This window comes from Gordonia sp. BP-119 (assembly GCF_016924115.1).
In the GTDB taxonomy this organism is placed as follows: domain Bacteria; phylum Actinomycetota; class Actinomycetes; order Mycobacteriales; family Mycobacteriaceae; genus Gordonia; species Gordonia hongkongensis.
In genome coordinates, this window is sequence record NZ_JAFFZF010000015.1 from 1 (window position 1) to 103,625 (window position 103,625).

The window sequence follows — 103,625 nt, forward strand, 5'->3', positions numbered from 1 at the left end:
TGACCTCACCGGGGCGGGTGGACAGGACAGTGAAGAGTCACGGCCTACCAGCCAGACAGGGTCCTAATCAGGTCACACCCGCCCCGGTCCTCACAGGTCACTTGGTGCAGGTGATCGACCGGAGTTCTGGGCCGACACATCTCGCCCATGACAGCACCGTCAGCCACGAAGTAAGTCAGACCCAAACCCGGTCAACCACCCACACCCATTCTCACTGCCACGAAGGGCCCTGATGAGGCACCTTGCGAGCCCTTCGTGGCTCGCTTCGCTCGCACCTCAGCAAGCAGAAGTCTGAACGCTCACGAGTGCTTTTCGTAGTCCACAACGGCCGCCAGGCCGTACTTACTGAGGTGCAAGAAACGAACCCTCCCCCGCTCCCCGAGACGGGAGAAGCGCAAGCACCGACCCCCTCCGTCCCCCGAGGCGCGACGAGCGCAAGCGACGAGCCTCGAAGGGGTCTACACCCCAGGCCGAACTCAAAACCGCTCGCAATCAGGCCGATCGAACGTGAACCGAATTGCGGGACGAGTGTGACTGGAGTACACCTTTGTCAACAATCCACGCCCACTCAACGCGAATCGACGCACAGACGACGAAATATGCTGCACAGTCGATGAATTCGTGGTTCTCGGCCTGTGGAATTTTCTCGAAATCGAACGAATGTTCCGGTACCTTGGAGTCATGCCAGAGCTCGCCACCCTCCTCGATCAGCTCATCGAAACCACCCCACCCGCCGACGACCCAACCGGCAGAGCAACATTCGACGCCCTCGAGACACTGCGCCTGATCCGCAACACCGTCGACCACCAGATCGTCACCCACACAGCGCAACTCGACGACCTCTGTGTCGCCCAGAAAGCGGGCAGCACCACCAAGAAACTGCTGATCGAGTCAGGCCATGCCCCGGTCGCCGCTCTTCGCACCATGCGCAGTGTCGACGCCCTGCCCAACCTGCCCGCTTTGGCGCGTCACGCGGCCGACGGGCGGCTGTCCAGCGAGATCGTCGACGCCATCGTCCGAGGCATGCACCAGATCGACAAGCGTTGTGGTGAGGCGCTTTCCGACGACAAGCGCTCACGGTATGAGCTCGAACTCATCGCCCAAGCACTGTCCGGTGCGACGCCGACGCAAGTACTCAAGCATGCCCGAGCCATCGTCAACACTCTGGCGGACACCTCCGACACCAGCGTACCGGCCGCCGACGACCCATCGCTGAACGCGGTCAACGCGCACACCACCGACGACGGCCGCGTCGAAATCCGGGCCGACCTCACCCAGATCGTCGGCGAGAAGTTCCAGGCCATGATCGACGAACGATCGCGTCCACGGCCCGAACCCGACGGCACCGAGGACCGGCGCACCGCCGAGCAACGCCGCGCCGACGCCTTCGAACTGATCCTCGATCAAGCAGCGATCGGCGCCACCCTCGACACCGTCGGAAGCCCACGCACGCAACTGATGCTGACGATCCCCGCGACCGGAGACCTGGCGACGCTGCCGTGGACCGGATCGGTCAGCCATGCCACCGCGAAACAGGTCTCCTGCGACGGATCCCTGACCGAGATCATCCTCGATGGTGAGGGCGTACCGCTGCAGATGGGTCACACCCGTCGGTTGTATCCGGCACACCTCCGCAAGGCAATCATCGTCCGCGACGCCTGCTGCATCAAATGTGGTGCACCACCGTCACATACCCAGGTCCACCACATCAAGTCGTGGGCCGACGGCGGACCCACCGACCTCGACAACGGCTGTTTGCTGTGTCAGCGCTGCCATACGCAGGTCCACCACCACGGCTGGGACATCGTGATGGGTTTCGACCGCCATCCCTGGCTTGTCCCACCCGCCAGTATTGACCCGCAACGCCGACCACTACCCGCCTACAACCGACGCACCATGCGACTCGACGACGCCGCCTGACCGCTGCCGCCACAGACCACCAGACTTTCGCGTAGCACCTTCCGCACCCGGGCCACACCTGGGACCGCATCAGTCCCTTGACAACTCCACAGTGACACTCCAGTCGGCTCCGTTCCCGGTCGGATCGTGGACCGGGAACGGGGCCGTACTGTGACACCCTCGCCGCTACTCCGCCCTTGCACCTGGACCACATGCGGGCTGACGGCCGCCGTGAACTGCCAAATGGGCTGCCGCCCCGTCAGTGGGCCGCGATACTTCCGACTGCGGCAAATCGATGTCCGGTAGCGCACCCTGTTGGGCAGCTTCACCTGCAGGCCGAAGTTCCTCTTAGACAACTGCGCCCAATGGAAAGACCGGCATCGCTGTATGCCCGTGCCCCCGACATTGAAGCGCTCCTTCGGCCGAACGTGCGCTACTGACAACATACGCAACCGATCCGCGGAAGCGTGGCTGCCCCACCCCCGGCCGCAAGGCTCAACCGAGGAGCGCAGTCGACCTCGACCGGCGGGACTGTCTCGCATACCTGCCCCGACTTGTGACCGACAGACTGCAACTCGACTCCCAGACCTCGATCGAAGTCTGCCGGTCGAGTTGAAGTTTGCCGGTCGCCGGACCCTTCGTGGCTCGTCGCTACGCTCCTCGCACCTCAGGGAGCAGGGGCTGACGCGCCCTCCGCAAGCTCCGGACGCTCCTCAGGGAGCAGGGGCTGCCGCGCCCTCCGCAAGCTCCGGACGCTCCTCAGGGAGCAGGGGCTGCCGCGGGCACACCGACGACAACCGCCTGCTCATCACGCCGACGTCAGCTGACCGCGAGCCACGCCGCGAGTCCGAGCCCGCACACCCCGACCACGATCCGGAGCGGCCCGGGCGGCAGCCGTTTCACGACAGGCGGGCCGCACCACCCGCCGGCAAGACAGCCGACGGCCATGGCGAGCGCCGCCCACCAGTCGACGGGACCCCAGATCATGAAACCGATGGCAGCGATCGTGTTGGCGATGCCGAGGAACAACGACTTGGACAACGCTGCGCGCCACAATGGTTCGCTGGTCACCACGAGCATCAGCGCGAGGATCATGATGCCGGCGCCCGCCCCGAAGTACCCGCCGTACACCGAGATCAGCGTCAGGCCCAGGATGAACACCCAGGGACGCTCGACGTGCGAGGTGGCCCACCGTCGCAGAACCGGTTGCGCCAACAGGGCGATCGCGGCGATCGCCACCAGGAACGGCACAACGGCTTCGAACGCCTCGGCCGGCGTCGACAGCAACAGCACCGCCCCGACCGTGCCGCCGATGAGCGAGGCGATCGCGCCGATGATCAGCCGCCTGCGGTCACCGTCGAGGAGGGAGCGTCCCGACTGTGCGGTACTGCCCACCCCGACGGCGACCAGCGCGACCGTGTTCGTGACATTGGCCGCGATCGGACTGAGTCCGACCGCGAGCAGTGCGGGATAGCTGACGATCGAGGCCAGCCCGGTGATGTAGCCGATCAGGCCGGCGCCGAAACCGGCGACGACCAGTAGAGCGAGCTCAGTGAGCGAAATGACGCGCCCCGGTGAGGTAGAGCGTCACGCCCGCCTCGTCGGCCGCCTCGATCACCTCGTTGTCGCGAATCGAACCGCCCGGCTGCGCAACGGCTTTCACCCCGGCCGACAGCAGTACCTGCAGTCCGTCCGGGAAGGGGAAGAACGCGTCCGACGCCCCGACGCTCCCCGCCGCCCGGTCACCGGCGCGTTGCACGGCCAGGTGCGCGGAGTCGACGCGATTGACCTGGCCCATACCGACGCCGACCGACGCACCGTCGGACGCCAGCAGGATGGCGTTGGACTTCACCGAACGGCACGCACGCCAGGCGAACCCGAGGTCGGCAAGGGTCTGGTTGTCGGCCGGCGGACCCGCCACGAGGTTCCAGTTGGCCGGATTGTCGCCGTCGGCGTCGAGGACGTCGCGCTGCTGCATCAGCAGTCCGCCCGACACCGGCTTCGTCTCGATCCCGGTCGCCGCCGGCGGGGTGGCCACCAGGACGCGGATGTTCTTCTTACGGGTCAGTACCGAGAGCGCACCGTCGGCGAAGCCGGGCGCGACGATGACCTCGGTGAAGATCTCGGCGACCTGCTCGGCCATCGCCACGGTGATCTCACGATTGGCGGCTATGACACCGCCGTAGGCGCTGACCGGATCGCACGCGTGCGCCTTGCGATGCGCCTCCGCGATGTCGGCGCCGATGGCGATGCCACACGGGTTGGCGTGCTTGATGATCGCGACCGCCGGGGCATCGAAGTCGTAGGCGGCGCGCCACGCGGCATCGGCGTCGGTGTAGTTGTTGTAGCTCATCTCCTTGCCGTGGAGTTGCTCGGCGGTCGCAACCCCGCCGGCCCCGGCGTTACCGACGTACAGTGCGGCGGGCTGGTGGGGGTTCTCGCCGTAACGCAGCACCGCGGAGCGGGTCCAGGTCGCACCGGCCCACGCCGGGAACTGCGACTCGTCTTCGGGCGCAACCACACTGGACATCCACGACGCGACCGCGACGTCGTAGTCAGCGGTGTGCCGGAAAGCCTTGGCCGCGAGCTTCTTCCGGTCGACGAGCGAGAACCCGTCGGCCGCGAGGGCCTCGGTCACCAGCGAGTAGTCATCGGGATCGACCACGACGGCGACCGACGGGTGGTTCTTCGCGGCCCCACGCACCATCGACGGGCCGCCGATGTCGATTTGCTCGATGCACTCGTCCGGAGTCGCACCGGACGCCACCGTCTCGGTGAACGGATAGAGATTGACGACGACGAGATCGAATGCGGCGACGCCCAGTTCGTCGAGCTGAGCCACATGATCGGACTTGCGGGTGTCGGCGAGGATGCCCGCGTGCACCTTGGGGTGCAGGGTCTTGACGCGGCCGTCGAGGCACTCGGGGAAGCCCGTCAGCGTGGACACCTCCACGACCGGCACGCCCGCGCCGGCGATGGTCTTTGCGGTGGACCCGGTGGACACGATCTCCACTCCAGCCGCGTGTAGTGCCGTCGCGAGGTCGGCGAGACCGCTCTTGTCGTAGACACTCACCAGCGCGCGCCGAATCGGTCGACGAGAGCTGTCAGAGCTGGGTGCGTTCACGGGATGCGGGCCTTTCGTCCATCGATGACTACTCCTCTGGTGACCAGTGCGGTCACCACGTCGGCGAGCAACACGCGCTCGACCGTCTTGATTCGCTCGTGCAGGCTGTCGGCGGTGTCGTCGTCGACGACGCTGACCACCTGTTGCGCCAGAATCGGGCCGGTGTCCACGCCCTCGTCGACAAGATGGACCGTCGCGCCGGTGACCTTGACGCCGTAGTCGAGCGCCTCGGCGACCCCGTGGGCGCCCGGAAACGCTGGTAGCAGCGCTGGATGACTGTTGACGACGCGACCGCCGAACCGGCCGAGAAAAGCCGGGCCGAGGATCTTCATGAAACCGGCGGTCACCACCCACTCCGGCTCGATCGCGGCGACCTCGTCGGTCAGCGCACGATCCCACGTCGCACGGTCGGCGTGGTCGGCGACACGGCAGGTGATGAGCGGGATGTCGTGGCGCTGCGCGACCTCTTGCGCCCGGCACGAGCGGTCGACCACGATCGCCGCGACACGGAACGGGGCATCCTCGTCACCGGCGCGCGCGATCAGCGATTCCAGCAGCGAACCGGTGCCCGACGCCATCACCACCAGCGGGGTGCGACCAGGTGCCGTCGGGGATGTCACGTCGTCGAGACTAATCGCCGCACGTTGGGCTGCCCGCGCCGGGTGGCGCCGCCGGGGCACGCCCGGGAAGCGCGCTGTCAGCGTTGCCGTGAGGCCCCGTGCGAACCGGGATGGAGGTCGTGATCCACGTCGACGGCGAGATCCGCCACGTCGAGATCGTCGTCGTACACGCGGTTCTTCGCCGGCGCGCGCCCGGATGCGGTGTCGAGATCAGAGTCGTCCGGGTCCGACCCGGCGACGTACTCCGCGTCGTCGTCCGCGAGGTCAGCGTCCCCGAAAACACCGTCGTCGAACTCGCCGTCGTCGTACTCCGCATCCTCGTACTCGCCGTCCTCGAATTCGTCGTCCTCGACCTCGGAGTACTCGGCGTACTCGTCGTCCTCGTCCAGATCGGTGACGATGACGTATTCGTCCTCGTAACCGAGGTCGAGTGGATCCTCGAAGTACTCATCGCCGACAGCGAGACGTGCCGCTCGGGTCGACGGCAGGAAGGCGTAGACGAGCACGATGAGCAGGCCGACGACCGCGATCCAACCCAGCGTGAAGACCCCGGCCGCCGACACCGTCACGACGACCTCGCCGAACTCCCCCAGCGTTCCACCCGCCGTGACGGTGAGAACGGCGACCACCGAGGCCGCGACCGCCGCGGCGACACCCACCGAACGCACGTGGGCCATGGGATCGAGGTCGCGGCATCGCCAGCCGACGAACGCGGCGACCCCGGCCGGCACGAGCAGTCCGACGAATCCCCATGCCCCGGCACCCGGCCCGTCGGGAAGGACCGCGAGAACCGGGACGGGCGGGACGGCGTCACCGCGGACCGTGAACAGGTCGACGGTCGTCGCACCGATCTGGACGTCGGAACCCACGAGCACCGCCATCGCGGCGACCATCACGTTCGGGAGGTAGAGCATCGACAGCAGGGTGAGTCCCAGGAACCCGTCGAAGTCGTAACCGGACTCGATCAGTTCACCGATCTGCCCGTGCCTCATCAGCATGCGCAGGCACACGAGCACGGCTCCGGCCACCAGTAGCAGCAGGGCCGCCACCAGCCCGTACCGGAAACCGCGACGATCGGCGTGGGTCACGCCCCCGCGGACGGCGAAGTCGCGTCGTCGGCTCCACACGACACCGGCGATAGCCGCACCGCCGTGGACGCCGAGGGTGTAGAGGAACGCCAGCAGCGCGTTGGGCGTCTGCACCGGCAGGACCGACCCGCCATCCATGACGACCGCCAGGGACATCGCGGTGATGAGAACGGGACCGATCACCGCCGAGAACACGACGGCGCCGAGGTCGAACAGGTCGTGCCGATCGCGTTCGTTCGAGTTCGTGCCACCGGCCACAGCCCGGGCCGTCAGCCAGGCAGTGCCGGCAGCGACCGCGAGCGTCGGCAGCAGCGGCAGTACGCCTATGGTGACCCCGCTGATCGTGACCGGCACCTGGTGGATGGCCAGCCAGCCCGAGGCGATCGCACTCGGCAGTCCGGTCAGGCCGCTGCCGGCCAGCAGCAGCACCGAGAGCATCACGACGATGAGCGTCACCAGCGCGATCGCAGGAACGGTGAACGCGACAACCGCGAGCTGCCGGGCCGAGCCCTCGGCCGCCGTGCGCTGCGCACGACGGGATCGCCGCAGGTTACGCAGCTGCGACGCCAGATTGTCCGTGGTCGGTTCCGACTTGAGGGAGGGCATCGTCATGAGCCTGACACGGTCCCGGCCGACGCCGTCGTAGACGCGCCGAGCGGGCCGTGAAAGGGAGTCAGCTCACCGCTGGAACGTCCGCACGACGACAGTGCCCCGTCGACCGATGGTCGACGGGGCACTGTGGGGTTCTGTCAGTTGCCGCTGCCGGTGGGCGGTTCCGGCTTCTGGAAGACCGTGGTCGAGTGGTCTCCGGCCGGGGTGTCGGTGCCCGAGGGGCCAGCGGATCCACCGGGCGCGGCCGGGGATGCGCCCGAGGCGCCGGCCGCGTACTGGCCGGGTCGGTAGTCCCCGTAGCCCGACTCGCCGTGACCGGAGGCCGATGCCGACGATTCGCTCGCACCGCCGGAGTAACCGCTCTGACCGGCGGTCGACGCGCCCGACGACTGCGAGTAGGCCGACGGGTCGTAGTTCGCCGACGACTGCTGGCCGTATTGAGCCTGCGCGCTGCCGGTGCCGTAGGCGGTGGTCTGCGCGTCGCCGTAGCCACCGGTCTGCTGGTGAGCGCCGGTGTCGGACTGCGCGGCCGACGAGCCGGGGGCCACCGCTGCGGTTGCCGAGCCCACCGCGGGCGCCACCTTGATGACGCCGGCGTCGACGAGCAACCACACGACTGCGAGGACCGCGGACAGGAGGGTGAAGATCAGCAGCACGATCGCCCCGGCACCGTTGTCGTCGATGTTGAGGAACTGGAACAGCGTGATCAGGAACGAGGTGATCGCCAGCGACGCCACGATCGGCGCCGCAGGCACCTTGATGCCCGGGATCAGCGAGATGAGCGCCAGGATTCCGGCAACGCTGATCAGCGTGTACGGCGCGTTGTACTGGGTCTGGAACAGCTTGAGCGCGAAGTCATAGGTCTCGGCGGCGGACAGGAACCCGCTGAAGAGGACGATGAGGCCGAAGGCGCCGATCGCGGCGGCGAGGAGAACCGGGGTGATGGCCGGCAGTCCCTGACTCGGCGCCTTGGTCGGCTGCGGGGAGTATCCGTACTGACCGTAGCCCTGCTGGCCCTGCTGGTCCTGGCCGTATCCGGGTTGGCCGTACCCCTGCTGGCCGTATCCCTGCTGGCCATATCCCGGCGCGGGGCTCTGGCCGTAACCCGGCTGCCCCTGGCCGTAGGACTGTCCGCTCTGACCGTACTGCTGACCCCCGTACTGCTGACCCCCGTACTGCTGGGCCTGACCGTACTGGTCCGAGCCGGGCGCGGGGCTCGCCTGCGGACCCGTGTTGTGCGCGCCGGACTGGGGATATCCGGATTGATTGCCGTACTGGCCGTAGGACTGGCCGGACTCGGGCTGCTGCTGCCCGTAGCCGCCGGGTGGGTAGGTCATGACGATCTCCTGGTCGGGTCGGTCGGTCAGGATCAGCGGGTCGCGTCGAGGTGACGGCGTCCGGCCGTCGCCCCCCACGAGCGCAGAACTATCGACCACGCTAGTACACATACCCGCCGGGTCCGATGACCCTTGCACATCGGGGTCGCCCCGCCGGGCCAGAATCCCGCTCACCAGCGATGCGAGCGCCCTTGCTCGGCGTACCAGTTGATCAGCGCGTAGTCGTCGACCGCCTTGGGGTCGATGTTGACCTCGGAACGGCCCGCCAGAATCGCGGTGACCGGAACCTCGAGCTTCTTTCCGGTCCGGGTGTGCGGAATCCCGGGGGCCTCGATGACCTCGTCGGGCACATGGCGTTTGGAGAGGCGGTCGCGGACCGCGCCCGCGATCCGGCCGATCAGCGCGTCGTCGAGCGTCGCGCCGGGGACCAGGGTGACGAACAGCGGCATCCAATAGGCGCCGTCCGGTCCGTCGACACCGAGCACGAAGGCCTCGGCGATCTCGTCGAGCGCTTCGACGACCTCGTAGATGTCGGCCGATCCCATCCGGATCCCGTGGCGGTTCAACGTTGCGTCACTGCGGCCGTGGATCACGAGCGACCCGCGTTCGGTCACGGTCACCCAGTCGCCGTGCCGCCAGACCGGCTTGTCCGGATTCGACGCACCGCCCTCCCATTCGTGGGCGAAATAGGCCGCGCGGTAGCGCGCACCGTCGGGATCGTCCCAGAAGCTCACGGGCATCGACGGCATCGGCGCGGTGACGACGAGTTCACCCACCTCCCCCACCAGCGGGCGTGCGTCGGGCGACCAACTCTCCAGTGCCACACCGAGGTAGCGCACCGACAGCTCCCCCGGGACGACCGGTACACCGGTGGAGCCGCCGGCGAATGCGGACACGATGTCGGTGCCGCCGCTGATCGACGAGATGGGCAACCCGGACCCGACGTGGTCGTCGACCCAGGTGAAAAGATCTGCGGCGAGCGATGATCCGGTACTCCCGAGAGTGCGCAACCGACCGAGGTCGTGCCGGCGACCCGGTTCCAGACCCGCCTTCCGCGAGGCCTGCAGCTGACCGGGACTCGTGCCGAAGTAGGTGACGTGCTCGTCGTCGACGACCTGCCACAGGCGGTCGGCGTCCGGGTACAGGGGCGAACCGCTGTAACAGACGATCCGCGAACCGCAGAGAAGTCCGGCGACCTGATAGTTCCACATCATCCAGCTGAGGGCCGTCTGCCAGAAGAACACGTCGTCTGCCGACAGATCGCCGTGCAGCGCACCGGCTTTCAGGTGCTCCAGCAGGACTCCCCCGTGTCCGTGCACGATGCCCTTGGGGCGTCCGGTGGTGCCGGAACTGAACAGCACCCAGAGCGGATGGTCGAAGGGCACCTTGACGGGGTGGAAGTCGCCGGGGTCGCTGGTGACGGCGTCGGCATAGTCGAGGGCCGACGAGGACTCCTCGGTCGCGCCGATCGTGATGTGCGCGACCAGGTCCGGCAGTAGCCCGGCGAGCTCGGCGCTGTCGGCGCGCTTGTCGACGACCTTGCCGTTGTAGCGATATCCGGCGGCGGTGAACAGGACCTTGGGTGCGAGTTGGCCGAGTCGGCCGGCTGCCCCCTGCGGGGCATAGTCCTGTCCACATCCGGACCAGATCGCGCCCAGGGATGCGGTGGCCAGGAAGGCGATGACGGCCTCCGGGATGTCGGGGAGGTAGGCGGCCACCACGTCCCCCGACCCCACTCCGCGCGCACGCAGGGTCGCGGCCAGGCCCGCGACCTGCGCCGGCAGTTCCGCCCACGCGATCTCGGAACGGTCACCGGCCTCGTCGATGCCCACGATCGCGGCACCGGGCAGGGCGACGTGCCGGAGGATCTGATCGACGTAGTTCAACCGCATCCCGGGGAACCAGACCGCACCGGGCATCCGGTCGTCGGCGAGCACCGCCTCGTCCCCGGGCCCGAGCGGTTCCGCGGCGAGGGCGTCGAGGTCGAAGAATTCCCAGACGGCACGCCAGAACCGGGCCGGATGTTCCACCGACCACGACCACAGATCGTCGTAATCGCCTGTGTCGGTCTCGAACCGCCCGGTCTCGAAACGCTCGGCGACGAAGCGGCCGAACCGGTCCATCTGGGTGCTCGTGACCCGCTCCGCAGTCCTCGACGTGCTCATCGCAACTGCTCGAGGATCGAGACCGCCTCGTCGCGCATCGCCACCTTGCGGACCTTCCCGGTGACGGTCATCGGGAACTCCTCGACCACATGGACGTACCGCGGGATCTTGTGTCGCGCGATCTTGCCGGTCGCGAACTCGCGCAGGTCGTCGGCGGTGAATTCTGTTGCGGTGTCGCGCAACCGGACCCAGGCCATCAGCTCCTCGCCGTATTTCACGTCGGGCACCCCGATCACCTGGGCGTCGAGGATGTCGGGATGGGTGTAGAGGAACTCCTCGATCTCGCGCGGGTAGATGTTCTCCCCGCCGCGGATCACCATGTCCTTGATGCGCCCGGTGATCCGGACATAACCGTTCTCGTCCATGTCGGCGAGGTCGCCGGTGTGCATCCAGCCGTCGGCGTCGATGGCCTCGGCCGTCTTCTCCGGGTCGTTCCAGTATCCGGTCATCACCGAGTAACCGCGCGTACACAATTCGCCCGTCTCGCCGCGCGCCGAGGTCTCCCCGGTTCCGGGATCGACGACCTTGATCTCCAGGTGCGGGCCGACCCGCCCGACGGTGGTCACACGCAACTCGAGGGGATCGTCGACCCGCGTCTGCGTCGACACCGGCGACGTCTCGGTCATGCCGTAACAGATCGACACCTCGCGCATGTGCATGCGGTCGACGACCTGCCGCATGACGTACTCGGGGCACGGCGACCCCGCCATGATGCCGGTGCGCAGGCTCGACAGGTCGATGTCGAGCCCGTCGTCGAGCAGGCCGAGTTCGGCGATGAACATGGTGGGCACGCCGTAGAGGCTGGTGCAGCGGTACTCCGCGACCGCCTCGAGGGTGGCCCGCGGGTCGAAGGCCGGCGCCGGAATCACCATCGCCGCACCGTGACTCGTCGCCGCAAGGTTACCCATCACCATGCCGAAGCAGTGGTAGAAGGGCACGGGTAGGCAGATCCGGTCGTCGGCGGTGTAGTTCAGCAGTTCGCCGACGAGGTACCCGTTGTTCCCGATGTTCCGGTGCGACAGCGTCGCACCCTTCGGGAAACCCGTTGTACCCGAGGTGTACTGGATGTTGATCGGGTCGTCGGGTGAGAGCGACGCAGCGATCTCGTCGACGCGTGTGAGCTCGTCGGCGCTCGGCTCGACACACAGCGCATCCCAGCCGGGGGATTCGAACAGGACCACTTCGCGCAGCTCCGGGCACTGTGGCCGGGCCTGTTCGAGCATCGTCGAATAGGCCGAGTCCTTGAAGCTCTCGGCGGCCAGGACGACGCTCGTCCCGGACTGCTGCAGCGCGTACTCGATCTCGTTCTGCCGGTACGCGGGATTGAGATTGACCAGCACGGCGCCGATCTCGGCCGCGGCGTACTGGGTCAACACCCATTCGAACCGGTTCGGCGACCACAGCCCGACGCGGTCGCCGACCGACACGCCGAGTCGGAGCAGTCCGGCCGCGAGCGCGCGTACGTCACGGTGGAACTCGGTGTATCGCCATTCCCGCCGTGCGGCGGCGTCGATCAACGCGGTTCGCTCGCCGTGGTCCGCGACGGTTCGGGCCAGGGTGGCTCCGATGGTCTCGGTGAGCAGTGCCGGTGTCTCCTCACCGCGCGTGTGTGCAGGCTTCGGGTGAGCCTCGGTGCTCATGTTCTTGCTCCGGTCTGTTCTCGGGGGGTGGATGCCCGGATGGTCGGGGGCTTCGTCAGTTCTCGGGGGCGGGATCGGTACGCGTACCGCTCACACGGGACAGGACGACCTCCGCCTGGCGCAGGACCGGCCCGTCGATCATCTGACCGTCGAGGCTGAACACCCCGCCCGCGTGTTCGGCCGCACCGTCGAGGACCTTGCGCGCCCACTCGACCGCCTCGTCCGACGGGCGGTAACCGTTCCGGATGTGATCGACCTGGGACGGATGGATGCATGCGGTCGCGGTGTATCCCAGGGCCACCGCGTCGCGGACCTCGGCGACGAGTCCGTCGACGTCGGAGATGTCGAGGTGCACCGAGTCGACGGCGAACTTCCCGTACGCGGCGGCCGCGATGCGGACCATCGACCGGACCCAACTCGCGACGTCCCGGTACTCACCCGGCCGGGCTTCACCCGGACCGAACCGGCTCGACGTGCCGCCGAGGCCCGCGACGAGATCCTCTGCCCCCCACATCAGTCCGATGCAGTTGGAGGTGGCGGCGATGTCGCGGGCGCGGGTCGCGCCGAGCGGCGTCTCGATCAGTGCGATCGTCTGGAACGCGGTGTCCAGGATCGAGGACACGTCCTCGGCCTTGGCCTGCATGACCACCCGGTAGTTCGTCTCCGAGACGGCGGCGAGATCGCGCCGGTAGTCGCCGGTACCGGCCGGGTTGATCCGCACGATGGTGCGGTCCGGATCGACCGGATTGGCGACGAGAGCCTCCCGGGCTGCGGCGCGGTTCGTCGGCGACACCGCGTCCTCGAGGTCGAGGATGACGACGTCGGCCCGGTCGAGGGCCTTCTGGTATCGCTCGGGACGGTCCGCCGGGCAGAACAACATCGCCGGCCCGGGCGGCAGCCACGCGTTGGTGAGCTGCCCCGACAGTCCGGAACCCGCGACCGGGCCGCCGGGTGGGTCCTCGAAGAACATCGTCGTCACTCCGTCCGTTGCCTGCGCACCAGCGTTGCTCGTGCGGCGCGGGCGACGACCTCGCCGTGCTGGTTGCGTCCGATGTGGGTCAAGTTCACCACGCCCTCACCCGGACGCGACCGCGATTCGCGTTTACCGGTGCACTCGGTCTCCGCGTACAGGGTGTCGCCGGCGAACAACGGCGCCGGGAAGGCGACCTCGCTGAAGCCCAGGTTCGCCACCAGGGTGCCCTGGGTGAGTTGGGAGACCGACAATCCCACGATCGTCGACAGGGTGAACATGGAGTTGATCAGCCGTTGCCCGCCGAAACCCGGCTGCTCGGCCGACCAGGCGGCGTCGAGGTGGAGCGCCTGCGTGTTCATGGTCAGCGTCGTGAACAGCACGTTGTCGGCCTCGGTGACAGTGCGTCCGGGCCGATGTTCGTAGATGGTGCCCTCCTCGAACTCCTCGAACCACAACCCGCGCTGTACGATTCGACGCCCGCCGGTGGTGTCGCTCATGCGAACCCCAGCTCGCGCGCGATCAGCATGAGCTGCACCTCGGTCGTGCCCTCACCGATCTCGAGGATCTTCGAATCGCGGTAGTGCCGGGCGACGGGATATTCGTTCATGAAGCCGTACCCGCCGTGGATCTGCGTGGCCATCCGGGCGTTGTCCATCGCCGCCTCACTGGCGATCATCTTGGCGATCGACGCCTCCTTCTTGAAGGGCTTGCCCGCCAACATCTTCGCCGCCGCGTCGTAGTAGGCGGTCCGTGCGACGTGGGCGCGCGCCTCCATCCGGGCGATCGCGAAGGACACCGACTGGTACTCACCGATCGCCTTGCCGAAGGATTGTCGCTCCTTGGCGTACTTCACGCTCTCGTCGACGCACCCCTGGGCGACGCCGGTGGCGAGGGCTGCGATGGCGATCCGCCCCTCGTCGAGGATGGACAGGAAGTTGGCGTATCCGCGGCCGCGGACACCGAGCAGGTTCTCCTTGGGAACGCGTACGTCGGTGAAGGTCAGCGGATGGGTGTCCGAGGCATTCCACCCGACCTTGTTGTACGCCGGCTCGGCGGTGAAACCCGGCGTGCCGGACGGCACGATGATGGTGGAGATCTCCTTCTTGCCGTTCTCCTTCACCCCGGTCACCGCGGTCACCGTCACCAGTGAGGTGATGTCGGTCCCCGAGTTGGTGATGAACTGCTTGCCGCCGTTGATGATCCACGAGTCACCGTCGTCCCGGGCCGTGGTCGCGGTGGCTCCGGCATCCGAGCCCGCCCCGGGTTCGGTCAACCCGAAGCCGGCGAGCGCCGTGCCTGCCGTGAGTTCGGGGAGGTACTGCTCTTTCTGCTCCTCGCTGCCGAATCGGTAGATCGGCATGGCGCCCAGACTCACCCCGGCCTCGAGGGTGATGGCGACGGACTGGTCGACCTTGCCGAGTTCCTCCAGCGCGAGCGACAGGGCGAAGTAGTCGCCGCCCATGCCGCCGTACTTCTCGTCGAAGGGAAGCCCGAACAGTCCCATCTTGCCCATCTGGGCGACGACGTCGTACGGAAAGCTGTGCTCGGCATCGTGTTTCGCGGCCACCGGCGCCACCACGGTCTGCGCGAAGTCGCGGACCGTCGCGATGAGGTCGGTGTACTCCTGGGTGAGTTCCATGTGAGTGTTCTCCTGGGAAGGTTGTCGACGGGTGGTTCAGGGCCCTTCGTGGCTCGTCGCTTTCGCTCCTCGCACCTCAGGGATCAGTAAAGGCTCGTCGCTTTCGCTCCTCGCACCTCAGAGATCAAGGGGATCGCCGGCGGTGACGACGGCGAGGATCTGTCCCGCGTCGACCTTGTCCCCCACCTTCACGGAGATGTCGACGGTGCCGTCCACCGGCGCGGTGAGTGCATGTTCCATCTTCATCGCCTCGACGACGACGATCGACTGGCCGGCGGAGACGTCGGCCCCGATCTCGGTGGCGACGGCGACCACGGTGCCCGGCATCGGGCTGGTGATCTCGCCGGCGTGCTCGTCGGCGGCCTCGTCGAGCAGGGGCTTCGCGAGTTCGAGGACCCAGGTGCCCGACGGCCCTCCCACCCACCAGCTCTCCCCGACGCGAACACTCGACCACGACTGCGTCACCCCGTCGACGACCAGGCGGTCCGAGCCGCGACCGTCGCCGGGCTGCGCCGGCTGGTAGACCACGTGCCCGGTCCACGGCGCCTCGGCGTCGTCGTCGAAGGTGACGGTGGCGGTTCCCGAGACGGACCATTCGTCGGCGGCATCGACCTGGATGGCCACCGTCGAATGTCGTCCGCCGGCGACGAGGCGGGTGCGGACCGGAGCGGATCGACCGACCCGCCATCCGACCGCCGAGGACCAGATGTCGTCTGCATCGCGAGCGCCGATCCGCGCCAGACCCACGAGCACCTGTGCCTCGGGAATGGGCTCCGGCGCAGCGTAATCGGTGACGAGGCGGTCCAACAGTTCGGTGTCGAGGTCGGCGTCCACGACCGCCTGCTGACGCAGGACGAAGCGGCAGAAGTCGATGTTGGTGACCACGCCCAGCACGCGTGTGTGGGCCAGTGCCTGATCGAGACGTTCGAGCGCCTCCTCCCGGTCGGCACCGTAGGCGATGATCTTCGCGAGCATCGGGTCGTAGTCACTGCCGACGCGCAATCCGTCGAGCATGGCCGAGTCGACGCGGATGCCGCCGCCGGCCGAGGTGTCGGGATGGACGAGATGCTCGATCGTGCCGCCGGTCGGCAGGAAACCGCGGGCCGGGTCCTCTGCGTACACGCGTGCCTCGATCGCGTGGCCGCTGAGGGTGATCGTGTCCTGCGTCAGACCCAGGACTTCTCCGCGGGCGACGCGGATCTGTTGTTCCACGAGGTCGACGCCGGTGACAAGTTCGGTCACCGGGTGCTCGACCTGCAGGCGGGTGTTCATCTCCATGAAGAAGAACTCGTCGGGCCGGTGCGCCGACACGATGAACTCGACCGTGCCCGCGCCGGTGTAGCCGACACTGCGCGCGGCGTCGCACGCGGCCTCACCGATGCGAGCACGGGTCGCGGCGTCGAGCAGCGCCGAGGGCGCCTCCTCGATCACCTTCTGGTGCCGCCGCTGCAACGAGCACTCGCGCTCGCCGAGGTGGATGACGTTCCCGTGCTGATCGGCGAGGACCTGCACCTCGATGTGGCGCGGGGTGTCGACGAAATGCTCGAGGAACAGCGCGTCGTCGCCGAACGCGGCGGCGGCCTCACGGCGGGCCCGCTCCAGCGCGTCCGGCAGCTCCGACGCCTCGGCCACGCGGTGCATCCCCTTGCCACCGCCACCCGCACTGGGCTTGATGAGAACCGGGAACCCGATGTCGGGTGCCGCGGCGATGAGGTCGTCGTCGGTCAGGCCGGGGCGCGACAGACCCGGCACCACCGGCACGTCGCGAGCGGTGACGGCGGCCCGGGCCGTGATCTTGTCTCCCATCGTCGCGATCGCCTCCGCGGGCGGCCCGATGAAGACGATGCCCGCCTCCGCCAGAGCGGCCGCGAACTTCTGGTTCTCCGAGAGGAATCCGTAGCCCGGGTGGACGGCGTCGGCACCGGTCTTGCGTGCCGCGTCGACCACTTTTGCGATGTCGAGGTAGCTCTGGGTGGCGGCGGCCGGGCCGATGTGCACGGCGACGTCGGCCTCCCGGACGTGGCGCGCTTGCGCGTCGGCGTCGGAATAGACGGCGATACTGCGGATTCCCATGTGGCGCAGGGTGTCGATCACCCGGCAGGCGATCTCACCACGGTTGGCCACCAGGACACTGCGGATGGGTCTGGCGCCGGGAGCGCAGCGAGCGGGCCGAATGGGTCTGGCGCCGGGAGCGGAGCGAGCGGGCCGATTGGGTCTGGTACTCACGGTCGGGGTCCTCGGGGTCGGCGGGACGGGGCGGTGGAGATCGGGTTCGGACTCGGCGACGTCGGAATCGATGGTCACATCCGGAAGACGCCGTAGCGCGGATCGGCGAGCGGTGCGTAGCGGGCGGTCTCGAGAGCGAGGCCGAGCAGTGTCCGGGTCTGCGCGGGGTCGACGATGCCGTCGTCCCACAGCCGGGCCGTCGAGTAGTAGGCATCCGACTGTTGTTCGAACTGTTCGCGGATCGGGGCCTTGAACGCTTCCTCGTCCTCGGTGGACCATTCCGCGCCGGATCGCTCGATCTGGTTGCGTCGCACCGTTCCGAGGGTGTCGGCGGCCTGCGGTCCACCCATGACCGAGATGCGGGCGTTGGGCCACATCCAGAGGAATCTGGGCGAGTAGGCGCGTCCGCACATCGAGTAGTTGCCTGCGCCGAAGGAGCCGCCGACCATGACGGTGAACTTGGGCACGCGTGCGCACGCCACGGCGTTGACCATCTTGGCCCCGTTCTTGGCGATGCCACCCTGCTCGTAGGCCTTGCCGACCATGAAGCCGGTGATGTTCTGCAGGAACAGCAACGGGATGCGACGCTGGTCGCACAGTTCGATGAAATGAGCTCCCTTCAGCGCGGATTCGCTGAACAGGACACCGTTGTTGGCGACGATCCCCACCGGGTGACCGTGCAGGTGCGCGAACGCCGTCACCAGACTGGTGCCGTAGTTTGCCTTGAACTCGTTGTATTCTCCTCCGTCGCACAGTATTTCGATGACCGACCGGACGTCGTACGGAGTTCGCGGGTCGGTGGGCACCACGTCGTAGATGTCGGTCTGCGGCCGCACCGGCTCGCGGACCGGGATCGTCTCCCACTGTGGCGCCTCACGGGGCCCGAGGGTCGCGACGATCTCGCGGACCTTGGCGAGCGCCTGCTGGTCGTTGTCGACGAGGTGGTCGGTGACACCGGAGACCGACGAGTGCATCGCACCACCGCCCAGGTCCTCGGCGGAGACATCTTCCCCGGTCGCCGCCTTCACCAGCGGCGGGCCCGCGAGGAAGATGGTGCCCTGATTGCGCACGATCACCGTCTCGTCGCTCATCGCCGGGACGTAGGCCCCGCCGGCGGTCGACGACCCGAGCACCGCGGCGATCTGCGGGATGCCGGCGGCGCTCATGGTCGCCTGATTGAAGAAGATCCGTCCGAAGTGATCCCGGTCGGGGAACACCTCGTCCTGCTGGAGCAACATCGCACCGCCCGAGTCGACGAGGTAGATGCACGGGAGCCGGTTGGCCGCCGCGATCTCCTGCGCACGCAGATGCTTCTTGACCGTGACCGGGTGGTACGTGCCGCCGGAGACCGTGGCGTCGTTGGCGACGATCATGCACTCGCGACCCGCGACACGCCCCACGCCGGCGATGACCCCGGCGGCGGGCACCTTGCCGCCGTACATCCCGAAGGCCGCGAGCGGGGCCACCTCGATGAACGGCGACCCGACGTCGAGCAGCCCGTCGACCCGGTCCCGCGGAAGCAACTTTCCGCGAGCGACGTGGCGATCACGAGCCTTCGCGCCGCCACCGGCGGACACCTCTCGCAGGCGTTCGTCGAGCAGGTCGAGATTGCGCTGGTGTGCGGCCCGGAAGCCGTCGAGCGTGCTGGTCACCGTCGACCCTTCAGTTAGTGGCTATTAACTGAAAGTGATCGTACGCGATCAAGTGGCCCATGTCACGCCCCGGTTCATCCACCGCGTCGACATGACGTACGTGACGCGCATCACGTCTTCTCGTACTGTTGTGGCAGGCCCACCACCCCCGGGCCGACACAACCGATGCGCCGACACCCCGGAACCCCGGACCGGCCACCGCACATAGAAGGCCAGGTGACCCCATGACCCTCGCAGACGACCGCGCTCGCTCCGAGCACGTCCCGACCCCCGGCACGCCGCCCGAGACGGCAGCCACCGGGTTCTCGCTCGACGACCGCTACACCCGCGAGTCCGGTGACATCTACCTCACCGGCATCCAGGCCCTGGTACGCATGGTCCGCGACCGCGCTCGCGTCGACCGCCGTTCCGGCCTTCGGACCGCCTCGTTCATCTCCGGCTACGAGGGCTCTCCCCTCGCCGGTTACGATCTCGAACTCGCCCGACGGCACGAGCATCTCGCCCCGTACGACGTCATCCACCGGCCCGGTCTCAACGAAGAGCTCGCCGCGACCTCGGTGATGGGTTCACAGCTCGCCGCACAGGTCATCGGCGGTGCCGAATTGACGCCGTCCGCGGACGGACTCCCCCGCGACGGCGTCGTCGGATACTGGTACGGCAAGGCGCCCGGTCTCGACCGCGCGACGGACGCCCTGCGGCACGCGAACCTCATCGGAACCCATTCCGCCGGTGGCGCGGTCGCGCTCGTCGGTGACGACCCGGGCGCGAAATCCTCGACGGTCCCGTGCGCGTCGGAGATGGCGCTGGCCGACCTCTACATCCCGATCCTCTATCCGGCCGATTCCCAGGACATCCTGGATCTCGGTGTCCATGCGGCGCTCATGAGTCGCACCAGCGGGGTCTGGACCTCGCTCAAGATCTCCGCGCACGTCGCGGACGGCGCGTCGACCGCACGCGTCGACCCGGACCGCATAGTGCCCGTCTACGGCGACCTCGGGACGAGCCCCCACGTGCCCAGCGGACGACTGCTCGGCGCCCATCTCATGGAACTCGAACAGAATCAGCTGACCACCCGGCTCCCGCGTGCGCAGGAGTACGCACGGCTCAACGGCCTCAACCGGATCGTGGTCTCGAGTCCCGACGACCGCATCGGCATCGTCGCCGCGGGAAAGACCTACCTCGATCTCCGGGAAGCACTGCGACTGATGCGGATCGACGACGAGGATCTGCGCCGGCTCGGAATCCGCATCCTCAAGCTCGGCATGGTCTACCCGATCGAGCGAGAGATCCTGGATCGCTTCATGTTCGACACCGCCACCGGCGATCTCGACGTGGTCATCGTGGTCGAGGAGAAGCGCGACTTCATCGAGACGATGATGCGCGACATCCTGTTCCGCCACCCGCGGGCCCCGCGCATCGTGGGGAAGGTGCATGAAGACGGATCGACCTTGTTCTCCCGCTTCGGCGAACTCGACGTCGACGCGGTGACCCGAGGACTCGCCGACCGTCTCGCCCGCCACGGGGTCGACGCCGCGCGGATCTGGCTCGACCGCAAAGCCGCTCGCCGCACCCGCATCGAACTCCCGTTGGCGGTGCGCACGCCGTACTTCTGCTCCGGCTGCCCCCACAACAGTTCGACGAAGGTCGCCGAGAACACCCTGGTCGGCGCCGGCATCGGTTGTCACGCGATGGTGTTGCTGATGGATCCCCGGCAGGTCGGCGACATCGCCGGGGTCACCCAGATGGGCGGCGAGGGCGCGCAGTGGATCGGCATGGCCCCGTTCGTGTCCGCGGACCACTTCGTGCAGAACATCGGCGACGGAACCTTCTCGCACTCGGGGTCGCTGGCGTTGCGGGCCGCCGTGGCGTCGGGCGCGAACATAACCTACAAGCTGCTCTACAACGGCACCGTCGCGATGACCGGTGGACAGGATCCGGTGGGCGGGATGACCCTGCCGCGGTTGACGTCACTGTTGCTCGACGAAGGCGTCAGCCGGGTCGTGGTCACCTCCGACGACCCGAAACACGTTCGTACGCTGGGACTCCCCGACACCGTCGAGGTTCGCCACCGCGATGACCTGCTCGAGGTACAGACCGAACTCGCGGGCGTCGCGGGCGTCTCGGTGCTCGTCCACGATCAGCACTGCGCCGCCGAGAAGCGCCGCAAGCGCAAGCGCGGCGCCATGCCCACCCCCACTCGTCGCGTCCTGATCAACGAACGCATCTGCGAGGGGTGCGGCGACTGCGGCGAGAAGTCGAACTGCCTCTCGGTGCACCCGGTCCAGACCGAGTTCGGACGCAAGACGCGCATCGACCAGAGTTCGTGCAACCTCGACCTCTCCTGCCTCAAGGGCGACTGCCCGTCGTTCGTCACGGTCACCCCGGGCACCGACCGCATCCGCACGCGCGCAGCCGATCTGGCGGACACCGTGTTGCCGATGCCCGCGGTCCCCGCCATCCGCGACACCTTCTCCCTGCGCATCACGGGTATCGGCGGTACCGGCGTGGTGACCGTGTCCCAGGTCCTGGCCACCGCTGCCGTCCTCGACGGCCACTCGGCCCGGACCGTCGACATGACCGGGCTCGCGCAGAAGGGCGGCGCCGTGGTCAGCGACATCAAGGTGGCCCCGCATCCGCTGGAGCAGGCGGCGAAGGTGGCGTCCGAGGACTGCGACCTGTACCTCGTGTGCGACCCGCTGGTCGGTACCGACCCGGTCAACCTCAAGGTCACCGCTCCCGAGAAGACGGTCGCGATCGTCTCGACCACCCAGGTGCCGACCGGGTTGATGGTCATCGACACCTCGGTCGGGTTCCCGGCGGACTCCGCCGTCCACTCCGCGGTCGACTCCCGGGTCGCGCGGACTGTGTACCTCGATTCGGGAGCGGTGTCGACAGCCTTGTTCGGCGACGAGCAGTACGCCAACATGCTGATGGTCGGTGCTGCGTATCAAGCCGGGGCGCTGGCCATCTCGGCGGAATCCATCGAGCGGGCGATCGAGCTCAACGGCGTGGCCGTGGATGCGAACGTCCAGGCGTTCCGGCGCGGGCGGCAGGTCGTGGCCGATCCCGACTCCGTGTCCGGCACCATCGACGGACTGCACGGTCGCGGGGTCGCCGAGATCGAACCGAGCCGCCACGCCCTCGAGGTGGTCAGCGCGCTCGGGGATATCGACGCCGACCTCCGGCGCACCATCGCGATCCGGTACGACGAGCTGACCGCCCACTCCGACGAGAAATACGCGCGAACCTACCTCGACACGGTCGACCGCGTACGACGCGTCGCATCCGACCCCTCGCTCACCGCCGCCGTCGCCCGGAACCTGTTCAAGCTGATGGCCTACAAGGACGAGTACGAGGTCGCCCGGCTCACGCAGGACCCGGCGTTCGCCGCGCGCATCGCCGACGAGTTCGGCGCCGACGCCGAGGTCGCGGTGCGGCTCCATCCGCCGACCCTGCGGAGTATGGGGATGCGCGAGAAGCTGGCGCTGGGATCGTGGGCCGACACCCCGCTGACCGCGCTCGCGAAGATGAAGCGTCTCCGGGGAACGCGACTGGACCCGTTCGGCCGCAGCGAGATCCGTCGCACCGAACGTGCGCTGGTCATCGAATACCGGGAACTCGTCGACGCCGTGCTCGATGCGCTCGCCAGTGGTCGCATCGGCGCGGACCGACTACCCGCGGTCGTCGACCTCGCGGAACTACCGGACATGGTCCGGGGTTACGAGGGGATCAAGATGGCCAACGTCGAGCGCTACCGGGAAGCGGTCGCACGGCAGCGGGAGGTGCTGGGGATCTGAGGCTTTCGAGCTAGCGCAACTGAAAACCGCCCGTTACAGCGCACCCGACGCCCATGAGGCGCGCGTCGGGCCACCGCTGGAGGGTGGTTTCCATCCGGCCTCAGCGTGCCCGCCGAAGACGCGCCACGGCGGTCTGGCCGTCGTCGCCCGCGACGACCTCGCACTCGTAGTGCGCTCTGGTCGGCGGGGCGACGGCGACCAGGTCGTACTGGGCGGTGTTCATCTCGATCAGCAACTCGCCACCGACGGCAAGCCATCTCCGGGCGTCGGCGATCAACGCCGTGACGTGGTCGAGGCCGTCCCGGCCGCCGAGCAGCGCGCCGCGCGGTTCGTGATCCCGCGCCTCCGGCGCCAGCAGTCCGAGCGCAGACTCGGGCACGTAGGGAGGTACTGCGGCGATCACGTCCAGGCGGCCGCGTAGTGCTGGCGGCAGCGGGACGAGCCCGGCACCGAGGTGAATCCCGGTCCCGCCCGGCAGGTTTCGGCGCGCGAAGCCGAGCGCGGTGGCGTCGGCATCGACGACATGCAGTTCGGCGCCGGGCACCGCGGCCGCAACACTCGCGGCGATGGGTGCGACACCACAGAACGCCTCGAGTACGGTCGGCGACCGGCACGCATCTGCTGCGGCGATCGCGGTGCGCGCCAACAACAGGGAACGCTGCCGCGGCACGAAGACGCCCGTGCCCACGGACAACCGCAACTCGCCGAACTGCACCCATCCCACCAGATGCTCGATCGGCTCGCCGGCCACGCGTCGGGCACAGAGCGCGTCGAGTTCGGTTGCGCTGGTGGTGTGTTCGCGAAGCAGCGCGGCTTCTTCGTCGGCGAAGACACATCCCGCACGACGCAGGAGGCGAACGATCGGATCGTCGGGGCCGTCATCCCCGGTTGGGCGAGTCATCCTTCTTCAGACCGTACAAGAACGCCGCTGCCATGAGCAGCGCCACCTGCAGGAATCCCAGGATCAGCCCGACGATCGCACCGGCACCGAGGTCGAGGAACGGCGGCGTGATCAGTGCCGCGGCGAACAGGGCCAGCCACGCGGCGACTCCGACGACCGCGAGGAACGGCAGCGCCTTGCGATAGCTCGGAACCAGCACGAACGTCGCCGCGATGCCGACGACCCCGAGCAGGATGAAGAACTTGCCGGGGTTCAGGACGATCTCGTAGGAGAAGTACGCGGGTATGCCGCCCTGCCCTTCCTCGAAATCCGTTCCCCAACGGTTGAGTTCCTCCTCGGCACCGACCCCGACCGAGATCCACCCGAGGAAGCCCATGAAGTACGTGACCACCCCCGCGACCGCGGAGGCCAGCGCGAAGATCACCGACAGGTCGGCACGTGGCCCGCGGGCCGGCTGTCCCCAACCGGGAGGCGGGTACGGCGCGCCGGTGGTCCACTGTTGACCGGGAAGACTCCCGGTGCCGGGATGCTGGACGTGGGCCGTCTGATCCTGGTTGCCGGCGAAGCCCCCGGTCTGCGGCGGGCCCTGCGGAACGCCTGACCACTGACCGCCGGGGTGCTGTGGTTCGCCTGGGTTCACGGTCGGCTCCTCGTCGCTGCTGCGGGACTCGGCCCGCCGCCCTTTCGGACTGTTCTGCGCCCGCCGTCCGGCGCGCGATCATGCGCAAGACTAAGCCCTGCCCGGCCCCTGAAGCAGCGGCCCGCACAGTTTTCATTCGACCGGGTCACCCACACCGGGATCCGCGCGTCGACGACGGCCGCGCTGCATCTCGTCCGCACGCGTGAACGCGTAGAGTTCGGGATCGATGTCCGCGACGCACGAACCGCGCGAGGACGAATCGGAGATCACGAATCGTCCGCCGACGCGCCGAACCCAGGCCAAGGCGGCCCGTCGTGCGGAATTGCTGTCCGCCGCCGCCCACCAGATGGCCGAGCGCGGATTCGCCGGCGTGCGACTGGAGGACATCGGACGAGCGGTCGGGGTGAGCGGCCCGGCGATGTACCGCCACTTCTCCTCCAAGACCGAGTTGCTCGACGAGATGCTCATCGACATCAGTCAGCGACTGCACGACGGCGGTGCCGCGGTCGCCGACCGCGGCGGTTCGCCGTCGGAAACGCTGGTCGCGCTCATCGGCTTTCACATCGACGTACTCGTCACCCGTCCCGACCTCATCACGGTGCAGGATCGGGACCTGCCGTCGATGACCCCGGACGCCAACCACCGGGTCCGGCTGTTGCAGCGCCGCTACGTGGAGCGGTGGGTGGATGTGCTCCTCGCGGTGACCGACGAGAACGGGGGCACGCTCGACCGCGACGAAGCCCGCGTGCGCGTGCACGCGATGTTCGGGTTGCTCAACTCCTCGCCGCGCCTGCCCGACTTCGACCAGCACGGACTGCGCCGCCTCCTCACCGCGATGGCGTTGGCGGCACTGCGGTGTGAGGTGCCGGATCAGCCGTGACCCGGCACCCCGCACTCACCAACCGTCGATGTGGAGTACCGAGTCGAGGGGCTTGCGCGGCGCAGGCTTGAAATCGGTGCCCTTGCTGTAGGCCACCGGCAGCAACACGCCCTGATGGATGTTGGCCGGGATTCCGAGAAGCTCGGCGACCTCCTTCTCGTAGTTGAGATGGAGGGTCGTCCACGCCGACCCGAGGCCGCGGGCACGCAACGCCAGCTGCAGGCTCCAGGCGCCCGGCAGCAACGAGCCCCAGACACCGGCCTGGTTACCAGCCGGCAGGTCACCGCCGGTGTAGATGGCGCCGATGACCAGCACCGGAACCTGCCCCATCGTGTCGGCGAGGTACTGGGCACTGGACGCGACGCGCTTACCGGTCTCGTCCCGCGGAGCCTGGCCGGTGTAGTACTTGGCGAACGACTGTGCGTAGTAATCCGCGACCTTCTGCTTCAGGTCGGGATCGGTGAGCACGATCCAGTGCCAGGTCTGGCTGTTGCTGCCGGTCGGCGCCTGCAACGCGACCTCGAGCGCCTCCTTGACCACGTCGAGCGGCACGGGACGCTCGAAGTCGAGACGCTTGCGCACCGAGCGGGTGGTGGTGAGGAGTTGGTCAGGGTCCAGGGGCAGTAGATCGGTCATGTCTCCATCCTGCACAAAACCACTTCTGTGCACCACGTCGACCCCGCTGCGCCGGGACCGTCACCGACGACCCGTCAGGGCGACTCCGGCGGTAACACACCGGCCTGCTCCAGGTACTCCACCAACCGGTTCGTGACCTTCGCCCGACGGACCTCGGCCGGTGTGAAGTACGCCGCGTCGGCGGCGTCGTCACCTGGACGCAGTTCCCCAGAACGTATCTCGGCTCGGAAGTCGTGCACCTCGTACACCCGTCCGTCGCCGACCGGGATCTCGAGTCGGATGGCCGGTTCGCCGACCGTCACCCGCAATCCGGTTTCCTCCTCGACCTCGCGGACCACCGCCTGCTCCAGCGACTCCCCGGGTTCGACCCGGCCGCCGGGGAGGCTCCAGTGTCCGGCGGACGGTTCGTTTCGCCTCAGGATCAACAGGATTCGCCCTGACTGGTCGGTGATGAGCGCCCCGACGGCGACGATCCGGTCGGTCATCGAGCGTCCGCCGCCGGCACGCGCGTCCGTGCCTCGTCGTCCGGAACCGGCGATCCCGCGAGGTACCGGCCGATCCAGTCGCGGATCGCCGACAGCGCTTCGTCGTCCGATCCGGCGTCGACGACGTGGTCGATCATGCCCTGCGCGGCCATGCGCCCGGCGAGAATGCCCTGCCGCGAGGCCATCTCACCGGCATGGCCGAGATCACGGTGCACGATGAGACTCGCTCCCTCGGGCGGCAACGGCGAGAGCCAGGCGTCGGCGCGCGCGACCCGGACGTCGGCGGGGAACAGCGCGAGCGCGGCGCCGCCCGCACCCTGCCCGAGGAGGACCGAGACCGTCGGCACGCGCACACTGAGCAATTCGACTGTGCAGCGCGCTATCTGCGCGGCGAGGCCACCCTCCTCGGCGACGACCGACAGTTCCGCGCCCGGGGTGTCGATCACGGTGACCACCGGGAGTCCGAGGTCGCCGGCCGCCATGATCGCCCGCCGCGCCTCGCGCAGATGTCGCGGCCCCGGGAGGTCGCCCGCCGCCTGTGACGTCCGGTCGTAGCCGACGACCAACGCGACCCGACCGTCGAAGTCGCTGAGCGAGAAGCGCAGTGGCCCGGCATCCGACAGTGGCGCCGAATCCCCGCCGGCCAGGAACTCGACCAGGCCCGCGCGTCCGGCCTCGCGGGTGGCGAGCACACAGGCCCAGGTGTCCTCCGGCTCCCCCGACTGCGTGCGCTGCGGACGTACCGTCACCGAGTCGTCCGACGACGGCCGGTCACGCGCGTCGAGCAGTCGCAGCACCGCGGCGAGGCGGGCCGGCAGATCGACGGGATCGACCACGTCGTCGACAACCGTTGTGCGTACCAGATTCTCCGCGGTCTGGACATCGGCCGGAAAGGGCTCCCCGTACAGGCCTTCGTAGACGCGCGGCCCGAGAAAACCGATGAGCGCTCCGGGTTCCGCCCAGGTGATGTGGCCGAGCGAACCCCACGACGCGAATACCCCGCCCGTGGTCGGATGACGCAGGTACACCAGGTAGGGCAGGCCGGCGGCCTTGTGGTCGGTCACGGCACCCGTGATGGCGACCATCTGCAGGAACGCCGCGGTCCCCTCCTGCATCCGGGTGCCTCCGGAGGCGGGAAACGCCAGCAGCGGAAGTCGTTCGCGTGTCGCGCGTCGGACCGCTGCGACGATCCGGGCCCCCGCATCGCGCCCGATCGACCCGCCGAGGAACTCGAACTCCCCCAGCACGATCGCCACTCGCCGGCCGCCGATCGCGCCGGCGCCGGTGGTGACCGATTCGTCCGAACCGCTCTTTCGGCGTGCCCGGCCGAGCTCGATGGCATAGGTGTCGTCCGCGCCATCGGACGTCGTGGCCGGCTCACCGACCGGCGCATCCCACGGTTCCCACGTACCGTCGTCGACGATCATCACGCGCAGGTCTGTTGCCGTCAGCCGTGCCCGCTCACCCATGCCTCACACCGTATCCCGCCGCGGCCGGGTGGCTCCGGCCTGACGTCGACAATCTCCGCGACGCCCCGACGCGATGATTTCCGTCGGCGCCCGGTGTCATACTCTCGTCAGCCTTTCCGTTCCGACCGACCCACCCGGGGGCCCTCATGTCCGACACGTTCCGCATCGTCCGATCCATCACCGTCGACGCACCGCCCAGTGCGGTGCTCCCGTACCTGACCGACTTTCACCAGTGGGTCCACTGGTCCCCCTGGGAGGACGTCGATCCGGACCTGTCCCGGGAGTACTCCGGCGCGGAGTCCGGTGTCGGGGCGAAATACGCCTGGTCGGGAAACAAGAAGGCCGGACGCGGCGCCATGGAGATCATCCGCATCGACGAGCCGCGTGAGGTCGAGGTGCGCCTCGACTTCGAGAAGCCGATGAAGGCCACCAACACCGTCACCTTCGAACTCACTCCGCAGGGTCAGGCGACGCGGGTGTCGTGGACGATGGTCGGCCGGCAGACGATCTTCAGTCGCGTCGCCGGTGTCTTCGGCATCTTCGACAAGCTGTTGGGCAAGGACTTCGAGAAGGGGCTGGGCCGGCTCAAGGCGGTCACCGAGAGTAGATGACCCGCGTGCGGAGGAGGATGTCGGCGATCGACCGCCGACGCCGGTCGACCATCACCCACACCAGCCCGATCGCGAAGAACGTGCAGAGCAGTGCCCGCAGGACCGCGATGGTCGGCCGGATGCGCGCCCCCTCCGAATTGACCACGCGCAAGCCCATCACGACCGCGCCGAGGGTGCGTCCGGACACCTCCCAGCACGTCGCGAGGTAGAGCACCGCCACCAGCACGAAGCCGGCCGTCGTGAAGATGAGATCCACCTGGGGCAGCGAGAATTCGCTGACCGCGAGGACGAACTTCATCAGGGACAGGCCCGCGTAGGCGGCGCCGAGGATCGTCCACACGACGAGCAGGTCGAGGAACGAGGCGATCCCCCGGCTGACGATGCCCGCGTTCTTGTCCCGGTCCTGCACCGCATGGGCCTTGTGCACGGGCGGCAGACCGGGCGTCGTCGGGGACGAGTTCTGCAGCGGCTCTGTCGGTTTCGGTTCCGCGGTCATCGTGGCCCCTCCTCATCGGGAGCTGCCTCGATGGCCGCGGCACCGCGGCGACGCAAGAATCGGTTGACCGCGTTGGCCACCGCGTCGTCGGCACGTTCGCTGGTGCTGCGCACGTCGGTCATCACATCGGCGGTCACCGACGTGCTCGCCTCCCGGATGATGTCGGGGAGGTCGACACCGTCGATGATCTCTTCGGCGAGTCCGATCAGGTCGACGCGCCCGAGGATGGCGTCGATGTCGATCCGGGCCGCGATCGCGTCGATGTCGATCCGGGTGGCGACGGAGTCGAGATCGACCTTGCCGATCACCCTGTCGAGGTCCACCAGATCGATCGCCGCCATCAGATCCACCTGTGCGACAGCCCGATCGAGATCGACCGTGGTGATCACCTCGTCGATGTCGATGAGTGCAAGGACCTCGCTGATGAGTCGTTTCAGGTCGACGTGGGTGAGGACGAGGTCGGTGAGGTCGACCTCCTCGACCAATGCGTCGACGACCTCACGGATGACGACTCCCAGAACGGCTCGCGTCGTCGAGACCACCACGGTGACAGCGGTGTCGGCGGCCTCGGCCAGCCGCGCACGGACGGACCCGACGACCCCGCCCGCGAGGGGTAGACGTTCCGCGACGTCGACCACCACCCCGGCGAACCGCATCGACTCCCCTGCCAGCTGGGAGATCGCGCCGCGTCGCGCCGGGGAGTTCACCGACGAATTATCGCACGCGCCGATCCGGTCGGTCGGCCCACGAAAAAACCCGAGCGGGCAGACCCGCTCGGGTTCTTCGGTTCTCGCGACTTCTTACAGTGCCTCGTAGAGCTCCCGCGCCAGCGCGGCGGTCTCGGACGGCGTCTTGCCGACCTTGACGCCCGCAGCCTCGAGGGCTTCCTTCTTGCCCTGCGCGGTGCCCGCACCGCCGGAGACGATGGCGCCGGCATGGCCCATGGTCTTGCCCTCGGGGGCGGTGAAGCCCGCGACATAGCCGACGACCGGCTTGGTCACGTTGGCCTTGATGTATTCGCCTGCCTTCTCCTCGGCGTCGCCGCCGATCTCACCGATCATCACGATCAGCTTGGTCTCGGGATCCTTCTCGAACGCCTCGATGGCGTCGATGTGGGTGGTGCCGATGACCGGGTCGCCGCCGATGCCGATGGCGGTCGAGAAGCCGAGATCGCGCAGCTCGTACATCATCTGGTAGGTCAGGGTGCCCGACTTGGAGACCAGACCGATCGGACCCTTGCCGGTGATGTTGTTCGGCGTGATGCCCACCAGCGCCTCACCCGGGGTGATGATGCCGGGACAGTTGGGGCCGATGATGCGGGTCTTCTCACCCTTCTCCACGTTGTAGGCCCACGCGTAGGCGGAGTCCTGCACCGGAATGCCCTCGGTGATGACCACGAGCAGCGGGATCTCCGCGTCGATGGCCTCGATGATGGCGTCCTTGGAGAACTTCGGCGGCACGAAGGCGATCGAGGTGTCGGCCCCGGTCTCCTTCATGGCCTCGGCGACCGATGCGAACACCGGCAGCTCGACGTTGTTGCCGTCGGCGTCGACGTGCGACACGGTGGTGCCGGCCTTGCGCGCGTTGACACCGCCGACGATGTTGGTGCCGGCCTTGAGCATCAAAGCGGTGTGCTTGGTGCCCTCACCGCCGGTGATGCCCTGGACGATTACCTTGTTGTCTTTGTTCAGAAAGATCGACATATTCCGTGGCTCCCTTACTTGCTCGCCAGCTCGGCGGCCTTGTCGGCGCCCGAGTCCATGGTTTCGGCGAGCGTGACCAACGGGTGGTTCGCATCGGCCAGGATCTTGCGGCCTTCGTCGACCTTGTTGCCGTCGAGGCGGACGACCAGCGGCTTGTTGGCGTCGGACCCCAGCTTCTCGAGAGCACCGACGATGCCGTTGGCGACGGCGTCACATGCGGTGATGCCACCGAAGACGTTGACGAAGACGCTCTTGACCTGCTCGTCGCCGAGGATGACGTCGAGGCCGGCAGCCATGACCTCGGCCGAGGCGCCGCCGCCGATGTCGAGGAAGTTCGCGGGCTTCACGTTGTTGTGCTTCTCACCGGCGTAGGCGACCACGTCGAGGGTCGACATGACCAGGCCCGCGCCGTTGCCGATGATGCCGACCTCGCCGTCGAGCTTGACGTAGTTGAGGTCGTTCTCCTTGGCCTTGAGCTCCAGGGGATCGGTGGCGTCGCGATCCTCGAACTCCTCGTGGCCGGGCTGACGGAAGTCGGCGTTGGCGTCGAGGGTGACCTTGCCGTCGAGGGCGAGGATCTGATCGTCCGGAGTGCGGACGAGCGGGTTGACCTCGACCAGGGTGGCATCTTCCTTGACGAAGACCTCCCAGAGCTTCGCGATGGTGACCGCTGCGGCGTCGAGCACCTCGGCAGGCAGATGGCCCTGCTCGGCGATCGAGCGCGCGGTTTCCAGATCGACACCCTTCACGGCGTCGACGGCGACCCGCGCGAGGCGCTCGGGCTTGGTCGCTGCGACCTCTTCGATCTCCATACCGCCCTCGACCGAGCACATGGCCAGGTAGGAGCGGTTGGTGCGATCGAGCAGGAAGGAGATGTAGTACTCCTCTGCGATGTCGCTGGCCTCGGCGACCAGCAGCTTCTTGACGACGTGGCCCTTGATGTCGAGGCCAAGGATGTTGGAAGCGTGGGACTGCGCGTCGTCCGGGGTCGCGGCGTACTTGACGCCGCCTGCCTTGCCACGCCCGCCGGTCTTGACCTGCGCCTTGATCATCACGGGCTTGCCGATTTCCTCGGCGATCGCCCGCGCATCGGCGGCATCATCGGTCACCCGACCGGGTGTGGTGGGAACCCCGTGCTTGGCGAACAGTTCCTTCGCCTGGTATTCGAAGAGATCCATTCAGCTCACCATCTCGTAGATTTGCCCGCGCAAGGGTGTAATGCGGGCCATATCGGACTTTAAACCTGTCGGGAATCGCCACCCCGCGCGCACCCTACGCTTGTGCGACAGATCACTCGCTCGGTCGGTTCTCACAGTATTGACGTCGTGACGTGAGGTCCACAGCGTCGGTCCGACCCCATGAACTGCGACGACCGCAGAATCCATCGGCGCGCGGTCTTCACAGGTTGAATTTGCTGTAGTGAACAGAAAATCCGGCAATTTCTATACTCGCCGACCCAGTCTTGTGACTCAGCTCACAATATGCCGGTTTGTCGCTTTCTACGGTTGGACTTGCCGCAATCATTTCGTTACCGTCGGCTCTCAGCGGTGGTCACAGAAGGATTACGGACGGTGACTTCGATCCGCTGGCGACGAGATGCGGTAGCGAAGAGATGAGGTGGACGATTTGGCGGGACTCGGTGTCTCACGCGGATCGGGCCGCGTCCGATCGGGCGGGTTGATCGATGACGTCACAGCGGAAGAGATGACCACGATCATCCCCATCGTCGACACCGACGATGCGGCCGGGTACGACCTCACCGACTTCGAGTTCGACTTCGCAGACTCCGACACCTCCACTCGCGAGCACTCCGACGCCGGCTGGACGCCGTCGTCGTGGCAGGGCTACTACCGTCCCACCCGTTCGGAGATCACTCAGGACATCCTGATCCCCGAGCACGAGTTCGATCAGTACGGGCACGACGAGCCGTTCGACGTCGAGGGCGCCGAGCTCGACAGCTTCGACGGGGGCGAACTCCATTCGCTCGACGATCTCGATGACGACACCGAGCATCGCCCCTTCCGGACGAATCCGGCCGGACAACGGGTCCGACGTGGCGGCAAGCACCGCATCGCGGCGCCGCCGAACGCCCTCAAGGGCGGACGCGCAGCCCTCATCGCCATGGCCGCCGGCGCGGCCGTCGCCGCGGTCGCTCAGGTCGGCACGAACGACGAGGCGCCCGCACCCGTGAACGCCGCGGCCGTCAACGACGCCACCGCTCCGGGCGCCGCACCCGTGGAACTGGGCCCCGGCGTCGCTGCTGCGACCGCGCAGACCGACCAGATGAACGTCTTCACCAACCAGCTGGGTGTGGGCGCCAAGATGGCGGCGGACCAGGATCGTCGCGAGGCCCTGGCCCGGCGCCCGCTCTTCACCTCGCCGATCCCGCTCGGCAGCTACGACTTCACCTCCGCCTTCGCGATGCGCTGGGGCACCATGCACGGCGGCATCGACATGGCCGCTCCCCTCGGCACCCCGATCCACGCCGCCACCGACGGGGTCGTGATCAAGGCCGAGCCCGCGTCGGGATACGGCCACTGGGTTCAGATCCAGGCCGCCGACGGCACGGTCACCATGTACGGCCACATGGCCTCCTCGGGCGTCCTGGTCACCGAAGGCCAGCGCGTCACCGCCGGCGACGTCATCGCTCTGGTGGGCAACGAGGGCTTCTCGTTCGGCCCGCACCTGCACTTCGAGGTGTGGAAGAACGGCAACACCAAAATCGACCCCGTGCCCTGGCTCGCCGCCAAGGGCGTGAAGCTCTCCGGTTACACCGGCTAGCAGAAGGCTCTACAGGTCACCTCTTGTTGCTTGGTGGCGCCATACCAGCGCGCTCACGCTGCGCATCCGGTATTGATACCTGGCCGGATTGCGAACTGACGTTCAATTCTCGTCCATCTCAGCATGATTGAAGGGCACATTGCCCTTCGGCCATGCTGACGGGGACGAGAATTTCCAGTCGAATCGGGGAATGAGCTGGCGAGCGTTTCACTCCGCTCCCTGATCCGGAAGACGACACAACCGCATCTCACCAGGACCCTTCGTGACGCGCCCTCCGCAAGCTCCGGGCGCTCCTCAGGGAGCAGTAGGGGTCACTTCTTTCGGATCAGGGATCGGACGCGCGCTCGACGCCAATCCAGCCTTCAGAGCTTGTCCCCGGGAATCCCGCCCGCGGTGAGAAGCGTGACGCGTCCCGCGCTGCCGCCGTAGTCGATCGTCACGCGCTCGGTGGCGCCACTGCCCTCCTTGGCCACGACCTTGCCCATCCCGTACTTCGGATGGTTGTGTCGGTCGCCGATGTCGAGCTTAACCTGCTTGTTGCGTCCGCGCGCCGGATCCGACGAGTACGACGACCGGCCACGGCCCATCGACGAACCACCCGAACCGGAGAATGCCCCGTCGCGGCCGAACACGCCGCCCGACGATCCGCCGAAGCCGCGCATGGAGCGCTTGGGTTCGGTTCGGCGCCAGTCGACGAGGTGTTGCGGGATCTCTTGCAGGAAACGGGATTCCGGGTTCGACACCGGCTGCCCCCAGGAGGCGCGGGTGACCGACCGGGTGAGGTACAGACGCTGCTTGGCGCGCGTGATCCCGACGTAGGCCAGGCGCCGTTCCTCGCTCAGCTCGGCCGGATCGCCGAGCGCGCGCATATGCGGGAAATGGCCGTCCTCCCAACCGGTGACGAAGACGACCGGGAACTCGAGGCCCTTGGCGGTGTGCAGGGTCATCATCGTGACCACGCCCTCGCCCTCATCCGGCACCTGGTCGGCGTCGGCGACGAGTGAGACCCGCTCGAGAAACGCTGCGAGCGAACCGGGTTCGGGCTCGCCCTCGCGGTCCACCTCGACGTCGGGGTCGTCGGCATCGGCGTCGACCTGCGCGGCGTCGGCACTGAATTCCCGTGCCACGGCGACGAGTTCGTTGATGTTGTCGAGGCGTGCGCCGTCCTGCGGATCGTTGGACGCCTCGAGTTCGGCGCGGTAGCCGGTGCGCTCGACGATCGCGTCGACGAGTTCACCGATGTCGGCCGACTCCTCGGTGGCATCGAGGAAGGCCACATCCGCGTCCTCCGTGCCGGCCTCGCCGAAGTGGGTCAGGAAGTCCGACCGGAGCCCTTCGATGAGTTCGACGAACCCGCCGATCTGCTTGACCGCCCGCGTGTTGAGCAATGCGACCTTGCCCTCGGCAGCGTCCATCAGCGACTCGTAGAAGCTCCGTCCGGTGTTCTCCGAATGCACGGCGACGCAGGCTTCCGCGCGATCGCCGATACCGCGCCGAGGCGTGTTGAGAATCCGGCGCAGGCTGACCGAGTCGTCGGGGTTGGCGACCACCCGCAGGTAGGCCACCACATCCCGCACTTCTTTGCGCTCGTAGAACTTGGTGCCGCCGACGACCTTGTACGGAATCCCGTGCCGGACGAACACCTCCTCGATCGCACGCGAGCCGGTGTTGGTGCGGTAGAACACCGCGATGTCGGAGTATTTGTGACTCGACGACCCGCCGATCGAGTAGTCGGTGAGTTCCTCGATCTCCTTGGCGATGAACGTCGACTCGTCACGGTCGGAGTCGGCGACGTAGCCGACGATGAGTTCGCCGTCACCGGAGTCGGTCCACAACTTCTTCTCGCGCCGGTTCGAGTTGCGCGCGATGACGGCGTTGGCCGCCGACAGGATCGTCTGTGTCGACCGGTAGTTCTGTTCGAGCAGAACGGTTTCGGCGGACGGGAAGTCGCGTTCGAACTCCTCGATGTTGCGAATGGTGGCACCACGGAAGGCGTAGATGGACTGGTCGGCGTCGCCGACGACGCACAGCTCCGACGGCTCGAGACCACTCGCGGTGGTCTGCTCCCCCACCAGTTCGCGGATGAGCACGTACTGCGCGTGGTTGGTGTCCTGGTACTCGTCGACGAGGACGTGACGGAACCGGCGCCGGTAATACTCCGCGACCTGCGGATGCCGATGCAGCAGGGCGACGGTCTCCCCGATCAGATCGTCGAAGTCGAAGGCGTTCGCGGCGCGCAGACGGCGCTGGTACTCGGCGTAGATCTGCGCGATCGTCGTCGACGTCGGGTCGTCCTCGGGTGCCGCGGCCAGCGCCTCGTCGGGCGAGATCAGTTCGTTCTTGAAGTTCGACACGGCCACCGACACCCCGCGTGGGCTGAACTTCTTGGGGTCGAGGTCGAGGTCACGGATGACCATGCCGAACAACCGCTTCGAGTCGTCGGCGTCGTAGATGGAGAAATTGGAGTTCATCTTCTCCAGCAACCCCGACTGCGCCCGGAGGATGCGCACGCACGTGGAGTGGAAGGTCGAGACCCACATGTAGGCGGCGCGGGGGCCGACGAGGTCGATGACCCGCTCGCGCATCTCCGCGGCGGCCTTGTTGGTGAAGGTGATGGCCAGGATCTGCCCGGGCGTGACGTCCCGCGCGGCGAGCAGGTAGGCGATCCGGCGGGTCAGCACCGCCGTCTTGCCCGAACCCGCGCCCGCCACGATCAGCAACGGCGCGCCGGCGTGGAGCACCGCGGCGCGCTGTTGCGGGTTGAGACCGTCGAGCAGGCGCGCGACCCGGTCGTCGGCGGCCGCACCCGAGGGAGCGGCGCCCGCGCGACCGGCGAGAAGAGGGGCAGAAGAAGAGCTGTTCATCGGTTGTCCAGGTTACCCGCCACCGCCGACAGACCCCCGTCGGCCGGTCCGCTCCACCCCGGCACGTGGTCGACCGAACAGCCGACCGGCCCCGTGGGTTGAGGCCCCGATCGCCGTGTCCCGCGGCTAATATGACGCGGTATCACCGGCTCGGGGTGCCCTGTCTGCGAACAACTCGCACGCGGCGACGACGCCCCGGCGAGCAGGAAGAGGCGCCATGAAGAGACCGTCCATCGTCCCCGCCGCCATCGCCCTCGGTGTCGGAGCACTGGCCCTCGTCATCGCGCTCGTCCTGTCGTTCGTCCCGTTCAGCAGCGCCGGCACCGTGGAGCCCACCCCCGCCTTCCGTGCGCAGAAGAGCCTCGACGAGGTGCTGTTCAAGATGGCGACCAGCCCGGCGGCGAAGTTCACCGGCAAGGTCACCTACAAATACGACGACGAGCGCGGCGAAGGGACGGTCGAATTCGACGACCTGATCGCCACCACGTCGAACACCGCCGAGGGCACGATCACCCTGGGCTCACAGCAGGGCGAGTACCGGCAGATCGGCAACAGCCCGTTCCTCAGCGCCCCCGGCGCCCTGTGGGACGAACTCCTCGTCGACTCCGAGAAGACGAATCTCGACGCCGCCCCGCTCGACAACAAGTGGGCCTCCACCCGCTTCACCAGCCTGCCGCGCCTGGGCACGATCCTCGGCCCGGACAACCTCGCCGGCGACATCGGCAACATCGAGAACGGCGACGCGCCGCAGCTCGGGGCCGAGCTCCCGGCGCCCAACAAGGGCACCCCCGACGCCCGGCGCTGGCCCACCACCGACCCGCCGATCGAGTTCGTCGGCGACGACAAGGTGAAGATCGGAGCGTGGGAGGTCACCTTCGACCCGGAGACGAAGAACGTCACGAACGTCAAGGGTCAGAGCGTGCAGGGCCCGGTCACCTACGACATCGACGCCGCGGTCAGCCTGCAGCCGGCCGACCAGGCCCAGAAGGTGTTCGCGAACCAGCGTGCACTCGTCTCGGATCTGCTGTCGGTGCCCGCCCCCGGCCTCTGGATGGAGCAGCCGGTGGTGTCCTCGCGCCAGACGGGTGCATGCACCACCTCGTCCTGCGCCTTCGACTACACCGTGCAGGGCAGCCCGTACGCCGACGACGTCCGCGGCCACTTCAACTACGGCCTGACGCTGAACTTCGCGGTCGGCAACCGCCCGCCCGGCGCCGTCGGCGGTGAGTGCAAGGTGGTCCTGCGGGTCGACTTCGGACGCAACGGAACCACCCGCTGCGCGGCGACCAACCTCCCGCCGGACACCAACATCGCGTCGCGGTACACCTTCACTTATCTCGCGTTCATCGACGCGACCACAGACGAACTGAACGATCTCATCGACAACAACGAGAAGCAGACCAACACCGAGATCGTCTACGTCCGCACCGGCAACAAGGAACCGGCACAGGCCCGGTTCGGCTCCGGCGTGACCGGCCTGCCGAGCTACTACGCGATCAAGCGCGGCGACTACGTCTTCGACGGCATCGGCACCGACGGCAACATGCACATCACCTTCGGTGAGGGGTATCAGGACCACATCGTCGGCGGCACCTTCGATCCGTCCTGGGAAGGCACCGAGGTGCTCCGCAAGCAGATGGAGCAGCAGGTCGCCGCGGCGGGCGACGCGCAGGTCGTCTACTTCGTCGCCGAGGAGGAGACCGCGTCGGCGCTGCGAGCCCTCATCGCCGCGGAGAACCAGAGCGACAACATCTCCGCCTTCCACTACGACTAGCGGGTGTCCGCCCTCGTCGTGGCGTGCCCTCAGCCGCCGGCGAAGCGGGCCTCGGCTGCCTCGCCCACCCGCCCCGCACCGGTGTGCAGCCGCAGCCCCGGCGTCAGGGGCCGCAGATCGACGTGGTCGCCGCCACCGTTGATCCGGACATACACCGACCCCAGTCCCGCGCGGACCGGTGCCCGGACCGCTTCCCCGTCCGCGAGCGCGATCTCGATCTCGCCGTCCCGGGTCGCGCAGTAGCTGAGCGCGATCGTCCAGGGCCAGGAGAAGAGCGGACCGTCGAGTCGCAGTCGGGTGGGTCCGGCGACCTCCGGGGTCCGGCAGGTCCCCGCCCCCGCGTAGATGGTGCGACGCTGCGTCACGCCGCCGGGCACGAGATTTCCCGCGGTGTCGAGCACGAACAACCGGTCGGTGGCCACCCCGAAGTCGGGGCGGGGTTCCACGCGGCCGAAGATGCGGCTGACCTGGTTGTCGGGGTAGACGAAGGGTTGCAGGATCTCCAGGGGCACGGACTGGTCGAGCATGGTCACGCCGCCCGGCCCCTGCGTCGCGGCGTCGTGCAGCGATGCGGTCGCGGTCTCGAGGTAGTCGCCGGTCGGGTTGTCCCGCCACGACGACGAGAACGAGACCAGCGACACCAGCGCGGACACCACGACGAGCGCACCGACGGCGGACGCGAACGCGGGCAGCGCGGCCGACCGCTCCTCATCTCGCCCGGCCTCGGCGTCGGACGTGCGCGCATGCCGTCCGCCCACCTCGGTGGTCCGGGCCGGCGCGGCGCACAGCAGGGCCAGAGCGATGGTGAACACGAGCGCCGTGTCCGGGAGATAGCGCATGTGCTGGGCGAGTTCGATCGCCGTCTGCGGGCTCGACCGGTTCCACATCACCGGGATCTGGGCGGCCACGGCGTAGATCAACGCGGACACGACGATCGCCGCGCCGCCGCGTCTGCGGGCCACCGCCCACCAGGTCACCGCGGCCAGCACCAGCCAGCCGCCGACGATCATCCACATCTGTGGGAAGCCGGTCGGCGGACTCGGCGTCCACCGCTCCCATTCCCACGGCCCGCCGACGAGCGACGGCACGATCGCATCGGTCACCGACCGCCAGACCAGGCGCGCGGTCTGCGCCACCGAATGCTCACCCGACGTCGGGTCGGTGGTGATGAAGTACACCGCCACCCACGACGCGGCGACGACGGTCAGCGCCAGCCACAACTCCCGGGCGGCCCGCAGCGTCACCGTGGTCGCGCGGGGACCGCCGTTCGCGAGGACCGCGGCCACCAGCGCCACCGGGAGGATGAACAACGACTTCTCAAAGAACGCCAGCGCGCTCAGGAAGGCGATCGTCGAGCGGATCCACACCAGCCGGCGTCGCGCGTCGTCGACGTCACCGCGCGCGAGGCGGACCGCGTCGGCGACGATCCACGCCATCGCCGCCTGCAGGGGCAGGGTGTTGAGGCCGGCCGCCCACCAGGCGAAGGCGGGCACCGTCATCGGACTGAACAGATAGAACGCGAGCGCGACGAGTGCACCCATGCGGGCGCGCGGCGCGATGACCCGCACCATCCGCCACACCGCCACCGACGCGATCGCCTGCATCGCCACGAGCATCAGCGCCGGCAGCGCCCAGTTCAGCGGTGCCAGCCACGTGGCCACCCCGGCGAGCAGGAACGCCGCCGGCATGAAGTGCCCGTCGTGACTGTGGCCCAGGTACTCCCAGGACAGGATCGGGTTCGACGACGCGCGTGCCACGAGGACCAGATCGTCCCAGTAGAAGTTGCCCGTCGCGACGAGCCAGCCGCGGATGATCAGCTGACCCACGATCAGGGACAGGGCGACGAGGGACACCATCCGCGCGTTGGGCATGCGCTCCAGTTTCCATGTGCCGCGAGCGGCGTCGTGGTCGGGTCGGGCGACTCGGCCGCATGCGGGTCGTCGCGGGGCGTCGTGGCAAAATCGGGCGCGTGACCGACCGCAGCCCCAGCCCCGGCGCTCAGGACCCCCGCCCTTCCGGCGGCACGTCGTTCGAGCACTCGATCGACCTCGACAAGTACGAGCTCTCGTCCGAGGTCGGCGACCTGCCCGACGACATCGACCAGCTGCGGCTCGAGATCGACCGGCTCGACGCCGTGATCCTCGCCGCGATCAAGCGCAGGTCGGCGGTGTCGAAGAAGATCGGTGCCGCACGCATGGCCTCCGGCGGCCCCCGCCTGGTCCACAGCCGCGAGGTGAAGGTGCTCGAGCGCTTCCAGGATCTCGGCCAGGAGGGGCACACCCTCGCGATGCTGCTGCTGCGTCTGGGGCGAGGGCCACTGGGCCGCTGACCCGCCGGCCCCTCGCACACCGACGCGGTGATCCGGTGACGCCTGCGCGCCACGTGTGACGACCGTCGCGGCCACGACGCCGAGCACATAAGGTTGGTGGTCATGAGCACCCAGGCACCTGGCAGCGACTTCACCGGCACCGACCACGGCGACATCACCGCGACGCAGTCCTGGCAGGCGCTCGCGGCTCATCAGCCGCATGTGTACGCCATGCACCTGCGTGAGGTGTTCGCGATCGATCCCGCACGCGGGCGCGAACTCACCGTCGACGTCGGCGATCTGCACATCGACTACTCGAAGCACCGGGTGCTGCGCGAGACGCTCGAACTCCTGATGAGCCTGGCCCGCGAGGTCGGTCTCGAGGAGATCCGCGACGACATGTTCGCCGGCGCCCACATCAACACCTCCGAGGACCGCGCCGTCCTGCACACCGCGCTGCGCCTGCCGGCCGATGCGACACTGACCGTCGACGGCCAGGACGTCGTCGCCGACGTGCACGAGGTCCTCACCCGGATGGGCGAGTTCACCGACCGCCTCCGCAGCGGAGAGTGGAGGGGACACACCGGAAAACCCATCACTGACGTCGTCAACATCGGCATCGGCGGCTCCGACCTCGGTCCGGTGATGGTCTATCAGGCGCTGCGCCACTACGTCGACGCCGGGATCCGCTGCCACTTCGTCTCCAACGTCGACCCCGCGGACGTGGTCGGCACCCTCGCCGACCTCGACGCCGAGACGACACTGTTCATCATCGCCTCGAAGACCTTCACCACTCTCGAGACACTCACCAACGCCGCCGCCGCACGCACCTGGCTCCTGCAGACGCTCGACGCCGACACCGACGCCGTGGCAAAGCATTTCGTCGCCGTCAGCACCAACGCCGCCGAAGTGGCGGAGTTCGGCATCGACACCGACAACATGTTCGGCTTCTGGGACTGGGTCGGCGGCCGGTACTCGGTGGACTCCGCGATCGGGCTGTCGGTGATGGCCGCGATCGGCAAGGAACGCTTCGCCGAGTTCCTCGACGGCTTCCACATGGTCGACGAGCACTTCCGCACCCAGCCCCTCGAACGCAACGCGCCGGTCATCCTCGGCCTGATCGGCCTCTGGTACAACAACTTCTGGGATGTCGGCGTTCGCGCGGTCCTGCCCTACAGCAACGACATGGCCCGCTTCGCCGCCTACCTGCAGCAGCTGACGATGGAGTCCAACGGCAAGTCGGTCACCGCCGGCGGCCACCACGTCACCACCGACACCGGCGAGATCTTCTGGGGCGAACCGGGAACCAGCGGCCAGCACGCCTTCTACCAACTGCTGCACCAGGGCACGCGGATGGTGCCCGCGGACTTCATCGGTTTCGCCGAACCCACCGACGACCTGCCGACCGCCCCCGACGGCTCGGGTTCCATGCACGACCTGCTGATGAGCAACTACTTCGCCCAGACCAAGGTGCTCGCCTTCGGCAAGACCGCCGACGAGATCGCCGCCGAGGGCGTGCCCGCACATGTCGTGGCCCACAAGGTGATGCCCGGCAACCGCCCCACCACCTCGATCCTCGCCCCCCAGCTCACCCCCTCGGTGATCGGCCAGCTCGTGGCGCTCTACGAGCACCAGGTCTTCGTCGAAGGCGCCATCTGGGGCATCAACCCCTTCGACCAGTGGGGCGTCGAACTCGGCAAGACCCAGGCCAAGGAACTACTCGACACCCTCATCCAGTCGGAAGCGCCTGACACACACGACGATTCGTCGACCGACGCCCTCGTCACGTGGTACCGGGAACGGCGAGGCCGCGCGGTCTGAGGGGGTTTCGACAAGCTCAACCGGCACAAGGGCGGCTCAACCGGCGGTTAGGTCCAGTACTCCTCGTCGAAGACCGCATCGGGGATCTCGTCCCCGGGTTTGACGCCGAGCGACTGGATGCGGCCCATGATCGCGGCCGCGGTCGCCACGTAGGTGACGAGATCGGTTGGCTCGACGTCTCGTTCGGCGGGATCACCGCCGAGGAATTCATACAGGGCGGGTGGCACGCAGGCACCCATGTCCAGGGCGCGGGTACCGGTCGCCTCCCGCCATGCATCGAAGCTCGCCACGTCGACGGCCTCGGCGACGTCACCGGTCCGGACGGCCTCGGACACCTCGTCGACGGTGGCCAGCTCACCCGAGGTCCCGCTCGACGGGTCGAAGCCGAGAACCGTGTCGGCGGCGGTGGTCTCGTCGTCGGAGAGGGTGAAGTAGACGATGCCCCGCCAGTCGGAGCCCAAGGCCGCGATGTCCGTGCGGTCGAAGATCTCGCCGAGCAGTTCGCCGACCTGATCCCGCTGTCGAGCGCCGAACACCTGAAACGCGCCCGAGGCCACCACTTGTCCCTGCTTGTTCGCCACGACGGCCACCTTACGCAGGTCAGTCGTCGATACCCAGGACGACCACGCGACCCGTCGTCAGCGACAGGTACACCGTCGCGCGCCACTCCGGTGACGAAAACGCACGGTCGAGGGCGGGCCCGCCGACAAAGCCGCCGGGCGGCACCAGGTCGCGCAACGCGCCCGCCACCGAGTCAGGCGGGGCCACCGGGTCGGCGTCGTACTGCCCCGCCCATGCTGCCGCGCGGTCGGTACCGACGTGCACGACCGCGTCGAACCAGTAGGTGGATGGTCCGGGGACCCTGTCCGACGAGTTGCCACCGAGGGTGCCGGCCGTCCAGCCCTCGATCACCGAGCCCTGCAGGAGCGGAAACCGTCTGATCACCGGCCCCTCGTCGCGCTGTGGTCCGGCGGTCACGATCTTGGTGGAGGGCGGCGGCGCTGACGTCGACGCCGGAGGCGAGGGCATCGGATCGCGATCGTGCGGTGCCGCAGGCGCACAACCCGCGAGAACGCCAGACCCCGCGGCGCACGCGGCGAGGACGGCCGTCAGCCGCTCGAACCGATGAACACCCATCCCGTGACGGTAGCCCGTCGCCGGGGGTCGAACGCGAAACATCCACTGTCTGAACGAACTACACAAGTCAGACCAGTCGGCGGCTGACCGACGCCGGCAGGAACTTCAGCGCGGCCGCGATCGGTGTCCAGGGCCACGCGGGCACCGGGGCCCAGTCCTTCTCCGCCTCGATCGCCTTGACCAGCGCGTCGACGCCCTTGTCGGTCTCGACCATCAGGGACGTCTGCACGCCTCGGTTGATATCGGTCTCGATGTAGCCCGGCGCGACCACCGACACCGTGATCGGCGACGACGCGAACTCGGCCTGGAGTCCCTGCCCCAGCGCCGTCAGCCCGGCTTTCGACGCCGAATAGGCGGCCTGCGCCTTGGGCATGCCGCGAACACCCGAGATGGAGCTGATCAGCACGAGGTGCCCGGCGTTCTGCGCGCGGAAGATCTCCAGCGCCGCCTCGGCCTGGGCCAGCGCGCCGACGAGATTGGTCTGCACCGTCTCGATGTTCGCGGCGGCCTTGCCGGTGCCGAGGGGTGCGCCCTTGCCGAGTCCGGCGTTGACGATGACCCGGTCGAGACCGCCCAGACCGTCGGCCAGCCTCCCGAAGACCTCGGGGACGGCGTCGACGTCGGTGACGTCGAGCGTCGCGACCTCGACCTGTGCGGCGGTGGGCCGCAGTTCGCCGGCCAGCGCGTCCAGCTTCTCGCGGCGGCGCGCCGCGAGGGCGAGCGAACGTCCCTGGGCGGCGAAGCGTCGGGCCATGCCTTCCCCGAGCCCCGAACTCGCACCCGTGATGAGAATCCTCTGCCGTGTCGTCACGAGGATCAGGCTACCGGCCGGTAAGTTCTGCCTTCCCGGTCGCCCGGCGCGACCTACTTCAGCAACCGCGACATCCGACGGTCCGCCAGCACCTTCCCGCCCGTCTGGCACGTGGCGCAGTACTGGAAGGACCGGTCCGCGAACGACACCTCGCGGACGATGTCGCCGCACACCGGACAGGGCAGGCCGGTGCGGGCGTGCACGCGCAGACCGGTGCGCTTCTCGGACTTCAGCCGCGCGACGGCCTGCCCCTCCAGACGCCCGGTCGCGTCGGTGAGCACGCCGCGCATGGCGTCGTAGAGTGTCGCGACCTGGTCGGCCTTCAGTGTTTTCGACGACGCGAACGGCGACAGGCGTGCGGTGTGCAAGATCTCGTCGGAGTAGGCGTTGCCGATCCCGGCGATGGTGTGCTGGTCGGTGAGCACGTTCTTGATCCGGCCGGTGGTGCCGGCGAGGATCTCGGCGAACTGTTCGGACGTCAGCTCGAGCGCGTCGGGTCCCAGACCGGCGATCCGTTCGACGTCGGCGAGGTCGCGGACCAGCCACACCGCGAGTCGTTTCTGCGTCCCGGCCTCGGTGACGTCGAACCCCTCACCGGGTAGACCGCAGTGCACGCGCAGGGCGATCGGACTCTTCCCGCCCGGCCGCAGGGGTTTGGGCGACAGATCCTCGCTCCACCGCACCCAGCCCGCCCGCGACAGATGGATGACCAGCTGCAGCAACGGCTCTGACGCAGTGGCCGCCGAGCCGGGAATGGTACGGATGACCAGGTACTTCCCCACCCGGCCGACGGATTCGACGATCCGGTCCATCAGCGCCGTGTAGGGCGGGTCCGCGGTCTTCAGCACTGACAACGACGCGACGTCGACCCGGCGGATCGGGAGTCCGGCCGCACGGCCGTCGACGTAGTCGGCGATGGCGGCCACCTCTGGGAGCTCAGGCATGCCACCAGTGTGCTCTAGTTGTGGGATGAACTCCCGACTTTCCGACGCCGAGCTGGCCGCCCGGATCGCGCAGGGAGCCGGCGAAGTACTCCTCGGAATCCGTTCGGGCGACCTGCTCGGCGGCGCGATGCTCGGCGATGTGGGCGATGCGCTTGCGCAGGCGTGGATCTCGACGGTGCTCCGCAAACACCGGCCACGCGATGCGGTGTTGTCCGAGGAAGCCGCCGACGTCGGCGACCGGGCCACCGCGTCGCGCGTGTGGATCATCGACCCCCTGGACGGCACAAGGGAATTCGCCGGCGGCTCGTCGGACTGGGCCGTACACGTCGCGCTGACCGAGAGCGGGATCGTCACCGAGGCGTCGGTGTCGCTGCCCGCGACGGGTGAACTGTTCCGTTCCGACACCGTCGCGGAGACCACCGGCGAACTGACCCGGCGTCTCGTCACCTCCCGGTGGGGCGGCTCGTATGAGACCAGTTACGTGGCGAACCGACTGGGTCTGCAGATGGTGCCGGTCGGTTCGGCCGGCGCGAAGGCGATGGCCGTCGTCCGCGGCGATGCCGATGCCTATGTCCACGCCGGCGGTCAGTACGAGTGGGACAACGCGGCGCCGGTGGGGGTCGCGCTGGCGGCCGGACTGCACTGCAGTCGCCTCGACGGGTCGGAGATCGTGTACAACAACCGGCATCCGTACATGCCGGACTTCGTCATCTGCCGCAGCGAGATCCGCGAGGAGATGCTCGGCGCGCTGCGTCAGATCTGGTGAACTGAACCGGTGAACGGCATCGGCGACGCGGTGGTGCGCATCGGGCCTGCACTGGTGGTGGCCGTCGTACTGCTGGCCGTGGTCGCCGTGCTGGTGAACCGTCGGAGCGGATTGGCCCGGGAGACCGTCGTCGCCACGCTCCGGGCCGGCGCGCAACTCGCGGCGCTCGCTGCCGTGCTCGCCGCCGTCATCCCCCACCTGTGGGCCTCGGCGCTGTTCGTCGCGGTGATGGCGACCGCCGCGTCCTGGACCTCGGCCCGACGCGTGCGCCCGGGGGGTCCCCGCCTGGCGGGAACCGCGTGGTGTGCCGGGCCGGTGGCGGCGCCGACGATCGCGATTGTGACCGCTCTGGTGGCAGTCGGTGTGCTTCCCGCTCGCGGCATCGCCGTGATCCCCACTGCCGGCATCATGCTCGGCGGCGCGATGGTCACCGCCTCGCTCGCCGGACGCCGGGCGCATGACGAGCTGTCGGTCCGCCGCGGCGAGGTGGAAGCCGCGCTGTCGCTCGGCTTCGACCCGCGGGACGCTCGGATGGAGATCGCCGGCCCGCCCTCGGCGACCGCGCTCGTCCCTGGCCTCGATCAGACGAAATCGGTGGGACTCGTCACGATCCCCGGCGCGTTCGTCGGCATGGTCCTCGGCGGGGCGTCGGTGTGGGCGGCCGCGGCGATGCAGATGTTCGTGCTGATCGCCTTGCTCGCGGTGAGTTCCATCGCGATGCTCGTGACGGTGGAACTCGTGGCGCGAGAGCACCTGTGACACCACCCCGCTCCTAATTCGAAAGAACGCCCTGCCCCTGCTCCCTGAGGAGCGCCCGGAGCTTGCGGAGGGCGCGTCACGAAGGGTCCAGCTAGCGGCGAGTCTTGCGCAGCAGATAGATGTCCATGATCCAGCCGATCCGGTCCCGGGCCTCGGCGCGCGCTTCGACGATCCGGTCCGTCACCTCACCGACCTCGCCGCTGATCAGGATCTCGTCCTCGGTACCGACGTAGGCGCCCCACCAGATGTGATCGTCCGGGTCGGCGGTGTGCCGGAAGGTGAGGTCGGCGTCGAGCATCACGATCTGATTCGCGTCGGCGCCCGCGGGCGTCTCCGCGAGGCGTCGGCCCGTGGTCGTGTGGATCGGTTCGCCGACGCGATTGGCGACGATGCCGTGGGCCGCCGTGAGCGCGCTCGCGCTGGTCACGCCGGGGATGACTTCGACAGCGAGTTCGAGGTCGTCGCGGGCGGCGAGATCGTCGACGATCCGCAGCGTGCTGTCGTAGAGGGCGGGGTCGCCCCAGACGAGGAAAGCGGCCACCCCCCCGTCGCCGACCTCGTCGCGCAGTGCGCCGGCGATCAGCTCGGCGCGCGCGGCGTGCCAGCGCCGGACCTCGGCGTCGTAGTCCGCCGGCTCCCGGTCGCGTGGCGGATCGGGGATCTCCACCAGCGAATGCCCCTGGCGCGCATGCTCGTCGAGGATGGCGCGGCGTGCGTCGAGCAGGCCGCTCTTCGCCGTGCCCTTCTCCAGCGCGAGGAAGGCATCGACGTCGGCCATCGCGTCGATCGCCTGCAGCGTGATCTGACGCGGTCCGCCGGGTCCGATCCCGATGACTCGCAACGTGAGTCGCACGGTCAGATCTTCACCTTCGGGAGTCCGTGCTTGCGCGCGGTCATGTCCAGGATCAGCTGTCGCGGCGCGAGCCGCCGGAGCAGGAAGACCACCCCCGCCTGATTACCCTTGGCGTAGAACGGCTTCGGATGCTCGGACAGGGCGGCGTCGACGATCTGGGTGGCCATGCTCGCCGCACTGATGCCCGCGTCCTCGTTGCGCCGGGTGGCGGCGGCGAGCGTCTCGTACTCGGCGCGATAGGGCGAGTCGTCGCCGATGTGAATGCTGCGGCGATCACCGATGCCGGTGGCGATCGTGCCGGGTTCGACACTGATCATCCGTATCCCGTACGGCGCCAACTCGCGTCGCGACGCGAGCGCGAAAGCCTTCAACGCCGACTTGGTCGCGGCGTAATTGGACCGGAAGGCGACCGGGAAGCTGGACAACATCGACCCGACCATCACGACCGTGCCCCGGCGCCGGAGACGCATGCCGGGCAACACCGCTTTGGTCAGCGCGATCGGCCCGAAGACGTTGACCCGGAACAGATCCTCGACGGCCGCCATCGAGGTGTCCTCGAGCGCACCGGCCTGGGACTCGCCGGCGTTGTTGATCAGGATGTCCACGTCGCCGACGAGGGCCGCGCAGGACTCGGCGGATTCGTAGTCGGCGTTGTCGAGCCGGACGTAGGTGACGCCCTGGATCGGGTTGCGTACGGAATCCGGATTGCGGGTGGTGCCGTAGACCCGGTGTCCCCTCGCGACGAACTGGCGGGCGACCTCGGCCCCGATGCCACTGGTCGCGCCGGTCACGAGGACTGTCTGTGAACTCACGACCGCAACGGTAGCGCAGCGGCCGACGGGTCAGATGAGCTTGTCGTACCGGCGGGTGAGGATGCTCAGTTCTGCTGCCACTCGCTCAGTGTCGGGACCGTAGGGGCGCCGCGGATTCCGGGTGAACCAGTCGGCAATCCGCTGGCCCGGCGTCCGCTGGCCGACGGGGGTACGTCGCGCGGTGAGACTCAGTAGGCCGGCTGCACCGGCGACCGAGGCGACCACGACAAGGGCGAGAACGAAGATGAGTGTCATGGCAGTAATCCTCCGCCCACATCATTTCGGCCACCAGTGGCAGTTCAATCAATGTTCGCAAATTATCTGCCATACTGGTCAGGTGCTGCATTCGGTTGGTGTCCTCCTGTACGGACACGTCGCGCTCTTCGAGTTCGGCGTCGTGCACGAGGTGTTCGGCCTCGACCGCACCGACGACGACGTCCCCGCCTTCGACTTCCGGGTCGCCACACCGGATCCCGAAACCGCGCTGGCCGTCGGCAACGGGGTGTCGATCCAGGTGTCGCACACCCTGGACGAGTGCTGCGACGTCGATCTCGTCGTCATCCCCGGCGGAAGCATCAGCGGTGACTACCCCGTCGAGATCCTGGACACCATCCGTGCGGTCGTCGACAACGGCGGACGTGTCCTCACCGTCTGCTCGGGCGCGTTCGTCGCCGGCGCGGCCGGACTCCTCGACGGCCGTCGGTGCACCACCCACTGGCGCTACGGCGACCATCTCGCGCGCATGTTCCCCCAGGCGCAGGTCGACACCGACGTCCTCTTCGTCGACGACGGACCCGTGACCACGAGCGCCGGCACAGCCGCCGGGATCGACGCGTCGTTGCATCTGGTCCGCGAATCCTGGGGACCGGCCGTCGCCAACCGCATCGCGCGGCGCATGGTCGTGCCGCCACACCGCGACGGCGGACAACGCCAGTTCGTCGAGGCCCCGATGCCGGCGTGCACCGACGAGGGCTTCGGGTCGCTCTTGGCCTGGATGACGGCCAACCTCGACCGCGACATCAGCATCGACGACATGGCGTCCCGGATGCACATGTCCGGACGTACCTTTGCGCGTCGCTTCGTCGACGAGGTCGGCATCTCGCCTCGCCGCTGGCTGACCGAACAGCGAGTGCTGTCGGCGAAGAACCTGCTCGAGACGACCACCGCCAGCGTCGACGAGGTGGCACGCCAGGTCGGCTTCACGTCGGCGACGCTGCTGCGACACCATTTCGCCGCGAGTGTCGGCGTCTCGCCACTCGTCTACCGTCGGCGGTTCGCGAAATCCGGCGCGAGTTCGTAGGCCGAAACCCCGCGAGACGGCACTCGCGCAGTGGAACGGCCAGACTGGTGCCCTCGGTAGGATTCGAACCTACGACCTACCCTTTAGGAGAGGGTTGCTCTATCCCCTGAGCTACGAAGGCGGACCGCGAAGAGCCCACGGTGGCGCGGCTCCCCGACAGCGGGAGTCTACGCGAGCGACCTCACCCGGCCACACCACACACCTCAGATGGTGAAGATCGTGTAGTTCGCCCCCGTCGCCGGGAACACCCACGACGATGTGTGACGCCCGGCGTCGGAATGCGAGCACCGGTACGATCGACCCCGACGCGAACCGGACATTTCCGGCTGTGATCGTCACCACTGAGGACACCCCGGCGTTGAGGTTCCTGCCAGCCTGTGTCCGTACACTGCCTACCGCATACGTTCTACCGTTTCACCCGGGGAGGTCTTTTCGTTGGTGCACGCGGCATCAGGATCGGCGCGCACCGCCGACGACGACGAGACCACGGCCACCGCTGTCGAGTCGCCGGACTCCGCCACCGTGGCACCCCGTCCCGCCGAGTCGGCCCCTCCCGCGCCCACGACCAAGCCCCGCGGTCGGGCGCACACCGCCGACTTCGTCCGGGTCGTCCTGTTCACCTTCGTGGTCGTCGCGCACAGCATCAACGCCATCAACGGCGGTGCCGACGAGATCAGGGGCGCGAATCTCGTCGGCACCCTGTGCCACCTGACCCGATACGGCTTCGTGGCGGTGACCCTCTACGTCCTCGTGCTGAGCATGCAGGGTCGGGAGATGTCGCCGTGGCAGTTCTGGCGGCGTCGTTTCGGGCTCGTCGTCGGCCCCTACCTGGCATGGACGCTGATCTACACGATCACCGACCACATCATCATCGCCGACAATCCGTTCCCGCCGATCAGTGAGATGGCGCCGCGCCTCGCGCACGACCTCCTCGTCGGCGAGGGCAAGTACCAGCTGTACTTCCTGCTGATCTCGATGCAGATCTACCTGTTCTTCCCACTGATCTCGTGGCTGTTCGAGCGGGGCCGCGGCCGACCGTGGCTGATGCTGGCCGGCGGAACCGCGATCCAGCTCCTGGTGTTCGTCATCTACCAGTACCTGCCCCGACCGTCGGGTCAGGTGTGGGACGTCGCCTACCAGCACCTGTGGAAGACGCTGCCGATGTACGCGCTCTTCATCACCATGGGCGTGCTGGCCGCGCAGCATCGCGAGGCGGTCGATCGTTGGCTCCGCGACCACATGGCGATGGTCGTCCTGGTCGCGGCGGGCTGCGCGGCCTTCACCGTTGCCGGATACCTGTTGGCGACATCGCCGGGCAACGTGCCGTGGAAGGCCAACACCGCCTGGAACCCGGTGTCGCTCCCCTGGTTCATCGGCGGCTTCGTCCTGCTGTGGCTGATCGGCCTCGTCTGGGATGACCGACGCGCCGCCGGCCGGCCCGCCGGCGGAAAACTGGTCTCCCAGGCGACCCTGCGCGCTTTCGGGGTCTTCGCGGTCCACCCCCTGATCCTGGACGTCCTCGGACGCGTCGGATTCCTCAGCGGCCTCTTCGACTGGTTCCCGCATTCGGCGATCCTGCGCTCGATCATCTTGGTCGTGCTGGTACTGACGGCCTCGCTGGCGCTCGTCGACGTCCTCCTACGCCTACCGTTCAGCAAATGGCTCACCGCCCGTCCCCGCATCCCCCTGTTGCCGAAGCGGAACAAGAAGAAGCAAGACCGGGCGGTGGAAGTCGGTGAGTCGGCAGGGGCTGAGAAGGAGTCCGCCGGCTAGTTTCTGGCTAGTTGTACTTCGGGTTGTTGATCACCGGGATCTCGATGTTGATCGGCATCCGCAGTTCGGACATGTAGAAGAGCACGAACTGGCGGAGGAACTCGTCGAACAGCCAGTACGCCTCACGCGGCATGCCGACGTTGAGCAGGCCCTCGCGGATCTGTACGTACGGACCCCACGCCGTCTCGAGCAGCGGGCTCCACACGGGCTCCCGCGGGATCTGATACCAGTTGGCGACCTTGTCACCGAGCACGAATCGCGTGAGCGCCCCCAGGACGCCGCGCGAGATCAGCGAGAGGTCGAGGTTCATGCCGAGGTCGAGCAGCATGTCGGCGAGCTTGCGACCCTCGGGGGTCGGCGCCAGGATCGGGTCGAGGACCTGCTGCGCCTGCGAGTCGGCGGCGGCCCAGGAGGCGGGGATGTACTCGTCCTGGACGCCCAGCAGGCGAGCGGTGATCTGCCACGAATGCAGGAATCCGGCGGATTCGTCGGCCGCGATCGGGACGTTCCACTTGTCGAAGTTGCGCATGACGGTCGTCGGCAGGCTGTGCCAGGTGACCATGATGTCGGCCTGACTGATCGGCTTCTTCTCCGTCGCGCCGTGCACCCAGTGCGGCGACTGCGGCAGGAGGTGGCGCACGCCGGCATGCGCCATACGGGTCTTCACGCAGGTCACGATCATCTCGCCGCCGGGCTGATAGGCGTTGAGCGATCCGATGTCGTATCCGAGCTTCGCGGTCTTGGTGATGCGGTCCTTGAGGTCCCATCCGCCCTTGGAGTAGTAGACCGACCGGGCCTCGCGCGGGATGACGGTGCTCATCATGCCGCTGGCGAAGCCGTACAGGACGCCGAGGTAGGTTCCGCGCTTCTGGTTGAATCGGACCGCGTCGGCCAGCTTGGCCTGGTCGGCCCACGCGGGCAGCTGACGAGCGTGCTCCATGAAGTCGCGCAGTTCCGAGGGCAGCCCGGCGGGCAGCGGCTGCGAGTTACGATGCCACGTGCGCAGCAGGCGATTGACGTTGCGCACCTGCCCGCTGTCGATGACCTTGGCGATCACCGGGTCGGCCTCGTCGTCCCACAGCTGCCGCGGGTCCGCGCCGCGCCCACGGCCGGGCACCGAGTTCGCCGGCGACCACGTCCACGGCGTCGTCTGCGAGAGCGCCGCGACCGCACCGGCTGCGCCGACGACACCGCCCGCGCGTATCAGGTTCCGCCTGTTCAGATCTTCCATGACCCCGTCCCATCACTTCCATGTATCAATGTGACAAACAACGTATCCTTGTATCATTGTTACCACCGCGTGGTCCAGAACACACCTCTTTCGCGAATTTTGCGATCATGGAAGCTCATGCGGTCATGATGTGAGGAAGGGGGTGAGGCGAGTGACCACGCAGCCGTCCGGCGCTCCGCTGTCCAGCTCGCTTCTCCAGCGGGCGTTTCTCGAATCCGCGGCTCAGTCCGACGAGGCCGCCGATCCCACCGCCGAACGTCTGCTCGACGCGGCCTTCGAACTCTTCTGCCGGCTGGGCGTGCAACGGACGCCGATGGAGAAGGTGGCGAAGAGCGCCGGCGTCACGAGGGTCACCCTGTATCGCAAGTTCGCCACCAAGGACGCCCTGGTCGACCAGGTGGTGCTCCGCGAGTTCCGTCGGTACTTCGACCGGTTCCGGGCGGAGATCCCCCGCGCCGACACCGTGGCCGACCGCGTCGTCGTCGGGTTCGTCGGTTCGCTGCGGGCGATCTCCGGCAACCCGCTCATCGGTGAGATCAGCGACGCCGAGCCCAGCATGCTGATCGAATCGATGATCGGCGGCGACGGCATGCTGCTCGCGACGGTCCAGCACTTCGTCGCCGCCCAGCTGCGCCGGGAACAGCTGGCGGGCAACATCTCCGACGAACTCGACGTCGATCTCGTGGCCGAGATGATGGTCCGCATCTCCGCGTCGTTCCTCACCGTGCCCAGCCGCGTCGTCGACATCACCGACGACGCGCAGCTCGCCACGGTGGCGCGCCAGTTCCTCGTACCGATGCTCAATCCCGCGCAGTAAACCGCCGAACCTGTAAAGATCAGAGCGCTCACCACATCTGAGGAGACTGACGATGCGCTCTTGGTCTGTGATCATCATCCTGGCCGTCTCACAGTTCGTGATGGTGCTCGACAGCACCGTGATGAACGTGTCCATCTCGGTCGTGGCCGACGACCTCGGGACCTCGATCACCGGCATGCAGGCCGCGATCACCTTCTATGCGCTGACGATGGCCGCCTTCATGCTGACCGGAGGCAAGCTCGGCGACTTGATGGGGCGCGCAAGAGCATTCAAGATCGGTGCGGTCATCTATGGCATCGGCTCGCTGACCACGGCGCTGAGTCCCAACCTGACCGTCCTGCTCATCGGCTGGTCACTCGTCGAGGGGCTGGGCGCGGTGCTCGTCATCCCCGCGATTGCATCGCTGGCCGCCATCAACTACACGGGCAAGGCCCGGGTCACCGCATTCTCGATCCTGGGCGCGGTCACCGGGCTGGCCGCCGCCGTCGGCCCGCTGCTCGGCGGCGTGATGACCACCTATCTGTCGTGGCGCTACGTGTTCGTCGCCGAGACCGTCGTGATGGTGGCGGTCCTGTTCGCGGCCAAGCTGATTCGTGACGTACCCCGCGACCCGGAGGTACGCATCGACCCCCTCAGCGTCGTGGCATCCGCCGGCGGCCTGTCGCTGATCGTCTACGGCGTCCTGCAGTCGAAGACGTGGGGTTGGCTGAAGCCGCAGCATCCGCCGGAGATCGGCGGGGACGAGATCGCCCCGCTGGGCGTCTCCCCCGTGGCATACCTGTTGCTCGCCGGGGTCGTCGTGCTCTGGTTGTTCGTCCTGCGGCAGCGCACCCTGGCGACGTCCGGCCGCCAACCGCTGCTGCGTGTCGAACTCTTCCGCATCGCTGCTCTCCGAAGCGGACTCGGCGGATTCCTCGCCCAGTACTTCGCGATCGCCGCCCTCTTCTTCGTGGTCCCCGTGTACCTGCAGACAATGCTCGGACGCGACGCACTGCAGACCGGGGTGAAGATCCTGCCGCTCTCGGTCGGGCTCGTCCTGTTCTCGATCCTCGGATCCTGGCTCACCGCACGGCGTTCCGCACGGTTCATCGCCCGCGGCGGACAGATCACGATGGCTCTGGGAACACTCCTCGTCATCGCCTCGGTGGGAATCGATCTGCGCAACGCCGCCTTCGCCGCGGGCATGTTCGTGGTCGGCGCCGGCTTCGGTCTGCTCGCTTCACAACTCGGCAACGTCAACATGTCCGCCGTCGAGGAGAAGGACACCTCGGAGGTCGGCGGCCTGCAGGGCACCTTCCAGAACCTGGGGTCGTCGTTCGGCACCGCGGTCGCGGGATCGGTCTTCCTGCTCATGCTGTCGTCGGGCTTCGTGTCGGCGGTCAACGACGCCGAGAACCTCTCTCCCATCGACCAGCAACGCATCGTCGCCGCCGTCGACGACCAGGGAGTGCCGATCATCTCCGCCGACGAGGCGCGCACCCTCGTCCTCGAAGCGGGCGGCTCTGAGGAGTCCGCACAGGCGGTGTCACAGGCCTATTCGGATTCGCAGATCGCGGCCCTGCAGCAGTCGCTGTTCGTCGTCTTCGGCCTGCTCGTGCTGGCGTTGCTGTTCTCGCGGCACCTGCCCAACCGGATACCGGAACCCGGTCCGGCGCTGGAACGGCAGTCTGCCGAGCCCGAGCCGAAATCCGGCTCCTAGTCGATCTTCTTCCTGATCGTCGCTTCCGTGTGCCGCAGCGCCTGAGCGGCGAACGGACCCACGACCTTGCCGAGGAGCTTGCCCGCCATACCGCCGGGGAGGTTGTAATTGATCTCGACGTCGAGTTCGGTGCCCGATCCACCGTCCGCGTCGGCGAACCGCCACGTCGTGTTCGCGTCGAAACCCTCGACGGCCTTCAACTCGATGAGCTCGTTCTCGACGTACTCGGTGCACTCGACCACCGACTTCAGTGTCTTCGGCCCGACGTCCATCGAGACCGCGAACTTCGCGCCGAGTCCGCTGGTCTTCTCCGTCGTCGGCTCGAACCGGGTGACTCCGAGCAGGTACTCCGGGACGTTCTGGTAACCGTCGATGTAGTCGAAGACCCGCTCGCGCGGCCTGTCGATCTTCGCCTGATGCCGTACCACTCCCACGATTCTCCCCGTTCGTCTCGTCCGGCCGACCATGCCGGTGCGGCCCTCCGCCTCGACCCTATGCGGTCACGGCCGCTGTCCTGAACATTCGACCCAGTTCGCGTCGCGAACGGCCACTCGGTCAGTACGCTTGGCCGATGACGGCCGGGTCCGGAGTCTCTCGAGTGGTACGTGTCCTCGTCGTCGCGACGGCCACCACCTTCCTCGCGACTGCCTGCGGCTCGGATCCAGCCGAGCCGGAAGCGAGTCCGGTCACCTGCGCCGAGATCCCCAACGGCGAGATGATCGACGCCCAGACGATGACGGCCGCACCCACCGACATCGCCACCAGACCGGAAGTCGCGTCCGGCTTCCGAACAGGGATGAGACCGGTCGTCACCGACACCTACGCAGCGGCAACCGCCAATCCGCTCGCGACCCGCGCGGCCTGCGAGGTGCTGCGCGACGGCGGGACGGCCGCCGACGCCCTGGTCACCGCGCAGATGGTGCTGGGACTCGTCGAGCCGCAGTCCTCCGGGATCGGCGGAGGCGCCTTCGCGCTCTACTACGACGCGGGGTCGAAGAGCGTGCGGGCCTTCGACGGTCGCGAGACGGCGCCGGCGGCGGCCACCGAGACCTACCTGACCCGGATCGCCCCCGACGATCCCACCCCACCCGCGCCGAGTGCCCGCGCCTCGGGACGGTCCATCGGCGTGCCGGGCGTGATGCGCATGCTCGAGATGGTCCATGCCGACTTCGGCGGACAACCGTGGCGAGATCTGTTCGATCCGGCGATCGAATTGGCCGACAACGGGTTCGACATCAGCCCGCGGCTGGCGACCGCGATCGCCGCGTCGGCGGCCGAACTCGGTGCCGACGACGACGCCCGCTCCTACTTCCTCGCGAGTGACGGCGCCGCGAAGCCGGCCGGCACCCGGCTCGTCAACCCGGCGTATGCCAAGACGCTCGGCACCCTCGCCGCCGACGGCGCGGGCGCGATGTACGACGGGCCGCTCGCCCGAGCCATCGTCGCCGAGGCGGGCAGCACCGCGGGCGGCATGACACCGGGCCTGATGACCGAGCAGGATCTACGCGACTACCGTGCCATCGCCCGGGAGCCGGTGGTCACCACCTATCGGGGGCGACAGATCGTGGCCATGCCCGGACCGTCGTCCGGCGGGATCGCCGTCGCGTCGGCGCTGGGCATCCTGGCGAACTTCGATCTGCCGTCGATGCCGCCGTCCGATCTCGACGCCGACGGCGGGCGTCCCGACCCGGCCGCCGTGCACCTCGTCACCGAGGCCGAACGCCTCGCCTACGCCGATCGCGACAAGTATGTGGCCGACCCGGACTTCGTCCCGCTGCCCGGGCGCGGGGTCGCGACCATCCTCGATCCGGCCTATCTGCGGTCTCGGGCAGCGCTCATCTCACCCGACTCCTCGCTCGGCGAGGCGCCGGCGGGTGACCTCGGACCGGTGCCCCTGGGGTCGCACCCGGGCACCGAACACGGAACCAGTCACATCACCGTCGCCGACCGGTACGGCAACGTCGCCACGATGACGACGACCATCGAATCCGCCTTCGGCAGTTACCACATGGTCGACGGGTTCCTACTCAACAACGAGTTGACCGACTTCTCCGCCGAACCCCGCGACGACGACGGGATGCTGCTCGCCAACCGGGTCTCGCCGGGCAAGCGGCCGCGCTCGTCGATGGCGCCCACACTCGTTCTGCAGCCCGGCGCCGACGGAGCGCCCGCCGAGGTGGTCGCGGCCCTGGGTTCCCCCGGCGGGTCGGTGATCATCCAGTTCGTCATCAAGACGATCGTCGGGATGCTGGACTGGGGCCTCGATCCCCAGCAGGCCGTGTCGATGATCGACTTCGGCTCGGCCAACACCCCGACCTCCAACGTCGGCGGCGAACACCCGCTCGTCGACACCACGGACGACGGCGCACACGATCCGTTGGTCCGCGGCCTTCGGGAACGCGGAGCCGAGGTGTCGGTCGAGGAACAGTCGAGCGGGCTCAGCGCCCTGCTGCGACACGGCGGCGGCTGGATCGGCGGCGCCGATCCGCGCCGCGAGGGCGCGGTGATGGGCGACAACGCGACGCTGCGGTAGACCGTCGCGACACGGGTTTTCGGGAAACGGCGTTGCCTCGATCGGTTCCGAGGGGCACTAGTTTTCCTCGGCGTCACACAGGGGCAATCGGGCGCATACACCCAGCTCATAGCGTCGAAGCGCTCGCAATTGCGACAAACGGCGTTGCGACGTCGTCGTGCGCCCCCGCGCACAGGGGGCCCAGATCATCCAGGAGTGTCCATGAGTGGCAGCATGTCCCGCCGACAGGCGATCGAGGCCGTGACGACCTACGACGTGTCGGCGCCGGGGTTCACCGAACCCCTCGCAGACACGTTCGGGCGCAATGTGTTCAGCCTGTCGGTCATGAAGAAGCGGCTGCCCAAGCACGTTTTCAAGGCGGTCGCCGCGACCGTCGACACCGGCTGCGCGCTCGACCCCACCCTCGCCGATTACGTCGCGGTGGCCATGAAGGACTGGGCCATCGAGAAGGGCGCCACCCACTACGCCCACGTCTTCTACCCGCTCACCGGTTTCACGGCCGAGAAACACGACTCGTTCCTCGAACCCGACTCCACCGGTGCATCGCTCGCCGAGTTCGCGGGCAAGACGCTGCTGCAGGGCGAGCCCGACGCGTCGAGCTTCCCCAACGGCGGTCTGCGCGGCACCTTCGAAGCCCGCGGCTACACGGGCTGGGACGTCACCAGCCCGGCGTACATCCTGGAGAACCCGAACGGCAACACCCTCTGCATCCCGACGATCTTCATCTCGTGGACCGGCGAGGCCCTCGACAAGAAGACCCCGCTCCTGCGCAGCCAACAGGCCATGAGCAAGCAGGCCATGCGGTTGCTCCGCCTCTTCGGCCACGACGACGTCGACACCGTCGTCTCCTACGCCGGCGCCGAGCAGGAGTACTTCCTGATCGACGAGCACTTCTTCTATGCGCGACCAGATCTCATGACCTGCAACCGAACCCTGTTCGGCGCACCGCCGTCGAAGGGCCAGGAGTTCGACGACCACTACTTCGGTGCCATCCCGGAACGAGTGCTGTCGTTCATGATCGAACTCGACCGCGAGCTGTTCAAGCAGGGGATCCCGGCGAAGACCCGGCACAACGAGGTCGCGCCCGGCCAGTTCGAGATCGCACCGGTCTTCGAGCGGTCGGTCCTCGCCCACGATCATCAGCAGCTGATGATGACCACGATGAAGGCCGTCGCCGAGAAGTACGGTATGAAATGCCTGCTGCACGAGAAGCCGTTCTCCGGCGTCAACGGTTCGGGCAAGCACGTCAACTTCTCGCTCGGCAACGCCAATCAGGGCAACCTGCTCAATCCCGGCGACACCCCGCACGAGAACATGCAGTTCCTGACCTTCTGTGGCGCGATCATCCGCTCGGTACACCTCTACGGCGGGCTCCTGCGCGCGGCGGTCGCGTCGGCGTCGAACGATCATCGTCTCGGCGCCAATGAGGCTCCGCCGGCGATCATCTCGATCTTCCTCGGCGACCAGCTGATGGACGTCTTCGAGCAGATCGCCAAGGGCGGCGCCACCGGCTCCAAGGCCGCGGGGGTCATCGAACTCGGGGTCGACACCCTGCCGCCCCTCAAAGCCGATCCGGGAGATCGCAACCGCACCAGCCCTTTTGCGTTCACCGGCAACCGATTCGAGTATCGCGCACCGGGTTCCAATCAGTCGATCTCCGATCCCATGGTCGCCATCAACACGATCCTCGCCGACTCCATCGACTTCATCGCCTCGGACCTCGAGAAGCTCCTCGCCGACGGTCTCGAACTCGCGGACGCCGTCCAGAAGGTGTTGCAGGAGATCGTCAATGCCCACGGCTCGGTCATCTTCAACGGCAACGGCTACTCCGACGAATGGCAGGAAGAGGCCGCCGCCCGCGGACTGAAGAACCTGCGGACGACGGTCGACGCGGTGACGGAGTACACCTCGCCGGAGGTCGTCGAGATCTTCGAGAAGTACGGCGTGCTGTCGGCCCGCGAGCTCGAGGCCCGCGAGGACGTCATCTTCGAGTACTACGCGCTCACCCTCCTCGTCGAGGCCAAGGAGACCGCGGAGATCGCCAAGACGATGATCATGCCGGCCGCGATCCGGTACCAGGGTGAGCTCGCCGGGACCGCGGCGTCGCTCAAGATGGCCGGAATCGAGGCTCCCACACCGCTGCTCGAGGAACTGACCGGACTGATCAGCACGTTGCACGACGGGTTGACGGCCCTCGATGCCGGTATCGCCGGCATGCACGGCGAGTCCACCTTCGAGGAGTCGAAGTACGCGCTGGAGAAACTGGTCCCGGCCATGGCCGCGGTCCGCGAGGTCGCCGACACCCTCGAGTCCATCGTCGCCGACGATCTGTGGCCGCTGCCGACCTACAACGAGATGCTCACGATTCTCTGATCCCGCATCGTCGACACGCCCCTTGCGCATCGCGCAGGGGGCGTGTTGTTGCGCGCCTGGAGTTGTGTGGCGTGACGCCCAGCCGCACACCCGCATTTGTATCTCTACCCTCCCGTGAGGGTAGAGTTGGTCCGTCCTGCGGGGCGGCGTCGGCCGTCGGAATCGCCCGACGCCCGCGAGGGTGGGTGACCCCTTCCGCGACAGACGTTTCCGTTACCTCACGAAAGTCGAGACGCCGATGACGGCCGAGGTGCTGACTCCTGCCCGACAACAGTCGGTGCTGGCGACCCTGCGCTCCCCGCGGCGCCTGCGTACCGAGGTCCTCGCCGGTCTCGTGGTGGCGCTCGCGCTCATCCCCGAGGCCATCTCGTTCTCGATCATCGCCGGGGTCGACCCGCGGGTGGGCCTGTTCGCCTCGTTCACGATGGCGGTGACGATCGCCATCGTCGGCGGCCGTCCGGCGATGATCTCCGCCGCCACCGGGGCGGTGGCGCTGGTGGTGGCCCCCCTGGTCGCCAGTCACGGCCTGGATCACCTGATCGCCGCGGTGCTCCTCGCCGGGGTCATCCAGATCGTCCTCGGCGCAGTGGGTGTCGCCCGTCTGATGCGGTTCATCCCGCGCAGCGTGATGGTCGGATTCGTCAACGCACTGGCCATCCTCATCTTCACGGCTCAACTCCCCCACCTGCTGGGGGTGCCGTGGCTGGTCTATCCCCTCGTCGCGGCGGGGCTTGCGATCATCGTCGGTCTGCCGCGGCTCACCACGGCGATCCCATCACCACTCGTCGCGATCGTGCTGCTCACTGCGGTCACGCTCGCGGTCGGGTTCTCCGTCCCCGACGTCGGCGACGAGGGCGACCTGCCGGACAGTCTGCCCACGTTGTTCTTTCCCGACGTCCCGCTGAACTGGGAGACGCTGTCGGTCATCGCGCCCTACGCCTTCACCATGGCACTCGTCGGCCTCCTCGAATCGCTGATGACCGCCAAGCTCGTCGACGACCTCACGGACACCCACTCCGACAAGACGCGTGAAGCCACCGGTCAGGGCATCGCCAACATCGTGACCGGTCTCTTCGGCGGCATGGGCGGGTGCGCGATGATCGGCCAGACCATGATCAACGTCAAGGAGTCCCGGGCCCGCACCCGCATCTCGACGTTTCTGGCCGGACTCTTCCTGCTCATCCTGGTCGTCGGGCTGGGTGACATCGTCGCGCTGATCCCGATGGCCGCGCTCGTCGCCGTCATGATCATGGTGTCGGTCGGCACCCTGGATTGGCACAGCGTCAACCCGAAGACCCTGCGGCGCATGCCGAAGAGCGAGACGGCCGTGATGCTCGCGACCGTCGTCGTCACCGTGACCACCCACAATCTCGCGTACGGGGTGATCGTGGGCGTCCTGACGGCGATGGTCCTGTTCGCGCGCCGGGTCGCCCACTTCACGGAGGTGGTCGATGTCGCCGATCCCGAACCCGGAACCCGCGTCTACGCGGTGCGGGGCGAGTTGTTCTTCGCGTCCAGCAACGACCTCGTGTACCAGTTCGACTATGTCGGCGACCCGGACGACGTCGTCATCGACATGAGCGGCGCACACATCTGGGACGCGTCGACGGTCGCTACGCTCGATGCCGTCACCACCAAGTACGCAGCCAAGGGCAAGACCGCCACCATCGTCGGCCTCGACGACCACAGCGCCGAGCGTCATCGACGCCTCAGCGGACAGCTCGGCGGCGAGGGCTGACCGGGTAGAGAGGACAGGTCGTGACCGACGACGGGACCGACACCGCCGAGCACCTGCAGATCGGCACGGTGGCAACGGAAACCGGGTTGTCCATCAAGACGATCCGCCACTACGACGAGGTCGGTCTGGTCGTCCCGTCCGCCCGCTCGGCCGGGCGCTTCCGGCTGTACACCCGGGCCGACATCGATCGGCTGTTCGTGATCCGGCGGATGAAGCCACTCGGTTTCACCCTCGACGACATGCGCGCACTCCTGCATGCCGAGAGCGTCCTCGACGACTCCGACGCGGCGCCGGCGGACCGGCGGGCGGCGCTCGAGGCGGTCGCGGAGTTCCGGCAGCGCGCACGACTGGCGTGCGAGAAGCTCGAGCGGCAACTGGAATATGCGCACGAACTCACCGCTCAGCTGTCGGATCGACTGACCGATCCGGCGTGATCCGGCCGGGCACGTGGGCCCTACCCCAGCGGCCACCGGGTGCCGGTGCGGGCCTCGGCCTCGGTCCAGAGTCGACCGGCCAGCTCGTAGTCGCACGCCGCGAGCGATCGGCCCGACAGCACCGGTCGGCCGCGCAGTCCCCACGGTCCGTCGACCCCCACGTAGCTGCCCGGCGGGATCGGCTCGGTCAGGCAATGCAGGGTGGGTGCCGCGCCGGCGTCGAGATCGTTGCCGACGACACCCGCCAGGCCCTGCGCCGCGCGGTGCAGAACGCCCAGGCCCGGCTTGTTCGAGATGTTCGACGCGGCCCAGCCGGGATCGGTGAGCATCGAGGTCACCGGCGACCCGACGTCGCGCAACCGTCGGTCGAGTTCGAGACCCCACAGCATCACCGCGAGTTTCGACCCGGTGTAGGCCCGCGGCGACGACCACCGGGTGCGTCGGAGGTCCAGGTCGGCGGGGTCGATGCGGGCGCGGCGATGCCCCTCCGAACCCACGGACACGATCTGCCGCCTGATGCGTGGCAGGAGCAGGTTGGTCAGGGCGAACGGCCCGAGGAAATTGGTGCCCATCCCGAGTTCGAATCCGTCCCGCGTCGTCCGATGCTGATGCGGGAACATGCCGGCGTTGTTGACCAGCACATCGATCGGGCCGTCGAGTTCCTCGACGAAGGTCCGCACCGAGGCGAGGTCGGCGAGATCGAGCCGGATCACCTCGCAGTCACCGCCGAATTCCCGTGCGCGCCGGGCGCCGAGATCGGTGTCGCGGACGGCCAGGACCACCTGCACACCGGCCCGGGCGAGCGCGCGGGCGGTGGCCATCCCGATACCGTTCGTCGCACCGGTGACGACGACCCGCGAGCCGGTCAGGTCGGACAGGGACTTCGACGATGAGGGCATGGGCGCCACGGTACCCACCGGCCGGCCGGGCGGGGTGGCACTCGGTCGGGGTGGGACTCGGGGGCGCAGCGACTCTCACCGAACGCGCAGGGACAGCGCCACGACGAGACGCGTCGCCGGGTCGTCGAGATCCATCCCGGTCAGGGTCTGCACTCGACGGATGCGGTAGCGCAAGGTGTTCGGATGGACGTGCAGCGCCGCCGCTGCCGCGCGGACGTCACCGAAATGGTCGAGGTAGGCGCGCAACGACGCGGTGAACTCGCTGCCGCTGCGAGTATCGAGATCCGCGAGCCCGGCGACCCGGCTGTCGACGAGATCGGGGTTCTCCGAGAGCAATCCGATGATCTCGGCGAGCAGCACCCCGGTGCGGGATCGCTCGACGGTGGTGACGTCGTCGATCAGGTCGGCGTCGCGACCGGCGGCGTCCAGGACACGATCGATCGCAGAGCGCAGATCGGTTGCGGCGGCGATGGTGTCGGGGCCGGCGACGACCGCGCGTGCCGGCACGCCGAATTGGCGGTCGGCGGCGTCGACGGAGATCCGCGCCCACGTGACGGCGTCGTCGAGCGGGACGCCTGGGAGCACGACGTACGCGCGGTCACCGATCGTGACCGTGACCGACAGCGGACTGAAAGCGCTGGCGTGCAGCATGAGTGCCGAGACCTGCCCGGCGCGGATGCCGTCGGGGGCCGTGAACCCCACGACCGTCACCGTGGCGGTCGGCGCGATGCCGAGCTGGGCGGCGAGGTGGTCTGTGTCGACCGGGACTCCGCCGACACCGAGGAGTCGCCGGACCCGCTGATCGTGGTCGGAGCCTGCCGAACGCCGTCGCGAGATCACCCGGGCCGCCACAGCTGCGGCGCCGACGAGTACCTCGTCGGTGTCGCGGGCCGGCGGGCGCGACCCCTCCTGCAGCCAGACGACCCCCATCAGGACGTCGGAGCGATCGCTGTGTGGGCCCGACGCCGGACGGATGGCGACCGCGCGACGCGGCCGAAGTCCGAGATCGGTGCGTGCGTCGACCATCACGACTCCGGACGACTTCCGGACCGCGTCCATCACGCCCCACTCCCGCAACCAGGCCAGCATCTCCGGCGGCCCCTCGCGGCCCAGGATCGACAGTCTGCGCAACTCGTCGGCCTCCTCGCCAGCCGAGCTGTAGGCGAGGACGTGCGCGTGCTCGTCCTCGATGCTCACCAGACCACCGGTCCGGCGGGCGACCTCCGCGGCGAGCTCGAACAGGTCGCCGGTGCTTCCCGACTCCATGGACTCGCCGCTCCCGACCGCGCCGCGTGCGGCGTCGAGCACCCGGGTGACGAGGTTGTAGATGCGTTCCCAGCGGGCGTGCGGATCGATGGCGATGACCGCGATGCCCAGTCGATCGGCGAGGCCGACCAGGGTCTGTGCGGGGTTCTTGGCCAGTACGGCGACCGGGCGGTGCGCCCCGAGGCCGCCGAGCCACTCCACGACGACGTCGTCGGCGAGTCCGACCAGGAGGAACAGGTCGGCGGATCGGGCGGCGTGCCCGAGCCCGTAGTGCACGTCGTCGGCGTCGACCATCGCCATCGTCGACACCGGCGCGTCGAGACCGCGGGGCGACGAGACCAGGGTCGCGACGGTCTGGTCAAGGGCGAGGACCAACCGCCCGAGCGCGATACCGGCAGTCTTGTCCATACGGACAAGACTAAGAGACCCACCTCGGCTGATCGGCCATATCGCGACGTCGAAAGGGACGGTGGACTGAGGTCATGGATGCCATCACCACTCCCCCTCGACCGTCGAACGAACCCGTCCACAGCTATGCCCCCGGTTCGCCCGAGCGTGCGCGCATCGTCGACGAGCTGGCGCTACAGTCGCATGCCGGCCGCCGCGAGTTCCCGCACATCATCGGCGGCCACCTGAGCCTCGGGGCGGGTGAGGAGATCGACGTCGTCCAGCCCCACGCACACCGCGAGGTACTCGGCTTCATCACCAACGCCACCCACGACGACGCCCGCGCCGCGGTGGACGCCGCTCGCGCCGCCGCCCCCGACTGGGCTCACACGAGCTTCGACGACCGCGCGGCCGTGATCCTGCGCGCCGCCGAGCTGCTGGCCGGGCCGTGGCGCGAGCGGATCGCGGCGGCGACGATGCTCGGTCAGTCGAAGTCGGTGCAGCAGGCCGAGATCGACGCCCCTTGCGAGCTCGTCGACTTCTGGCGGTTCAACGTCGCCTTCGCGCGTGAGATCCTCGCCGAGCAACCGGAGTCGTCGCCCGGGGTGTGGAACCGGCTTGACCACCGTCCACTGGACGGGTTCGTCTACGCCGTGACCCCGTTCAACTTCACCGCCATCGCCGCCAATCTGCCCACCGCCCCCGTGTTGATGGGCAACACCGTCGTCTGGAAGCCCTCCCCCACCCAGGCGTACTCCGCGCAGCTGACCATGGCGCTGCTCGAGGCCGCCGGATTACCGCCCGGGGTGATCAACCTCGTCCACGGCGACGGTGCCGCGGTCTCGGACGTCGTTCTCGCCGACGAGGATCTGGCCGGGATCCATTTCACCGGGTCGACGAGGACGTTCCGTCATCTGTGGCGTGAGGTCGGTGCCAACATCGAGCACTACCGGAACTACCCGCGCCTCGTCGGCGAGACCGGTGGCAAGGACTTCATCGTCGCGCACGCCTCGGCCGAACCTCATGCGTTGCGAACGGCGTTGACGCGCGGCGCTTTCGAGTACCAGGGACAGAAGTGTTCGGCGGCGTCGCGCGCGTATGTCGCCAGGTCGGTGTGGGAGCGGATGGGTGACGAGTTCCTCGGCGAGGCCGACGAACTCGCCTATGGCGACGTCCGAGATCTGACGAACTTCGGTGGTGCGGTGATCGATCGGCGCGCGTTCGACAAGCAGGTCGCGGCCATCGACCGGGCCAAGTCGTCGGCGTCGCTGACCGTCGCGGTCGGCGGCGTCTGCGATGACACCGAGGGGTACTTCGTCCGACCCACGGTCTTGGTGTCCGACGACCCGACCGACGAGGCGTTCGCCATAGAGTACTTCGGTCCGATCCTCGCGGTTCACGTCTACGACGACGCCGACTACGAGAACATTCTCGGCCTGGTCGATTCGACGGCGCAGTACGCACTCACGGGGTCGGTCATGGCGACCGATGTCGCCGCGGTCGCGCTCGCCTCCGACCGGCTGCGGAACGCGGCGGGCAACTTCTACGTCAATGACAAGCCCACCGGCGCGGTGGTCGGGCAGCAACCCTTCGGCGGCGGCCGGGCGTCGGGAACCAACGACAAAGCCGGGTCGAAGCAGAACCTGATGCGCTGGACCTCGACCCGCACGATCAAGGAGACCTTCTCACCTCCCACCACCTCGTCGTACCCGCACATGGTCGCCGACTGGACGGCGCTGTGATGGGGTCCGTCTTCGACACCGTGCTGCGGCCCGCGATCGTCGCGGCATCGCGCAGCGAGCGGATCAAGGACGCGTCCCAGCGGTGGCCGGTCACCGAACGAGTGGTCCGCCGATTCGTGCCGGGCGAATCGCTCGACGCCGCCATGACCGCCGTCGTCGCCGAACTCGCCGACGGACTCTCCGTCTCGGTCGACTTCCTGGGCGAGGACACCCCCGACGAATCCCAGGCCGACGCCACGGTGACCGCGTATCTGGCTCTGCTCGAGTCTCTGTCGGGACGCCGTCCGGCACCTGCCGGGTCGTTGGAGGTGTCGCTGAAGCTGACCGCGCTCGGTCTCGCACTGCCGGAGCACGGCGCGAAGATCGCCGAGGAGAACGCGCGCACGATCGTCGAGGCGGCCGATGGCCTGGATGTCGTGGTCACCGTGGACGCCGAGGATCACACCACCGTCGACCAGCGGCTGGCGATCGTGCGGTCGTTGCGCTCCGAGTTCCCGGAGACCGGGACCGTGCTGCAGGCCTGCCTGCGCCGCACCGAGGACGACTGTGCCGAATTCGCGGCGTCGGGCGCCCGAATCCGGTTGTGTAAAGGCGCTTATGCCGAACCGCCCGCGGTCGCGTTCACCGACCGCCGCCAGGTCGACGACAGCTATCAGCGGTGCCTCCGGATACTCCTGAAGGGCTCCTGTTATCCGATGGTCGCAAGCCACGACCCCACGATGATCGACGCCGCGAGAATCCTCGCCGACGAATTCGGTCGCGCGCCGGACAGCTGGGAACACCAGATGCTGTACGGAATACGGGCCGACGAGCAGCGCCGGTTGGCAGCCGCCGGCGCACGCGTCCGGGTCTACATCCCCTACGGCGAGCAGTGGTACGGGTACCTGGTCCGACGCCTGGCCGAACGTCCGGCGAACCTGGGGTTCTTTCTGCGCGCACTGGCCGGGTGAGGCCCCCCGACCAGTCGACTGTGCGTCGGTTTTCGTTGACTGTGCGGCACTGGGCCACTGCTTCCTGATCCGAAACGCTGGATCTGCGGTTGCCGGAGCGCTGAAAGCCGCCCGCGGGGTCGAGCACAGCAACTACCAGAGGGCGGTGGGCCGGCGACCGACAGACTTCAACTCGACCGGCAGACTTCGATCGAGGTCTGGGAGTCGAGTTGAAGTCTGTCGGTCACAATTCGGGCAGATACGCGAGATAGTCCCGACAGTCAACGCGAATCGACGCACTGTCAACCAAAAACACTGCACAGCGGACGAATTCGCGGTTCTCGGCTTGTGGAAAACCCTCGAAATCGAACGAATGTTCCTGTACCTTGGAGTCATGCCAGAGCTAGCCACTCTCCTCGATCAACTCATCGGAACCACCCCACCCACCGACGACCCAACGGGCAGAGCAACATTCGACGCCCTCGACACGTGGCGCCTGATCCGCAACCTCGCAGACCACCAGATCGCCGCGCACGCAGCGCAACTCGACGCCCTCGGAGTCGCACAGAAGACCGGTAGCACCACCAAGAAGCTGCTGATCGAGTCTGGACATGCGCCGGCCTCCGCCCTCCGCACCATGCGGAGTGTCGACGCGCTGCCCAACCTGCCCGCTTTGGCGCGTCATACCGCCGATGGGCGGCTGTCCGGCGAGGTCGTCGATGCCATCGTCCGCGGCATGAACGAGCTCGATAGACGTTGTGGTGAGGCGCTTTCCGGCGACGAGCGCTCGCGGTTTGAGCTCGAACTCATCGCCCAAGCACTATCCGGTGCAACACCGACTGAGGTGCTCAAGCATGCTCACGTCATCGGCAACGCTCTCGCCGATGCTTGTGGCGCAGGAATCCGAGCGTCGGACGATGCAAGCTTGAACTCGGTCAACGCACACACCACCGACGACGGCCGCGTCGAAGTCCGCGCCGAGCTCACCCAGGTGGTCGGCGAGAAGTTCCTGACGATGATCGATGAGCGCTCGTGCCCCAGGCCCGAACCCGACGGCGCCGAAGATCGACGCACCGCCGAGCAACGCCGCGCCGACGCCTTCGAGTTGATCCTCGACCAAGCCGCGATCGGCGCTACCCTCGATACCGTTGGTTCCCCGCGCACTCAATTGATGCTGACCATCCCCGCGACCGGAGACCTCGCAACGCTGCCGTGGACCGGATCGGTCAGCCATGCCACCGCGAAACAGGTCTCGTGCGACGGCTCGCTCACGGAGATCATCCTCGATAGTGAGGGCGTACCACTACAGATGGGTCACACCCGCCGGTTGTATCCGTCACACCTACGCAAAGCGATCATCGTCCGCGACGCGTGCTGCGTCAAATGTGGTGCACCGCCGTCCCATACGCAGGTGCATCACATCAAGTCGTGGGCCGAGGGTGGACCCACCGACCTCGACAACGGCTGCCTGCTCTGCCAACGCTGCCACACCCAGGTCCACCATCACGGCTGGGACATTGTCATGGGTTTCGACCGCCACCCGTGGCTCGTCCCGCCCGCCAATATCGACCCGCACCGCCGACCGCTACCGGCCTACAACCGCCGCACCATGCGACTCGACGACGCCGCCTGACCGGCCGTCCGACACACACTTTCGCGTAGCACCTTCCGAACCCGGGCCACACCCCGGGACCGCATCCGTCCCTTGACAACTCCACAGAGACATAGCAGTCGGCTCCGTTCCCCTCAACATGTAGAGGGGAACGGAGTCCGCGGGGCAGACCATCGTCGCCCCTAGCTACATCGGCTGCGCCCGCCGCACCTGGTCGGCGGCGCGGGCGGCGTCGAGTTCGACGTCGGTGCGCAAGACCGCGGGACCGACGCTCAGCGTCCCCGACGTCAGCGGTTGCGTCCGAAGTCCACCACGTCCGATCAGGGCTTTGCGCACCCCGTCCCCGGCAACGGTGTCCATCCACGAACACGGATGAGCAGGGCGTCCGCCGCGGAACCGGATCGGACCCGACCCGGTGTCCAGCTCGAACTCCCGTCCCCGCAAGGGATCGAGCTCGACACCGCGCACGACGACGTTGCGGCGGGCCAGAACAGGATCGGCGTCAGCCGCCGCCGCCATCCATGCTTCGAGCGCCAGAAACGTCACGGCCGCCTCGGTGTGGGCCCGGATTCCGTAGAAGCGATCACCACGAATCCCCTTGTCGGCGACGATCTCCACCGATTCGGGGGTGCGCGTCTCGACCTCGTCGGCCGGGCCGTCTTTCGGCCTACCGAAGTAGGCATGCTTCGGCGAGACGACGAATATGACCATCTCGCAGTGGTATTCGAACTCCATCAGACGCGGTCAGTATCCGGAGAACGAGTCGGTGTGGACACGCCACGGCCGGGACCGCCGCGTACCGTCGAGGCGGCGGACCGCCGCCGACGTCCGTTCGACGAACGCAGGCGTACCTGACACGTAGTAGTGGGCGCCGGCAGCGCTGGGCCCGATGAGTTCGGCGAGCCGGGCGGGATCGTCGATCCCGTCGGCTAGTTCCGGTGCCTCGACGGCCGCAATGCGCGCGTTCGCGGCCCGGGCGCTCTCCAGGTCATCGGCGTATACGGCGCGCCCCTGATCTCGCAGCACGTGCGCGATGGTCAGGCCGGAGAGATCGTGGCCCGACTGCACCAGCTCCCGCACCATCGCCACGAACGGAGTGATCCCGATCCCGGAGGCGATCAACACCACCGATCCGGTCGCCGGAAACGACCGCGGCAGCACGAAGTCCCCTCCGATCTCGTCGACGTAGACCCGGCGTACGCTGCCGTCGACCAGCGCTGCCTTGTAGGTCGACGGCGCCGCGGCGACGCTGAAGCCGAACTCCACCGGTTGCTGCCGAGGCGCGGACACGAACGAGAAGACCCGCCGCGAACCCGACCACACCGGCGCCGACCACCGCGGCACACTGACACTCGACCACTGCCCCGCCCGGAACACCGCTGCGCCACCGACCGGTTCACCGCGCACCGCGTAGGTTCGGTCGGCAACCGGGACGGTGACGACGTCGAGCGGCACCCGGCGCGCAGTGCCCGACACCAGTCGGACGAGGAACGCGTACAGGCATCCGACGAGCAACGCCACCTCGGGCACGAACGCCAACGTGTACGCGTCGGTGATCGCAATCGTGTACTGGCAGTGCATGAGCACACCGACCAACGCCGCGTACAACAGTCGGTGCAGCTCGGTGGCCGGCGACGTCAGCGGCTCGGGCAGCATGATCGCCGCCACGAACAGCATCGGACTCGACACCACCCATGTGGACAGATCCTGGCCGCCGCGTACCAGTTCGACGACCCCGATCGTGACAAGGGAGGCGCCGATGAACACCAGGGCCAGTCGCCACTCGCGGATCAACGTCACGACCACCGCACCGATCACGACCATCGGGACGAACAGCGGATCGGCGGCCACCCACCAGAACGGAAAACTGATGCCCTCGACACCGGCGTAGGCCAGCGCATAACACCCGACCGCACCTGCGACCGCGGGGTTGACGACCAGCCGACGACGCCACGCGAGAACATATTTCGACGCGGCGGCGATCGCGGCGCCCACCGCGACGGTGGCGACCGCGGTGTCCTCGGAGCCGCCGGGCAGCACGAAGAACAGGATCAGGCCGGTGATCAGCCACGAATCCGAGTTCGGCGGCACCCGCAGCACGCCGGCGCAGACGTAGCTCACGACCCCGCTGACCCCGACCGCGACGACCAGCCACACCGCCAATTCGTCCGGCCCGTAACCGAAGTCGGCATCGGTCGCGGAGACGACGAAAGCGACTGCAGCCAGCACCACCAGCCCGCACAGCACCGCCCGATACGGGGTCAGGTGCCGCCGGGCCGCGTCGATCGGCGAGAGCAGCTGCGGCAGAAGCGTTGTCACAGGAACAACTCCAATCCGGGGATGGCGGTGTGTTCGACGCTCCCGTTGCGTCGGACGGTCACGTGATGAAAGCCCTCACGGTGATGGTCAAAATCGCCACGCAGGAACGCTGCAGGCGTGAAGAACAGCGCCGTCGCCAGGCCGTCGGCCTCCATCGCCGACGGCGCGATCACCCAGGTCGCCAACACCTCCCGCGCGGGCGAGGCGGTACGCGGATCGACGATGTGGTGCCAGTCGGCCCACACCCGCCGATTGCTCGCCGAGGCGCAGACCGCGCCGCCGGCAACGGACACGACGCCGATCGCCTTCGTCGTGTCCAGCGGATGCTCCAGCGCCACCCGCAGTCCGCGGGAACGCGGCGATATCACCATGTCCCCACCTGCGTCGACCACGAAGTCGTCGACGTGGGCGCCGACGATCTCCGCCACCCGGTCGACCGCGAATCCCTTTCCGGCTGCGCCCACGTCGAGCAGAGCCGGTTCGCGAATCTCCAGCGCACCGACGTGCTCACCGATCACCGCCTCCCAGGCCGGCGCCGTCGGCACCCGCGCCGACGCGCGGAGCGTGTACGCCGCGTCGTAACCGGCCTCGGCGAGCGTGCGCCCCACCAACGGCGACACCGCGCCGCCGGTGAGGCCGTACAGACGGCGGTACCAGTCGACCAGCGGTTGGTCGGAGTCGGCGATCGGGTATCGCCCCGCCTCTCTGGCCATCTGCGCGACCGTCGAATCGTCCCGGAACCGTGACCAGGCCCGGTCGATCCGGTCGATCTCGGTGTCACCGCGTCGACGACATCGGCGGGAAGTGTTTCCGGGGTGCTGATCGTCCACCGGGTGCCGATCGCATCGAACGCCCAGTGGTGCGCGGTGCCGACGGAGGTCAGGCCTGCGCCTCCTGTTTGATCTGTTCGATCGCCTCGTTGAAACCGCCGGAGGTGAGCGACGAGCCGGACACCTTGTCGACCTCGATCTCGTCGATGTTCTTGCCCACCACGACGTCGGAGATGCCGCCGGCGAACTTGCCCTGGTACTCGAGCGACGGGCCCTTGGTCTGGCTGGTGTCCACCGACACGGCGGTGATGACCGAGTTCGACAACGTGACGGTGACCCCGACGCTCTGCGGACCACCCGGCGAGATGTACTCACCGCGCGCCGTGTACTCGCCGTCCTCGTACTCGCCGGAGCCCGCGTCGGCGGCCTCGGTGGCAGCGGAGCTGCCCGTCGCGGCGCCGGTCGTCGTGCCGGTGGCCGAGTCGTCCGACCCGGAGTCCTCGGACGAGCATGCGCCCGCCACGAGTCCGACCACCGCCATCGCCGCGACCACCCCGCCGGTGCGGGCGAGGACGGACGATCCCCGCGGGCTGCGGGACGGGCGCGAAGAACCGGGGCCCGGTTCGGCGATCGTGCTCGGGTCGAGGGTCTCGGTTGGCTCTGGGGTGTGCGTCATGCACCAATTGTGCCGATTGCGCGGCCATTGGTCCCGGCGACGGCCGCGGCGCGTTCCGAACGGTCTCAGCGTCCCGCGGCTGCGACCCTCGCCTGGATGGCGTCGACGAAGACGGTGCGGATGTCGGCCGCGTTCTCCGCGACGTAGGTGGTGCCACCCGTGGCCTCGGCGATCTGCTTCAGCGCATCGGAGTCGGCATCGTCGGAGATACCGATCGTCAGCACCAGCACCGGTCGTGCCGGATCCTCCAGGCGCTTCAGTTCGGCGAGCAGATTGTCGAGCGTGATGCTGTCCGGGTCCTCGTTCTGACCGTCGGTCATGATGATGACGCTGTTGGAGTAGTTCGGGTCGTAGGTGTCCTGCACCTTCTTGAATGCCGCGAGGGTCGTGTCGTAGAGACCCGTCCCGCCCCCGAGGTCCGACAACCCCTCTTCGACGGCCCGGCCGAGCGCGTCCCGATGCGTACCGCTCCCCGAGCGGGCATCGAGGCGGCGGATCGGGGCGAGCTCCTCCCAGTCCTGTCCGGGCCCGCCCTTGTTCACGCTGAACGCCCAGCCGCCGATCATCGTGTTGTTGGGGAAGAGCTTGAGTCCGGTCTGGGAGGCGTCGATGAGCAGGTCCGCCCGGGTGGTGCCGCCGGCCGGTGTCTCCATCGAGCCGGAGGTGTCCTGGACGACCAGCGAGCGGATCGGCACACCAAGTACCTGCCACTGCCGCAATGCCTTGTCGACGGACGACGGGTCGCGCAGCTCCAGTTCCTTGACCGGCTGACCGACACCGTTTCCGTCGGTGTCGCGGTATCCCGAGTCGGCCAGCGCTGCGCGACCGGCATCGGTGTTCAGCGCGGTGACGAGGGCCGCCCCGGCGTCGGCGGCCGCCTGCTGGCGCGCCGCGGGAGCCGTGTTGACCAGCGGATAGTCGAGCATGACCGTGCCCGCCGCGGGGATCGTCGACGTCAACTGCGAACCCTGGTGCGTGCGCATGAACAGATCGAACTGTTGCTCGGTGGTGACCACCGGGACGCCCGAGGTGTTGGCCAGGTTCAGACGCGTGCCCTCGTTGTCGTTGGCCAGGCGCGCATTGTTCTGCTGGATGGCGAGGATGGTCATCGCCTCGGTGAAGTCCTCGTCGGCGAGCTCGCCGGAGTCGACCGCGGCGAGAGCACCGATGATCGGGGCGTCGCCGGTGCTGGTGTCCACCGGGCTGCCGGTTCGCAGATCAGGCAACTTCATGACCTCGACCCAGGTGCCCAGCTCGGGTACGTCGGTGCCGGCGACGACGGTCGGGGTCGACGCGATCGACGGCGACACCATATCGAGGTCACGACGCACCTGGGTCGTCACCCGGCGAGCCTGCACCTGCGAGTCCGCGACCCAGAGGTCCGGAGCCGCTGCACCCTGGGTGAGCAGGCCGGGCACATCCGCACCCGCGGCCGTCTGCACGTCGTAGTCGAAACACGAGTCCGCGGACGCCTGCCGCGCCACCTCGCGCAGCGGACCGGTCATCGCCGAGTCCGACGCGACGGCGACCCGGGTCCGGTCCCCGCAGCCACCCGCACCCGTCTGCCAAATGATGACGCCGGTCACCAGGGCTACGACGACCAGCAGGACCGCACCCGCCCACAGCCATCCCCCGCGGCGGCCCCCATCGGTGTTGCGGTGCTCGAAGCCGAAGTCGTCATCGCTTCCCGACCGGGCATCGTTCGACCTGCCTCTGTCCGATGAAGTCTGGGCGCGTGGCGGAACCGCCCCACCCGACCGGTCGTTCCCGTTCCACTCGTTTCCGGCGCGATCGGCGCCGGAGCTGTGACGCCCCATTGTTCTTTTCCCGTTCCCCTCGTACGGCGGCGGTCTGCAGACCCGCCTCTCGCGTGGTCGCCGCACGACACATCGACGCATCGGCGGTCGCGGCCCGCGTGTTCACGCGTGGCTCAGCCGAACACCTCGCGGAATTTCAGCAGCGACTTACGCAGATCCCCCGACACCGCCATGGCCGCGGTCTTACCCACGGGCCCGATCAGCGGCAGCCCACCCAGATCAACAGTGAAGGTTACTTCCGATCCGCTGGAAGTGGGAGCGATGCCCAGATCCAGCTTCGCCTTGACCCCGCCTTTGCCGTTGCCCTTGAGGCGGACGTGCGAGACCGGCTCGAACTTCTCGACCACCCAGTCGAAGCGGACGCGGGTGCCTTTGACCCGCACGATCGAGGAGACCTCGGTGCCCTTGCGAAGGTCGGCGGACGCCGGGATCGGGCTGCGCCACGTCTCGTGGATCACCAGCCATTCGCTGTACCGCGAGAGATCCGATGCCGCGGCCCAGGTATCTTCCGGTGACAGATCAACGCCGATGGAGTCACTCGTCTTCGCCATGACCCAAGAGAGTAGTGCCCCCGCCTCCGCCGCCGAACAGGCACGTTCGCTGCTGGGCTCGCGGGTGACCGGGCACGGGGTGACGATCCGGCTGACCGAGGTTGAGGCGTACGCCGGTCCCGACGACCCGGCGTCGCATGCCTACACCCGAACCGCCCGCTCGGAGATCATGTACGGGCCCCCGGGACGGTTGTACGTCTATCGCATCCACGGCCACCATTGCGCGAACGTCGTCGTCGCCGGGCCGGGACCCGCTGCGGCGGTGTTGCTGCGCGCGGGCGCGGTGGTCGACGGCGTCGACCTCGCACGCGCCCGGCGCGGTGCGACGCGCTCGGGGCCGGTCCCCGACGCCAAGCTCGCCAGCGGGCCGGGCAACCTGTGCCGCGCCCTCGGGATCACGATGGCCGACCTCGACACCGATCTCGCCGACCCGTCGACCCCGGTCACCCTCGACCCCGGGGCACCGCTTCCGGGGGAACGCGTCGTCGCGGGGCCTCGGGTCGGGGTCCGCCGCGCTGCCGACCTGGCGTGGCGGTTCTGGATCGACGCCGAACCCACGGTGTCGGCGTATCGCCGACATCCGCGGGCGCAGCTCTGAGAACTACTCGGACTACCGCTGCGGGTGCTGCGGCTGCTGGGGGTCCTGCGGCCGGGGATTCTGGGGCTGCGGGCTCTGCTGACCCGGTAGCGGCTCCCCGGGGTTGGTGGGATTGGTCGGCGGAGTCTGTCCCGGATTTCCCTGTCCCGGCGCGCCGACGGCCTTGCGCACGGCATCCTGCGCCTTGTCCACCTGACCCGAGTACTTGTTCTTGGTGACCTTGTCGATGGCGTCGCCGCCTTTCTCGATCAGGCTCGGATTCTTCTGCAGCGTGGCCCTGGCCTTGTTGACGAGTCCCTTGAGATCCATGACGTCTCCTCTGATCGACGTGCCGGACACCTTCCGGCCACTTGCCGCAGATTCTATCGGTCGGACGTGAGCACCCCGCTGACCTGCGCTTCGTCCCCGTGCTGATCGTTGTCATGCGTGGCGACCCATCGGGGCGCCACCCGCGAGACGACCTCGACACACGCGATGCCGACCGCCGCCGAGAGCAGGGCCACCGTGTTCATCCCCCAGTTCGACGAGTCGAGCCGGAACAGGTCCTGGGTGAACGGCCACGCGAAGATCAGCACGTATGCGGCAGCGGAGACCGCGAGGAGCACCGCCTTCCACCAGTTGTACGGGCGGGCGACCACGGCGAGCACGTAGACCGCGACCGCGATCAGCGTCATCAGCGCCGCGGTGGCGGCCTGGGTCTGCGCCGGCGAGAGGTCGACCGCATCCCCGCCGACCTCGACCCCGGCGCCGCCGGGGTTGACGATCACGTAGGTCACGAAGGTGCACAGGCCGACGATGATGCCGTTGGGCACGGCGCTGAGCAGCACCCGCCGTACGAAACCACGCCGGGCCCGCTCGTTGTTGGGGGCCAGCGACAGCACGAACGCCGGGATGCCGATGGTGAACCACGCCGAGATGGTCACGTGGATCGGCTGGAACGGATAGCTGAGCGGGTCGGACCCGAACAGCGCGCCGAGGAGTCCGCCGACGCCGACGAACAGCGCGAGCAACACCGCATACACGGTCTTGGTCAGGAACAGGTTGGAGACGCGTTCGATGTTGCCGATCACACGCCGACCTTCGCCCACCACATACGGCAGGGTCGCGAACTTGTTGTCCAGCAACACGATCTGGGCCACCGACCGGGCGGCGGAGCTGCCCGAGCCCATCGCCACGCCGATGTCGGCGTCCTTGAGCGCGAGGACGTCGTTGACTCCGTCGCCGGTCATCGCGACGGTGTTGTCCCGCGATTGCAGCGCCTTCACCATGGCCCGCTTCTGATCCGGCCGGACCCGCCCGAACGTGACGCCCCGTTCGACGACGTCGGCGAGTTCGCCCGTCTCCGAGGGCAACTCGCGCGCGTCGACCGAGGACTCGGCCGATCCGAGCCCCAGCGACGCGGCGACCGCCCCCACCGACCGGGCGTTGTCCCCGGAGATGACCTTCACCGCGACATGCTGCTGGTCGAAGTACTCGATCGTGCCGCGCGCATCGGGCCGGACCCGTTGTTCGAGCACCACGAGTGCGACCGGGAAGACGGTCCCCGGTGCGACCTGACCCGGCGCGGGCTCGGTGTCGACGGGGACGTCGGTGCACGCCAGCAGCAGGACACGGAGTCCGGCGGCGCCGATGTCGGAGGCGAGACGGGCCGTCTCGCCCTGCGGGTCGAGCAGGACGTCGGGCGCACCGATGAGCCAGTGCCCGTCGTCGATCCCGGCGGTCGGGCCGGCCCCGCTCCCGCGGAACGACATCCCGCTCCACTTGGTGGCCGAGGTGAACGGTTTGATGGCCGTCACCGCCCAGTCGGGCGCGACCGGATGCGCCTCGGCGACCGCGATCATGCTGGCGTTGGGCCGCGGATCGTGTGCGGCGAGCGCGGCCAGCACCTGTCCCGCGGTCTCGGCGGGCACCGTTCCGAGGGAACGCACCTCGGCCAGCCGCATCCCGTTCTCGGTCAGGGTGCCGGTCTTGTCCGCACAGACCACATTGACGCGCGCGAGCCCTTCGATGGCCGGGAGTTCGTTCACCAGACACTGTCGCTGACCCAGCCGCACCACACCCACCGCGAAGGCGATCGAGGTCATCAGGACGAGCCCCTCGGGCACCATCGGCACCAGCGCGGCGACCATGCCGAGCAGGGACCGCCGCAACCCGTTGTCGCTGACGAAGAGTTGGTTGACGATGGTCAGGACGCCGGCGGGGATCAGCAACCAGGTGATCACCCGCAGGATCTGGTCGATGCCGGAGCGCAACTCGGAGGAGACCAGCGTGAACTTCGACGCCTCGGCCGCGAGCTGGGCCGCGTAGGCATCGGCGCCGACCTTGGTGGCGCGGTACGCGCCACCGCCGGCGACCACGAAGCTGCCCGACAGCACCGCGTCTCCCGGGTCCTTGTCGATCGGGTCGGCCTCGCCGGTGAGCAGTGACTCGTCGACGTCGAGGGCGATGGCCTCGACGACCTCGCCGTCGACGACGATCTGATCGCCGGCACCGATCTCGATGATGTCGTCGAGCACCACCTCGTCCGGCGGTACCTCGGTGACCTCGCCATCGCGCCGGACCCGGGGTCGGGTCTGGCCGACGATCGCGAGCTTGTCGAGCGTCCGCTTGGCCCGGACCTCCTGGATGATGCCGATCCCGGAATTGGCGATGATCAGCAGTCCGAACAGGCCGTTGATGAGCGATCCGGTGAACACCACGATCGCGAACAGCACCCCGAGAATCGCGTTGATCCGGGTGAAGACATTCGCGCGGACGATGTCGGCCACACTGCGGCCGGACCGGTCGGGCAGCGCGTTGACCTGGCCGGCCGCGACCCGCTGCGCCACCTCGGTCGCGGTCAGGCCGGCGTCCGCGATCTCCGTCGGCGAGCTCACGCCGAAGCCTCCCACCAATTGGGTTGTGCCACACCGCTACCGGTCCGCGTTGTCAGGTCGATCGAACCGCCCGGTTGCGGCACCAGGATCGTCGGCTTGTCCGGCCCGGCGTCCGCCTGCAACCGCGCGATGGGCTCCCCCCAGGGATGGCGCGCGAGGTTGAACGTGCCCCAGTGGATCGGGATGAAGACCGAGTCGGATCCCGTACCGGGCGAGACCATCCGGTGGATCGACAGGGCCTCCTCGGGGTTCACGTGGATGTCCGGCCACATCACGTCGTAGGCTCCGACGGCGATGAGGGTGAGGTCGAACGGGCCGAGTCGGTCGCCGACATCGGCGAAGCGCTCGCTGTGGCCGGTGTCCCCGGAGAAGAAGACCTTGTGCTCCCGTCCGGTGATCGCCCAGCTGCCCCACTGGGTGAGGTTCCGCTCCAGCCACCGCCCCGAGAAGTGTCGCGCCGGACCGCAGGTGAACCGCAGCTCGCCCGCGCCGGTCGGCACCACCACCTCATCCCACCAATCCGCCTGCCGGATGCGATCTTCCGCGATCCCCCAGGAGGCCAGGTGCGCGCCGACCCCGATCGTCGTGACGAACACCGCGTCGGGCTGGGTGTCGGCGATCGTGACGACGGTGTCCATGTCGAGATGGTCGTAGTGGTCGTGACTGATCAGGACGACGTCGAGTGGCGGCAACTGTGACGGCGCCAGTGGGGCGGAGTGCATGCGTCCGGGCCCGACGAGTTGGCTGGGCGAGCAGCGGCGGCTGAGGACCGGATCGGTGATGACCCGCGCGCCGTCGATGTCGACGACGGCGGTGGCGTGGCCGAGCCAGGTGACGGCGAGGTCGCCGGGGGCCTCGAAGCGTGGGACCGTCACCATGACCGGTCGGCGCGGCCGGCCGGGCCGCCGGGCCATGTCGGTGAGGACCTGCAGGCTCGGATCGGCGATCGACGGGGGTTCCGGGTTGACGAAGGCGCCGTTCCGCAGATGCGGGCTCCGCCGCACGTGCGGCGCTATCTGGTCGCGGGAGGCGCCCAGCGCGCGGGCGGGACCGAGTCCCTCGGCGGCGAGCCGCGCCACGACGGCGTCGGACACCGCCACTCCCGCCGAACCCGCACGCGCGAGGACGTCGCGGCGCAGGTCGTTGGTGCCTTTTCTACCGGTCGTGGAGGTCACGTTCACACAGTAGTGCGTTCGGTGGCGTCACCCCGGGCAGACGGCGGTCGCGCCGTGCGGCGCACGCCTCCCGACCGTCGCCGGTGTGATCTGCGATTTCTTCCGGGTGAACGGCATTATGCGCCTCACCGGCACTGATAGGCTGCGGCGTATTGTCCACCCGAGCATGCGCCGGCGCATGTGGTCAGGAAGATACCGCAGTGGCACGGATGTCCGTCGACCAACGTCGAAGCGCGCTTCTCGAATCGGCGTACCGTGTGATCGCCGACCATGGGGTCGAGGGCGCGACCACGCGTCGCATCTGCGCCCACGCCGGCATGCCGCTCGCAAGTTTCCACTATGCCTTCGAGAGTCGCACCGCACTGTTGTGTGCGGTCATGGAGACGGCGGTCCCCACCGACATCGAGCGCATGCTGCACGCGGTGCTGCCCGCCGCCGACTACGGACCCGAGCCGGGCGTGGAGACGATGCGGTCGAGCATGGTGAGCCAGTTCCACGCGTTCTACGACCTGCTCAAAGCCGATCCCGGCCGGATGCAGGCGACCATCGCACTCGGCATCTACGCGCACAATCACCCGGAGCTGCAGCAGGTCGGCAAACACATGTACGAGCAGCTCTACCGGGTGGCCTCGGCCGGACTGCAGTCGATGGCCGACCTGACGCCCATGGAATGGATGACGCCGGTCGAGGACCTCGGTCCGCTGATCATCGCGGCGACGAACTCGATCACGCTCGTCTACCTCAGCACCGCCGACGACAAGGTCGTCGACGCGATCATCCGCTCGATCACCGATCAGCTCATGACCCATGTCAGCTTCGGGTGAGGCGCCCGACGCGGCACCGGTGACGCCGACGCCCGCGCCGTGGCTGAGTGATCCCGAATCCTATTGGGCGGCAATTGATCAAGCGGTCGCCGACGCGGGACTCGACGCACCGGTCCTCGCACTCGACCGGGCCGCCCTGGAGCACAACGTCGCCGATCTCACGCGTCGGTCGGCGGGTGTCCCGATCCGCCTGGCCACGAAATCCGTCCGTGTCCGCTCGGTCATCGACGACATCACCGCGCGCGCCGGTTTCGCGGGGGTGCTCGCCTACGACGTCGCCGAGGCACACTGGCTCGCCACGACCTCGGGGATCGACGACGTGCTGATGGGATACCCCAGTGTGCGGCGGGATGCACTGGCGGCCTTGGCCGCCGACGAGGTCGCGACCCGTCGGGTGAGCGTGCTCGCCGATTCCGTCGACCAACTCGACCTCATCGACGCCGTCGTGCCTCCGTCCGCCCGGCCGCCGATCCGCGTCGCGATCGACCTCGACGCGTCGTACCGTCTACTGGGCGGGCGGGTGCACATCGGGGTTCGCCGCTCGCCGGTGCACTCCCGTCGTGACGCACTGGAGCTGGCACGGATCATCGTGGCACGGGCCGGCTTCGATCTCGTCGGGGTCATGTCCTACGAGGCACAGGTGGCCGGGGTGGCCGATGCGGCGCCCGGTAAGGCGTTGGCCAACCGGGCGATTCGCGCGATGCAACGACGTTCGATGGCCGAGTTGCGCCGTCGCCGCGGCAAGGTGATCGACGACGTGCGCCGGATCGCCGACCTGGAGTTCGTCAACGGAGGCGGCACCGGTTCCCTCGAGGAGACCGCGCGCGACCGCTCGGTCACCGACATCGCCGCGGGCAGCGGCCTGTTCGGCGGCCACCTGTTCGACGGGTACGCGCGGTTCCGTCCCGCCCCCGCGCTGTCCTTCGGTCTCGACGTCGTCCGCCGCCCGGCGCCCGGCGTCGTGACCTGCGCGGGCGGCGGTTGGATCGCGTCCGGCCCGCCCGCTGCCGACCGGTTGCCCACACCCGTGTGGCCGCACGGACTCACCTACGTCGGTACCGAGTCCGCCGGCGAGGTGCAGACCCCGCTGCGAGGTGCGGTCGCGGACGAGATCGACGTCGGGAGTCGGGTGTGGTTCCGGCACACCAAGTCCGGCGAGGTGTGCGAACGAGCGCGCGAGGTCGCGATCATCGGCCGCGACGACGCCGGGCACGCGGTGGTCGATGAGGTCGTACCGACCTACCGAGGAGAGGGCAGGTGCTTCCTGTGAGCAGGACCGCTGAGCGTTCGGCGCCCGGCTGGCGCAACTGGGGCGGCACCGCGGCCTGCACGCCGAACCGGGTGCGGCACCCGGCGAGTGCCGCCGAGATCGCCGACATCGTCCGGGAGACGGCCGCGCGCGGCGGCACGGTGAAGACCGTCGGCGCGGGACACAGCTTCTCCCCCATCGCCGTGGCCGACGACGTTCAACTCGACCTGTCGCGCCTGCGTGGTCTGGTCGCGGTCGACGGCCATCGAGTGACCGTGCGCGCCGGCACGCACCTGCACGAGATCCCGGGGATCCTGGCACCTTTCGGACTCGCGATGACCAATCTCGGCGACGTCGATCGTCAGACGATCGCCGGCGCCACCTCGACCGGAACCCACGGCACCGGGCTCGCCTTCGGCGGCATCAGCACCCAGATCGTCGGCGCGACCATCGTCACCGGCTCCGGCGAGATCGTCACCGTGACCGCCGACGACGCCGACATGCAGGCCGTCGCACTCGGCCTCGGCGCGCTCGGGGTCGTTGTGGAACTGACCATCGACTGTGTCGACGAGTTCCGGCTGCACGCGGTCGAGGGTCCCGAGACGGCCGATGCGGCGATCGCCGCCTTCCACGAGCGCGTCGCGACCACCGACCACCACGAGTTCTACCTGTTCCCGCACACCAATTGCGCTCTGGTGAAGACGAACACGCGGGTCGGTCCCGACGCCCCGGTCACCGGGCCGTCGCGCGTCAAGCGCTACATCGACGACGAACTGTTGAGCAACAAGGCCCTTCGTCTGCTGTGCGAGATCGGTGCGCGCGCGCCGCGATTGGTGCCGACGATCAACGGGGTCACCGGTCGCGCGCTCTCCGCACGAGAGTTCACCGACTCCTCCACCGGGGTCTTCGTCTCCGACCGCGACGTCCGGTTCCGCGAGATGGAGTACGCCGTCGACCTCGAGGCCGTGCCGGAGGCGCTGCGCGAGATCCGCGCCCTCCTCGACCGGCGCGACCACCTCGTCAGCTTCCCCATCGAGGTCCGCGCCGCCGCGGCCGATGACCTCATGCTTTCCACCGCCTCCGGACGCACCAGCGGTTACATCGCCGTACACCGTTATCACCGCGACGATCCCGCCGACTCCGATGCCTACTTCGCCGACGTCGAAGCCATCCTCACCGGTCTCGGCGGCCGGCCCCACTGGGGCAAGATGCACACCCGCGACGCCGAGTATCTACGCGGCGTCTATCCACGGTTCGACGAATTCCGTTCCGTCCGGGATCGATACGACCCGTCCCGCGTGTTCGCCAACGACTACCTGCGGCGGGTGCTGGGCGACTAGCGCCCGGCTTCAGCACTCCACCACGCTGAGCGGATCTCGGCCAGTGCACCGGCGGCCATCGCCGCCGCGGAACCCACCTCGCCCTGGCAACCCACGTCGGCACCCGAGATCGACGCCCCCGATTTGATGAGCCCGCCGATCGCACCCGCGGCCAACAGGAACCGGACGGTCACGTCGTCGGGAGCCGTAGCCGAATGGTACGTCCGTACCGACCGACGGATTGTCGGACTCGTCGTCGGTCACGACGAAACCGCCGCCGACCGAGTAATACCGTTCAGCAGGCAGTCGCGCACCGCCCCGGGTGGATGCCCGCAGTTCCATCGCGTTCGGGTGCCGCGGACGGATGACCCGCGGATGGCAACCGATGTCGTTCGCGCTGAACGGCAACTCGACCAGCCCGCCGAGTCGAATTCGCCCGGTGCGTTCCATGTCGGCGATCCGCGCCGCCTTCGTCTCGGAGCTGATGCTCTCGGGCTCGTGGCCCTCCAGACCCAGCAGCACCGCGGTCAGCGTGCCGTGTCCCGCTCCGGTGGCGGCCAGTGATCCGTAGAGGTCGACCTCGAGACGCGTCACCTCGAGGAGGTCTCCCGTCCGCGCCAGGCCGGCCACGAATCGCTGGGCGGCACGCATCGGCCCGACGGTGTGCGAACTCGACGGTCCGACGCCGACGGAGAACAGTTCGAAGACGCAGACGGTCATGATGCGACCCCTGTCGGGTAGAGCGGCCGAGCCTGGCTCTCGACGGTCCCTCGACGCCTGTGTGGCTCGTGGAGAAACGGTCGCACGTCCCGCTTGACACCGCAAGACCCGAGACGCACACTTGTTGCATAGCATGCGCGTCGTTGCGTATGACGCAACAAGTCAACAGTCCCCCAGCTTGGCCCGGCCGAATCCACGTGCCGTCCGACTGTCTCGAGATCGACTGCAATGCAGTTGATCTCGATGTAACCGCCATCCCGACAGATCCGTCACCGACCGTGCAGAGAGGCCCGCACTGCTGATGACTGCACCATTCGTCGCGCATGCCGCCACCAGGGCACCGGAAACCGGCACCCGCGCTCTGATCGCCGACCGCCGCGCAGGCGAGAGCCTGCCGGCGGAGTTCTATGTGAGCCGGGAGTTCTTCGACCTCGATGTCGACGAGATCTTCTCTCGGTCATGGATTTTCGTGGCCACCGAAGCCGAGATCACCGATCCCGGCGACTATGTCACCATCACCTTCTCGACCCGGTCGGTCATCGTCGTCCGAGACGACGACGGCCGGGTCCGGGCCCACCACAACGTGTGTCGGCATCGAGGGGCCCGCCTGCTCACCGAGCCCAGCGGATCGACCGGGACCCTGGTGTGCACCTACCACTCGTGGACCTACGGGATGGACGGGCGCCTCGAGTTCGCCGATGACCAGGCGCCCGGCTTCGACAAGTCCTGTTACTCGCTGCGCTCGGTACATGTCCGCACGATCGGCGGCCTGGTGTTCATCTGCCTGGCCGACGACCCGCCGGCCGACATCGACGAGGTCGCCGCCGTCGTCGAGCCCTATCTGACGCCGCACCGTCTCGCCGAGGCCAAGGTGGCCAAACAGGTCGACATCGTCGAAGACGGCAACTGGAAACTGACGATGGAGAACAACCGCGAGTGCTACCACTGCGGTGGCCATCCGGAACTCCTCAACGTGTTCTTCCCGACCTGGGGATACAGCGACACCGACGCCATCCCCAGCCGGTTGGCGCCGGCGTTCGACCGGTTCCACCGCGCCACCGCGGAACAGACCGAGATCTGGGACCGGCATGGCCTACCCCACACCCGGGTCGTAGAACTCGACACGCGCGCAACAGGGTTCCACATCGAGCGCGACGCACTCGACCTCGCCGGCGAGTCGTTCACCCTCGACGGCTCCGCGGCCTGCGGCCGCCTCCTCACCGACATCCCCGACGCGCGACTCGGCCGGCTGTCGATGCACCTGCAGCCCAACATGTGGCTGCACGTGACGAGCGACCACGCCGTGCTCTTCGCGGTCATCCCGGTCTCCGCCGATCAGACCCTGGTGCGCACCACCTGGCTCGTCCATCGTGACGCCGTGGAGGGCGTCGACTATGACCTCGACCAGCTCACCGGGGTCTGGGAGACGACGAATCAGCAGGACGCCGACCTCGTTGCGCTCGCGCACAGCGGCATCAGCGATCCCGCTTACGTTCCCGGCCCTTACAGTACGTCGGAGATCCAGGTCGAGGCCTTCGTCAACTGGTATGTCACGATGCTGCGCCACCGACTCGACATCCCGGCCGCCGACGGTCCTTCCGGCGCGGCGGGAGCCTGAGAGCGACCATGGCCGACAACATCTTCCTGCAGTGCGTGTCCCGCACCGACACCACCCGGGACATGGCGACGTTCACCTTCCGGGTCGCGGGCGGGTCGCCGTCGCGCTCCGCTGCCGGGGATCCGGGCGGCGACCCGGACGGCCACCGGACCTTCGTCTTCGCCCCCGGTCAGTTCCTGGCGATGACCGTGGAGATCGACGGCCGGCCCGTCCAGCGCTGTTACAGCATCTCCTCACCCCCGACCCGGCCGGGGGGCCTGTCGATCTCGGTGAAGCGCGTGACCGGGGGCCATGTCTCGAACTGGTTGCACGACAACATGGTCGAAGGCATGGTGATCGCCGCCTCCGGACCGCTGGGTCGATTCACCTACACCGCCCGTCCGGCCGAGAAGTACCTGTTCGTCTCGGCCGGGAGTGGCATCACGCCGGTGATGTCCATGCTCCGATCGGTCACCGACAGCGAGTCCCCGCTCGACATCGCCTTCGTGCACAGTGCGCGCAATGTCGACGACATCCCATTCCGGGACGAACTCGAGGAACTCGCCCGTCGGCATCCGAACGTGACACTGGCGTTCGCGGCGACGCGCATGGCCGCCGGCGACTTCCCCGACTGGACCGGACACCGCGGGCGCATCGACCGCGCGATGCTCGAACGGGTCTGCCCCGACCTCGGTGACCGCGAGGTGTTTCTCTGCGGCCCCGGGCGTTTTCGCAGCGAGGTGCGCGGCGCACTGGTGTCGGCCGGCTCGGCTCTCGCTCGGATCCACGAGGAGAGCTTCGGGTTCAGCCTGCCCACCGATGACGAGTCGGAGTCCGACACCGGCGTGGTCGTCGCTTTCTCCCGACGCGCCCGGCGGGTCACCGTGGGTCCCGGCACCACGATCCTCGCCGCCGCCGCCAAAGCGGGCGTCACCCTGCCATCGACGTGTGGTGTGGGCCTGTGCGGTTCCTGCAAGGTCCGCAAGGTCTCCGGCGACGTGGTCATGAACCACCAGGGCGGTATCCGCCCACGAGAGATCGCGCAGGGCAAGATCCTGCTCTGCTGCGCCGAACCCCTGTCCCCGGTCGTGATCGATTTCTGAGGGAGACCCGACGATGACAAGCCAGAAGACACCGCGTCCCGCGGGCCTGGCGCCCCCGGGCGCCCACCTCCCCCACCACCCCGAGTTCCTTTGGCGCGCACCAGAACCCAAGTCCTCCTACGATGTCGTCATCGTGGGAGGCGGCGGCCACGGTCTCGCCACGGCCCACTACCTCGCCCGCGTCCACGGCATCACCGATGTCGCCGTCCTGGAACGGGGTTGGCTGGCCGGCGGCAACATGGCGCGCAACACCACCCTGATCCGATCCAACTATCTCTGGGACGAGAGCGCCGGGATCTACGAGCACTCGCTGAAGCTGTGGGAGGGTCTCGAGGACGAGCTCGGATACCCCATCCTCTTCAGTCAGCGCGGCGTACTCAACCTCGCCCACACCGAACAGGATGTGCGCGACAGCATCCGGCGGGTGGAGGCCAATCGGCTGAACGGCATCGATGCCGAATGGCTGGATCCCAAGCAGGTCGCGGAGGTGTGCCCGATCGTCAACACCTCCTCCGACATCCGTTATCCGGTGCTGGGCGCGACCTTTCAACCCCGTGGCGGCATCGCCAAACACGACTACGTCGCCTGGGGTTTCGCTCGCAGCGCCAGCGATGCGGGCGTCGACATCATCCAGAACTGCGAGGTCACCGGGTTCGTCACCGACGGCGACCGGGTGGTCGGCGTCGAGACCACCCGCGGCCGCATCGCTGCGGGCACCGTCGCGCTGTGCGCCGCCGGACACACCTCGACGCTCACCGACCAGCTCGGTTTCCGGGTTCCGATCCAGAGTCATCCGCTGCAGGCCCTGGTGTCCGAACTCCTCGAGCCCATCCACCCGACCGTGGTGATGTCGAACGCGGTGCATGTCTACGTGTCCCAGGCCCACAAGGGTGAGCTGGTGATGGGCGCCGGGGTCGACTCCTACAACGGATACGGGCAGCGCGGCGCCTTCCACATCATCGAGCGTCAGATGGCTGCCGCGGTGGAGCTGTTCCCGGTGTTCGGGCGGGCCCGCCTCCTGCGGACCTGGGGCGGGATCGTCGACGTCACCCCCGACGCCTCACCCATCGTCGGTGCCACCCCGTACGAGAACCTCTACCTCAACTGTGGTTGGGGCACCGGCGGATTCAAGGCGACCCCGGGCGTCGGTTGGGCGCTGGCGCACACGATCGCCACCGGCAGCCCGCACGCCGTCAACGCACCGTTCACCCTCGACCGGTTCGTCACCGGCCGCCTCATCGACGAGCACGGCGCGGCCGCCGTCGCCCACTGAACCAGCCACCGCCGAGGACACCACGATGCAGATGATCCGCTGCCCGCACTGCGGGCCCCGTGAGGAAACCGAGTTCCACTACGGTGCCGCGGCCGGTGTCGCCTATCCCGAGCGACCCGCCGACCTCGACGACACCGCGTGGGCACACTACTTGTTCTTCCGGCCCAATCCCAAGGGGGCGATGACCGAACGGTGGTGCCACACCACCGGGTGCCGCCAGTGGTTCACCGTCGAGCGCGACACACGCACGCACGCCTTCACCGGCGAGACGGTGCCCTCGCGGTCGCCCGCCACCGCATCCCCCACCGAACCCGCATCCGGAGCAGCCCGATGAGCACCACCGACCCGAAATCCACTCCCGCTCAGCCGTTCCGGACCGGAGCCGGTGGACGCATCGACCGGAGCACGCCGATCGACTTCGTGTTCGACGGGGTCACCTACCGTGGCTACGCGGGCGACACCCTCGCGTCGGCCCTGCTCGCCAACGGGGTGCGGGTGGTCACCACCAGCGTCAACCTCGGGCGCCCGCGCGGCGTCACCGGAGCCTGGGCCGAGGACGCCACCGCGCAGGTCGGCATCGACGCCCCGTTCGTGGAACCGATGGTGCCGGCCACCACCGTCGCCCTGTGTCCCGGCCTCGTCGCCCACGGGGTACCGGGCTGGGGAAAGCTGAGCAGCACCGTCGACGACGCCCGATACGACTCGCTGCACCACCATCCGGACGTGCTCGTCGTCGGTGCGGGCGCCGCGGGCCTGATGGCGGCCCTCCATTGCGCCCGTGCCGGAGCCCACGTTCTCCTGGTCGACGAGCGCAGCGAACCTGGTGGCCGAACTCCCGGCGTCGCCTGGGTGGCCGAAGCCGTCGCCGAACTCGATTCGCACCCGCACGTCACGCACCTGACCCGTACGACTGCGTTCGGTGCCTACGACGACGGTTTCGTCCTGGCCGTCCAGCACCGCACCGACCACCTCGGCAGCGACGCCCCCGCACACCTCTCCCGGCAACGGGTGCACCGTATCCGGGCTCGTCGTCTCGTTCTCGCCACCGGCGCCCACGAGCGACCGATCGTCTTCGCCGGCAACGACGTGCCCGGGGTCATGCTGGCCGGCGCCGGCGGTGACTACCTCAGCCGCTACGGCGTCCGGGTCGGCCGGACGGCCGTGGTCTTCACCGCATGCGATTCCGCCTACACCGCGGCCTTCGCGCTCGTCGACGCCGGGGTCTCGGTTCCCGCCGTCGTCGACGTCCGCCCGGCCGTCAGCGCGGACCTGGGCGAGAACGCCCGCCGGCGCGGCATCCCGATCCTCGCGGGTACGACCGTGATCCGAGCGCACGGCACCGATGCGGTCACCGGGATCGACCTCAGCGACGGCTCGTCCCTGGTCTGCGACACCGTCCTGGTCAGTGGCGGTTGGAATCCGGCGGTGCACCTCTGGAGTCAACTGCGCGGAACCATCGCCTTCGACGACCGAGCCGCGACCTTCCTGCCCACGGGAACCGTGTCCAAGACCGAGATCGTCGGTGCCGCAGCGGGTTCGACCACCTTGGGCGACAGCCTGGCCGACGGTCGACGCGGCGCGGTGGCGACCCTCGCCGGACTCGGTATGGCGCCACCGGAGTTGCGCGCCATCCCGCGCGTCACCGAGCGGATTCCGGCCGCGCCGGCCGTCTGCTGGTACGTGCCCGGCAGTCCCGACGACGACACCCTCTCGTTCGTCGACCTCCAGCGCGACGCGACCGTCGCCGACATCGCCCGGGCGCTGGGTGCCGGGATGCGATCGGTGGAACACGTCAAGCGCTACACCACCATCGGCACCGGGCACGACCAGGGCAAGACCTCGGGCATCGTCACCTCCGGCATCGTCGCGGAGATGCTCGGCATCCCCGTGAACGACGCCGGCACCACCACCTTCCGTCCTCCGTACACCCCGGTGACCTTCGCCGCGCTCGCCGGACGTGATCGCGGCGACCGGTACGACCCGGTGCGGCGGACCCCGATCCACGACTGGCACGTCGAGCGCGGCGCCGTCTTCGAGGACGTCGGCCAGTGGAAACGGCCGCGGTACTACCCGCGTGGCGGCGAGGACATGCACGACGCGGCCCTCCGCGAATGCGCCTCCGTGCGAACGGGAGTGGGCATCCTCGACGGCTCCACCCTCGGCGTGATCGATGTCGCCGGTCCCGACGCCCCGGCCTTCCTCGACCTGCTCTACACCAACATGATGAGCACCCTCGCGGTCGGCAAGGTCCGCTACGGCGTCATGTGCGGCGCGGACGGCATGGTGTTCGACGACGGCACCGTGATGCGGATCGCCGACGACCGCTACACCGTGTACACCACGACCGGCAACGCCGCGGCCGTCCTCGACTGGATGGAGGAATGGCATCAGACCGAGTGGCCGGACCTCCGGGTGTGGATGACCTCGCTGACCGACCAGGTGGCCACGTTCCCGGTGGTCGGCCCACGCTCGCGCGACGTGGTGGGCACCGTGTTCCCCGATCTGGACGTCTCGAACGATGCGTTCGGGTTCATGACGTGGCGGGACACCACCTTTCGCGGCGTGCCCGTGCGGATCGGGCGGATCAGCTTCTCCGGGGAACTCGCCTACGAGGTGAACGTCGGGGCCGGTTATGCCCAAGCGGTGTGGCAGGCACTCATCGACGCCGGTGAACCGCACGCCATCACCCCCTACGGGACCGAGACGATGCACGTCCTGCGCGCCGAGAAGGGCTATCCCATCATCGGCCAGGACACCGACGGCACCGTCACGCCCCACGACCTCGGGATGAGCTGGGCGGTCTCGAAGAAGAAGCCGGACTTCATCGGCAAGCGATCATTCGCGCGTGAATCCGCGACGGCGCCCGACCGCAAGCACCTCGTCGGACTGCTGCCGGTCGACGGCAGCACCCGGCTCCCCGAGGGTTCGCAGATCATCTCCCACCGCGTCGACCGCACCCTGCCACCGCCGCCGGTGCCGATGCTCGGGCACGTGACGTCGAGTTACCGCAGCGCCGAGCTGGACCGCCCGTTCGCCCTTGCGCTGGTGAAGGGCGGTCGCGACCTCATCGGCAGCCGGCTCGATGTCCCCATCGGCGACACGCTGTGCGAAGTCGAGATCACCACAACCGTTTTCGTCGACGCGGAAGGAGCCCGACGCGATGGCTGACACCACCGTGCATTCTCTGCCGGACAACGGCGCCCTCGAACCGGTTTCGCCGTTGCAGCACTGGTCGGCGAGGTTCGCCGAACTGGCCCCGGCCGTACTGCTGCGCCCGACATCGGTGGCACAGACGGTGATCCGACCGACCGAACCCGCCGCGGCGGAGCAGCTCGACCTGCCCGGTGCCTGCCGGATGACGCGCGACGGGGACACCACGGTCGTCTGGCTGGGTCCCGACGAGTATCTCGCCTACGCGGCCGGCATTGCACCGCACGAGTTCGCCGCGGCGATGGCCGACCGTGCGCACGGCGGCGCGTATGTCGCCGATGCCTCCGGCCAGCGCACCCGCCTCGTCGTCGGCGGCCCGCACGCCGAGACGATCCTCGCCCACGGTTGCGCGATCGAGCTGTCGCCGAGGAGCTTCGGGCCCGACGACGTGGCCCAGACACTGCTGGCCCAGGCCGCGGTGATCGTGCATCGCGTTCCCGACGGATTCGCCCTCCTCGTCCGCAACTCCTACGCCGACTACCTCGCCGCGTGGCTCGTCGACGCCGCCACCGAGTACGCCATCGTGCCCGCTCCTTCCCCGCTGCCGTAGAGGAACCACATGTCTCATCGATTCACCCTCACCCTGCGATGCCCGTCGCGCAGCGGCGTCACGCACGCGATCAGCTCGTTCCTCTACAGCCACGGTTGCGAGGTGCTCGACCATCAGCAGTACGACGACCCGATGACCCACACCCTCTTCGTACGTACCGAATTCGCGTCCGCCCACGAGTCCGGCTCGCAGCAGCTGTCGGCGGCTTTCGATCATCTCGCCACCGGTCTGGGCGCCGAATACTCGATCAACGACCAGACACCGCAGCGGATCCTGGTGATGGTCTCTCGACTGGGGCACTGCCTCAACGACCTGATCTTCCGCTGGCGTTCGGGCACCCTCGGCGGTGAGCTGGTCGCCGTCGCCTCCAACCACGCCGATCTGGCCCCGATGACCGAATCGGCCGGCCTTCCGTTTCACCATCTACCGGTCTCCCCGGAGACCAAGCCGGCGGCCGAGAACGCGATGCTCGACCTGGTGTCGTCCTACGACGTCGATCTGGTCGTCCTCGCCCGGTACATGCAGATCATCTCCGACGAGACCTGTTCGGCCCTGCGTGGCCGGGCGATCAACATCCATCACTCGTTCCTGCCGGGGTTCAAGGGCGCCAAGCCCTATCACCAGGCGCACCAGCGCGGAGTCAAGTACGTCGGCGCCACCGCGCACTACGTGACCCCCGATCTCGACGAGGGCCCGATCATCGAGCAGGAGGTCATCCGCATCGACCACACCCACGATCCGCGCCGACTCGCCACTGTCGGCAGCGACGCCGAGGCGCTGGCCCTGTCGCGCGCCGTGCGGTGGCACAGCGAGTACCGGGTGTTGATGAACGGGACCAGCACCGTCGTCTTCACCTGACCGGCCCCGGACCCGGCTCCTACAGACCCCACACCTGCCCGAAAAGGATTGTTCCCCATGGCTGCACCGAAAGTCGTGATCGTCGGCGCCGGCATCGTCGGTACCTCACTCGCCGACGAGCTCACCGAGCGCGGTTGGACCGACGTCACCGTCCTCGACCGCGGCCCGCTCTTCGCCACAGGCGGGTCGACCTCGCATGCGCCGGGCCTCGTCTTCGCGACGAATCCGTCCAAGACGATGACCGCGCTCGCCTCCTACACGATCGAGAAGTTCTCCGCGCTCACTCATCCCGACGGCTGGTGCTTCAACCCGGTGGGCGGACTGGAAGTGGCCACCACCCCGGAACGGTGGGAGGACCTGCATCGCAAGGCCGGGTGGGCGGCCGCTCGTGGCATCGAACACCGACTCGTCGACCCCGCGGAATGCGCTGCGATGCATCCGCTCCTCGAACGCGATGCCGTCCTCGGCGGCTTGCACACGCCGAACGACGGCCTCGCGAAAGCGCTGCGCGCGGTCGAGGCCCAGGCCCGCCGCGCGATGGCGCGCGGCGTCGAGTTCCGTGGCGGACAAGAGGTCATCGACGTGGTCGAGGCCAACGGCGAGGTGCGCGGGGTGCGCACCTCGACCGGAGTCGTCGACGCCGACATCGTGGTGTGCTGCACCGGTTTCTGGGGCCGCGAATTCGGCCGCCGGGTGGGACTGACCATCCCGTTGGTACCGATGGCCCATCAATACGCGATCACCACCCCCGTCGCCTCTCGCAGGGGCGTCAACTCCGCTTTGGCCGAGGCGACGTTGCCGATCCTGCGCCACCAGGACCGCGACCTGTACTACCGCGAACACGGCGACCGGATCGGCATCGGCTATTACGGTCACCGGCCGATGCCCTCGGACGTGGGCGATCTGGACCACGACACCGCGATCACGTTGGCGGACATGCCCTCCAAGCTCATGTTCACCCCGGAGGACTTCGACGACGCGTGGCAGCACTCGGTGGCCCTTCTACCCGAACTCGGCAACGGCAAGGTCGAGGAGGGCTTCAACGGGATCTTCTCGTTCACCCCCGACGGCTATTCGGTCATGGGCGAACATCGCGACCTGGCCGGTTTCTGGGTCGCCGAGGCCGTGTGGGTGACCCACTCGGCGGGCGTCGCGAAGACGATGGCGGAGTGGATGATCGACGGCATTCCCGGTGTCGACGTCCACGAGACCGACCTGTACCGCTTCGAAGACGACGCACTCACCGACGACTTCATCCTGACCACGAGTTCGCAGGCCTTCGTGGAGGTCTACGACATCATCCACCCGCACGATCAGCGCAAGGCCCCGCGCAACGTGCGTCTCAGCCCCTTCCAAGATCGCGAGGCCGAACTCGGAGCGGAATTCTGGGAGAGCGGACTCTGGGAGCGGCCCGCCTGGTACGAGGCCAACCGTCCGCTGCTCGATCAGAAGCTCGCCGACGGGCTCGTCGTACCGGAGCGCGACAGCTGGTCGGCCCGGCACTGGTCGCCTGTCTCCGTCGCCGAGGCGGCGCATACCCGCAGCCACGTCGCGATGTACGACATGACCCCGCTGACCCGGTTCGAGCTGTCGGGTCCGGGTGCGCTCGCCCTTCTTCAACACCTCACCACCAACAAGATGGACAAGTCCGTCGGTTCGGTGACCTACACGCTGATGCTCGACGAGAAGGGCGGCATCCGTTCGGATCTGACCGTCGCCCGGCTCGCCGACGACGTGTTCCAGGTGGGCGCCAACGGTCCGCTGGACTTCGACTGGATCAACCGGCACCTCCCGGCGGACGGCTCGGTCGTCCTGCGCGACATCACCACGGCCACCTGCTGTCTCGGTCTCTGGGGCCCGCTGGCGCGCGACGTGCTGGCACCGCTCACGCCGGCCGACCTCACCAACGACGGCCTCCGCTACTTCCGTGCGCTCACCACCACCGTGGCCGGAATCCCGGTGACCCTGATGCGGGTCTCGTACGTGGGCGAACTCGGTTGGGAGATCTACACTTCCGCGGCCGACGGACCGGCGCTGTGGGACGCGGTGGCAGCGGCGGGCGATCCCCACGGCATCATCGCGGCCGGCCGGATCGCCTTCAACAGCCTGCGGATCGAGAAGGGTTATCGGGCGGCCGGTTCCGACATGACCACCGAGCACACGCCCGCTGCTGCCGGGCTCGGTTTCGCCATCCGCAAGACCGCGGACGACTTCCTCGGCCGCGCCGCCCTGGCCGAGCGTGATGCGCCGAACACGCTGCGCACCCTGCGTTTCGTCGATCCGGCGGCGGTCGTCCTGGGCAAGGAGCCGGTATCGGTGGGCGGCCGGGTCGTCGGCTACGTCACCAGCGCCGGGTGGTCGGCGACGGTCGGCGCGTGCCTGGCCTACGCCTGGTTGCCCGCCGACCTCCCCGACGACACCTCGGTCGACGTCGCCTACCAGACCACCCATCACACGGCCGTCGTCATCGCCGACCCGGTGGTCGATCCTCAGATGACCCGGATCCGGAGATGAGCGGTTCCGGGTACCCACCGACGCCCGTGACCCGCCCGGGACGGCTTGCCGCGGTTCGCGACGCGGTTCCGGTCCCACCCGCCCCGACCGGTACCCTGGGCGCTGCGATGACTGAGCAGAGTGCGGAGACCGAACGTCCGGGGGGCGCGGTCGATCGGGCACTGCAGGTGTTGGAGCTCATCGGGTCCGCCGGGTCGGCCGGCATCACCGAACTCGCCGTCGAGCTCGGCGTCCACAAATCCACCGTCTCCCGAATCGTCTCGTCACTCGAGGCACGCGGTTTCGTCGAGCAGGTACCGGACGGTCGCAAGTACCGGATCGGCCTCACGGTGGTCCGCCTCGCCGGGTCGACGATGGCAACCCTCGACATGACCAGATGTGGGCAGGACACCTGTGACGCGCTGGCCGCGCAGACCGGTGAGACCACCAATCTCGCCGTCCTCGCCGAGTCGCAGGCCATCAACGTCGTCGAGGCCAAAGGGCCGTCCGCGGTCGCCCTCCGCACCTGGGTGGGCCAGGCCTCCCCCGCTCACGCGACGTCCTCGGGGAAGGTCCTGCTCGCAGGTCTGTCCGAAGACGAGGTGCGCGAGACCTTCGCGGGCGGGTTGACCAGGTTCACCGACCACACGGTCGTCGACATCGACGACCTCGTCGCCGACCTGCGCGAGGTCGAGCGCCGGGGTTGGGCGATGGCGGTGGAGGAACTCGAGGTCGGCCTGGTGGCGATTGCCGCACCGGTACGCGATCACACGGGCACCATCGTGTGGGCCCTGAGCGTCTCCGGCCCGCGCTATCGGCTCGACCCGGACGACACGGAGGAGCTGACCGCGACCGTCGTCTCTGCGGCCGCCGATCTCAGCCGCATGTTCGGCTACCGTGCGGCGGGTTCGGCCAGCGCCCCCGGGATCATCGAGAAGTCGTGACGTCGGCCGGCCGCCGCCCACGTGGCCGCAGTCGGGGAGATCTGGTCCACTGGAGAACATGCGCGACGTCCTGCGGTCCCTGACCGAACTTCTCGACGGCGACGACGCGCGTCCGGTCGCACTCTGCCGGGTCGTCGGCGCGTCGGGATCGGCACCCCGCGAGCTCGGCGCGGCCATGATCGTGACCGAGGACGACACCGTGATCGGTTCGGTCTCCGGTGGCTGCGTCGAATCAGCTCTCGTGCACACCGCTCGCGACGTCCTCGCCGACGGGGTCGCGATCGTCGAACAGTACGGCATCGACGACCCCGACAGTCCCGCGCCGGGTCTGACCTGCGGCGGGCAGATCGAAGTTCTCGTCGAACGTGTCGCACCGAGCAGCGGTCGGCGCGGCCAGCTCGACCGACTCGCGGCGGCGATCGATGCCGGCGAACCCGTCTCGTGGGCCACGACCCTCACCGACGAGACCGACTGGTACTTCGCCACCGCCGCCTCACAGCAGCCGTGGCGCCGCCTCGACCGCGACGTCGCCGACCTCCTCGCCACCGGCCGGAGCGGCCTCATCGGCATCGACGACTGCGATGCCCCGTCCGACGAACGTCCCCGGACCTTCGTGCAGACCTTCGGGCCGCCGGCCCGGTTGATCCTGGTCGGCGCCAACGACTTCGTGCGTGCACTCAGTTCGATCGGGGCCGGTCTCGGCATGCGGGTGACGGTCGTCGACGCACGACCGGTGTTCGCCACCCCCGAACGCTTCCCCGACGCCGACGAGGTCGTCGTCTCCTGGCCGGATCGCTATCTGGCGGAACAGATCCAGGACGGCCGGGCGGGTCCGTCGACGGCGGTCTGCGTGATGACGCACGACCCGAAATTCGACGTACCGACCCTGCAGGTGGCACTCGGCTGCCGGCAACTCGGCTTCGTCGGTGCACTCGGGTCGCGGCGGACGGTCGCCGATCGCGACCAACGCCTCCGCGAGGCGGGCGTCGACGACGTCCGACTCGACCGGCTGCGCTCACCCCTGGGCCTCGATCTCGGCGGGCACACCCCGGGCGAGGTCGCAGTCGCCATCGCGGCGCAACTCATCGCCGAGCGGCACGGCGCCACCGGCGCACCGCTGCACGCCGGCGACGGACCGATCCACCGCCGGTAGCGTCGGCCTCCGGGTCAGGACCCGGTGAACCGCGGCGGACGCTTCTCGGCCCGGGCCGCGCGGCCCTCCCGCAGGTCGTCGCTCTCCCACGCACGCATCATCGCCGCCGCCCGATCCTCGGGCGCGGCGTCGCGCGCACCGTCGCCGTTCAGGACGAGCTTGTAATGCTGCAGCGTCAACGGGGCGAGGCCGGCGATCGTCTCCGCCCAGTGCTGCGCGTCGGCGAGGTCGCCGATGCGGTTGGCGAACCCGAGTGCGTGCGCACGGTCGGCGGTCAGCGGATCGCACCCGATCAACATCCCCCGGGCCTGCCCCGCCCCCACCAGCGACACCAGGCGTCGGATGGTCCATTCGTCAACGGCGACACCGAGTTTCGCCGCCGGTATGCCCGCGATCGCATCCGGCGCCATCACCCGGAGGTCGGCGGCCATCGCCAGCTGCAATCCTGCGCCGATCGCGGAGCCGTTCAGCGCCGCGAGCACGGGCACCGGGGATGACTCGATCTTCTTCAGTGTCCCGACGAGGGTGTCGAGAAAGCCCTTCTCGTACACGGGACCGGACAGGTCGGCGCCGGCACTGAACACCGGCCCCCGCCCGGTCACCACGATGGCGCGTGCGCCGGACCCGAGTGCGGCGTCGAACGCATCGGACAGGCCCGCGAGCATCTCGTCGTTCAGGGCGTTGCGCTTGTCGGCCCGGTCCAGCTCGATCGTGACGACCGCCCCGTCGGTGGTGGAGTGAATCATGGGCCCCAACCTACCCACCGCACCCATTCGACACGTCGTGACAAGGTGGGGACGTGCAGATCTCCCCGGCCGGCGCAGCGCCCGCACCGCACTCGGATGTGTTGATCATCGGCGGCGGACAGGCCGCACTGTCGGCGGCCTATTTTCTCGAGCGGTTCGGCCTCGGCGATCGCTACCAGATGCTCGACCACGCCCCGGGGCCCGGCGGCGCCTGGCAGTTCCGGTGGCCGACGCTCACCCTCGCCACCGCCAACCGCGTCCACGACCTGCCGGGGTGGGGCCTCGTCGAGGCTCTCGGCCTGGACTGTGACGAGCTCCCGGCGGCCACCGCCGTCCCCGAGTACTTCGGGCGGTACGAGGAGAAGTTCGGCCTGACCGTGCATCGACCCGTGCACGTGCGCGCCGTGCGCCGCGAGGACGACGGCTTCCGCGCCGAGCTGGGCGACGGCGGGTCGGTCACCTCGAAACTCATCGTCAACGCCACCGGCACCTGGGACCGTCCGTTCATCCCACATATCCCCGGGGCCGCCGATTTCCGCGGCCGGCAGCTGCACACGCACGACTACACCTCACCCGCGGAGTTCGAGGGCAAGCGCGTCTTGGTCGTCGGCGCGGGCATCTCCGCCATCCAATTGCTGATCGAGATCGCCCGGGAGGCGCCCGGCAGCGAGACGTTCTGGTGTTCCCGGCGCGAGCCCGTCTTCAACCCGGAACCGTTCACCCCCGAGCAGGGGCGCGAGGCCGTCGCCCGCGTCGAACGGCGGGTGCGCGCCGGGCTCCCGCCCACCTCGGTGGTGTCGGTGACCGGGCTGGCACTCACCCCCGCGATCGCGGCCGCGCAGCGCGACGGAATCCTCGCGTGGCGTCCGATGTTCACACGCACCACCGAGACCGGGGTGTGCTGGGACTGCGACGGACCATCCGGCGACTCCCCCGATCACCCGGACGTCCCGGAGCATCTGGATGTCGACGTCATCTTCTGGAACACCGGCTTTCGCAGCGCCATCGACCATCTCGCCCCGTTACGCCTGCGCGCGCCGGGTGGCGGCATCACGATGTCCGGCCGCCTCGCGACGGTCGTCGACGCCGATCCCCGGATCCAGTTGCTCGGCTACGGCCCGTCGGCCTCGACGATCGGGGCCAACCGCGCCGGACGGGAGGCGGCACGGGTCGCGGCCGAGCTGCTCGGGGTGCCCTCACGTTCCCGCGGGGGCGCGAAGTAGTTGCCACCACTTGACAAGGTGTTGTGTTTTCACAACACTGAGTCAGGTGAGTCCAATACGCCGTGGGGAAAAGCTCCCCATCTACAACCGCATCGGCGTGCTGCGGGCGGAGCGTCGGATGTCGCGGGCCGAACTCGCCGCAGTCGTCGGCATCAACGTCCAATCGGTGGGCGCACTCGAGCGCGGCGACAACTACCCCAGCCTCGACCTGGCGTTCCGCATCTGCGACGTCTTCGATTTACCGGTGGAGGCGGTGTTCAGCCGGCACGAGTTCGGGGCGATGTCGTCGGCACTGTACCGGCGCGAATCGTCGCCACGTCAAGACCTGCATCCAGCCACCCACACCGACGAGTCCGGAGGTGAACGATGAACGACCCCAATTCGGCCATCCCCGAGGAGGCCACACCCGCCCTCTGGCGCCGCTACGAGGAGTGGCGGGGCCGCCGGCACCAGGAGTTCAACGACAAGAACGCCCACCGCCTCACCTCGTGGCGCACCCGGCGAACCTATCGACGGCTCGTGCTCGTGCAGGCGTTCTTCGCCATCCTGCTGATCCTCAGCTCGATTCTCGCGTTCTTCGACACCGGCATCTTTCTGGTGCCCTTCCTGATCGGACTCGCCGGCATCATCACGACCCTGTACCTGACACGGATCGTCACCGGGTCGATCGCCGACACGCCGGTCACCGCCCTCGACGAGATCCAGGTGGCGCAACGCAATTCGGCGCGTTCCATCGGTTTCACCGTTCTGTACAGCCTGATGTTCATCCCGTACGCGGTGCTGGTCGTCCTCAGCTTCGACGACCAGGTGTCCGGCCAGGCGGTCTACGGATCGGCCATCCTGCTCATCACGCTCGTCCTGGCCGCGATCTGCGTACCGACCATGCTCACCGCCTGGTGGATGGCCGATCCCGATCCCGAGGACTTCGCGTCATCGACATCCGACCCGACCACCATCCCCAGTGAGGAGAGTGCGCAATGACCGCACCACTGATCGTCGACGGGCTCCACAAACGCTATGGAGACCTCATCGCGCTGCGCGACATGACCTTCTCCGTCGACCCCGGCGAGATCTTCGGGTTCGTCGGCAGCAACGGCGCCGGCAAGTCCACCACCATGCGCATCATCCTCGGCGTACTGGCCGCCGACGCCGGAGAGGTTCGCCTCGGCACCCAGACGATCGACCTCGACCTGCGTCGGCGGATCGGGTACATGCCCGAGGAGCGGGGCCTGTACCCCAAGATGAAGGTCGGCGAACAGCTGACCTTTCTCGCACGGCTGCATGGGATGTCGGCGGCCGAGGCGCAGGACTCCGTACAACGCTGGACCGACCGCCTCGGCGTGGGCGGGCGCTACGACGACAACGTCGCCGACCTGAGCCTCGGCAACCAGCAGCGGGTCCAGCTCGCCGCCGCCCTGGTCCACGATCCCAGCGTCCTGGTGCTCGACGAGCCGTTCTCGGGCCTGGACCCCGTCGCCGTCGACGTGATGAGCGACGTGCTCAAAGAGAAGGCTGCCGAGGGCATCCCGGTGATCTTCTCCTCGCACCAACTCGACCTCGTGCAGCGACTCTGCAACCGGGTGGGCATCATCGCGCGCGGTGAGATGCGCGCCCTCGGCACGGTCGACGACCTGCGTGCACGCGAGGGCATCACGCTCGAGATCACCGGGCCGCGTGCCGATGTCGCGTGGGCCGACTCCCTGCCCGGTGTCCGCGGCGTCGACTACGGCGAGATGACCCGCCTGCTGATCGACCCTGAGATCGCCGACGATCAGCTGATCCTGGCGACCGCCCTCCAGAACGGGCCGGTGCACCGGTTCGCGACCTCGACCCCGTCCCTGACCGACCTGTTCCGAGAGGTGGTTTCCGCATGACCACGCTACCCGACACCCCGGTGTCCACCACCGGTTCCGATCCGAGAGCATCTGCCGCACAGGCGATCCGACTCGTCGCCGGCCGCGAGATCACCACGCGCGCCAAGACCAAGTCCTTCGTCGTCAGTACCGCGCTGCTGATGATCGTGATCGTCGCCGGGTCCATCATCATCAACCTGTTCTCCGGCGGCGACGACGTCGAGAAGGTCGCCGTCGTGGGTCAGCCGGCCGCCGTCACCGAATCCATCGTCTCCGTCGGTGAGGCCTCCGGCACGACGATCGCCACCGAGCCGGCCGACACCGTCGAACAGGCACGCGATCGGGTCAACAGCGGCGACGTGAAGGCCGCGCTGGTGCCCGGAGAGACGCCGGGATCGTATGTGATCATCACCAAGGACAGCCTCGAACCGGCTGTGGAGGGCCCGATCCGCACCGCGGTGTCGCAGGCGAATCTCTCTGCGGCACTGGCCGAACGCGGTGTCGACGCCGCCGCCCTGCCGACCGTGGACATCTCGGTCTCGCAGACCGAACCGGACAACCCAGACGAGGGACAGCGCCTGCTCATCGCGATGGTCGGCGTGGTGCTGCTCGTCACCGCGATCATGATGGGCGGCACGATGGTCGCCGTCGGCGTCGTCGAGGAGAAGACGTCGCGCGTCGTAGAACTGCTCCTGGCGACCATCAAGCCGCTGCATCTGTTGTGGGGCAAGATCATCGGCATCGGTGTGGTCGCCCTCGGGCAGGTGGTACTGCTCGGTGCCACCGCGCTGATCGCGGGAACCGCGACCGGAATCCTCACCCTTCCGGGCGCCGCCATCGGGATGTTCGCGGCGGTGATCGCCTGGTTCATCCTCGGCTTCCTGTTCTTCTCCTCGCTCTACGCGGCAACCGGGGCCATCGTCTCCCGGCAGGAGGAGCTGAACTCGTCGTCCGCGCCGCTGACATTCCTCGCGGTGGCGGTGCTGTACTCCGGCATCTTCGGTGTGCAGGCGATGGATTCGACGTTGATCGAGGTGCTCAGCTGGATACCGCCGTTCAGCGCGGCGCTCATGCCGATGCGCATCGCGACCGGCGACACCGATGCCGTCCAGATCATCGTCACCTTCGGCCTGATGGGCGCCGCCTGTGCTGCGGCCACCTGGATCGCCGCGCGGATCTACCAGCGGTCCATCCTGCGCACCGGCTCGCGGATCGGCTGGGGCGAGGTACTCAAGCTCGCCCGCTGAGCCTGAGGAGCGAGCCTGCGAGCGTCACCCTCCGGCCCCTGAGGAGCGAGCTTGTGAGCGTCACCCTCCGATCCCTGAGGAGCGAGCTTGCGAGCGTCACGAAGGGTCCTGTTGCGATGCGTGGCAGGACCCTTCGCCGCGCCCTCCGCTGGTTGAGCCGGCAACGAGCCGCCAGGCGAGTCGCCCACCCCCGCTGGTTGAGCCGGCAACGAGCCGCTAGGCGAGTCGCCGTGTCGAAACCACCTGGCGACCAGCCCTTCCCTCCGCTGGTCGAGCCGATACCCCCCTCCGCTGGTTGAGCCGGCACCCCGCTCCGCTGGTTGAGCCGGCAACGAGCCGCTAGGCGAGTCGCCGTGTCGAAACCACCTGGCGACCAGACGAACCGAGCCCACTCCAGGCCAAATCCCACGAATCGGTCTGCACACCAATACTTCTGACTACCAGACCGCCCAGCGAGTCGACCCTCCGGTTCTTGTCGGTGGTCGGGTTTAGATTGGTTGGTAACAGAACACACCCCGGAAAGGGGTGGGTCGAACAGGCGTCGGGGGGGCGTGGTGAAGGCGTGGACCGATCTACCGAGCGAGTTCGTCGCCGGGGTCGATCCTGCCCACACGGCCGAGACCGACATGGTGATGTTGATGGCCGGCCTCGACGCCTCCCGGCGCGGCGAGTCCTACCTCGCCTGGCACCGCTATCAGACGATCGCGGCGATGACCGACCGCCTGATCACCACCAGCGCGTCCGGGTTCGTCATGGACGGTCACGCCGACTGCGCCGCCCGTATCGCCCGCCAGGCCGGGGTGTCCCGCCGGCACGCCGAAACCCTGATCGACGAGGCCATCGCACTACGGGATCGGCTACCCGAGGTAGCGGACACGCTGCGTGACGGGGTCCTGTCGCAGTGGCAGATCCGGTTGGTCATCTCCCGCACCGAACTGATCCCCACCGATGACCCCATCACCCCCGCGTTGGATGCCGAGATCGCCGACACTGTGCGCCGCCGAACAGGTGTGTGGGATCGGGCGCGCCTGCGCGACATGGTCGACCGCCTGGTCTTCCGCCACGACCCCGACGCGGTACGGCAACGCCGCAAAGACGCGATGGATCAGCGTGGGGTGTGGACCCACGAACTGCCCGACGGCACTGCCGAACTCACCGCGGTGATGTCGGCGGAGAATGTGCGGATCTCGGCCAAAGCCGTCGCCATCCTCGCCGACTCCGTCTGCAAACGAGACGGCCGCACCCAAGGGATACGACGATCCGATGCGATGTTCGCCCTGCTGACCCGCACGCCATTCGAGTGCCAATGCGACGACAACGAGCAGGAGTGCACCGCCGACATCCCCGACCCGCAAAGCGTCCTCGACGCCGTCCGCGCCGAAGTCGTGATCCATGTGGTCACCGACGCCGCCACCCTCGCCGGAGCACCCGGGGTCGGATTCCTCGACGAACACGGCATCATCAGCGACGAACACGTCCGTGACCTCGCCGCCCGCCCCGACGCCACCCTCACCCCGGTCACCCC

86 protein-coding genes, 1 tRNA gene and 1 pseudogene are annotated in these 103,625 nt (G+C 68.4%); 41 read left to right on the forward strand and 47 right to left on the reverse strand.

Annotated elements, in window-relative coordinates; genetic code table 11:
- The first annotated feature begins 660 nt into the window (after window positions 1–660).
- Entirely contained in the window at window positions 661–1,920 is a 1,260-nt protein-coding gene (locus JW364_RS10830) for an HNH endonuclease signature motif containing protein (protein WP_205333549.1), read from the forward strand.
- A gap of 798 nt (window positions 1,921–2,718) precedes the next feature.
- Here JW364_RS10830 and JW364_RS10835 read toward each other — a convergent pair.
- From JW364_RS10835 to JW364_RS10890, 12 genes are all read right to left on the reverse strand, one after another.
- Window positions 2,719–3,462 carry a sulfite exporter TauE/SafE family protein gene (locus JW364_RS10835; protein ID WP_083229517.1) on the reverse strand — a complete coding sequence of 248 codons (744 nt, stop codon included), beginning with the start codon at window positions 3,460–3,462 and terminating at the stop codon, window positions 2,719–2,721.
- A complete protein-coding gene (gene purH, locus JW364_RS10840) occupies window positions 3,449–5,023 on the reverse strand; it encodes a bifunctional phosphoribosylaminoimidazolecarboxamide formyltransferase/IMP cyclohydrolase (protein ID WP_068972638.1) in 1,575 nt (524 codons plus the stop codon). Before purH ends, JW364_RS10835 begins: the two co-directional genes overlap by 14 nt.
- The gene (purN, locus tag JW364_RS10845; protein WP_205333550.1) at window positions 5,020–5,643 is read right to left on the reverse strand and encodes a phosphoribosylglycinamide formyltransferase; all 624 of its coding nucleotides are present in this window, start codon (window positions 5,641–5,643) and stop codon (window positions 5,020–5,022) included. The genes purH and purN overlap by 4 nt, the downstream gene beginning before the upstream one ends.
- Window positions 5,644–5,720: 77 nt before the next feature.
- Window positions 5,721–7,337 (reverse strand): DUF6350 family protein, encoded by a 1,617-nt coding sequence (locus JW364_RS10850; RefSeq protein ID WP_205333551.1) that lies wholly within the window; start codon window positions 7,335–7,337, stop codon window positions 5,721–5,723.
- A 143-nt stretch (window positions 7,338–7,480) separates the two neighbouring features.
- Window positions 7,481–8,680 carry a DUF5336 domain-containing protein gene (locus JW364_RS10855; protein ID WP_205333552.1) on the reverse strand — a complete coding sequence of 400 codons (1,200 nt, stop codon included), beginning with the start codon at window positions 8,678–8,680 and terminating at the stop codon, window positions 7,481–7,483.
- A 170-nt stretch (window positions 8,681–8,850) separates the two neighbouring features.
- A complete protein-coding gene (locus JW364_RS10860; protein ID WP_374100816.1) occupies window positions 8,851–10,803 on the reverse strand; it encodes an acetoacetate--CoA ligase in 1,953 nt (650 codons plus the stop codon).
- 38 nt (window positions 10,804–10,841) lie between these two features.
- Window positions 10,842–12,485, reverse strand: a complete 1,644-nt coding sequence (locus JW364_RS10865) for an AMP-binding protein (protein ID WP_078113395.1) — start codon at window positions 12,483–12,485, stop codon at window positions 10,842–10,844.
- A 55-nt stretch (window positions 12,486–12,540) separates the two neighbouring features.
- The gene (locus tag JW364_RS10870) at window positions 12,541–13,455 is read right to left on the reverse strand and encodes a CoA ester lyase (RefSeq protein WP_058251675.1); all 915 of its coding nucleotides are present in this window, start codon (window positions 13,453–13,455) and stop codon (window positions 12,541–12,543) included.
- Window positions 13,456–13,460: 5 nt separating this feature from the next.
- Entirely contained in the window at window positions 13,461–13,955 is a 495-nt protein-coding gene (locus tag JW364_RS10875; RefSeq protein ID WP_065631769.1) for a MaoC family dehydratase, read from the reverse strand.
- Window positions 13,952–15,097, reverse strand: coding sequence for an acyl-CoA dehydrogenase family protein (locus JW364_RS10880; RefSeq protein ID WP_058251531.1), 1,146 nt, complete (start codon window positions 15,095–15,097; stop codon window positions 13,952–13,954). The genes JW364_RS10875 and JW364_RS10880 overlap by 4 nt, the downstream gene beginning before the upstream one ends.
- Window positions 15,098–15,214: 117 nt before the next feature.
- The gene (locus JW364_RS10885; protein WP_205333554.1) at window positions 15,215–17,221 is read right to left on the reverse strand and encodes a biotin carboxylase N-terminal domain-containing protein; all 2,007 of its coding nucleotides are present in this window, start codon (window positions 17,219–17,221) and stop codon (window positions 15,215–15,217) included.
- 176 nt (window positions 17,222–17,397) lie between these two features.
- The gene (locus JW364_RS10890) at window positions 17,398–18,975 is read right to left on the reverse strand and encodes a carboxyl transferase domain-containing protein (protein ID WP_137808934.1); all 1,578 of its coding nucleotides are present in this window, start codon (window positions 18,973–18,975) and stop codon (window positions 17,398–17,400) included.
- 224 nt (window positions 18,976–19,199) lie between these two features.
- Here JW364_RS10890 and JW364_RS10895 point away from each other — a divergent pair, with 224 nt between their 5' ends.
- Window positions 19,200–22,772 (forward strand): indolepyruvate ferredoxin oxidoreductase family protein, encoded by a 3,573-nt coding sequence (locus JW364_RS10895; protein WP_205333555.1) that lies wholly within the window; start codon window positions 19,200–19,202, stop codon window positions 22,770–22,772.
- 100 nt (window positions 22,773–22,872) lie between these two features.
- Here JW364_RS10895 and JW364_RS10900 read toward each other — a convergent pair whose 3' ends face one another.
- Both JW364_RS10900 and JW364_RS10905 read right to left on the reverse strand, forming a co-directional pair.
- Window positions 22,873–23,673 (reverse strand): methyltransferase, encoded by an 801-nt coding sequence (locus JW364_RS10900; RefSeq protein WP_205333556.1) that lies wholly within the window; start codon window positions 23,671–23,673, stop codon window positions 22,873–22,875.
- Window positions 23,651–24,313 carry a DUF5336 domain-containing protein gene (locus tag JW364_RS10905; RefSeq protein WP_205333557.1) on the reverse strand — a complete coding sequence of 221 codons (663 nt, stop codon included), beginning with the start codon at window positions 24,311–24,313 and terminating at the stop codon, window positions 23,651–23,653. Before JW364_RS10905 ends, JW364_RS10900 begins: the two co-directional genes overlap by 23 nt.
- Window positions 24,314–24,539: 226 nt before the next feature.
- On the opposite strand from JW364_RS10905, the gene JW364_RS10910 reads away from it, so the two are divergent.
- Window positions 24,540–25,193 carry a TetR/AcrR family transcriptional regulator gene (locus tag JW364_RS10910; RefSeq protein ID WP_205333558.1) on the forward strand — a complete coding sequence of 218 codons (654 nt, stop codon included), beginning with the start codon at window positions 24,540–24,542 and terminating at the stop codon, window positions 25,191–25,193.
- A 15-nt stretch (window positions 25,194–25,208) separates the two neighbouring features.
- On the opposite strand, the gene JW364_RS10915 is transcribed toward JW364_RS10910, so the two are convergent.
- From JW364_RS10915 to JW364_RS10925, 3 genes are all read right to left on the reverse strand, one after another.
- Window positions 25,209–25,829, reverse strand: a complete 621-nt coding sequence (locus tag JW364_RS10915; RefSeq protein WP_065631790.1) for a nitroreductase family protein — start codon at window positions 25,827–25,829, stop codon at window positions 25,209–25,211.
- A gap of 74 nt (window positions 25,830–25,903) precedes the next feature.
- Window positions 25,904–26,314, reverse strand: a complete 411-nt coding sequence (locus JW364_RS10920; protein WP_205333559.1) for an NUDIX hydrolase — start codon at window positions 26,312–26,314, stop codon at window positions 25,904–25,906.
- Entirely contained in the window at window positions 26,311–27,783 is a 1,473-nt protein-coding gene (locus JW364_RS10925; protein ID WP_205333560.1) for a carboxyl transferase domain-containing protein, read from the reverse strand. Before JW364_RS10925 ends, JW364_RS10920 begins: the two co-directional genes overlap by 4 nt.
- Window positions 27,784–27,929: 146 nt before the next feature.
- On the opposite strand from JW364_RS10925, the gene JW364_RS10930 reads away from it, so the two are divergent.
- The gene (locus JW364_RS10930; RefSeq protein WP_205333561.1) at window positions 27,930–28,394 is read left to right on the forward strand and encodes an SRPBCC family protein; all 465 of its coding nucleotides are present in this window, start codon (window positions 27,930–27,932) and stop codon (window positions 28,392–28,394) included.
- On the opposite strand, the gene JW364_RS10935 is transcribed toward JW364_RS10930, so the two are convergent.
- From JW364_RS10935 to sucC, 4 genes are all read right to left on the reverse strand, one after another.
- Window positions 28,378–28,890 (reverse strand): RDD family protein, encoded by a 513-nt coding sequence (locus JW364_RS10935; protein ID WP_240198950.1) that lies wholly within the window; start codon window positions 28,888–28,890, stop codon window positions 28,378–28,380. The two genes, JW364_RS10930 and JW364_RS10935, sit on opposite strands and share 17 nt — an antisense overlap.
- A complete protein-coding gene (locus JW364_RS10940) occupies window positions 28,887–29,597 on the reverse strand; it encodes a hypothetical protein (protein ID WP_307814771.1) in 711 nt (236 codons plus the stop codon). Before JW364_RS10940 ends, JW364_RS10935 begins: the two co-directional genes overlap by 4 nt.
- A gap of 93 nt (window positions 29,598–29,690) precedes the next feature.
- Window positions 29,691–30,593 (reverse strand): succinate--CoA ligase subunit alpha, encoded by a 903-nt coding sequence (gene sucD / locus JW364_RS10945; RefSeq protein WP_058251543.1) that lies wholly within the window; start codon window positions 30,591–30,593, stop codon window positions 29,691–29,693.
- A 14-nt stretch (window positions 30,594–30,607) separates the two neighbouring features.
- Window positions 30,608–31,771, reverse strand: a complete 1,164-nt coding sequence (gene sucC / locus JW364_RS10950) for an ADP-forming succinate--CoA ligase subunit beta (RefSeq protein ID WP_010843609.1) — start codon at window positions 31,769–31,771, stop codon at window positions 30,608–30,610.
- Between the two features lie 439 nt (window positions 31,772–32,210).
- Between sucC and JW364_RS10955 the strand changes: the two genes are divergently transcribed.
- Entirely contained in the window at window positions 32,211–33,374 is a 1,164-nt protein-coding gene (locus JW364_RS10955; protein ID WP_065631782.1) for a M23 family metallopeptidase, read from the forward strand.
- 362 nt (window positions 33,375–33,736) lie between these two features.
- Here JW364_RS10955 and JW364_RS10960 read toward each other — a convergent pair whose 3' ends face one another.
- On the reverse strand, window positions 33,737–36,238 hold the full coding sequence (locus JW364_RS10960) for a UvrD-helicase domain-containing protein (RefSeq protein ID WP_159370325.1): 2,502 nt from the start codon (window positions 36,236–36,238) through the stop codon (window positions 33,737–33,739).
- A gap of 217 nt (window positions 36,239–36,455) precedes the next feature.
- On the opposite strand from JW364_RS10960, the gene JW364_RS10965 reads away from it, so the two are divergent.
- A complete protein-coding gene (locus tag JW364_RS10965) occupies window positions 36,456–38,012 on the forward strand; it encodes a hypothetical protein (RefSeq protein WP_205333562.1) in 1,557 nt (518 codons plus the stop codon).
- A gap of 29 nt (window positions 38,013–38,041) precedes the next feature.
- Here JW364_RS10965 and JW364_RS10970 read toward each other — a convergent pair whose 3' ends face one another.
- Window positions 38,042–39,883 carry a hypothetical protein gene (locus JW364_RS10970; protein ID WP_205333563.1) on the reverse strand — a complete coding sequence of 614 codons (1,842 nt, stop codon included), beginning with the start codon at window positions 39,881–39,883 and terminating at the stop codon, window positions 38,042–38,044.
- A gap of 98 nt (window positions 39,884–39,981) precedes the next feature.
- Here JW364_RS10970 and JW364_RS10975 point away from each other — a divergent pair, with 98 nt between their 5' ends.
- Together JW364_RS10975 and pgi are read left to right on the forward strand one after the other, a co-directional pair.
- Window positions 39,982–40,341, forward strand: a complete 360-nt coding sequence (locus JW364_RS10975; protein ID WP_033203695.1) for a chorismate mutase — start codon at window positions 39,982–39,984, stop codon at window positions 40,339–40,341.
- Between the two features lie 102 nt (window positions 40,342–40,443).
- The gene (gene pgi, locus JW364_RS10980; protein ID WP_205333564.1) at window positions 40,444–42,141 is read left to right on the forward strand and encodes a glucose-6-phosphate isomerase; all 1,698 of its coding nucleotides are present in this window, start codon (window positions 40,444–40,446) and stop codon (window positions 42,139–42,141) included.
- Between the two features lie 47 nt (window positions 42,142–42,188).
- On the opposite strand, the gene JW364_RS10985 is transcribed toward pgi, so the two are convergent.
- From JW364_RS10985 to JW364_RS11000, 4 genes are all read right to left on the reverse strand, one after another.
- On the reverse strand, window positions 42,189–42,722 hold the full coding sequence (locus JW364_RS10985) for a hypothetical protein (RefSeq protein ID WP_205333565.1): 534 nt from the start codon (window positions 42,720–42,722) through the stop codon (window positions 42,189–42,191).
- Window positions 42,723–42,741: 19 nt separating this feature from the next.
- Window positions 42,742–43,278 (reverse strand): hypothetical protein, encoded by a 537-nt coding sequence (locus tag JW364_RS10990; protein ID WP_078113406.1) that lies wholly within the window; start codon window positions 43,276–43,278, stop codon window positions 42,742–42,744.
- Between the two features lie 67 nt (window positions 43,279–43,345).
- Complete coding sequence (locus JW364_RS10995; protein ID WP_205333566.1) at window positions 43,346–44,089, reverse strand: SDR family oxidoreductase; 744 nt, start codon at window positions 44,087–44,089, stop codon at window positions 43,346–43,348.
- Window positions 44,090–44,142: 53 nt separating this feature from the next.
- Entirely contained in the window at window positions 44,143–45,033 is an 891-nt protein-coding gene (locus JW364_RS11000) for a DNA-formamidopyrimidine glycosylase family protein (protein WP_058251551.1), read from the reverse strand.
- A 25-nt stretch (window positions 45,034–45,058) separates the two neighbouring features.
- Here JW364_RS11000 and JW364_RS11005 point away from each other — a divergent pair, with 25 nt between their 5' ends.
- Both JW364_RS11005 and JW364_RS11010 read left to right on the forward strand, forming a co-directional pair.
- Window positions 45,059–45,799, forward strand: coding sequence for a 3'(2'),5'-bisphosphate nucleotidase CysQ (locus JW364_RS11005; RefSeq protein WP_058251552.1), 741 nt, complete (start codon window positions 45,059–45,061; stop codon window positions 45,797–45,799).
- 9 nt (window positions 45,800–45,808) lie between these two features.
- On the forward strand, window positions 45,809–46,558 hold the full coding sequence (locus JW364_RS11010) for an ABC transporter permease (protein WP_058251553.1): 750 nt from the start codon (window positions 45,809–45,811) through the stop codon (window positions 46,556–46,558).
- Between the two features lie 91 nt (window positions 46,559–46,649).
- Here the strand turns inward: JW364_RS11010 and cobF are convergent, their stop codons facing one another.
- The 3 genes from cobF to JW364_RS11025 are packed head-to-tail and all read right to left on the reverse strand — an operon-like array spanning window position 46,650 to window position 48,478.
- On the reverse strand, window positions 46,650–47,411 hold the full coding sequence (gene cobF / locus JW364_RS11015) for a precorrin-6A synthase (deacetylating) (RefSeq protein WP_205333567.1): 762 nt from the start codon (window positions 47,409–47,411) through the stop codon (window positions 46,650–46,652).
- A gap of 2 nt (window positions 47,412–47,413) precedes the next feature.
- Window positions 47,414–48,223 carry an SDR family oxidoreductase gene (locus JW364_RS11020; protein ID WP_065630812.1) on the reverse strand — a complete coding sequence of 270 codons (810 nt, stop codon included), beginning with the start codon at window positions 48,221–48,223 and terminating at the stop codon, window positions 47,414–47,416.
- 30 nt (window positions 48,224–48,253) lie between these two features.
- Complete coding sequence (locus tag JW364_RS11025) at window positions 48,254–48,478, reverse strand: hypothetical protein (RefSeq protein WP_205333568.1); 225 nt, start codon at window positions 48,476–48,478, stop codon at window positions 48,254–48,256.
- An 82-nt stretch (window positions 48,479–48,560) separates the two neighbouring features.
- On the opposite strand from JW364_RS11025, the gene JW364_RS11030 reads away from it, so the two are divergent.
- Window positions 48,561–49,523, forward strand: coding sequence for a GlxA family transcriptional regulator (locus JW364_RS11030; protein WP_205333569.1), 963 nt, complete (start codon window positions 48,561–48,563; stop codon window positions 49,521–49,523).
- A 45-nt stretch (window positions 49,524–49,568) separates the two neighbouring features.
- Here JW364_RS11030 and JW364_RS11035 read toward each other — a convergent pair.
- Window positions 49,569–49,644: transfer RNA gene (locus JW364_RS11035), tRNA-Arg, on the reverse strand.
- A gap of 317 nt (window positions 49,645–49,961) precedes the next feature.
- Between JW364_RS11035 and JW364_RS11040 the strand changes: the two genes are divergently transcribed.
- On the forward strand, window positions 49,962–51,296 hold the full coding sequence (locus JW364_RS11040; protein ID WP_205333570.1) for an acyltransferase: 1,335 nt from the start codon (window positions 49,962–49,964) through the stop codon (window positions 51,294–51,296).
- A 7-nt stretch (window positions 51,297–51,303) separates the two neighbouring features.
- On the opposite strand, the gene JW364_RS11045 is transcribed toward JW364_RS11040, so the two are convergent.
- On the reverse strand, window positions 51,304–52,527 hold the full coding sequence (locus tag JW364_RS11045; protein WP_058251559.1) for an oxygenase MpaB family protein: 1,224 nt from the start codon (window positions 52,525–52,527) through the stop codon (window positions 51,304–51,306).
- A gap of 151 nt (window positions 52,528–52,678) precedes the next feature.
- Here JW364_RS11045 and JW364_RS11050 point away from each other — a divergent pair, with 151 nt between their 5' ends.
- Complete coding sequence (locus tag JW364_RS11050) at window positions 52,679–53,344, forward strand: TetR/AcrR family transcriptional regulator (RefSeq protein WP_065630806.1); 666 nt, start codon at window positions 52,679–52,681, stop codon at window positions 53,342–53,344.
- Window positions 53,345–53,396: 52 nt separating this feature from the next.
- Window positions 53,397–55,043: an MFS transporter gene (locus JW364_RS11055; protein WP_065630805.1), complete on the forward strand. Its 1,647-nt coding sequence runs from the start codon at window positions 53,397–53,399 to the stop codon at window positions 55,041–55,043.
- Here the strand turns inward: JW364_RS11055 and JW364_RS11060 are convergent.
- Window positions 55,040–55,477, reverse strand: a complete 438-nt coding sequence (locus tag JW364_RS11060; protein ID WP_205333571.1) for an SRPBCC family protein — start codon at window positions 55,475–55,477, stop codon at window positions 55,040–55,042. The genes JW364_RS11055 and JW364_RS11060 overlap by 4 nt on opposite strands.
- A 137-nt stretch (window positions 55,478–55,614) precedes the next feature.
- Between JW364_RS11060 and JW364_RS11065 the strand changes: the two genes are divergently transcribed.
- The 4 genes from JW364_RS11065 to JW364_RS11080 all read left to right on the forward strand — a co-directional run bounded on the left by JW364_RS11065 (window position 55,615) and on the right by JW364_RS11080 (window position 62,121).
- The gene (locus JW364_RS11065; RefSeq protein WP_205333572.1) at window positions 55,615–57,576 is read left to right on the forward strand and encodes a gamma-glutamyltransferase family protein; all 1,962 of its coding nucleotides are present in this window, start codon (window positions 55,615–55,617) and stop codon (window positions 57,574–57,576) included.
- A gap of 201 nt (window positions 57,577–57,777) precedes the next feature.
- Window positions 57,778–59,949: a glutamine synthetase III gene (locus JW364_RS11070; protein WP_058251564.1), complete on the forward strand. Its 2,172-nt coding sequence runs from the start codon at window positions 57,778–57,780 to the stop codon at window positions 59,947–59,949.
- A gap of 238 nt (window positions 59,950–60,187) precedes the next feature.
- A complete protein-coding gene (locus tag JW364_RS11075) occupies window positions 60,188–61,687 on the forward strand; it encodes a SulP family inorganic anion transporter (protein ID WP_078113463.1) in 1,500 nt (499 codons plus the stop codon).
- A gap of 20 nt (window positions 61,688–61,707) precedes the next feature.
- A complete protein-coding gene (locus JW364_RS11080; RefSeq protein ID WP_058251565.1) occupies window positions 61,708–62,121 on the forward strand; it encodes a MerR family transcriptional regulator in 414 nt (137 codons plus the stop codon).
- Window positions 62,122–62,141: 20 nt separating this feature from the next.
- Here JW364_RS11080 and JW364_RS11085 read toward each other — a convergent pair whose 3' ends face one another.
- A complete protein-coding gene (locus JW364_RS11085; protein WP_137811479.1) occupies window positions 62,142–63,020 on the reverse strand; it encodes an SDR family NAD(P)-dependent oxidoreductase in 879 nt (292 codons plus the stop codon).
- Between the two features lie 75 nt (window positions 63,021–63,095).
- Window positions 63,096–64,694 carry a CdaR family transcriptional regulator gene (locus JW364_RS11090; RefSeq protein ID WP_078113421.1) on the reverse strand — a complete coding sequence of 533 codons (1,599 nt, stop codon included), beginning with the start codon at window positions 64,692–64,694 and terminating at the stop codon, window positions 63,096–63,098.
- A 74-nt stretch (window positions 64,695–64,768) separates the two neighbouring features.
- On the opposite strand from JW364_RS11090, the gene pruA reads away from it, so the two are divergent.
- From pruA to JW364_RS11105, 3 genes are all read left to right on the forward strand, one after another.
- Complete coding sequence (gene pruA / locus JW364_RS11095; protein ID WP_078113422.1) at window positions 64,769–66,415, forward strand: L-glutamate gamma-semialdehyde dehydrogenase; 1,647 nt, start codon at window positions 64,769–64,771, stop codon at window positions 66,413–66,415.
- On the forward strand, window positions 66,415–67,365 hold the full coding sequence (locus JW364_RS11100) for a proline dehydrogenase family protein (protein ID WP_205333581.1): 951 nt from the start codon (window positions 66,415–66,417) through the stop codon (window positions 67,363–67,365). Before pruA ends, JW364_RS11100 begins: the two co-directional genes overlap by 1 nt.
- 352 nt (window positions 67,366–67,717) lie before the next feature.
- Complete coding sequence (locus JW364_RS11105; RefSeq protein WP_078113424.1) at window positions 67,718–68,977, forward strand: HNH endonuclease signature motif containing protein; 1,260 nt, start codon at window positions 67,718–67,720, stop codon at window positions 68,975–68,977.
- Between the two features lie 165 nt (window positions 68,978–69,142).
- Here JW364_RS11105 and JW364_RS11110 read toward each other — a convergent pair whose 3' ends face one another.
- The 6 genes from JW364_RS11110 to JW364_RS11135 all read right to left on the reverse strand — a co-directional run bounded on the left by JW364_RS11110 (window position 69,143) and on the right by JW364_RS11135 (window position 75,089).
- Window positions 69,143–69,691 carry a molybdenum cofactor biosysynthesis protein gene (locus JW364_RS11110; RefSeq protein WP_078113425.1) on the reverse strand — a complete coding sequence of 183 codons (549 nt, stop codon included), beginning with the start codon at window positions 69,689–69,691 and terminating at the stop codon, window positions 69,143–69,145.
- Between the two features lie 9 nt (window positions 69,692–69,700).
- On the reverse strand, window positions 69,701–71,275 hold the full coding sequence (locus JW364_RS11115; protein WP_205333573.1) for an FAD-dependent oxidoreductase: 1,575 nt from the start codon (window positions 71,273–71,275) through the stop codon (window positions 69,701–69,703).
- A complete protein-coding gene (locus tag JW364_RS11120; RefSeq protein WP_374100814.1) occupies window positions 71,272–72,105 on the reverse strand; it encodes an FAD:protein FMN transferase in 834 nt (277 codons plus the stop codon). Before JW364_RS11120 ends, JW364_RS11115 begins: the two co-directional genes overlap by 4 nt.
- A 49-nt stretch (window positions 72,106–72,154) precedes the next feature.
- A complete protein-coding gene (locus JW364_RS11125; RefSeq protein WP_139114203.1) occupies window positions 72,155–72,721 on the reverse strand; it encodes an FMN-binding protein in 567 nt (188 codons plus the stop codon).
- Window positions 72,722–72,786: 65 nt separating this feature from the next.
- Window positions 72,787–74,538: a substrate-binding domain-containing protein gene (locus JW364_RS11130; RefSeq protein ID WP_058251573.1), complete on the reverse strand. Its 1,752-nt coding sequence runs from the start codon at window positions 74,536–74,538 to the stop codon at window positions 72,787–72,789.
- Window positions 74,539–74,651: 113 nt separating this feature from the next.
- The gene (locus tag JW364_RS11135; RefSeq protein WP_058251681.1) at window positions 74,652–75,089 is read right to left on the reverse strand and encodes an SRPBCC family protein; all 438 of its coding nucleotides are present in this window, start codon (window positions 75,087–75,089) and stop codon (window positions 74,652–74,654) included.
- Here JW364_RS11135 and JW364_RS11140 point away from each other — a divergent pair.
- Window positions 75,067–75,687, forward strand: a complete 621-nt coding sequence (locus JW364_RS11140; RefSeq protein WP_068972049.1) for a DNA-3-methyladenine glycosylase — start codon at window positions 75,067–75,069, stop codon at window positions 75,685–75,687. The two genes, JW364_RS11135 and JW364_RS11140, sit on opposite strands and share 23 nt — an antisense overlap.
- Window positions 75,688–75,699: 12 nt before the next feature.
- Here JW364_RS11140 and JW364_RS11145 read toward each other — a convergent pair whose 3' ends face one another.
- From JW364_RS11145 to JW364_RS11155, 3 genes are read right to left on the reverse strand one after another with little or no spacing between them, the layout of a single operon-like run.
- A complete protein-coding gene (locus tag JW364_RS11145; RefSeq protein ID WP_068972033.1) occupies window positions 75,700–75,996 on the reverse strand; it encodes an antitoxin in 297 nt (98 codons plus the stop codon).
- 53 nt (window positions 75,997–76,049) lie between these two features.
- Window positions 76,050–78,563 carry an HAD-IC family P-type ATPase gene (locus tag JW364_RS11150; RefSeq protein ID WP_068972050.1) on the reverse strand — a complete coding sequence of 838 codons (2,514 nt, stop codon included), beginning with the start codon at window positions 78,561–78,563 and terminating at the stop codon, window positions 76,050–76,052.
- On the reverse strand, window positions 78,560–79,744 hold the full coding sequence (locus tag JW364_RS11155; RefSeq protein ID WP_165630381.1) for an MBL fold metallo-hydrolase: 1,185 nt from the start codon (window positions 79,742–79,744) through the stop codon (window positions 78,560–78,562). The genes JW364_RS11150 and JW364_RS11155 overlap by 4 nt, the downstream gene beginning before the upstream one ends.
- Before the next feature lie 194 nt (window positions 79,745–79,938).
- Here JW364_RS11155 and JW364_RS11160 point away from each other — a divergent pair, with 194 nt between their 5' ends.
- Genes JW364_RS11160 through JW364_RS11170 form a run of 3 tightly spaced genes read left to right on the forward strand, consistent with a single transcriptional unit; the run spans window position 79,939 to window position 83,151 of the window.
- Window positions 79,939–80,562: a TetR/AcrR family transcriptional regulator gene (locus tag JW364_RS11160; protein WP_165630382.1), complete on the forward strand. Its 624-nt coding sequence runs from the start codon at window positions 79,939–79,941 to the stop codon at window positions 80,560–80,562.
- Complete coding sequence (locus tag JW364_RS11165) at window positions 80,546–81,832, forward strand: alanine racemase (protein ID WP_205334517.1); 1,287 nt, start codon at window positions 80,546–80,548, stop codon at window positions 81,830–81,832. The genes JW364_RS11160 and JW364_RS11165 overlap by 17 nt, the downstream gene beginning before the upstream one ends.
- Window positions 81,820–83,151 carry a D-arabinono-1,4-lactone oxidase gene (locus tag JW364_RS11170; protein WP_165630383.1) on the forward strand — a complete coding sequence of 444 codons (1,332 nt, stop codon included), beginning with the start codon at window positions 81,820–81,822 and terminating at the stop codon, window positions 83,149–83,151. Before JW364_RS11165 ends, JW364_RS11170 begins: the two co-directional genes overlap by 13 nt.
- Here JW364_RS11170 and JW364_RS24145 read toward each other — a convergent pair.
- Window positions 83,148–83,324: an L-serine ammonia-lyase, iron-sulfur-dependent, subunit alpha gene (locus JW364_RS24145; RefSeq protein ID WP_223259019.1), complete on the reverse strand. Its 177-nt coding sequence runs from the start codon at window positions 83,322–83,324 to the stop codon at window positions 83,148–83,150. The two genes, JW364_RS11170 and JW364_RS24145, sit on opposite strands and share 4 nt — an antisense overlap.
- Window positions 83,325–83,442: 118 nt before the next feature.
- Window positions 83,443–83,985 (reverse strand): annotated as a pseudogene (locus tag JW364_RS24510) (serine dehydratase beta chain); the annotation flags it as partial.
- A 166-nt stretch (window positions 83,986–84,151) separates the two neighbouring features.
- On the opposite strand from JW364_RS24510, the gene JW364_RS11180 reads away from it, so the two are divergent.
- The 10 genes from JW364_RS11180 (at window position 84,152) to JW364_RS11225 (ending at window position 97,031) form a co-directional block, all read left to right on the forward strand.
- Window positions 84,152–85,468, forward strand: a complete 1,317-nt coding sequence (locus JW364_RS11180; RefSeq protein WP_205333576.1) for an aromatic ring-hydroxylating dioxygenase subunit alpha — start codon at window positions 84,152–84,154, stop codon at window positions 85,466–85,468.
- A gap of 8 nt (window positions 85,469–85,476) precedes the next feature.
- Window positions 85,477–86,550 carry a hybrid-cluster NAD(P)-dependent oxidoreductase gene (locus JW364_RS11185; protein WP_068972038.1) on the forward strand — a complete coding sequence of 358 codons (1,074 nt, stop codon included), beginning with the start codon at window positions 85,477–85,479 and terminating at the stop codon, window positions 86,548–86,550.
- Window positions 86,551–86,563: 13 nt separating this feature from the next.
- Complete coding sequence (locus JW364_RS11190; RefSeq protein WP_065630784.1) at window positions 86,564–87,823, forward strand: sarcosine oxidase subunit beta family protein; 1,260 nt, start codon at window positions 86,564–86,566, stop codon at window positions 87,821–87,823.
- A gap of 25 nt (window positions 87,824–87,848) precedes the next feature.
- Window positions 87,849–88,157, forward strand: coding sequence for a sarcosine oxidase subunit delta (locus tag JW364_RS11195; protein ID WP_065630783.1), 309 nt, complete (start codon window positions 87,849–87,851; stop codon window positions 88,155–88,157).
- Window positions 88,154–90,991, forward strand: coding sequence for a 2Fe-2S iron-sulfur cluster-binding protein (locus JW364_RS11200; protein WP_068972039.1), 2,838 nt, complete (start codon window positions 88,154–88,156; stop codon window positions 90,989–90,991). Before JW364_RS11195 ends, JW364_RS11200 begins: the two co-directional genes overlap by 4 nt.
- Entirely contained in the window at window positions 90,984–91,583 is a 600-nt protein-coding gene (locus tag JW364_RS11205) for a sarcosine oxidase subunit gamma (protein ID WP_068972040.1), read from the forward strand. The genes JW364_RS11200 and JW364_RS11205 overlap by 8 nt, the downstream gene beginning before the upstream one ends.
- 9 nt (window positions 91,584–91,592) lie before the next feature.
- Window positions 91,593–92,441, forward strand: coding sequence for a formyltetrahydrofolate deformylase (gene purU, locus JW364_RS11210; protein ID WP_068972041.1), 849 nt, complete (start codon window positions 91,593–91,595; stop codon window positions 92,439–92,441).
- A gap of 57 nt (window positions 92,442–92,498) precedes the next feature.
- Complete coding sequence (locus JW364_RS11215; protein WP_068972042.1) at window positions 92,499–94,955, forward strand: FAD-dependent oxidoreductase; 2,457 nt, start codon at window positions 92,499–92,501, stop codon at window positions 94,953–94,955.
- A gap of 107 nt (window positions 94,956–95,062) precedes the next feature.
- A complete protein-coding gene (locus JW364_RS11220; protein ID WP_068972052.1) occupies window positions 95,063–95,878 on the forward strand; it encodes an IclR family transcriptional regulator in 816 nt (271 codons plus the stop codon).
- Between the two features lie 58 nt (window positions 95,879–95,936).
- Window positions 95,937–97,031: an XdhC family protein gene (locus tag JW364_RS11225; protein ID WP_159370298.1), complete on the forward strand. Its 1,095-nt coding sequence runs from the start codon at window positions 95,937–95,939 to the stop codon at window positions 97,029–97,031.
- A gap of 14 nt (window positions 97,032–97,045) precedes the next feature.
- Here JW364_RS11225 and JW364_RS11230 read toward each other — a convergent pair whose 3' ends face one another.
- The gene (locus tag JW364_RS11230; protein WP_137810982.1) at window positions 97,046–97,777 is read right to left on the reverse strand and encodes an enoyl-CoA hydratase; all 732 of its coding nucleotides are present in this window, start codon (window positions 97,775–97,777) and stop codon (window positions 97,046–97,048) included.
- Between the two features lie 53 nt (window positions 97,778–97,830).
- Between JW364_RS11230 and JW364_RS11235 the strand changes: the two genes are divergently transcribed.
- From JW364_RS11235 to JW364_RS11260, 6 genes are all read left to right on the forward strand, one after another.
- The gene (locus JW364_RS11235; protein WP_205333577.1) at window positions 97,831–99,000 is read left to right on the forward strand and encodes an NAD(P)-binding domain-containing protein; all 1,170 of its coding nucleotides are present in this window, start codon (window positions 97,831–97,833) and stop codon (window positions 98,998–99,000) included.
- A gap of 46 nt (window positions 99,001–99,046) precedes the next feature.
- Window positions 99,047–99,370 carry a helix-turn-helix transcriptional regulator gene (locus JW364_RS11240; protein ID WP_065630775.1) on the forward strand — a complete coding sequence of 108 codons (324 nt, stop codon included), beginning with the start codon at window positions 99,047–99,049 and terminating at the stop codon, window positions 99,368–99,370.
- Window positions 99,367–99,981: a hypothetical protein gene (locus tag JW364_RS11245; protein ID WP_065630774.1), complete on the forward strand. Its 615-nt coding sequence runs from the start codon at window positions 99,367–99,369 to the stop codon at window positions 99,979–99,981. The genes JW364_RS11240 and JW364_RS11245 overlap by 4 nt, the downstream gene beginning before the upstream one ends.
- Window positions 99,978–100,874 carry an ABC transporter ATP-binding protein gene (locus JW364_RS11250; protein ID WP_065630773.1) on the forward strand — a complete coding sequence of 299 codons (897 nt, stop codon included), beginning with the start codon at window positions 99,978–99,980 and terminating at the stop codon, window positions 100,872–100,874. The genes JW364_RS11245 and JW364_RS11250 overlap by 4 nt, the downstream gene beginning before the upstream one ends.
- On the forward strand, window positions 100,871–102,100 hold the full coding sequence (locus tag JW364_RS11255; RefSeq protein WP_065630772.1) for an ABC transporter permease: 1,230 nt from the start codon (window positions 100,871–100,873) through the stop codon (window positions 102,098–102,100). The genes JW364_RS11250 and JW364_RS11255 overlap by 4 nt, the downstream gene beginning before the upstream one ends.
- 551 nt (window positions 102,101–102,651) lie before the next feature.
- On the forward strand, window positions 102,652–103,625 hold a 974-nt coding region (locus JW364_RS11260; RefSeq protein WP_205334518.1), incomplete at its 3' end, for a DUF222 domain-containing protein.

Bases quoted from the DNA above. Each gene is read 5' to 3' on its own strand.
- JW364_RS11200 (WP_068972039.1), top strand. From the start codon at position 88,154: ATGAGCACCACCGACCCGAAATCCACTCCCGCTCAGCCGTTCCGGACC.
- JW364_RS11110 (WP_078113425.1), bottom strand. From the start codon at position 69,691: ATGGAGTTCGAATACCACTGCGAGATGGTCATATTCGTCGTCTCGCCG.
- pgi (WP_205333564.1), top strand. From the start codon at position 40,444: ATGAGCACCCAGGCACCTGGCAGCGACTTCACCGGCACCGACCACGGC.
- JW364_RS10855 (WP_205333552.1), bottom strand. From the start codon at position 8,680: ATGACCTACCCACCCGGCGGCTACGGGCAGCAGCAGCCCGAGTCCGGC.
- JW364_RS11140 (WP_068972049.1), top strand. From the start codon at position 75,067: ATGGAGTCACTCGTCTTCGCCATGACCCAAGAGAGTAGTGCCCCCGCC.
- JW364_RS11085 (WP_137811479.1), bottom strand. From the start codon at position 63,020: ATGCCCTCATCGTCGAAGTCCCTGTCCGACCTGACCGGCTCGCGGGTC.
- JW364_RS11125 (WP_139114203.1), bottom strand. From the start codon at position 72,721: ATGACGCACACCCCAGAGCCAACCGAGACCCTCGACCCGAGCACGATC.
- JW364_RS11255 (WP_065630772.1), top strand. From the start codon at position 100,871: ATGACCACGCTACCCGACACCCCGGTGTCCACCACCGGTTCCGATCCG.
- JW364_RS10865 (WP_078113395.1), bottom strand. From the start codon at position 12,485: ATGAGCACCGAGGCTCACCCGAAGCCTGCACACACGCGCGGTGAGGAG.
- JW364_RS10960 (WP_159370325.1), bottom strand. From the start codon at position 36,238: ATGAACAGCTCTTCTTCTGCCCCTCTTCTCGCCGGTCGCGCGGGCGCC.
- sucD (WP_058251543.1), bottom strand. From the start codon at position 30,593: ATGTCGATCTTTCTGAACAAAGACAACAAGGTAATCGTCCAGGGCATC.
- JW364_RS10870 (WP_058251675.1), bottom strand. From the start codon at position 13,455: ATGTTCTTCGAGGACCCACCCGGCGGCCCGGTCGCGGGTTCCGGACTG.
- JW364_RS11195 (WP_065630783.1), top strand. From the start codon at position 87,849: ATGCAGATGATCCGCTGCCCGCACTGCGGGCCCCGTGAGGAAACCGAG.
- JW364_RS11165 (WP_205334517.1), top strand. From the start codon at position 80,546: ATGTCAGCTTCGGGTGAGGCGCCCGACGCGGCACCGGTGACGCCGACG.
- JW364_RS11245 (WP_065630774.1), top strand. From the start codon at position 99,367: ATGAACGACCCCAATTCGGCCATCCCCGAGGAGGCCACACCCGCCCTC.
- JW364_RS10875 (WP_065631769.1), bottom strand. From the start codon at position 13,955: ATGAGCGACACCACCGGCGGGCGTCGAATCGTACAGCGCGGGTTGTGG.
- JW364_RS10830 (WP_205333549.1), top strand. From the start codon at position 661: ATGTTCCGGTACCTTGGAGTCATGCCAGAGCTCGCCACCCTCCTCGAT.
- JW364_RS10970 (WP_205333563.1), bottom strand. From the start codon at position 39,883: ATGCCCAACGCGCGGATGGTGTCCCTCGTCGCCCTGTCCCTGATCGTG.
- JW364_RS11135 (WP_058251681.1), bottom strand. From the start codon at position 75,089: ATGGCGAAGACGAGTGACTCCATCGGCGTTGATCTGTCACCGGAAGAT.
- JW364_RS11005 (WP_058251552.1), top strand. From the start codon at position 45,059: ATGAACTCCCGACTTTCCGACGCCGAGCTGGCCGCCCGGATCGCGCAG.
- JW364_RS11205 (WP_068972040.1), top strand. From the start codon at position 90,984: ATGGCTGACACCACCGTGCATTCTCTGCCGGACAACGGCGCCCTCGAA.
- JW364_RS10930 (WP_205333561.1), top strand. From the start codon at position 27,930: ATGTCCGACACGTTCCGCATCGTCCGATCCATCACCGTCGACGCACCG.
- JW364_RS10860 (WP_374100816.1), bottom strand. From the start codon at position 10,803: ATGGACCGGTTCGGCCGCTTCGTCGCCGAGCGTTTCGAGACCGGGCGG.
- JW364_RS11145 (WP_068972033.1), bottom strand. From the start codon at position 75,996: ATGGATCTCAAGGGACTCGTCAACAAGGCCAGGGCCACGCTGCAGAAG.
- JW364_RS10915 (WP_065631790.1), bottom strand. From the start codon at position 25,829: ATGACCGATCTACTGCCCCTGGACCCTGACCAACTCCTCACCACCACC.
- JW364_RS10895 (WP_205333555.1), top strand. From the start codon at position 19,200: ATGACCCTCGCAGACGACCGCGCTCGCTCCGAGCACGTCCCGACCCCC.
- JW364_RS11185 (WP_068972038.1), top strand. From the start codon at position 85,477: ATGGCCGACAACATCTTCCTGCAGTGCGTGTCCCGCACCGACACCACC.
- JW364_RS10920 (WP_205333559.1), bottom strand. From the start codon at position 26,314: ATGACCGACCGGATCGTCGCCGTCGGGGCGCTCATCACCGACCAGTCA.
- sucC (WP_010843609.1), bottom strand. From the start codon at position 31,771: ATGGATCTCTTCGAATACCAGGCGAAGGAACTGTTCGCCAAGCACGGG.
- JW364_RS11025 (WP_205333568.1), bottom strand. From the start codon at position 48,478: ATGACACTCATCTTCGTTCTCGCCCTTGTCGTGGTCGCCTCGGTCGCC.
- JW364_RS10910 (WP_205333558.1), top strand. From the start codon at position 24,540: ATGTCCGCGACGCACGAACCGCGCGAGGACGAATCGGAGATCACGAAT.
- JW364_RS11090 (WP_078113421.1), bottom strand. From the start codon at position 64,694: ATGGACAAGACTGCCGGTATCGCGCTCGGGCGGTTGGTCCTCGCCCTT.
- JW364_RS11215 (WP_068972042.1), top strand. From the start codon at position 92,499: ATGGCTGCACCGAAAGTCGTGATCGTCGGCGCCGGCATCGTCGGTACC.
- JW364_RS11230 (WP_137810982.1), bottom strand. From the start codon at position 97,777: ATGATTCACTCCACCACCGACGGGGCGGTCGTCACGATCGAGCTGGAC.
- JW364_RS10880 (WP_058251531.1), bottom strand. From the start codon at position 15,097: ATGGAACTCACCCAGGAGTACACCGACCTCATCGCGACGGTCCGCGAC.
- JW364_RS11000 (WP_058251551.1), bottom strand. From the start codon at position 45,033: ATGCCTGAGCTCCCAGAGGTGGCCGCCATCGCCGACTACGTCGACGGC.
- JW364_RS10935 (WP_240198950.1), bottom strand. From the start codon at position 28,890: ATGACCGCGGAACCGAAACCGACAGAGCCGCTGCAGAACTCGTCCCCG.
- JW364_RS11045 (WP_058251559.1), bottom strand. From the start codon at position 52,527: ATGGAAGATCTGAACAGGCGGAACCTGATACGCGCGGGCGGTGTCGTC.
- JW364_RS10900 (WP_205333556.1), bottom strand. From the start codon at position 23,673: ATGACTCGCCCAACCGGGGATGACGGCCCCGACGATCCGATCGTTCGC.
- JW364_RS11070 (WP_058251564.1), top strand. From the start codon at position 57,778: ATGAGTGGCAGCATGTCCCGCCGACAGGCGATCGAGGCCGTGACGACC.
- JW364_RS11075 (WP_078113463.1), top strand. From the start codon at position 60,188: ATGACGGCCGAGGTGCTGACTCCTGCCCGACAACAGTCGGTGCTGGCG.
- JW364_RS11180 (WP_205333576.1), top strand. From the start codon at position 84,152: ATGACTGCACCATTCGTCGCGCATGCCGCCACCAGGGCACCGGAAACC.
- JW364_RS11100 (WP_205333581.1), top strand. From the start codon at position 66,415: ATGGGGTCCGTCTTCGACACCGTGCTGCGGCCCGCGATCGTCGCGGCA.
- JW364_RS11130 (WP_058251573.1), bottom strand. From the start codon at position 74,538: ATGGGGCGTCACAGCTCCGGCGCCGATCGCGCCGGAAACGAGTGGAAC.
- JW364_RS11220 (WP_068972052.1), top strand. From the start codon at position 95,063: ATGACTGAGCAGAGTGCGGAGACCGAACGTCCGGGGGGCGCGGTCGAT.
- JW364_RS11225 (WP_159370298.1), top strand. From the start codon at position 95,937: ATGCGCGACGTCCTGCGGTCCCTGACCGAACTTCTCGACGGCGACGAC.
- JW364_RS10925 (WP_205333560.1), bottom strand. From the start codon at position 27,783: ATGGGTGAGCGGGCACGGCTGACGGCAACAGACCTGCGCGTGATGATC.
- JW364_RS10990 (WP_078113406.1), bottom strand. From the start codon at position 43,278: ATGGGTGTTCATCGGTTCGAGCGGCTGACGGCCGTCCTCGCCGCGTGC.
- JW364_RS11250 (WP_065630773.1), top strand. From the start codon at position 99,978: ATGACCGCACCACTGATCGTCGACGGGCTCCACAAACGCTATGGAGAC.
- JW364_RS10850 (WP_205333551.1), bottom strand. From the start codon at position 7,337: ATGCCCTCCCTCAAGTCGGAACCGACCACGGACAATCTGGCGTCGCAG.
- JW364_RS11105 (WP_078113424.1), top strand. From the start codon at position 67,718: ATGTTCCTGTACCTTGGAGTCATGCCAGAGCTAGCCACTCTCCTCGAT.
- JW364_RS11065 (WP_205333572.1), top strand. From the start codon at position 55,615: ATGACGGCCGGGTCCGGAGTCTCTCGAGTGGTACGTGTCCTCGTCGTC.
- JW364_RS10965 (WP_205333562.1), top strand. From the start codon at position 36,456: ATGAAGAGACCGTCCATCGTCCCCGCCGCCATCGCCCTCGGTGTCGGA.
- JW364_RS11055 (WP_065630805.1), top strand. From the start codon at position 53,397: ATGCGCTCTTGGTCTGTGATCATCATCCTGGCCGTCTCACAGTTCGTG.
- JW364_RS11190 (WP_065630784.1), top strand. From the start codon at position 86,564: ATGACAAGCCAGAAGACACCGCGTCCCGCGGGCCTGGCGCCCCCGGGC.
- purU (WP_068972041.1), top strand. From the start codon at position 91,593: ATGTCTCATCGATTCACCCTCACCCTGCGATGCCCGTCGCGCAGCGGC.
- pruA (WP_078113422.1), top strand. From the start codon at position 64,769: ATGGATGCCATCACCACTCCCCCTCGACCGTCGAACGAACCCGTCCAC.